The following is an 88848-nucleotide window of genomic DNA, read 5'->3' on the forward strand; positions in this document are numbered from 1 at the left end:
AAATGGACAATGCCTATTCAGGAATGGGGACAAACGATTACTCAATTATCCATTTACTTTGAAGGTCGATTAGATGATATAATTAAAATCTAGTCAAATTTACTGACACAGAATTTTGAACGCCCTCTCGTGTCGCAAAAAGAACAGGTTTTATTCAATATCGCAGCCCTGCAACAGCGATGTAAAACGCGCATGCATATTTTTACAAATTTATCGTTTCAGTCATGCAACATACTGTTTTATCTTTAATCCTGTATTTGCAGCAAAAATCTATAAACTAAACCTCATTGAAAACGAATTCACTCTTTTGGAGATCAACAACATGAACATGAAATCAATTGCATTAGGTTTGGCTATCGCTTCTGCAGCAACAATGACTATCGCAAAACCAGTAGCTTATCAAATTGACCCAACCCATACTGCAACTGTATTTACTTGGGATCACTTCGGTTTTTCTACACCATCAGGTAACTTCTCAAACATTCAAGGTACAATCAATATTGATGAGAAAAAACCTGCGAACTCATCTGTTAACGTAACTATTCCATTAAGCAGTATTAACACTAACGTTAAAGCTTTAGATGAGCATTTAATGGCAGCAGACTGGTTTGATGCAGCAAAATACCCAATAATTACTTTCAAAAGTACTAAAGTTGAAACTCAAGACAAGAAAAACTTTAAAATCACTGGTGATTTAACTGTAAAAGGTGTGACTAAACCGGTAGTACTTGATGCCGTATTGAACAAGCAAGGTCCACACCCAATGACTCAGGCGGCGACTGTTGGCTTTAATGCAACAACTTCATTCAACCGTTCTGCATTTGGTATTGCAAGCTATGTACCAAACGTAGGTGATAAAATTACTGTAAACATCACCACTGAAGCATCTGTAGCTGCAAAAAAATAAGCAGATATGATGTGATAAAAGCACCATTGATATGGTGCTTTTTTGTGTCTGTAATTTTAGATGTATTTATACATGTGGCAGATTTTGAGTCTAATATTGAAAGGGATGAAATAAAAATGCGAACCGAAGTTCGCATTTTTATATAGGAGCTTTAGCTTTTAAAATTTAACAAAGCTTAGAAGAAGCCCGCAGGTTTAGTTGAATAGCTCACCAACAAGTTTTTGGTTTGTTGATAATGCTCTAACATCATCTTGTGGTTTTCACGGCCAATACCTGATTTTTTATAACCACCGAAAGCTGCATGCGCAGGGTAAATGTGATAACAGTTCGTCCAAACGCGACCCGACTGAATAGCACGACCTGCACGGTAAGAGGTATGCGCAGAACGTGACCAAACACCTGCCCCTAAACCGTAAATGGTGTCATTGGCAATTTTAATGGCTTCATCGAAGTCTTTAAATGTGGTCACAGAAAGCACTGGGCCGAAAATTTCTTCTTGGAAAATTTTCATGTCGTTGGTGCCTTTGAAAATTGTCGGCTCAATATAGAAACCGCTGCCAACTTCATGACGCTCACCGCCACCTGTTAACACTTGTGCACCTTCGGCACGACCTGTCGCAATACAACCCAAGATTTTATCCTGTTGTTCTTGCGATGCTTGCGCACCAATCATCGTTTCAGTATCAAGCGGGTGACCTGTTTTAATACGTTTAACACGTTCAATGGCTTTTTCAAGGAAACGGTCAGCAATACTTTCCTGCACGAGCGCACGCGATGGACAGGTACAAATTTCACCCTGATTCAGCGCGAACATAGCAAAGCCTTCGAGTGCTTTGTCTAGGTAGTCGTCTTCTTGCGCCATAACATCTTCAAAGAAAAGATTTGGAGATTTACCACCAAGCTCCAAAGTCACTGGAATGATGTTTTCAGTGGCGTATTGCATGATCAATTGACCGACCTGAGTCGAACCTGTGAATGCAATTTTGGCAATACGTGGATTGGTTGCCAATGGGCGACCAACTTCTACGCCGTAACCATTGACTACGTTTAGTACGCCTGCAGGCAATAGATCTTGAATGAGTTCGACTAAAACTAAAATGCTGGCAGGGGTTTGTTCTGCAGGTTTAAGTACAATACAGTTACCCGCAGCCAAAGCAGGTGCAAGTTTCCATGTTGCCATTAAAATAGGGAAGTTCCATGGAATAATTTGCCCTACAACGCCCAATGGCTCATGGAAATGATAGGCAATGGTATCTTCATCAATTTCAGAAATTCCGCCTTCTTGGGCACGAATACAGCCCGCAAAATAACGGAAATGGTCAATCGCCAAAGGAATGTCGGCAGCCAATGTTTCACGAACAGGCTTACCATTATCCCAAGTTTCGGCAACTGCCAATAACTCTAGATTTTGTTCTAAACGATCTGCAATTTTTAACAAAATGTTAGAACGCGTTGTTGGAGATGAACTGTTCCATTGAGCTTTGGCTTTGTGTGCAGCATCTAAAGCCAGTTCAATATCTTCTGCAGATGAGCGTGGGACTTTGGTAAATACTTTGCCATCTACAGGAGAGATATTTTCAAAGTATTCGCCTTTGACTGGTGCTACCCACTCGCCACCAATAAAGTTTTCGTATTGTGCTTTAAATTGAACTTTTGAACCGGGTTGATTGGGATCTACGTAACGCATAATTCACTTCCTTTGATGGTTTTTTATAATCTGCCGTCTCTTTACCGTTTAGAATAATCCTATGTCTAAAATCAGTTTAAATTTACGGCTAAGGTATAAGGTACTTTGGTACGCTATTTGTTTAGCATACCAATATAAGGTTGGAAAAAGGTTGGAAAGTTGCAGGTTTACAAGCAGCGAACAAATCCTTACAAAAGTAAGCAGTACAATGGATGTAATGCCCACAGGATTGTGAGAATCAGTCATGATGAAAAAACAAGACCTATTGGAAAAAAGACAGCATATTGAACAGTTTAGACAAAGCAGTAGTTTATCGCCGCTACATGCGCAGCAAATTCAGCAGAGTATTTTAAATTCTTGGCAACGCTCTCAAATTGCGGAAATTCCTGTTGATCGGCTGGCAGCCCCGTTAAATTCTCGTTTATCGCATCCGCAAGGCGGTTCGGCTTTACAACGTGCTGTGCAAAACTGTGCAGAGGATTTAAGACATATCGCGCAGCAGTCCGACATGGTGGCAGCCGTGGGCGATGTGGGCACTACGATTATTTGGACTGCTGCGAGCGCGCAAATGCGTAATGTGGCGGAACAGGTGCATTTTGTAGAAGGTGGGCAGTGGCGTGAAGAGTTGGTGGGTACGAATGCTTTGGCTTTGTCACTCAAAACTCAGCAAGCCAGCTGTGTGTTTTCCAGTGAACACTATATGTCATCCTTACATGACTGGGTTTGTTATGCAGCGCCTATTTTAGACCCTCATTCCAAACAAGTGTTGGGCGTAATTGATTTATCGACTACTTGGAAAAACCATAACAGTTTGGGTTTGTTGGCAGCAGAACGCTGTGCTTCTTTGATTCAAAATGCACTACTTGAACAGCAAAAACAGCAGCTTTATATTCGCGCGTTTCGCGTGCCACAGGTGTTATTTAATGGCAAAGTGGTGGTGATGACACCGCGTCAAATTGAAATATTGGTGATTTTGGCACTTTGCCCACAAGGCATGAGTTTAGATACTTTACACCAAGCCCTATATGGTGAGCGTAAAGTTAGTATGGGGACGCTAAAAGCTGAAATGTCACAATTACGTGATATTCTAGGCGGGATGCTTGGTTCGCGTCCTTACCGAGTTTTAGCGCATATAGAAGCCGATTTTTTACAAGCCGAGCAGGCTTTAGATGCAGGTTATGTGCAGTCAGCCTTGCAAACGTGTGCAGGGGTATTTTTGGCGAAAACTGAAAGTCCATTTTTATGTGCATGGCGAGATTGCTTAGAATCTCGCCTGAGTGAAGCCATTTTTAATGCACAAGATACCGATGCATTGCTAAAACATTTGGCACGCAGCCCTGAAGCGATTGACGCGGTGGAGCGTTTAATTGAATTGATGCCAAAGCATCATCCTGCACATCAAATTTTATTAAAATACCAAGCCTAAAGGACGACTCAAGTCATTTAGGCTTTCATTTCACTGTCCTTTAGTTTTTATAGCCCTTTGCGGTTTAACCAGTCAAACAAGGACTGATATACTTCCGCACGGACTTCGGGCGCAGAAAGCACCAAATCATGCATGCCATTTTCAATTTGGCAAAGCTGAATATCACCATGCATGTGATGCCCATATTTTTGCATATCTGCAACATCTAAAATTACGTCAGTGCGTTGCGCAATCTCATTCCATTGGCGTGGATAACTACTTTGACTCGCATGCATAATTAAGGTGGGTACACCCAAATGCACACTGGCATGTATTTCTTTTTGCGCTTCATGAATTGCACGTACAAAACTTAATCGCACTTTAGGATAGCGTGGCTTTTTCCATTCTAAATTAAATAACCATTCACCATGATATTGCTTGTGTAGACTGGGTACATAAAATGGATTTAGCCGGCTTGGAAACTTCAAATCTGGAAATAACTTCCCGAGTTGGCTTAAGCGTGGTACGCCAGCTTTTTTCTCAATTTCGGTCATATTGAAATCATAAAAAGGGCTGTTGCACCATAAACCACGAATCAGTGGATGATTGGGATGATGTGCCACATATAACGTGGTGATTAATCCACCTGTTGAATGTCCTGCCAAAATTACTGAGTCATGTTCTTCTGTGGCAATTTGCTCAAGTGCAGCGGAAATTTCTGCATCATATTCAGACAAGCTGCGCACATTGTACCAATATTGATGTGACAAATGCGAACGCCCATATTTACGTAAATCTAGGGCATAAAAGTCATAACCATGCTGATTAAACTGGTCTGCCATTTCTGTTTGAAAAAAATAGTCAATAAAACCATGAATATAAAGTACGGCTTTACGGGTTTCCTGTTCGGCTTTTTTGCGTACCAAGGTAGCAATCACTTTGCCTTCATAATCCGAAGGAAAATCCAGCGTCATTTGTTGGTAATCGGCACCCAAAATATCGGGTTGATAGCTTGGTGTTGTTTTTTGTTTTTTACTTAACAGCATAAGGTGTTCGTCATCCATTTTATTTTGTCTATATCCTTGATGAGCTGTGCGCATTTGTCAAATTGAATTATGCAAACTCTCTGCATCTATAACGGTTTAGTTTTATGCTGAGAGTTCATTTTGTTCTGAACAGGAAAAAAAGCAGAACGCATCTGAGATGGTTCTGCCAAAGGGAAGGATAAAAATAAAACAGCAACAGACGAAAATTGAAAAAAGGATGGGAGATGCTGAGCAAATCGTGATTCACTCAGCAGGAGATTCAAATTACATCGCGGCTTTAAAAATTTCGACCACTTGTGCATGATTGGCTTTACGTGGGTTGGTGAGCATGCAGGCATCTTTTTGTGCATTTTCAGCCATAATCGCCAAGTCATCTTCTTTAACGCCTAACTCTGCTAAACCTGTTGGAATACCAATTGAGCTAGATAATTCACGAATTGCATCAATTGCGGCATAGGCGGCTTCTGTGGTAGTTAATCCATCAGTATTTACCCCCATCAGTTCTGCAATATCTGCATAACGCTCAGGGCAGGCAATCAGGTTAAACTCGCAAACATGCGGCAATAAAATTGCATTACATACGCCGTGCGGCAAGTTGTAGAAACCACCGAGTTGATGCGCCATGGCATGCACATAGCCTAATGAGGCATTGTTGAATGCCATACCTGCCAAATATTGCGCATAGCTCATGGCATCACGTGCTTCAATATTTTCACCATTTGCCACAGCAGGGCTGAGCCACTGGCTAATCATACGAATAGCTTTTTCCGCACAGGCATCGGTAATAGGATTGGCTGCAGTTGAAACGTAGGCTTCTACAGCGTGAGTTAAAGCATCCATGCCTGTTGCTGCGGTTAAACCTGCAGGTTTGGCAATCATGAGTTTTGGATCATCAATGGCGATGAGTGGTGTGCAGCGCCAATCGACAATTGCCATTTTAACGTGCGTGTCGGTATTGGTAATGATACAGAAACGGGTCATTTCCGATGCTGTACCTGCTGTGGTGTTAATGGCAATTAGTGGAGTCATTGGCACGGTACTTTTATCAATGCCTTCATAATCACGAATATGCCCACCACCTGCGGTAACTAAGCCAATGCCTTTGGCACAGTCGTGTGAAGAACCGCCACCTAAAGACACAATAAAGTCGCATTGATTGGTATTGTAGGCATCGACACCGTTATGTACGTTAATGTCGGTTGGATTTGGCTCTGCACCTGCAAAGATATGACTGGCAACGCCTGCTTCGGTGAGATAGCCTGCAATGGTGTCGGCAACGCCAAACTTAAACAGTCCTTCATCTGTCACAATCAGGGCTTTTTTAGCGCCTAAATTTTGTGCTCTTACGCCAATTTCTTTGGCACAACCAGGGCCGAAGAGAGACACACAAGGAATATAAAAACCGTTGGTTTGATCTGCAATATTTTTAAAAGCCATGCTCAGATTCCTTCTTGCATTGGGTATTGGAATAATGTGTTGTTATCGCGGTGTTGAACCGTGATTTGAGTATTCAATGCTTTGTGGTGAAATCCTACCTACCAAACACCAACCCTATTTTCTGAGTAAATAATGCAAACTAATCAATTGAAATTTATTTGTTTTTTAATGGGTTTTTATTTTTTCTGAAGTGATGCGCAGGCTATAGGCAAGGGCTTAAATCTTGTTTATAGTGTTTTTGTATCTCTAATTTTAAGGTGTAGATACCGTTCACATAAATTTCAGGTGTAATTCAATTAATAAGTGGCTTAAGCTCGATTGAAGAATTGTCCACTTTTTGCAGATGGAAATAAAAAACAAAAAATAGGGATGTATCACGTGATGGGTCTAGTCGGTGCAATCAAATAAAAATAAGATGACACTTAGATAGACCGCACTTAAGCATGAGGAGCGTATATGCAGCCAATTTGCCAGCATAGCCAGTTGCATGCCGTTGCACAGCAATTGGTTCGTATTTCCAGTGTGGCCGCAGAAATCTATCAAGATCAAATGGATTTGGTTGGACATTTTACAGCACAAAATTTGTTTCGGATCGATCCTTTGCAGCATCGGGTCGAATTGCTGAATGGTCTGTTTAGTCTTGAATTTTATCCGCCAAAATCGCATACAAATTTAATAGAAACTCACTTTGAATTTGCGGGGAAACAGCAAGAAGCATTTGAAGATTTTTTCTTACATGATCTGCATTTTTTGACTGGGGATTTAAAACCGCAGCATTCTTTATTTTTGCGTAATCAGGCGCAGCAATTGCGACAATCGATTCTGCAGCAAGTTTACCTGTGGGTAGATGGTGCAGCACGGGTTAAGCAATTGTTATTGCATTTAGATGCAATGCAGGCACAAATTTTAGATCAGGCATTAATGCGGGCAGACGATCAGTATCAACCAGTATTGACCAAATTTGTGCAGCAAGGGCAGCACATTCCTGAAGATGTTTTAACTAACTTATCGATGCTGTGTGCTTTGGAATTTGTAGAGGGTGAAACCTTTTTGCCAGTGCAAGCACTGATGCAAAGTTATGATGATTTTTGTTTTAGTGCGGCAGAATTTTTACCTAAAGCCATGCATCGTATTTTAAGTATTTCATTTCCTGAACGATTTAATTTGCAGGATTTAATCGATCATCAGGATGATATTCGGTTGTTGTATCGACATGCCGAAGAACATGGGCATTTATTGGGTTTTGCGCGTTTAATGCACCGTGAGGTGTGGCAGCGTTCCGATGCTTTGGCGAAACCGCATTTTTTAAAATCTTGCCCTTTAATTTGGCAAAAGAAAGTCGCCAAACTGCCGTTATTTGATTATCCACGTGCGGTGAATTGGCTGTTTAAACAGTCTGCACAAGTGTTGGATTGGCTTAGTTTAAATATTCATCATACCAGTGTGCGGGTGGCAGTGACTGCGCTCAGTTTTGTCGATTGTAGTCAGGCACATCCACGGATTATTTTGGCAACTTTGCAATATTTTCAATATTCAGCCGCACGTATGTTCATTCAAAGCTGTAATGTATATGCGACACAGCAAGCGTGGTTCGCACATGCGCATAATGTCAGTTTAATGCCGCATGGCGAAAAACAATCGTTGGATGATCCGCGGGTTGCCATTAGTCCTTCTATTTTGTATTTGGATGAATGGATGACTTTGCTGAAAACCGTGGCGCAACACGATGAGCATTTGGTCAAGCATGTATTTCGGCGTTTAAGTCGTGTCATGCAAAGTTATATGTTGTATTTACAGCAGATCACCCAAGATTTACCGACAGCTTTGTTGGACTATATTCAGTCTGATAGTCAGCAGCAACGTGACTTTTATACGGTATTGCAGCGTTATCAGATTCAGCCTGATGATTTTCGGCAGCGTTTTTATTTACGTGCGCACAATACACGCGTTTCAGTATTTGACAGTTATGTGCGTGACTATTTACTGGAGTATTTTGCAGCGCATACGCATATTCCAAAAAGTTTGAGTTGGTTGGGGTTGTTTCATCAAGCGGTGCATTGGCATCAACAAGTGTATAAAGCAGAGCTATTTGCCAAACTGAAAAAAGAAATTCCATGTAGCACATGGCAGGCGAAAAGCCCGCAGCAAATATTGTATTTTTCGGGTTGGTGTTTTGAAGAACTGACCGATTTAGACCGTATTATTGAAGAATCGAAAAACTTTAAACACTGTTTGGCACTGAGCTATGCCAAAGCCATGAGTGAAGGACAATATGTGGCATTTCACATGGCATCGCCACATTATGCGCAGCAATTGACCATGGGCTGTCACTTTCGGAATGGGCAACTTGTGTTTGATCAATTGGAATATCCTAATAATCAAAAAGCAGAACAATTGTTGGTTACCATCGCAGCGCAGTTTATTGCATGGCTGAATCCACAATTACCATCAAAGTCATAAGTTACAAGTCATAAGACAACCGTTGTCGTATTCACGGACTTGAGCCTTAACTTTTGGCTCAAAACTCGTTAGGCTATAGCCGTTCAATCATGGTATAGGTCTTATGAAACAGGAAACTGCACTTAAACTTTTAAAAGCAGGCGAAAATGTCTTTTTAACAGGCTCGGCTGGTGCGGGTAAAACCTATACCCTGAATCAATACATCAATTATTTAAAAGCGCGCAAAGTGCCCGTGGCAATTACGGCATCTACAGGCATTGCTGCAACGCACATGAATGGCATGACCATTCATACATGGGCAGGCATTGGTATTAAAGATTTTTTGTCCGATGCCGACCTGAAAAATATGAAAGAGCGCAAATATCTCAAAGAACATTTAGAAAATGCGCAAGTGCTGATTATTGATGAAATTTCGATGTTGCATGCTAAGCAACTGAATTTGGTCAATCAGGTTTTAAAATATTTTAAAGACAGTGATGACGCTTTTGGTGGTATTCAGGTGATTGTCGCGGGAGATTTTTTCCAGTTACCGCCTGTGGGAAAAAACGATGAGCGCAATCGTGACAAGTTCTGTTTTATGTCAGATGCGTGGGTCGAAGCTAAATTTCGGGTCTGTTATTTAACCGAGCAGCACCGTCAGGGCGATGACTACTTAAATGACATTCTCAATGCGATTCGTGCACAAAGTATTGATCATCAACATATTCAGGCTTTGGAGCACACCCGCCATCAAGATATTGGCGACACTTTCACACGTTTATATACGCACAATATGGACGTGGACAATATCAACTTTAAGCATCTGAATGAAATTGAAACTGAGAGCAAGCAGTTTGATGCCGTGTGTGATGGCAATGAAAAGTTGATTGAAACGCTGAAATCATCCGTACGTGCGCCTGAAATTTTAAATCTAAAAAAACATGCCAAAGTGATGTTTGTTAAAAACAACTTCGATATGGGCTATATCAACGGCAGTTTGGGCGAAGTGATTGGCTTTGAAGAAGATGACGATCACGGTATTTTGCCTAAAGTAAAATTGACCGATGGCACAGTATTACTGGTCGAGCCTGAAACTTGGTCGGTGGATAATGATGCAGGCAAAACCATTGCCAGTTTCCAGCAAATTCCGCTGCGTTTGGCATGGGCAATTACCATCCACAAATCACAAGGTATGACCTTAGAAGCGGCAGAAATCAATCTTAGCCATACTTTTGAAAAAGGGCAGGGTTATGTGGCGTTGTCACGATTAAAATCGTTAAGCGGTTTGCGTTTATTGGGATTTAATAGCCAAGCTTTGGAACTCGACAGTTTAGCGATTAAGGCTGACCGCCGTTTTCAGGAATTGTCTGAAGAAGCTGAAACGCACTATGAGCTGATGGATTTAACACCACAACATAATGCATTTATTCGTCACTGTGGTGGCACGTTGAACGAAACCGAAATTTTGCGCAATGAAAAGAAAATTGCCAAAGGTGGAAAAACCAATTATGCGACTGCCACGTTAGATGAAACCCGCGCTTTATTTGAAGAAGGTTATGATATTCAGGATATTGCAGTAGAGCGAGGTTTAACTCCTGCAACTATTATCAACCATTTGGCACGTTTGCAAAAAGAACAAAATCTGGATATTTCAGTGGCACATCCAGGTGAAGAAGTGGTGGAAGAGGTCCGTAAAATTTATAAGCGATTAATGAAGCGTCAAAATGCAGAGCACTTCAGCGATGATGGCGCAATTAAACTGCGCCCGATTGTTGAAGCGACTAGTCCACGCATGGGCTATGATCAGGTGCGTTTAGCATTGCTGTTTATTCAGTAGTTTAGTCATTTGGATAATGATGACTTATACTGCAATTCTGCATTAAAAATGCCCGCTTAACGTCACATAAAATACTATCGTTTTGAGAAAAACTTCGGTTAAACTGCCATCACTGTAAGCCTTAAAATATAATATTCGGTATGGCATTTACACCGTGGTACACATTTCGAAAATTTGTCTATAACAACTTACACGACGATGACTATGAAACATGGTTTAGTCGTTGCATTAACTATTTTTTAATTTTACTGATTTTAGGCAATGCCAGTGCGGTTATTTTAGAGTCGGTGAATGATGTCTATCTTGCCTATCAGGTATTTTTTGACCATTTTGAAAACTTTTCCATCGCAGTGTTTACGCTTGAATATTTGCTGCGGATTTGGAGTATTGCCGAAAAAGACCCGTTTATTTCGCCGTGGAAACAGCGTGTAAAATGGCTTACCAGCGGTGGGGCAATTATAGATTTGTTGGCGATTCTACCTGCTTATATTAACTTCTTTGTGCATCTAGATTTACGGTTCCTAAGAATTTTACGTTTGCTGCGTTTGTTAAAACTGACACGTTACTTTGTATCATTGCAAATTTTATTAAGAGTGATCGAACGGGAAAAAGGATCATTTCAGGCAGTCATTTTTATTCTCTCTATTATGATTTTGATGTCTGCCGCAGGTGTGTATGTGGTGGAAAGCAAGGCACAGCCTGAAGCCTTTAGCTCAATTCCCGCTTCGATGTGGTGGGCAGTGGTGACTTTAACCACAGTCGGTTATGGCGATGTCACACCAATTACCCCTTGGGGCAGAATTTTAGGTGCGTTAATTACGGTATTGGGTGTCGGCTTGGCAGCATTGCCTGCAGGTATTTTAGCCACAGGTTTAGCCAACGAACTTGAACAACGTAAGCAGCATTTAGGGTTGAAATTTAGAGAGCTATTGCAAAATAGTGAGATTGATCTGTTAAATGATCAAGAAAAAATTGAAGATTTACGCAAACAAGTCGGTTTAACCACTGAGCAAACCCAAGATATTTTATTGCAGTTAATTCGTGAGCGTCGTGAAGAAGAGCTGCGTTTAGAACAGGAGCCTTATAAATACTGCCCACATTGTGGAGAGAAGTTGTCGGAGTAAGCGAGGCTTGGGTTAAGAATTTCAATTCTAGTTTGGCTCTGCACGTTGGAGGCCTAAAACATGCTTGCTGAAAGCCATATTATTTTTATGGAATTGTATTGATTTCGTAGTAAATATCATCGAATAAAAACTAAGATGAAGAAAACTCATTATTTACATGCTAAGATTAAATTAATTCATTATTAAATTGAATCATGTTTGGCTTTGTTTCTTATTTTGCAAAATAAAAATGCGACCTAGGTCTAAACATGCAGTCAATAACTTGAAAAACTAGGAACAAGCAATGCTTGAAATTCGCCACTTAAAAACGCTATCAGCCCTGCGTGAACATGGTTCTTTGGTTGCTGCCGCCAATGATTTATGTCTGACGCCATCTGCCATTTCTCATCAACTCAAAGAACTAGATCATTGGTATGGCGTAGAAGTGGTGAACCGTCGTAGTCGCCCTGTGACATTTTCCAATGTCGGACAGCGTTTATTGAAACTGGCGGATGATGTCCTGCCACAAATTCAAATCACCCAAACTGATATTACCCGCATTGTGCATGGTCAAACGGGGCGAATTATTTTTTCTTCGGAATGTCATAGTTGCTTTGACTGGTTGATGCCGCTGCTGAATCAATATCGTCAGCAATACCCTGATGTAGATTTAGATTTTGCTTCAGGTTTTGAAGCCAATCCGCATGAATTATTGCAAAACGCAGAATTTGATTTATTGATTACCGCAGACCCGATTGCCTTAAAAGGTATCGAATATTTTCCAATTTTTGAATATGAATCGCGTTTGGTGTTGTCAAATACTCATCCTTTAGTACGTGCCGAGCGCATTACCGTACAGGAGTTGACAGAAGAAACCCTGATTACCTATCCTGTCGATAAACACCGTTTAGATATTATGTCTAAGCTATTCATTCCAGCCAATATTCAGCCAAAAGCTATTCGTACTACAGATTTAACCCAAATGTTGATTCAACTGGTGGCGAGTGGGCGAGGGATTGGCGCATTGCCAGATTGGGTGGTGAATGAATATGAGCAAAAAGGCTGGGTAACTTCACGTCGTTTAGACTGCGTTGCTGCGGGAGGATTACGCCGTACCTTGTATGCGGGTTATCGTAGCGAAGAAAAAGAAAAGTGCTATTTTGAAGGCTTTTTGAAGCAATTAGAGAAATTTTCCCAAAAACGCACACAATATTATTCGAGTTAAAAATTGCACAATCAGCATTTTAAAGAGGATGCTGATTAATTGCTAAAAACACTAAGCTCATCTAAATCTCCACTAAAAACAGTGAGATGTTCTTGCTAAGCTTGCCTTGCGAAAATTAAGGGAGAGCGCTGTGAGTTCGGTACGTTGGCTGACCAAGGATTTATGGATTGTTGCTGCGGGTTTTATGGCAGCAATGCATATTGGCAAGTTGCCACCGACTGTGCCTATCCTTCAAGCTGAACTCGGAATTAGTTTGGTTCAGGCAGGTTTTTTGCTGTCTTTGGTACAAGCTGCGGGCATGTCTTTGGCGTTGTTGCTAGGCAGTTATACCGCAAAAATTGGCTTAAAACGCTGTGTACTTTTGGGTTTGTCTTTATTGGCAGGTGCAAGTTTTGTTGGTGGTTTTGTACATAGCTTTTCCGCACTATTAAGTCTGCGTGTAATTGAAGGTTTTGGCTTTTTACTGATTACACTCAGCGGCCCTGCATTTATTCGTCAACTGGTTGCAGTGGAGCAGTTGCCTGCCAAAATGGGGCTGTGGAGTGCCTATATGGGCGGTGGGATGGGTATTGGTTTACTAAGTACGCCGTTTTTACTGACCATCTTGGATTGGCAAGGCGTGTGGATGTGTTTGGGATTGTTATCCTTTGCGCTCGCAATCATCATTTATAAAGCCGTACCGAGTGTGCAGATCAGCACGCAAGCCATTGCCATCTTTGAACTGATTAAAAGCACTTTGAGCCATCCACCCGCATGGATATTGGCTTTGGTTTTTGGTGTTTATGCAGGGCAGTGGTTCAGTTTGGTGGGTTTTTTGCCGACCATTTATCAGCAATATCAAATATCTTTACAAACCGCAGGTGTGCTCACAGCTATGGTTGCAATGGCAAATGCGGTGGGTACATTTGTATGTGGGTTGTTATTACAGCGTGGGCTGAGAGCGCAAGTGTTGATGCAAATGGGTTTTGCGGTATTGATGCTATGCGCACTGAGTTTTTATATTTTGCGTGATATTTTACCATTCATTGTGCAGTTTTTATTGGTCATCCATTTCTCTTTATTTGGTGGTTTAGTCGCAGCTGTGGTATTTGCGCAAGTACTTAATTTTGCACCACAACCGATTGCGATTAGTACCACCGTAGGTTTGGTGTTGCAGTGCTCGGCAATTTCACAATTTTTATTGCCGCCTGTGGTCGCAGCTATCGTATCTGCCACAGGAACATGGCTTTGGGTTGGTATTTTAATGGCCGTTTTATCTGCAATGGGAATGATATTAACATCTATCTTGTTTCGCAAAGTGGCTTAGATTTGGATGGTTTTTATTGAAATTGGTTGATACAAGACGATGAATTCAAGCAAAACCATCTAAACCAAGCGTCCCTAAATCTATGTTAAGAATAGCCAATAAACAAGGAGAGAATTCCTGCTGCAATCAGTGGTCCCACAGGCACGCCACGTAGCACAGCAACACCTGCGACTGTACCAATCAATAAGCCTGCGACCACATCAGGCTGATTGGTCATGAGCTTGACACCACGCCCGCCTAACCATGCCACAAAAACACCAATTGCAATCGCAAGTAAAGATTTCCAACTCAGGAAAGATTTTAGAATTGCTTCGCCTGGAAGTTTGCCACTGGCAATGGGTGTCAGTACGCCAATGGTGAGAATGATAATGCCCAGATTTAAGCCATGCTGCTGCAATAGTGGGAAAAATTCACTTAGCGGCGTAATTCTAAAAACAATCAGTACTGCTGCGGCAATGGTCACAGCCGTATTTTGGCTAAAAATACCGCATGCGAGTAGAACGATCAGCACCATCAGGTTAAGGTCTAATTGAGAGAGCATGGTGATCCATAAAAGGGGAAATAAATTGGAAAAGTGCAGTTATTGTAACTGTTTTGAACTACAAGCGGGCAAGGTACGCAATGTGTTCAGAATTTACGGTGTATTTGGTTTAGAATAGCAGCAAATATATTTATACTTTTTATCATTAGGTCGCTCATCATGTTGTTGGAAAAAATGTTGCAATCACAAGGCTTTGGATCACGTAAACATTGCCAACAACTCATTAAAAATGGTGCAGTCACCATTATGGGCGAAACCCAGACCAATCCTAAATTCGCGATAAAAATTGCGCCTGAAACGGTTTTGCAATTTTCGGTGTATGGGGAAAATTATCAATATCGTGAAAAGGTCTATATCGCCTTACATAAACCACAAGGCTATGAGTGTTCGCATCAGGCGACCCATCATTTTAGTGTGTTTGACTTGTTTGATGATGTATTGCTGAATCGTGGTTTGCAGTGTGTTGGACGCTTAGATCAGGACACCACAGGGCTGTTATTGCTGACGGATGATGGACAGTTTTTACAAGCATTGACCCATCCTAAAAAGCATGTGGCAAAAGTGTATGCTATGCACACCGCAGACCCGATTAATGCAACACAAATCCAGCAACTTGAGCAGGGTGTCGCATTGCGCAATGAATCAGGGACATTTGCTGCAACAGAGGTACAACAGCTTGCTGAACATGAATTGCAGATGACCATTCATCAAGGTGTTTATCACCAAGTTAAACGTATGCTGGCAGCAGTGGGCAATAAAGTAGAACAATTACATCGTCAGCAAGTTGGTGCATTAAACTTGACTGATTTGGCTTTAGATGTGGGTGAATGGATGTATTTAAGCCCTGAACAAGTCGAATTGGCAAAAAACCGTATGGAATAAATGAGGTTCTGCTGAACTTTCATCAATAGCTTATGATCAATGGCTTACGTCAGATTAAATTTAAACCCTTTGCCTAAAGCCGTAATCGTCAGATCAGGTGACTATTTTAAAAAGCAGTGATAAGTCTGGAATTCATCATCTTTGACAAAGCCCATCTTTTCATACAATTGGTGGGATTGGTAATTACTTTTTTGTGTTTCAAGGCTAATCCGTAGCGCATTTTCATGTCGTGCAAATAAAATTGCAGTATCAATGAGCTGTTTGGCCGAACCTTGTCGTCTAAAAACAGGGGTGACATAAACGTCATCTAAAATATAGTAGGTCGAGCAGGCAACCGAAGAAAAGCCTAAATAAAGTAATACAAATCCAGTGATTTTTTGATCTTTGATATGAATGAAAATCACACTTTCCTGATTTTCAAAACGCTGTTTTAAGAATGCTGCTGAAAGGCTTAAATTCGAGGATGCACCATAAAACTGACGATACTCATCGAACAATACAGCAAGCTGGTCTAAGTCTTCTAAAGTGGCACGTCTTACAATCATTACGATACTCCATGCTTTTTTATTGTCCTTGCATGAAGCATAGCTAAGTTTTTAAAGTAAATTTTTAAAGAATTGTTTAAAAATGCAACACTGTTAATTTTTGTCAGTTTCACCCAAAATTGCATTGAGTTCATCAAACAAGTCTAGATGTTCATCATCCGGTTCAAAATCTTCAACACTATTATTGCCAGTTACAGATGCTTCATTGCTTGGGGTTGCATCCACTAGCGTTGCTTTTTGCTCTTGTTTTAATTTGCGTAACTTAATCAATTGTTCCAGATTAATATTCTGATTTTCAATTGAAAAGGGAATTGATTTAGTCAGCACGACTTGCTTAAAAAACAAACGTACCGCTTGCGCAGGCGTAATCCCCAACTGTTTAAACACAGCAAAGGCTTGTTTTTTCTCTTGAGAGTCCAAGCGTACTTGATAGACTTCAGTTTTTCTCATAATTTTTAATAGAAGGAAATAGATTTAAATTTTAGCAATATTGTAAACAATTCATTTGTAATTTCAATATGACTACAACGAAAATCCACTATTTTGTAATGACAAACATATTACAATGTCAATTCTTGCTGTGCGCTAAAGTGGAATTGTTGCTGGCTAATCGGGTCAAAAAAACTTAAATGCTTGGCAAGCAATTGTAGCGGTGCAGAAAAATCATCTGCTTGTTTGTGCTGTAAAATGGGATAAAACGGGTCGTTCTTAATCGCAATACCTAAGCTATTTAAATGCACACGCAGTTGGTGCTGCTTGCCTGTTGTAGGCTTTAATTCATATTTTGCCCATGTTTGATTATGTTCAAGCAAACGAATTTCTGTTTCGCTGTTAGGTGTGCCTGCCACGACGTGCATCAAATAAAAAGGTTCACCTTTTTCCATGCGTAATTGCACAGTACATGGTAGTGACAAATTAGCTTGATAAGGCGCAATGGCATGGTAGGTTTTTTGCACCTGACGTTCTGCAAATAATTGCTGATACACCGCCCGAGTTTCTGGTTGTTTGGAAAACAGCACCACACCCGCAGTTTCGCGGTCTAAACGATGAATAGGCGTGAGCTGCTCATTCTGTGTTTGTTTTTTTAAGCGTACTAACAGGGTTTCTTGCACATATTGTCCTGTAGGACTCATAGTCAAAAAATGCGGTTTATCTACAACCAATAAGTGTTCATTTTCAAATAAAATTTGATGTTGAAAAGGCACAGCAACTTCATGTGCTAAAAAACGATAATAAAAAATATCCTGATGCGCGCTATAAGGTGTATCTAAACTTAAACGCTTGCCTTCGGCATCATAAACCAGACCATCCTCAAAGCGTTGCAGCCATTCCTGTGCAGAAATATGGGCAAACTGGGCACATAAATAACGAAAAATTGATTCAGGCTGTGTGCTTAATTTGGGTAAATGCAATTTGCTGGCGCTCACACCATCTAGCATGGGTGGAACAAAGGTGTTGGGATGAGTCGACTTCATCTGCAAATTGCTCATATTCAGGTGGGAGAGTTTCTTTTTCATCATATTGAAAATAGCCTAAGCAGTTTGGGTGCTAAGCTTAACAATCTTGATTCATTGCCTTGTCTAAACTTGTTATAAATTGTCCACATTTACACAGTTTTATCCATCAGTACATAGGCTTTAAAGCAGTGCGATGCTATCATAATTGGTCTTTTGAATCATGTCGTGAGCGTTATGCAGTATTCATTTAATTTGGCTTTAAATAATGAGCAAGATACCCAAAATCTGGCGCAGGTTTTGGCAACGCATTTTCGGTCGGGTGTGATTTATTTAATTGGTGATTTAGGCGCAGGAAAAACCACTTTATCGCGTTATTTTCTACAGCATTTGGGGCATCAGGGCGCGGTTAAAAGCCCGACTTACACCTTGGTGGAACCTTATCAAATACAAGGACAAGATATTTTTCATTTTGATTTATATCGTTTAAATGATCCTTATGAATTAGAGCTGATGGGCATTCGTGATTATTTAGAAACCCCAAATGCCTTGTTTTTATTTGAATGGCCATCAAAAGGTGGCGATGAAATTCCGCCCGCAGACCTGATCATTGAAATTAAAAAATCGGAAGATGAATTAAGCCGTACAGCAATGCTAAGTTCGTCTTCGGCTGCATTACAACAAGCTTTGGAGCAACAATTTAATCATGCCTAATGATGTGTTAAATCTACGTCGGATCCACACGCTTGAACCTGCCTTAGCCAACCAAATTGCTGCGGGTGAGGTAATTGAGCGTCCTGCCTCTGTGGTCAAAGAGTTACTAGAAAACTCCATTGATGCAGGTGCAACCGAGCTGATTATTCGTGTGGCACAAGGCGGCAGTACACTCATTGAAATTATTGATAATGGTCGTGGCATTCATGCCGAAGACTTGCCTTTGGCGGTGACTCGTCACGCGACCAGTAAAATTCAAACGGCCGATGATTTACATGCCATTGTCAGTTTAGGCTTTCGTGGAGAAGCACTGGCATCAATTGCAGCAGTATCGCGTTTGACTTTGGTCAGCAGCCAAACTGAAGATGGTGTTGGTTATCAGGTTGAAGTCAATGGCACTGCCTTTGACCATCAAGATATTCAGGCCGTTGCTGCACAAAAAGGCACACATATTCGGGTGCAGGATTTATTTTTTAATGTGCCTGCACGACGTAAATTCCTGAAAAAAGCAGGTACAGAATTTGGACATATTGAAGAAATTGTCCGTCGTTTGGCGCTGACACATTTTGATATTCGTTTTGTTTTGGAACACAACGACAGCATTAAACTGAATTTACCCATTGCAGACAGTGGCGAATTGCGTTTTCAGCGCGTGCAGCAACTTTTAGGACGAAACTTTGTCGAAAATGCCTATTGGATTGATGCTGATAGTGTCACCATGCGCTTATCGGGTTGGTTGGGGCATCCTTCCGATGCACGTTCACAAGCCGATTTACAGTATGTGTATGTGAATGGACGTATTGTAAAAGACAAGACCATCTCCCATGCTTTGCGTATGGCATACGAAGGTATTTTGCATGGACATCAACATGCTGCATATTTGCTATTTTTAGAAGTAGAACCTGAAAATATTGATGTCAATGTGCATCCGACCAAGCATGAAATTCGCTTTTTAAATCAGCGAGAAGTTCATGAGTTTGTAAGACATTACGCCAAAGAAACCTTAGCGCAATTTCAAACTGCAACTGCAGATTTAGCTACAGCCATGAAAGCCGATCCTATCGAACAAGCTGCGCCTTATGTGGTGCAACCGCGTTATCAGGAACAATTTTTACTGCACAAACATGCCGAGGCAAATCCTTACAATTCCGCTGACGATGCAGTAGATGCGTACACGATGCAGCCCGCTTCACAAGCGGGAAGTGAGTTACTTACCGATTTTAATCAGAGTCAGCCGCAGACAGTTCAATATAACCGACCTGTGCAGAGTAATTATCAAGGTTCGCAACAGCTCAACAATGCTTTAAAAAGCTATCTCGCGCCTTTACGTGATCTAGATCAAGACTCAGCCAATCTTACGCAAACAAACACAACACCTGCGGTGGATGAGCATCCGCTCGGCATTGCAATTGCGCAATTGCATGGTATTTACATTCTGGCGCAAAACAGTGAAGGCTTGATTATTGTAGATATGCATGCCGCCCATGAACGAATTGTGTTGCAACAGATGAAAGCCGCTTGGGATAAACCTGAGTTTTGGACTTCGCAGCAATTGCTGATCCCCAAAGTTATCAGCATTAGCCGCATGCAAGCCATGCGGGTGGATGATTTAAAAGAACAATTGGCACGACTGGGCTTGGAAATAGACCAATATGGCGATGAACAGGTCATTGTGCGCGGTGTGCCCGCGATTTTGCATAAGGCAGATTTTGCCGAATTAATTCCTGAATTACTTGATGATTTAGACCCAAATGATGAAGCGCAGGCGTTACTGCAAAAGCGTGATCATATTTTGGCGGGAATGGCATGTCATAGTGCAGTACGTGCACATCGGATGTTAAGTCTTTCTGAAATGAATGCCTTATTGCGTCAAATGGAACAAACCGAATTTGCTAGCCAATGTAATCATGGTCGCCCGACTTGGCGTGCCTTTCCATTGGCACAACTAGATAAACTTTTTGCTCGAGGAGAGTAGCGTTACATGTCAAATCAATTGCCGGTCATCAATTTAATGGGACCAACTGCAAGCGGTAAAACTGCTTTGGCATGTGAGCTGTATGAAATGGGGCATTTTGAGCTGATTTCAGTCGATTCTGCGCTAGTTTATCGAGATATGGATATTGGTACAGCCAAACCAACTAAAGCGGAACAGGCGCGTTATCCGCATCATTTGATTGATATTATCAGCCCGCTTGAAGTTTATTCTGCTGCACAGTTTGTGGAAGATGCTTGTGCCTTAATTGATGATATGCACGCGCGTGGCAAAACCCCAATTTTAGTGGGTGGAACCATGCTGTATTTTAAAGCTTTGCTTGAAGGACTATCTTCCAATTTACCCAGTGCCAATTACGACGTCCGTGCAGAAATTGAAGATAAAGCTGCACGCGAAGGTTGGGAAGCGGTCTATGCAGAGTTGTGTGCAGTAGATGCACTGGCGGGTGAAAAATTTAAGGTATCAGATAAACAACGTATTATTCGTGCACTAGAAGTTTATAAATTAACAGGAACGCCAATTACCCAGCTTCAGGCGGAACAACCCAAAAATGTACCATATCGTTACACTTTTCATAACCACGCCTTGATGCCTGATCGGGTAGAATTACATCAGCGTATTCAAAAACGCTTAGAGATTATGTGGGAAATGGGTTTTTTGAATGAGGTGCGACATCTTATTGAAAATTACGATTTAGATGCTAATTTACCCTCTATGCGTTCAGTTGGCTATCGTCAAGCTTTAGAGTTTTTGCAAAACGGTGATGAAAGTCGCGAAAAAATGCAGGAAATGGAGGATAAGGCGCTATTCGCGACACGACAACTCGCGAAACGTCAATATACTTGGCTCAGATCGTTGCAAGAATCGCATAAATTTCACACATATTTTACGATAAAGCAGGCTCAAGAAGACTTGCGAAACTGTTACGGATAAAGCAAAATTTACCTACTGTCTTTTTTATAATTTTTAATTGAAAAATAGAGATAGTTTTTGCGCTGATTTTTAATTATTTTTGGAGTTATAACATGTCTAAAGGTCAAACTTTACAAGATCCGTTCTTGAATTCTCTCCGTAAAGAACGTATTCCTGTTTCTATCTTCCTTGTGAACGGTATTAAGCTACAAGGCCATATTGAATCTTTTGACCAGTATGTTGTTTTATTAAAAAATACGGTAAGCCAAATGGTTTACAAACATGCAATTTCTACAGTTGTTCCTGCACGTAATCCACGTCCTGCTGGTGCACCTGCTGGTGGTCAAGGCGCTGGCTTTGGCGGTCAAGGCGGTGGCTTCGGTGGTCAAGGTGGTGGCTTTGGTGGTCAAGGCGGCTTCGGTGGTCAAGGTGGTGGCTTTGGTGGTCAAGGTGGCGGTTTCGGTAGTCAAGGTGGCTTTGGTGGTCAAGGCGGTGGTTTCGGTGGTCAAGGCGGCGGCTTCGGTGGTCAAGGTGGCTTCGGTGGTCAAGGTGGCTTCGGTGGCGGTCAAGCAACTGGCGGTTTTGACAACGATTCTAAATTTGAAGAATCTTCAGAAGACGATAACAACCGTTAATTGATCTTCTTAAAAAACCTCTCGAAATGAGAGGTTTTTTTATGTCTATGGTTTTTTTATCAAAGTCGTATTTTGGTAGTGGCTAAGATGAAGTGCATATGGTAAAAAAGCATAAAAAACCAGTGTTGCTACACTGGTTTTAATTTTGGAAATAGCAGAAAACTTAAGCTTAGTTTTTCTTGCGGTCTAAGCTTGGGTCTTTAATTTCTACAAAAGCATTGTTACGTGTTTCACGTAACCAGCTATCCAATTCAGTATCAAACTGGCGTTCACCTAGTATTTGACGTGCCATACGTTCTTGGTATTCACGAGTCATATCTTGCTGGCGTGTATCGGTCACTTGCAGTACATGCCAACCAAACTGGGTTTGGAATGGTGCGCTAATTTCACCTTTTGCAGTATTTTTCATTTGATTTTCAAATTCTGGCACCATCACGCCAGGATTCACCCAGCCTAGACTGCCGCCATCACGTGCAGAGCCAGCGTCATTAGAGAACGTCGCTGCTAAGGTTGCAAAGTCTTCACCCGCTTTTAAACGGTTGTGAATACTGTCAATCATGTGTTTCGCATTTTCAGGGCTTACGACTTCACTTGGCTGAATCAAGATATGTCGAGTTTGATATTGTGGAACTAGTGCACGTTGCTCAGTACTTTTGCGCTCCAGTAATTTTACGACATGAATACCATCACGGACTTCAATCAGTTCACTGGTTTGCCCCACATCTAATGGCGTAATACGTGCAGCAAGTTCCGCGGGAATATCGGTCAAGTTACGTAAACCCATGTCTGCAGACTGAACGGTTACACCATTGCCTGTATATTTTTTACTAATGGCTTGAATGTCATTGTTCTGCGCCAATTCAGCTTTGACTTGTTGCGCAACTTGTGCGGCATTTTCTGCTCCAGAAACACGCACATGCAAAATATGTACTTGATTGCCTAAGGCAGCCTGACCTTGTGGTGTTTTCAGGAAATTATCAACATCTTGGTCGCTAATTTGAATACGTGACATTACGACTTGCTGACGTAAGCGATTCATTGCCAAATCTTCAGCAATACGGTTACGTAAAAACGCATAACTGCCTGGTGCAGATTTATCTAATTTTTGCTGAAAAGTTTCTAGGCTGTTTGCGCCATTTTGCTGTGCAACTTTTAAAACTGCTTCATTTAAAGATTTTTCATCAGCTTTAATGTTGTAGCGTTTGACTTGCTCTAATTGCGCTTGGCGTACAATCAGTTGTTCTAAAGCTTGTTGTTCTAAAATGTGTTGTGGTGGAACAGGGCGCTTTTGCATCTCAAGTTGTTGTTTGAGTTCAACCACGCTTTGCGCTAAATCACTTTTTAAAATGACACTATTGTCAACTACAGCCACAATTTGATCATTCGCAGCAAATGCAGGCAGCGCTGCTGTCATGCAAAGTGCTAAGGTTGATGCTTTTAAAAATCGTTTTAACTGTTCTGTTTTCATTAACGTTGTGTCCAAGATTGATTAATTTTATTAAAACCTAAAATACGGTTTTCAAGTAAAGATGCAAGTTTATTATTGAAACTGCCTAAACCTTTTAAATTTAACTCTGCCATAATGGCACGTTTGGGTTTAACGCCCGCATCCGTCACATCATCCAAGTCGTTATAGTAAGAGCGTCCATAGACTGAAATGCCCCAACAGCAAGATTCATAATTCACCCCTAGCAAATATTCACGGGCGACGCTATGGTCTAGGTCGTATTGCGCATGACCTAAAATACGCCAGTTGTTGTGAATCGGCTGAATAAACGATGCCACAACTTGATCATAATGATCTTGACGGTTTGGAATAACACGACGGTTAATATAACCAAAGCTATATAAGTTGCCTTGATCACCCGTGTAAAGCATATTGACACTGCGCTGTGCATTGTCGCCATTTGACATCCATGCAGCATTGGCACCCACACTGAGGTTTTGACTTAGCTGACTGGTTAAGCTCACAATTGGCCCAGTACGGTTTTCCGTATTAAATTCGTCTTCGGTATTATCCAGCGTGACACGACGATCTTCAAAGTAAAAACTTTGACCAATTCCTGCTCTAAGGCGTTCCAAACCAATTTCATCAAATAGGCTATAGTTTAAACCCAAAGACAAAAAGTTGTTGTCTTCTAAACGGTCATGACCATAGAAACGGTTTGGACTGAACAACTGGTCATAATTAATCGAAGCTGTTGCAGAGTCAAAGTTTGGGTGGTCGTTTTGATTGCGGTACGGTGCATAGGCATAGAACGCGCGCGGGGTAATGGTTTGCAAGAAGCGACCATCTTTTTCAAAGGTAATCCCTGTGTCTAAAGTGAATTGCGGAACAGTAACCGACTCACTTTTACTTGAAGATTTATACGTGTCTGTACTTAGAGTTTCTTTATGATAGAAGGTGTTGATGTTGCGTAACGATACTTCTGGAATCACAAATGACCACGGGTTACGGTAGTTGTAACGCACTGCAAAGTCATTATAAATACGCGTACCACTTGGTTCCCCATCTTGCGCAGCTAGATCTTTTTGGAAGTAAGCCGTGTCGTTATTAAATTCGACTTGGAAGCCTTGAGGATTACCTGTTTTATAGTTCAATAAAAATTGTGGTAGGCGTGCATAAGGGCGATCTACAGATGGAATCGTCTTATCCAGGGTTTGGAAATCCTCAACTTTGAGCTGTGCTTTTAAACCCGGTATACCGTTACGATAATTCAACTCCCAAGCACGACGTAAATTCAGGTCGGTTTTAGAGTTCGGGTTGTTATTTAAATCGGCAAAGTAGTCTTTGTCCGATGCATAGTTATATTCTAGGTTGGTTGAAAATTGCTCGTTAATTTGCCAGCCGTGTAAAAAATGTAGATCTTTACGGTCTTGATCAACATATTTGGCATCCGATGCTAAATAACCGCCCCAAATTTTACCTGAACCAAAATTTTCAGTTAAATAACGGAATTCACCTTCTAGCATCGCGCCACGATCGGCAATATAACGCGGGCTAACGGTTGCATCAAAATTCGGTGCAAGGTTTAAATACACAGGCACAGACAGCTCGACACCACCATCATTGGTAAAGCCAAAACTAGGCGTCAAAATACCTGTGGTACGGCGGTCATCAATTGGGAAATTGAAGTAGGGTACAGCTAAAACTGGTACATTTTTCACATACAATTTGGTGCCGCGTGTTTCACCGCGTCCCGTTTCCTGATTCAGCTTAATTTCATTGGCTTGAATTTTCCAGGTTGGCGCTTGCTCGGGTGGGCAGGTGCTGTAGGTGGCGTTATTGAGTACCATGGTATTGGTTGAGGTACGTGCAATTTTTTCTGCCATGCCATGCGCATGCTGTTTTTCAGCAATATAAAAACTGTTATTTAAATCGCCTTGCTGAGTTTTAAGGTTGTAGTTAATTTCATCACTTTGCGCAAGTAAACCAGCTTGTGCCATTTGTACACGACCTTCGGCTTTGGCAAAGGTTTGGGTTTGATCAATGGTAATTTTATCGGCGCGAATTTGACGGCCTTGCTGGTCAATCAGGACATTGCCTTCCAAGACGGAATCGCCATTTGGGTCATAGTGACCATAATCGGCAGTAACGGTAGAGGTCGCTTCTGCAGCATCTACGGCAACGGTGCTTGAGCTGATTGGCGTTAGCCATGCACCTTCACAATAGGCAGAACTTTGAGTGTGCCCAAATTGTTGTTGTGCTTCAGGTGCAGCTTTATCAACATAATATTGCTCAAAGAACTGCTGCCCAGGATAAGCTTCCTGAATGGTGTGTTTAAGCTGCTGGTTATTGAGATTTGTGACAGATGAAGTCTGATCTGTGGTCTGCGCATAGCTGGAAACAGAGTGACCACATAACAGAGTTAAGACCGCAGTCGCTAAAGGATTAAATTTAAACTGATGCTTCATTTATCTCATCAACCAAGAATGCTTAATCGCAATTAATTATTGTCGCATCATAGAGAAAAAGCGCAGAAGTAGCTACACTTAGCACTTTAAAAACTCAGCCTGTATTAGAATTTATTGCAAATGAATACACAACGCGAACAATTGATACAAACATGGATAACATCTGTACTTGGTTCAGATCAATTTGAAACTCATTTTTTAGCAGGCGATGCAAGTTTTCGTCGTTACGCACGAATCAAGTTGAATAATAAAACATTTATGCTCATGGATGCACCACCAGAAAAAGAAGATTGTGGTCCTTTTGTGACGATTGATGAATTTTTTGCTGCCCATGGCGTGCGCGTGCCAAAAATTGTAGCCAAAGACCTGACACAAGGCTTTTTGTTGCTTGAAGATTTTGGTGATGTCTTATTATCTACCTTGCTGAATGATCAGACTGTAGATGACTACTATGCGCAGTGTTTTAAGCAGTTAATTCAATTACAAGATATTGATGGTACGGCACATTTCCCTGAATATTCCTATGACAAACTCATCAGTGAAATGGAGTTACTCACCGATTGGTTATTGCCTGCCTTACAGATTCAGCCAACGGCTGAAGAAAGTGCATTAATTAAACGTACATTTGCAATTTTGGCCAATGCCGCTTTGGCTCAGCCACAAGTGATTGTGCATCGCGATTTTCATAGTCGTAACTTAATGAAAATTAATGATGATACCGAGCTAGGTGTAATCGATTTTCAGGATGCAGTGATTGGTGCAGACACCTATGACCTGATTTCAATTACGCGTGATGCTTATGTACAGTGGAATGCTGAGCGTGTGTATCGCTGGTTTAAAATGTTTTATGACTTGTTGCCGGCAGCATCTAAGCAAGACCGTGATTTTGAACAATTTAAAAAAGATGCCGATATGATGGCGATTCAGCGTCATATCAAAATTTTAGGTATTTTTGTGCGTTTATTTGAGCGTGATGGTAAATCGGGTTATCTCAAGGATTTACCGCGCGTAATGTGGTATTTACTTGAAGAAAGTAAACCTTATTCAGAATTACAACCATTTATGCACTTTATTCACACGACAGTAATGCCAAAATTTACAGCCAAATATGGTCAGTATGAGGTGGTTGCCTAAATGAAAGCCATGATTCTTGCTGCAGGCATGGGTAATCGTATGCGTCCTTTAACGTTGCATACACCTAAGCCATTATTGGAAGTCGGTGGTAAGCCTTTAATTGTGTGGCACATCGAAAAATTACAAAAGATGGGTGTGCAGGAAATTGTCATCAATACGGCATGGTTGGGTGAAAAACTTGCAGATGCTTTGGGTGATGGTTCGCAATTTGGTGTGAAAATTTTGTGGTCGCATGAAGGCGAAGGCTTAGAAACTGCAGGTGGCATCATCAATGCGTTGCCATTATTGGGCAATGAACCTTTTATATTGGTGAATGGCGATGTTTGGACCACCATGGATTTTGCGCCACTATTAAATGTGCAGCTTCAAGACGACTTGGCACATTTGGTTTTGGTGGAAAACCCTGTGCAGCATCCGCAAGGTGATTTCACTTTGGCTGCAAACAAAGCCTATACTTTTGAGCAAGCACGCTCAGGTGAAAATCTGACTTATAGTGGCGTGGCGGTGATGCATCCGCAAATGTTTAACGGTTTGGAATCGGGCAAACGTCCGCTTGCGCCATTGCTCAAACAAGCCATGCAGCAAGAAAAAATTTCTGCACAGAAATTGCAGGGTGTTTGGGTGGATGTTGGCACTCCTGAACGATTAAATACGCTAGATCAACAAATTCAGCAGGGTGTGTACGCTTAAGTGCATATTCACTAAGCATTCGCCCCTATGACTGCAACTATAAATCGGTATACTTCCATTAACTTTTTCGAGATGTGAATTGTGATGCATTCGTTTTTTCAGGAACTCAAGCAAGGTAGTCAGGCTTTAGGTTTAGAGCTCAGTGATGAGGCTTTAAATTTATTACTCAAATACCAAGATGCTTTGGTGCTATGGAACAAAGCGTACAACCTCACTGCAATTCGTGACCCGAAAGAAATGCTAGTGAAGCATTTGCTAGATAGTCTGAGCATCCTCAAAGATTTGCCTGCAGGTCGTTTACTGGATATTGGTACTGGCGGTGGTATGCCGGGCATGATTATTGCCTTGTGTCAGCCTGAGCGCGATTGCGTGTTATTGGACTCGAATGGTAAAAAGATTCGTTTCTTAAAACAGTTTATTGCCGATTTAAAACTGAAAAACGTCGTGGCAGTTCAGACCCGTGTTGAAAATGAAGACAGTATTCGTGAACTTGGGCAGTTTGATGTCATCACCAGTCGTGCTTTTGCATCTTTAACTGACTTTGTAGCCGCGTCAAAACCATTTATGCATGAGCAAAGTATTATTGCATCTATGAAAGGTTTGATTCCTGCCGATGAAGTAGAGGCATTGAAAGATGAATTCAGCTGTGAAATTATCGAGCTTAAAGTTCCGCGCTTAGACGAACAACGTCATTTACTTTTATTAAAACGTATCTAATTTTCAAAGGACTGGGGTGATCATGGCACAAATTATTGCGATTGCGAACCAAAAAGGTGGTGTCGGAAAAACCACAACCGCAGTAAATTTGGCAGCATCTTTGGCTGTTTTGAAAAAGCGCATTTTATTGGTCGATATGGACTCACAAGGCAATGCCACCATGGGTTCAGGCATTCAAAAAAATGATTTGCTGTATTCAGTGACCGATGTATTGTTGGGCGAAGTGCCGATTGAAACTGCAATTAGCAAGGCAGAAGTTGGTTATAAAGTTTTGGGTGCCAATCGTGATTTGGCTGGGGTTGAATTGGTGATTGCTGAGCAAGAGGGGCGTGAGTTTATTTTGCGCAATGCCTTGCAAGAAGTTGCCAAAGACTTTGATTATATTATTGTCGACTGTGCACCAAGTTTAAGCTTAATTACAGTAAACGCTTTAGCAGCAGTGCAAAGTGTAATCATTCCAATGCAGTGCGAATATTATGCACTTGAAGGTTTGGCTGACCTGACGCAAACCATTGACCGTATTCAACAAGCACTCAATCCTGATTTAGAAATTATTGGTGTATTACGCACCATGTATGATGCGCGCAATGCCTTAACCCGTGACGTGTCTGAAGAATTATCGCACTATTTTGGTAAAAAATTATACGATACCGTGATTCCGCGTAATGTACGCTTGGCAGAAGCACCTGCACACGGTTTACCCGTCATTTATTTTGAAAAAAGCTCGAAGGGTGCAGTTGCCTACCTGAATTTAGCAGCTGAAATGTTGAAAAAAAGCAAAGTGAAAAAAGGAAGTAAAGCATGACCACAAAAAAACGCGGATTAGCCAAAGGTCGTGGTTTGGATGCCTTATTGGGGTCAATCCAGAAAGAAAAATTACAACTTGAAGTGCAATCTTTAGATCATGGTCAGCTCAAACAAATTGATGTCAATTTATTAAAACGTGGTGAATATCAACCGCGTCGTTTTATTCAAGAACAAGATTTGCAGGAACTGGCGGCATCTATTGAAAAACATGGTGTAATGCAGCCAATTGTGATTCGTCCTATTGATGACGAACTACATCCTTATGAAATTATTGCAGGTGAACGTCGCTGGCGTGCTGCACAGTTGGCTGGTTTAACTGAAATTCCAGCAATTGTGCGTGATTTGACCGATCAGGTCGCGATTGCTTTGGCATTAATTGAAAACATTCAGCGCCAAGATCTTAATCCGATTGATCAGGCAATGGCGCTGCAACGCTTTCACGATGAGTTTGGCTTGAGTCATCAAGAAATTGCCGAAACAGTAGGTAAAGCACGTACCACGGTCAGTAATTTATTGCGTTTACTCACTTTGGCTGAGCCTGTTAAAGAGTTGATGCAGCAAGGCTTGCTAGATATGGGTCATGCACGTGCTATTTTAACTTTGAAAGCTAAAGATCAGCTCAAAGTCGCGCAGCATGTAATTGAAAAGAATTTATCGGTACGTCAAACCGAACAGTTGGTACGTGACTTTAATGCGCCAAAACAAGAAAAGCCGAAAACGGCTATTGCGCCTGATATTCAACAACTCACGCAACGTCTTTCTGAGCGTTTTAGTGCAGATGTTAAAATTGATTATAACAAGCAAGGTAAGGGCAAATTGACCATCAGTTATCACTCTCTGGAAGAGCTGGATGGTATTTTAAATATTTGCCTGTCCGATTAATTTTAATTCGTATTTTATTGGGGAAAAGCGAATGTGGGAATTGGTAAAAGCAGGTGGCTGGCTGATGCTGCCGTTGGTATTGTGCTCGGTATTTACCGTTGCAATTACCATTGAGCGTTTTATGCGTTTAAAGAGAGCAGGTATTTTGCCCAATGCGTTGTTGCTCAACCGCGGGCAAAGTTTAGCGACTGTGTTGCAACAACTGAATCAAAGTGCCAACTTAAAAAACAGTACATTAGGCCGTATTTTTGAGGCGGGTGCGCGTAACAAACAACAATCAGAACACTATGCGCGTGCACAAATGGAAGCGACAGCTTCACAAGAAATTGGTTATTTAGAAAAAAATATCAACTTCTTGGGTACGCTCAGTGCAGTTGCGCCATTATTGGGTTTATTGGGTACAGTGCTTGGGATTATTGAATCATTTTTAGTGATTGATGTGGGTGCAAGTAATCCAACCTTAATGATTCCAGGGATTTCTAAAGCCTTAATTACCACTGCTGCAGGTATGTTAATTGCAATTCCAGCCTTATTTGCCTATCGTTATTTTCAGCGTTTGGTGCAAGAATATACTGCTGAGTTAGAGCAGCAAGCGACTTTGTTTCACGCAGGATTATTTCATCAGAGTCAACCTCATCAGCTTGATGCGGATGTGCAAGATGTGAAAAAAGTAAGCTAAGGTGAGTTTATGAAATTCAAACGCTCGCAAGTTGAAGATATTCATATTAACCTGACTCCAATGATTGACTGTTTACTGTTCATCTTGGTGTTTTTGTTGCTTTCGACCACATTTAACCAATTTAGCCGTATGAATTTAACTTTGCCAGATGCGCAAGGCGTACCACCAAAATCTTATGAACATAAAATTGAAGTCGTGGTAGATTCTTCAGGGCATTATTCTGTCAATGGTCAGGCACTTTCGACTAAGGAAGTGGCAGATTTAAGCACAGCAATTAAACAAATTTCTCAAGATCGACGTGATTTAATGTTTATCATTGCTGCAGATGCCAAAGCCACTCATCAAGATGTGATTCGAGTGATGGATGTCGCAGGACAACTTGGTTTCGTCAACATCAATATCAGTACGAAAGTCCCAACTCGAGGTTATTAGTGAAGAAGGATTTACAGGTCTATCGCCGTCTTCTGAGATATTTGCTCCCATTTTGGGGCTTGGCAATCTTGGTGATTATCGGTTTCGCCATTAATGCAGCCACAGAAGTATCTGTGGCAAAACTCTTGGAAAAAATTATTAATGCCATTCAGGAGCGTGACCAATCTTTCACCACACTATTTCCGCTATTAGTCATTGCACTGATGTTTTTCCGTGGTTTGGGAACTTTTATTGGCGGTTACTATACCGCAGTGATTTCACGTAATTTGGTATTCAATATCCGTCAGGAAGTCTTTGCTAAATTGCTGCGTTTACCTGCACAGTATTACTTAGATAATACCAGTGGGCATATTACGGCCAAAATTATGTATAACGTAGAACAGTTGACCGCTGCCTCTACGGAGTCCCTGCGTACTTTGGTACAGCAGGGTTTAATTACTTTGGGTTTGTTGGGGTATTTGCTGTACACCAACTGGCGTTTGACCTTATGTATTTTGGTGTTTGGTCCATTAATTGGTTTGCTGATTCGTAAAGCAGCAAAACGTATGCGCCGTTTGTCTATTCAGGTACAAGACACCATGGGTGATGTAAACCATGTGGTGCAAGAAACTGTAAATGGCAATTTGGTGGTGAAAGGCTTTGGTGGTCAAAGCTATGAACAAACCCGTTTTAAGGAAAACTCTTTAGAAAATTTACGTCGTGGTCTAAAGATGGTGGCTGTACAACAACTGAACAGCCCAGTTGTGCAGTTTATTATGTCGATTGCATTGGCCATTATTATTTGGATTGCATTACGACCTGAAATTTTGCGTGATATTTCAGCAGGTGAGTTTGTAGCATATATCACTGCGGCTGGTATGCTCAGTAAACCAATTAAAGCCTTGACCGATATTAATGAAAAATTACAGCGCGGTTTGGCTGCAGCACATTCAGTATTTGAACTGCTAGATATGTCTGAAGAAGATAATCAGGGCACGCTCACGCCAAACCTAAAGGGCAACCTACAGTTTAAGAATGTCAATTTGGTGTACTCAGATGGTCATCATGCTATTCATGACTTTAATCTAGATGTCAAAGCAGGTGAAACGGTCGCTTTAGTGGGGCGTTCTGGTGCAGGCAAGACTTCATTGGTCAATCTGTTGGTGCGTTTTCAGGAAGCATCCTCAGGGCAAATTTTATTTGATCAGCAAGATATTCGTGATATTGAGTTAAATAGCCTACGCTCACAAATCGCCATGGTTAATCAGCAAGTGGTGTTGTTTAACCGCACGGTACGAGAAAATATTGCCTATGGTCAGCTTGAAGGTGCTAGTGATGATGCCATTATTGCTGCAGCCAAAGCCGCCTATGCACATGATTTTATTATGGCTTTACCACAAGGCTATGACACACCATTGGGTGCGCAAGGATTGAACTTGTCAGGTGGTCAGCGACAACGTATTGCCATTGCCCGTGCTATTTTAAAAAATGCACCAATTTTAATTTTAGATGAAGCCACCAGTGCTTTAGATAATGAATCTGAATATTTTATTCAGCGTGCATTTGATGCAGCCATGCAAGACCGTACGACCATTGTCATTGCACACCGTTTATCTACCATTGAAAATGCTGACCGTATTGTGGTGATGGATCAGGGACGAATTCTAGAGCAAGGTACACATCAAGAGCTTATGATGCGAAAAGGTGCATACTTTCAGTTGCATCAACGTAATTTTGAGGAACACTAATTCATGTCTTTGGCACAATTCATTCAGGACGCTTGGCACAAACAAGCCAAATGGCTGGTTGTGCTTAGACCGTTGTCGATGTTGTATCGTGGCGTGAGTTTGTTGAATCAAAATTTATATCGTTCAGGTATTAAAAAGGCTTATACCGCACCCGTACCAGTCATGGTGATTGGTAACATTACTGTTGGCGGAAGCGGTAAAACCCCTTTGTTAATTCACTTGGTGAAATATCTGCAAAGCCTAAATATTCGTGTCGGTGTGATCAGTCGGGGCTATGGCGGCAAAGGTCCATTTCCAGCCTATGTTGGTATTGATGCAGATGTTGAGGCGGTAGGCGATGAGCCAACCTTGATTGTGCAATCAACAGGTGTGCCGATGGCTGTAGGGCCAAACCGTCAAAAAAGTATTGAGCTACTGCTTGAACAGCATGATTTAGACTTGATTATCAGTGATGATGGCTTGCAGCATTTGGCTTTAAACCGTCAACTGGAATGGATTGTTTTAGATAATAACCGAGGTTTAGGTAATGAGAAAATTTTGCCTGAAGGTTATTTGCGAGAACCAAAATCGCGTTTGGATGATGCTACTGTGATTGAACATGCAGCACAACCGCACTCGAACTTAAATATGCATCTCGCTGTGGCGGCACCGTATTTGTTGCATCCTGAACAAGAGCTAATTTTTGACCCGACCCAAAATTTTTATGCGGTGGTTGGTATTGGCTTTCCCCAACGGTTTTACACAACATTAGAGTCGATGGGGGTGACACAGTTTCAATGTCACGAATTTCCAGATCACCATGACTATGAAATTACCGATTTGCAGTTTGAAGACTCGCAACCGATCATTACCACAGAAAAAGATGCAGTGAAATTATTGGCGTTGTTAAAGCAATATCCAGATTTTCAGCGTGAAGTTTGGGTCGTGCCTGTAGAGGCCGTGTTGTCATCGGCCTGCTATGTCACCTTACATCAACAATTGAAACAATTAGGTTTAAACCTGCCTGAAGGAACATTATGAAGCACATTGTTATCCCTGCACGTTATGCCAGCTCACGTCTGCCAGGCAAACCTTTATTGGAAATTCATGGTCGTGCCATGATTCTACGTGTGGTCGATCAGGCTAAAAATGTGTCAGGTTTTGATGACTTGTGTGTGGCGACCGATGATGCGCGTATTGCTGAATTATGTCGTGCCGAAGGAGTTGATGTAGTGCTGACCTCGGCAGATCATCCTTCAGGTACAGACCGTTTAAGTGAAGTGGCACGTATAAAAGGTTGGGATGAAAACGATATTATTGTGAATGTGCAGGGCGATGAACCGCTTTTACCTGCACAGTTGGTGCAACAAGTGGCACAGTTACTTGAAGATCAACCTGAGTGCTCTATGTCTACACTGTGTGAGCCGATTCAGCAACTAGATGAATTCACTCGTGATAGCATTGTGAAAGTGGTCATGTCTAAACACAATCAGGCTTTGTATTTTAGTCGTGCCACAATCCCTTATGACCGTGATGGTGCAAAAGCAGCGGAAGCTCAATTGCATGCACATGCCTATCGTCATTTAGGTTTATATGCTTACCGTGTAGCATTGTTACAAGAATATGTGACTTGGGAAATGGGCACACTGGAAAAATTGGAAAGTTTAGAGCAGTTGCGTGTATTGGAAAATGGCCATCGTATTGCTATTGCTGTAGCAGAAGCGAATTTACCACCTGGCGTGGATACGCAGGCAGACTTAGACCGATTAAATGCAATGGATATTGCTCATTTTGAATAAGTGAATTGCCCACCATGCAGCATGATGTAATTGGACACGTTTATCCGTGGCAGCAACAAGTTTGGGAAAACCTGACTGGTCGATTTCCCCAAATGGGGCATGGTTTATTATTTTTTGGTAAGCAGGGTTGTGGTAAAGAAGCCTTTGCACAACAATTTGTGGCTTGGATTTTGTGCCAGCAGCGTGATGTGCAATCACAGCCTTGTGGTGAATGTAGTAGTTGTCAGTGGCTAAAATCAGATACACATCCAAATTATGTCTATATCAGCACCGATGAAGAGAATAAAAAACAAAACGCGAAAATTAAGATCGAGAAGATCCGTGATATATTACCTTTTGTCCAACAAACGGTAGATGGTTGGCGGGTAATTGTGATTGAACCTGCCGAAGCCTTAAATATTGCATCTTCCAATGCCTTGCTGAAAACCCTCGAAGAACCGGGTGATCGCATCGTGATTATTTTGCTGGCAGATCATTATCTTAAATTACCTGCAACCATTCGCAGTCGTTTACAGCATTTTGCTTTAGACCGTATTGATTCAGTGCAAGCCACAGCATATTTGCAGCAGCATTTACCTGATTTGGATGTAACTAAGCAAAAATTGTTGATGAATCTGTCCAACCACATGCCATTGCAGGCTTTAGTGTTGGCAGAGGCGGCATGGCTTGAGCAACGTACAGATTTTCTTAAAGACTGGTATCGATTGGTCACTCAAAAGAATATGCCAATGGCAATTGCAACAAAATGGAACAAAGCGCTGAGCTTTACTGATTTTAGTCAGATGTTTGAATACTTGTTGTGTGATTTAATTTGTGTCAAGCTAAATCAAAGCATTAAAAATTTGGATTTAAGCACCGCTTTGCAGCATTTGGCTGAACAATATGACTTGGAAAGTTTATTTGGCTTATATGCAGAATTACAGCAAGCCAAGCCAATGCTTGAGCAAAACGTGCAAAGTAATTTGGTGCTTGATCAATTATGCATTAAGTTAATGAATATTTAAGGGGAACATCATGCAACCACGTATGGGTGGTATTATTCAGGCCAATATTCCTGATGTCGAAACGCTATATTTAAGTTATATGCCATACGTTGTAGGCGGTGGCTTATTTGTACCCTCAAAACAACCTGTAAAAATGGGCGAAGAAATTTTTGTACTCGCGACTTTACCTGAGCAATCACAAAAAATTCCCCTAACAGGCAAAGTGATTTGGATTTCCCAAAAGCAAAATGGTATCAAATTGCAGGGCTTTGGTATTCAGCTCAGTGGTGAAAAAGGTGTTTATTACAAATCAGAAGCTGAAAGAATCCTTGCGGGGCTTAAGTCTGACAACCGTACAAGTTACACTATGTAGGTAGTTTGCTTTTAGGAAAAAATCGTGTTTGTAGATACACATTGTCATTTAACCATGTTGGATTTAAGCCCTTATGATGGTGACTTAGATGCAGCAATTGCACAGGCACGTCTCGCAGGTGTCTCTAAAATAATGGGTATCTCGGTTGAGTTAGACGATCATATCGTCTTGGCTGCAATTGCAGCTCGTCATGCTGATGTAGGTTATAGCGTTGGGGTACATCCCTGTGAAAATGCAGAAAATATGGCACGAGCTACCACAGAGCAACTGATAGCTTTGGCACAAGCAGACAAAGTCTGGGCTTTGGGCGAAACAGGTCTAGACTATTTTCACAGTACCGATTTTGTTGCGGAGCAAAAAGCCTGTTTTGCGCGCCATATTCATGCCTCGCAAGCTGTGAAGAAACCAGTTGTAGTGCATACCCGCGCTGCCAAGCAAGATACGGTGGATATTATCCGTGCTGAAAAATCGACCCATGGCGTTTTGCATTGCTTTACTGAAGATTGGGCAACAGCCAAAGCGGTGCTAGATTGCGGTTATTATGTGTCATTTTCGGGCATTGTTTCTTTTAAAAATGCACAAGATTTACGTGATGTGGCCAAACAAGTGCCTTTAGATCGTGTGCTTATTGAAACAGACAGCCCATATTTGGCACCTGTGCCATATCGCGGTAAGACAAATGAGCCAAAATACGTTCCGTATGTAGCCAAAGCCCTAAGTGATGTATATGATAAGTCCTTAGAGGAAATGGCTTTCATAACAACACAAAACTTTGAAAACCTGCTCAAAGGACATTAATTTACACGCTGGATGTGTGTAAATGTGGCGCATGTCCACGTGAGATATGAAAAATTTTAATTGATAGAATAGTGAAAAGAGAGTTTATCGGGTGAAGATGGATCGTCAGGCTCAGTTTCGAGCAAGAGAAACGTTAATTTTCCAAGTAGCAGAGCAATTGCTTTTGGAAAATGGTGAAGCAGGAATGACCCTTGATGCTTTGGCAGCAGAACTGGATTTGGCCAAAGGGACTCTATATAAACACTTTCAAAGTAAAGATGAGTTGTATATGTTGCTCATTATTCGTAATGAGCGCATGTTGCTAGAAATGATTAAAGATGCTGAAAAGCAGTTTCCAGAACATTTAGCATTTTTTATGCTGCATCACTTGCATCATCCTGAGCGCACTGTGCTTTTTCATCAAATCGAAGAACGTCTTTCTACCACAGGTGTCGGAATTGGATTGTTGTTCAGTGAGCTGTATCAAGTCCGTAAAAGCCGATTACGCATCATTATCCGTATGACTGAACAATATTTAGAATCTATTCATAGTCACATGGAAGTACGTGATTATTTGGCTTCCATTTGGGCATTGACGCATGGTGCTGCAGCCATTTTAAACTCAAGTTTCTATCAGCGTTATTTAGGTTCGCGGGATACTTTACGTGTGGCCTATATCGATCAAGCGTTGGCGATGCCCAAACAAGCACAATCTTTCGAGCAATTGAATTAATACGCTATGAACACACCACTATCTTCGGTTCGCGGTTTTACGCTCATTGAATTGATGGTGGTGATAGTCATTATGGCGATTATGGCATCGCTGGTTTTAATGAATATCGGTGGTGTTGATCAGCGTAAAGCCATGCAGGCGCGGGAAGTGTTTTTATTGGATTTGCGTACACTGAATCGTGAAGCCAATGATCAAGCGCGTATTTTTGCACTCAATTTGCATCAAGCAACCGATGTTTCAGCTGCGCGTTATGATGTGTTGGAATATCAGCCTTATGCCACAGAACAACAATTAAGCCTGCAAAATAATCAAAAATGGCAAAACTATGGCGAATTTAAAAGCAGAACGTTGCCTGAACAAGTTTCTATCCAAATTTTATCTTTAGAACAAAGCTATCCGAATGCTAACAACAGTGAGTTGCTGCAAGGTAATGCACCCGCACTGATTTGGCTGGGCAATGGTGAAGCCAAACCTGTGCGTATTCAGTTCTATTTAGAACAGCGTCCTGTAGGTGCGGAAATAGAGGTCGATCATTTAGGAAAAATCCATGAAAGCTAAAGGATTTACACTACTTGAAGTTATGGTGGCTTTGGCAATTTTTGCAACAGCAGCTATGGCAATGACCAAAGTGGCGATGCAATATACCCAATCCACCGCCAATGCAATTTTAAGAACCAAAGCACAATTTGTGGCTTTGAATGAAGTGGCTTTGATGGAAATGAATCGGCAATGGTTAAGTGGAACAGAGTCAAAGCAAGTGACACAACAGGGCGAAACATGGCAAATTGACAAGTCCACACAGCCAACCATTAGTCCGAATGTGCAACGTGTCGATCTTCAAATCAGTTTATATAATCAAGACACAGGACAAGTTGAAGCAGGAGTGACTTCTTTGGTGTTTTTTAATGCCCGTGAGCAGCAATCATGAGTACAAAGAAAGGCTTCACTTTAGTTGAGTTGCTAGTCGCTATTGCAATTTTTGCAGTGCTGTCTGCTTTGGGTTGGAAAGTATTTGATTATCTCGCCAAAGTCAAAGATCGCAATGCGATGCATGAAGCCAATTTAGAGCAGTTGCAAGAAAGCTATCAACAAATATTACGTGACACGATGCAGGCTGTTCCATTAACGGCCAATGTCAAAGGGCAGCAACAACCTGCTTTGGTTTTACAAAATGGACGTTTTAATTTCAGTAAAACTGGTGTGACCGATCCCTTGCAGCAGGGTATTTCACCCCATGAGCGCGTAGAATATCAATATCGTGCCGATGAAAAAAAATTGTATCGTTTAAAATATCGTAATTTGCATCAAACGGGCAATGATCAGCCTGAGTCGAGCGTGATGTTGGATGAAGTTGAAGCCTTTGAGATTATGGTATTGAATCCAAATGAATTAAGTAGTTGGCCTGAAAGCAATATTGATCCTCAGCAAACTGAACAATTAAGGCTACTCCCGAAAGGAATAAAAATAAATTTAACCGTGCGTGACGTGCAATACGAATGGATATTTAGCTTATTGCAGACTGATTTTTTAAAGAAGAAAGACAATTAAAGGCACAGTGGCAATGTATTCAAAATCGACTCAGCGCTTAGGTAGCATCATCAAATCACAACAAGGCATCGCCTTGATTACGATTTTGATGTTGGTTGCCTTAGCTACGATTTTGGCAGCGACCATTGCCAAGCGGCAAATGTACACCAGTGAAAATACCGCGTATTTGATGCGTCAAAATCAGGCATTGTTATATGCCAAAAGTGCCGAAGTATTTTTTGCAGAATTACTGCAAGATGATGCTGAAAATGCTGGTCAAGTTGATCATTTACAAGAGAACTGGGCAAAACCGATGCCGCCATTTCCAGTCGAAGATGGTTATGTATCGGGCGTATTGCAAGATGAGTCGGGGAAATTTAATTTAAATAGTTTGCTGACAACCGAAGATCAAGTGAACGAAAAAGCAAAAAAATATTTTGAAAAGCTGTTGCAGCGTGTTGGGCTACCTGCTCAATTAAGTGAAGCCGTGATTGACTGGCAAGATGCAGATGATGAGCCGAGTGGTGCAATGGGTGCAGAGTCGAGTTATTACCAAGGTTTAGCAATTCCTTATTTACCGCCCAATAGCTTATTTCACAGCGCAGAAGAATTAAAACAAGTCCGTGGTTTTGAAGGTACGAAGTATCAGCAAATTGCGCCTTATGTGAGTGCCTTGCCAAAACGAGATACCACTATCAATATTAATACCGCACCTGCTTTAGTTTTGGCGAGCTTTGATGAAAAATTGGATGTGGTTGCTGTGCAAAATCTACTTGATCGTCGTAATGCCAATTTAGAGCACTTTAGCAATGTAAATGCTTTGTGGGAGTTAGATGGCTTTCAAGCTGTCGATAGCGCGATACGCAATGAATTTACAAGTTTATTGGGTGTGCAATCCCATTATTTTAAAGCCAAAATTGAAGTGGTATTGGGCGAGCGCAAACGTCAATTTAGCAGTGATTTGGTGCGTAGCGAAAAATCTGTCAATGTCAGTGGACGAAGTCTGGCGCCATTTTAAGTATTAGCATTAACCTTGACTTAGTTGCTGTTATTCGGATGCAAATGCATTGCATATCTGTACTGAAACTGATCATTACGATTTTTGTCTGGCAATCTGCGGGCTAAAATTGGCTTATTGTTCACGTTTTGCATTATAATTAAAAAGAATATCCCCCAAATATTTTGATGACGTTAAGACCCATGTTAATTCGAAAGTTATTTAAGTTTGAAAATGCGCATATTGTGCGTAATTGCACTTCAGACCGCTGTAAGCGCTCGATTCATGGTCATAGCTATAAAGTAGAATTATTACTGAAAGCTTCAAAACTTGATCATGGACAAATGGTGTATGACTTTGGTTTGCTTAAAGGTGTAATCAAAGAATTATTTGATGCTTTTGATCATGCCATTTGTTTTTGGGAGCAGGACGATCCTGCATATATTCAAGCCTGCAAAACGTTCAGCGCACGTTGGGTTTCTTTACCAGTATCGCCATCGGCAGAGCAGTTTTCACGTATTTTCTTTTATTTGGCACAGCAAGTTTTGGCATCGACCATCACACAAAATGGGGAGGGTGATGTAGAGGTCTATTCTGTAATTGTGCATGAAACCGATACTGGCTATGCACAAAGCTTTTTGGAAGATATTGAAAATGCGCAGATGGGATTGCTGAGTCTGGATCAAATTCATTTCTCTGAGCAAGTACAGACAGAGTGGTCAGACCCACAAATGTATGAAAAATTAAAACAGGGGATGACATTCCAAAACCCGAATGTCGAGTTACAAGTTAAACTTTAAATCACATCATTAGACATCAACAAGGATTGATAGCGGTATGTCTTTTACTGAGCAGCAATATGCGAGCTTAAATAAAGTTCAGTTAGATGAGAGTTGGAAATACAATCTAGCTGAATTTTTATTGAGTCCACAAATGGATGCGCTACGCGGTTTTTTGTTGCAGGAAAAACAACAGAATAAGGTGATTTATCCACCAAGTTCACTGATATTTAATGCTTTAAATACCACGCCTTTAAATCAGGTGAAAGTCGTGATTATTGGGCAAGACCCTTATCATGGACCTAATCAGGCACATGGACTTAGTTTTTCTGTACAAAGAGGGGTTGCATTGCCACCATCTTTGCGTAATATTTTCCATGAGTTACATACAGATTTAGGTGTGCCTATTCCAAGACACGGTGATTTAACGCATTGGGCAGAGCAAGGGGTATTGCTGCTCAACAGCGTGTTAACGGTAGAAGCAGGACAACCAACCTCGCACCAAAAGCAGGGTTGGGAAGATTTTACAGATCATGTGATTGATGTGTTAAATCAACAACGTGAGCATATTGTGTTTATTTTGTGGGGCGCGTATGCACAACGTAAAGGACAACGTATAGATCCAAATAAACATCTGATTTTGAAGGCAGCGCATCCATCCCCATTGGCAGCAAACCGCGGTGGTTTTTTTGGATGTAAAGTATTTTCAAAATCAAATAATTATCTTAAACAAAATGGCATTGAGCCTATAGACTGGCAGCTGGACGCATGACACATTCTCCCATTTCTAAAGAATATCATCCGGATTTAATTGTCGAAGAAGCAAATAACGGTTGGCGCATTGTACGTTTGAATCGCCCAAAATCTTTGCATGCTTTAGATGAATCTATTGTTTCTGCATTATTGGCAGTATTTGAAGACTTTCATACCGATGATAGCGTAAAAGCAATTTGGCTAGATTCGACCACACCAAAAGCATTTTGTGCAGGCGGTGATGTGCGTAAATTACGTCAGCTTGTCATTAATGATGAGGTTGCAACTGCCAATAAATTCTTTGAGCAAGAATATGCGTTGGACTTGTTGCTACATAACTATGCCAAGCCTGTTTTAGTGTGGGGTGAAGGTTATGTCATGGGTGGTGGCTTAGGTCTATTTATGGCTGCACCATTCCGTTTGGTGACACCGTATTCACGTTTAGCTATGCCAGAAATTAACATTGGTTTATACCCAGATGTAGGGGCAACTCGTTTCTTGGCTGACCGTGGTGCGATTGGCTTGTTCACAGGTTTAACGGGTTCAATTATGACTGCTGCAGGTGCGTATGGTATTGGTTGGGCAACCCATATTTGTGATGCACAACGCGCTTCTGTATTAGAAAAAGTCATTAATATTGACTGGAATCATTACCCTGCAGGTGACTTCCGTGCCATTGATGATACCTTGAACAGCATGCACCGTCCTGTAGGGCCTGGGCCGCTACAGAATTCTTTGGATGTGATTCAAAGCGTGTGCCGTGGTGTGAGTTTTGAAAGTGATTATGAATCCATCATTGGTCTAAGCGATGCACGTAGCGATTGGTTACGTCAAGCCAGTGAAAACTTGCAAAAAGGTTCACCAACCACAGCAGCTTTAACGTGGTTACTATGGCAATGGGGTAAGAAGGTTCACGCTTGGAATGAAGTGTTTGAACTGGAAACGCAAATTTCAGACTGGAAAATTCGCCACGCAGATTTTGTCGAAGGTGTGCGCGCACGTTTGGTCGATAAAGACCTTGCACCAGCTTGGCAGCAAAATGGGCCAGTGCAGCTCAAAACCATTTTTGCAGACAATCCACCTGTGACGAGCATTGAAAGCTGGAATGAGTTATTGAAACAATACGAGATTATTTAATTCGTATTGATTTTTACTCATATTTAAATGTCAGAACAGAACTATAGTGATGAAGACTGGATGCAGCTTGCCTATGCGCAGGCTGCTTTGGCTGCAGCACAGGGGGAAATTCCTGTGGGGGCTGTCATCGTTAGTCAAAATCAAGTGATTGGCGCGGGTTATAACGCGCCTATTTCCTTACACGACGCAACCGCACATGCCGAAATTGTGGCAATCCGTGCAGCATGTGATCATATTCAAAATTATCGTTTACCTGAAGATGCCACGCTTTATGTCACACTGGAGCCTTGTACCATGTGTGTGGGTGCGCTCATTCATGCGCGAATCAAACGTGTGGTATTTGGAGCAACTGAACCCAAAGCTGGCTCATTGATCAGTGCTAGAAAGCTTTTAGAGTCAGGCTATTACAATCATATTTTTGAGTATCAATCAGGTTGTTTAGAGCAGCAATGTTCAGCCCAGTTGAGTGATTTTTTTAAGATGCGCCGTGCGCAAAAGAAACAACAAAAGCAGCAATAGTTGATAAATGACCTCCATGATCAAAACCAGTTCTGAGTTCTAGGCTTGATTTGCGTTAAACTAAATCAAACACAACATAGCATTCATCATCAGGGCAAACCATGCACGCTATTCAAATTAAAAAAGAATTTAATGCGCCAGTTGCGCAAGTATTTGAATTACTTTCTAAACATGCAACTTATAATATTGCATTTGCACCAATGCAAGTGGTGCGCATTAAAGACTCTGCTGACCCTGAACGTCCAGATGGTGTAGGTTCGGTGCGTCGTATGGGGATTGGGCCAATTAAACCTTTGCAAGAGCAAATTACCGTGCTTGAACCGAATCAGCGGATTGAATATAAAATCATTAAAAATCCATTGATCAAACATCATTTGGGTACAATTGAATTTCAGCAAGTGGCAGATCACAAAACCTTGGTCACGTATAGCATTGAGCTACAAGCGCGAGTTCCGTTTGTGAGCAAAGCTATTCTTGCGCAGTTGAAAACTGCAATTAAAATTGGTTTATCCAAACTCGCAAAATCTCTCTAATCATTTCGGAAACAGCATGACGGTTCAAATTATTACCATTGATGGCCCTAGCGGTTCAGGTAAAGGCACACTCGCGGCAAAATTGGCAGCATATTATCAGTTTCATTTACTCGACTCTGGTGCGTTGTATCGTTTGTTGGGTTTGGCGTTACATAAGCAGAATTTGCTAGATCAACTTGATACTGAACTGAGTCAATGCGTTGCCATTGCAACACAGCTCAATATTCAATTTGTGACCCAGCCAGATGGCACACAAGTGTTGCTTGATGGTGAAGATGTCACGCAAACCATACGTACCGAACGTGTGGGGGAATATGCCTCAAAAGTTGCGGCAGTACCTGAATTGCGCACAGCATTACTTGCACGTCAGCATGCCTTTGCCCAAGCACCAGGCTTGGTTGCAGATGGACGCGATATGGCGACCAGTATTTTCCCAAATGCGCAGGCTAAAATTTATTTAACTGCTTCGGCAGAGTCACGTGCACAAAGACGAGTAAAACAGTTGCAGGGTATGGGGCTGGATGCTAAAATAAGCGACATTTTAGCGAATATACAGGCTCGCGACAAACGAGACATGGAGCGCACAGTTGCTCCGCTCAAGCCCGCAGAAGATGCTTACATCATTGATAGTTCTGAGTTGAACATTGATGAAGTGTTTGCATTAATGACGGCTTATGTCGATCAGAAGCTTGCTATTTGCCGCGCTTAACCGCGTGAAATAAACCTATTCAGCGAACGCATAGCTTGATCAGTTCTATACGGACTATGTAGACGCTTAACTAAACCGGCCTTGTCTGATCCAAGACCGCTGACTTTATCAGGTATATCATGACCGAATCTTTTGCAGCCCTCTTTGAAGAAAGCGAATTAAACCTCAACGTTGAAAAGGGTGCTGTCATCCAAGGCGTTGTAGTAAGCATCGACTCTGACTGGGTAACAGTTGATACTGGCCTTAAATCAGAAGGCGTTGTTGACCGCGCTGAATTCTTAAACGAACAACGCGAACTTGAAGTTCAAGTTGGTGACACCGTTGATGTTGTTGTTGAAGCACTTGACAACGGTATGGGCCAAACTGTTTTATCACGTGAAAAAGCGAAACGTGCTGAAACTTGGACTAAACTTGAAAAAATCTTTGAAGACGGCGAAATCGTTACTGGTGTTATCTCTGGTAAAGTTAAAGGCGGTTTCACTGTAGACATCGGTCCAGTTCGTGCGTTCTTACCAGGTTCTTTGGTAGACACTCGTCCTATCCGTGACACAACTCACCTTGAAGGTAAAGAGTTAGAGTTCAAAGTTATCAAACTTGATGCTAAACGTAACAACGTTGTTGTATCTCGTCGTGCAGTTATGGAAGCTGAATCTTCAGCTGACCGTGAAGCGCTTCTTGCTCAGCTTGAAGAAGGTCAAACTGTTACTGGTACGATTAAGAACCTTACTGACTACGGTGCATTCGTTGACCTTGGCGGTATTGACGGTCTTCTTCACATCACTGACATGGCTTGGAAACGTATCAAGCATCCATCAGAAGTGGTTGAAGTGGGTCAAGAAGTTACTGTTAAAGTACTTAAATTTGACAAAGAGCGTAACCGCGTATCTTTAGGTCTTAAGCAATTAGGCGAAGATCCATGGTTAGCGATCATGAGCCGTTATCCTAAAGGTTCTATCGTTAAAGCTCGCGTAACAAACTTAACTGACTACGGCTGTTTCGCAGAAATCGCTGAAGGCGTTGAAGGTTTAGTACACGTTTCAGAAATGGACCACACTAACAAAAACATCCACCCATCTAAAGTTGTTCAGATTGGTGACGAAGTTGACGTTATGGTTCTTGAAGTGGACGAAGAGCGTCGTCGTATTTCTCTTGGTATCAAACAAACTCGTGCTAACCCATGGGAAGAGTTTGCTAAGAACCACGACAAAGGTGAAAAAGTTTCAGGTACAATCAAGTCAATCACTGACTTCGGTATCTTCATCGGTTTACCAGGCGGTATCGATGGCCTAGTTCACTTGTCTGACATTTCTTGGAACGAGCAAGGCGAAGAAGCTATTCGTCGTTACAAGAAAGGTGACACTGTTGAAGCGGTTATCCTTTCTGTAGACGCTGAAGGCAACCGTATCAGCCTTGGTATCAAGCAATTGAACAGCGATCCATTCAACGATTTCTTAGCTGCTAACGAACGTGGTGCTTTGGTTAAAGGTACTGTAACTGCTGTTGATGCTCGTGGCGCAACTGTTAAGTTAGCTGACGAAGTTGAAGCAACACTTAAAGCATCTGAAATCAACCGTGATCGCGTTGAAGATGCAACTAAGTTCTTGGAAGTTGGTCAAGAAGTTGAAGCGAAAATCATCAACGTAGACCGTAAATCTCGCTCTATCAACTTGTCTATCAAAGCGAAAGACGAAGCTGAAGAGAAAGAAGCTGTTGCTAACTTGAAAACTGCAACTAGCGGTCAAGACAATGGTCCTAAGACAATTGGTGACTTGATCAAAGCTCAAATGGGCAACTAAGTTGCGGGTAAACTGTATGGTTAATGTAAATTAGCACATACTTTTTACACAAATACTGTAAACGGTAGCGTAGTATTCAATTATTACGCTACCGTTTTGTATTTAAACAGGTTATTATCAGTTTAGGTAAAAGTAGCTTGATAATTAAAGAGGTCGCAGATGACTACTGAAGCACTTAATAAGTCTGATTTGATAGAACGAATTGCTTTGAAAAATCCACATTTGGCTGAGCCATTGGTGGAAGAAGCTGTGAAGATCATGATTGATCAAATGATTGCATCACTATCGGCAGATAACCGAATTGAAATTCGTGGATTCGGTAGTTTTGCATTGCATCACCGTGAACCACGTGTAGGTCGTAACCCAAAAACAGGTAAGTCTGTAGAAGTTGCGGCTAAAGCTGTACCGCACTTTAAACCGGGTAAAGCACTACGTGATGCAGTAAACGAGTCTGTAAATAAATAAAATTCCTAGGGGTGTTTATGCGTTACGTTCTAGTCGCTATTTTAGTTATTCTATTTGGATATTCTCTGGCATTGGTTTTGCAAAACGGCACTGAACTTTCAGTTGACCTGTTATTTACTCAAGTGCCTGCAATGCGTTTGGGTCTATTGCTACTGATTACATTGGCACTTGGTTTGGTGCTAGGGTTATTGTTGGGCGTGCAGGTTTTCCGTGTATTCCAAAATAGTTGGGAAATTAAGCGACTACGTAAAGATATTGAATACCTACGCAAAGAGCAAATTCATGCAGCTCAACTGGCTGCTTCTGAAGCTGCTGCGCATACTCGTCATGAAAAAACGGTATTAGATGTGCATACTGAAGATCGTTCTTCTAATGCACTTTAATTTGCTCTGTTGAGCGAATTGATCATCAACACCTCAAGGTTATCTTGGGGTGTTTTTTTATGTGTGCCTTTGACGAATGGCTGATTATCGCTGCGATGGGGGATAAGCTGTCTTTTTGACTATCTGCTTGGCACGAATCACTTTATAATAGCGACTCTTTGTCAAATCCATAGGTAATTCTCTTGAGTATCATTGTTGCCCTCGATGCTAAAAGCCAATATGACGCCTTAACCATTGCAGAACAATTAGACCCTGCATTATGTCGAGTAAAAGTTGGTAAAGAGTTATTTACCCATGAAGGTCCTGCAGTCGTGAAAGCCTTGCATGACAAAGGTTTTGAGGTTTTTCTAGATTTGAAATTTCACGATATTCCAAATACAACGGCTCAGGCTGTATGTGCTGCAGCAGATTTAGGCGTATGGATGGTCAACGTGCATGCCTCAGGTGGTCGTAAAATGATGGAAACCTGTGTGGAGCGTTTAAAAGCAGGGAATTATCAGACTCAACTGATTGCAGTGACTGTACTAACCTCTATGGGGCGTGAAGATTTAAAAGATTTAGGTTTAGATATTGAGCCTTTTGAGCAAGTTCAGCGTTTAGCTAAACTCACTCAAGAAAGTGGTTTAGATGGTGTGGTGTGTTCTGCGCAAGAAGCCAAAATGTTGCGTGAAATCTTAGGGCAGGATTTTGCCTTAGTAACTCCAGGGATTCGTCCTGAAGGCTCAAATGCCGATGATCAAAAACGTATTGTGACTCCCAAACAAGCTATGCTGGATGGTTCTACGCATTTGGTGATTGGTCGTCCAATTACAAAATCTGAAAATCCACGTCAGACTTTGAAAGATATTTTAGCGACGCTTTAATTTTACTATCGCTGACTCTCTAAAAGGGAGATAAGCCCTCTCTCTAACTCTCGCCTAAATAGAGCGCAAACCCTCTCTCCAACTCTCTCCCAGAGGGAGAGAGGACAATTGTTGATTCTTTTTAAATAGCAGCCAATACACTTACAGCAATGGGTGCAAGGATTGACAATACAAATCCACTGACCATGGCATGTGGAATAAAATCGTTGCCACAGGCTTGTTTTACCATGGGCAAAGTGACGTCCATGGCAGTTGCGCCTGCGGCAGAAATTGCAGCACGTGGATAACGCCATCCCAAAATATACATCAGCAATATCGCAAAAATCTCTCTGAATAAATCATTCATTAACGCAATACTACCCAATTCGGCATTGCGAAGTTCCGACACCACAATCCCGCTCATGGAATAAAATCCATAACCTTGTGAGAGCATAAGCAAATCTTGTAGAGCGATGGGGAGCCAAAGTGCGCAAAGTAGTACCCCTGCAACTGAACCGAAAATACAGCCTACGGGCACCATTAAAATTTTCCAATTCAGCCAAGAACGATCTAAAGGCGAATAAGCGAGATCGAGTCCAATCATCCACATAAACAGCAACAGTAAATACCAAGTGTTGATCTGAACTTGGAAATCCATAGCACTAAAAAGTAGATGCAGCACGTAGCCTGCCAAAAGTGCAAAAAAGGCATAACTGATGTTGATGCAGGATTGAATCAACAACTGTAATGAAACTTTGCCTTGCGTTGCTTGCAGCCCCAAACCTTTGTAAAGCAAATAACAACACAGAAAAGCACCAATTGATGTAGCAAATGCAATCTGTAAAGCTGTAGATAGAATATGCGATGGCTGCTGTAGTGAACCGAGCGTTTGTGAAAATTCCATCGCAATTGCAATTAGCAGGATATAGCTAAAATATGGAAGCAGTTGAAACGCAATTTTTTCGATTATTCGAGGGAGGCGTTTTGCCAGTACAAAGCCTAGACATAAACAGCAGAGTAATTGGAAAATCAGCCAAAGAGATTGCATGAGATCAACAGGTGGGAGATAGATAAAAACCTGTTGATTATGCCAGTTTGCTTTTAAAAGCGGAAATTTATGCCGCTTTACTGATTAATCTGAAATCACTCGGATGCAGCGACTTGGTTTTTAGCCAATATTTCCAAGTATAGGTTGGCCAAAGTGCAAAGTTTTTTCCACCATCTTGTTGATACCAACTTACACAGCCAGATTGCCAAACCGTGTTATTTAGCATGTCTTGCACATCGTGGTTAAATTGATCTTGTACTTGATCTTTTACTACAATTGCATTGCTCTGTGATTGTGCCACCAAATCCATCATTTGCAGAATGTAATCGACTTGCGATTCGATCATAAAAATAACCGAGTTATGCGCCAAAACTGTATTTGGCCCAAGCAACTGAAACAGGTTCGGAAAACCTTTGTGGCTAATGCCGTAATAGCTTTCTGCGCCATCTTTCCATGCCTGTTTTAATTCAACGCCATGTTCACCAATGCAGCTAAATGGCTGTAGATAGATACGCGGATCGGTAATAAAGCCTGTGCCATAAATCAGACAATCAATTTTTCGCATTTTACCATCTTTGGTGATGATGCTGTCTGCAGTCAATTCCTGTATTGCATCAGTCACTAATTCGACGTTGTCACGGTTAAAAGTTGGGAAGTATTTATTGGACACTAAAATACGTTTACATCCCATAATGTAGTCAGGCGTGAGTTTTTGTGCCAATTGTTTGTCTTTGACCTGAAAACGAATAAAGGCTTCTGCCAGTTTTTGGGTATATTTCATCACGCTAGGTTGCATGATTGGAATTGCACGTGATTCATTCGAGCAATACAAACGCGCACGATGCAATTTTCTAAACCAGTCTGCTTGTTTAAACAGTTTTTTCTCAATATTCAGATATTTGCGTTCATCTCGTGGAATGACCCATGCAGCTGTACGTTGCATGACATATAACTGTTTAACTTGAGGTGCAATTTCAGGAATGTATTGAATCGCGCTGCCGCCTGTGCCAATAGATGCCACAACTTTGCTATTTAAGTTGTATTGATGATCCCATTGAGACGAGTGAAAAACCTTGCCCTGAAACTTTTCAATGCCTTTAATGTGCGGGATTTGTGGCACATGCAGTGGGCCAGAAGCAAAGACTAAATATTGGCAACTCAATTGTCTGCCATCTTTTAACGCAACATGCCATACACAGTCTTTTTCATGGTATTCGGTATGCACCACTTCGCTGTTAAATTGGCAATATTCACGCAGATTAAATTGTTGCACCACATCTTGAATATATTGAAAAATTTCTGGTGCTTCGGCATAGCGTTTTGACCAGTCAGTTTTGGGTGCAAATGACAATGAATACAGATGCGACTGCACATCACAAGCCGCACCAGGGTATTGATTTTCACGCCAAGTACCACCCACTTCATCAGACTTTTCTAAAATCACAAAGTTATGAATATTGCGTTGTAGTAAACGAATCGCCATGGCTAATCCGCCAAAGCCTGCACCAATAATTGCGACTTGATAATACGCTGCTGCATCCTGCATGAAGATATCCTTATATTTATTTTGTTTGATTTGAGTTTGTTTGAGTCAGGATAGAATAAGCCAGCATGCGGTAACATGATCGTGCTGACATAAAAATTGATATTTTCGGCAATTTCTATCTGTGGACGAATCGGGTAAAAAGGATATTCCGTTTCGCACTGTTCATTTTATGAAAAGATCCATACTTGGCTTAATGTATTTAATACAAGGCATGCGTAAAGCAGGCGTTGATGTCGATGCAAAATTGCAAAGTATCGGCTTGCGTGCAGATGCGCTAGATACCAGTTCAATCATTCATCCGAGTTTGGAATGGGATATTCTAAAAGTGATTGGTGAAGATGTAGAACCTGAAATGGGGCTGTTTATTGGACAGCATTATGCTTTGGCAGGTTATGGTCCTTTATTGATGTTATTGGTGACCAGTCCAGATATTGCCACTGCATTAGAAAAAGGGATTCAATATCAGGGATTGACGCATTTAAGCGGGAAACTAAGTTTACAACATAGCACGCGACATATTGCATTGTGTTATCAACCCAATGATTTACATAGTAGTTTAGGTGTATTACGTGCGCAGTGTGAAATTTCAGGCACATTCAAATTTATTCAAGACCTATATAAAATGATGGGGATGAGTGCGCCACGTATTCGCATAGAATTGCCATTTGTACAGCCGCAGCAAAGTGAAGTTTTGCAAACTTTTTATGATTATTACGGTCAAGATATTATTTTTAATCAATCACAAGCAGCATTTTGGTTTGATGATGCAGTTCTCACAGCACGTATTCCCTCTGCCGATGCAGTCACTTTTAGCAGTTATGAAGCCAAGTGTGTGATTGAGTTAGAGCGACTTAAACTTGAAGATGATGCGCCTTCGGTAGTGCAGCGCGTAAAAGATTATTTGGAGTTACAACAGGGCAGTATGCCGAGCATGGCAGAAACAGCACATGCTTTGCAAATTCCTGAACGGACATTGCGCCATCAACTGCAACAACTGAACACCAGTTATAAACAAATTCGTGAAGATCTCATCAAAGATAAAGCATTGCGATTAATTGAATATCAGGAATATTCAATTGAAATGATTGCAGAGTTACTTGGTTATTCAGAACCCGCAGCATTTAATCATGCCTTTAAGCGGTGGTTTGGACAAAGTCCACGCCAATATACAAAATAGCCTAAGTATTTTTGCAAACTATGCCAAAGTGCTATATCTCGTGATTCGATCTTCGTTATAATCTATTTGCCCAAATAAGTACTGATGAATATGTCTGATTTTAATTCGCCACAAACCACAGCCTTTACTCCATTATCGCCTGCGGAGCGTTATGCACAAGCGTTAGCCTCTGGACAATTTATGCCAGATGATGCGCAGGCGCAGGCTGTACACGAACTTGAGCGTGTGTGGCAGGAATTAATTCAACGCTATAAAGCATCAAAAAAAGCGTTCCGCCGTTTCCGCCGCCAAACAGCACCACAGGGTGTTTATATGTGGGGTGGTGTAGGTCGTGGTAAAACATGGCTCATGGATCAGTTTTACGACTCGATTCCATTTAGACGTAAAACACGTATGCACTTTCACCACTTTATGCAGCATGTGCATCGTGAACTGAACAAACTTTCAGGGCAGCGTAACCCGCTCGATTCTGTTGCAGACCAAATTTATAAAGATGCAGTGGTGATTTGTTTCGATGAATTTTTCGTATCTAACGTGACTGATGCGATGATTCTGAGTGACTTGTTCCAAAAATTATTCCATCGTGGCATTACTTTGGTGGCAACATCTAACATCGCCCCAGACGGTTTATATAAAAATGGTATCCATCGAGATCGTTTTATTCCAACCATTGAAATGGTCAAAAAACATTGCCAAGTGCTAAATGTCGATGCTGGTGTAGATTATCGCTTACGTGTTTTGAAACAGGCGCAATTATTTAAATCGCCTTTAACGCATGATAATCAAAACTGGATGGCACAGCGTTTCAGTGCTTTGAGTAATACACAACATTATTCTTCTGAGCCAATTATTATCAACCAACGTATTGTTGAAACAATTGCGCATACTGAAGATGTGTTGTGGTGTGAATTTTCAGAACTGTGCTTTAAACCGCGTAGTCCTGCAGACTTTATTGAAATTGCCAACATCTACAACACGGTTTTGGTGAGCAATGTACCGCATTTAACAGACTTCTTGTCTGAAGGAACACGTCGTTTTATTTATTTGGTCGATGAATTTTATGATCGTGGTGTCAAGTTATTACTGACTTCTGAAGATTCGATTATTGAAATTTATCAGGGCGAAAAACTGGCATTTGAAATTGAACGCACACGTTCACGTTTATTGGAAATGCAGTCTGATGATTACTTAAATGAAGAACATCGACAGATACAGGCCACCGAAGCCAAACATCAAATCAGTTGATCTTTTAAGCGCCTAGAACTAGGCGCTTTTTTATGATAGAAAAGATGTGACTGTTGGTTTTATCGACATTTTGTCATAAACATGGCTTAATCTTGAAGGGTTGCAATAAGACTGACGCCGATTTTTACAACAAAATCTGAACTTAAGTCTAATTTCGACATTTCAAAAACTTTATACACTGTAAAAGTGTATTTAGATGAGTAATAGTGTCGTGTTTCTGATCAGGATTTATGATGATTGTTGTCATTCATCTTGTAATAAATGATCGTTATTTTGAAATGTGATAATACTATTCAGCTAAATATAAATCAGTATACTAGAATCTCTTGTATAAAAAGTAGCAATATCAGGAAAGACAATGACTGCACGTATTCAAAAAGGCAAGTTAGCGATTGCTAAAGAACTTTACGATTTCATCGAAAATGAAGCATTACCAGGTTCTGGTTTGGACAGTGATACATACTGGAAAAACTTTGAGCAAGTCGTTGTCGATCTTAGCCCTAAGAACAAAACATTACTCGCAAAGCGTGATGAGCTTCAGGCTAAAATTGATGAATGGCACCGCAATAATACATTTGAATTAGAAGCTTACAAAGCTTTCTTGACTGAAATTGGCTACTTATTACCAGAAGTAGAAGATTTTCAAATTACCACCGAAAATGTTGATGAAGAAATCGCATTATTGGCTGGTCCACAGCTCGTAGTACCTGTACGTAACGCACGTTATTGCTTGAACGCAGCAAACGCACGTTGGGGTTCGTTATATGACGCACTTTACGGTTTTGACGTTATTTCTGAAGAAAATGGCGCAGAAAAAGGTAAAGGCTACAACCCAGTTCGTGGTGAAAAAGTAATTGCATTCGCGAAAAACTTCTTAAATGAAACTTTCCCATTGGCGCAAGGTTCACATGCCGACGCGACTCAATATGCTGTAGAAGCAAACAAACTTGTTGTTCGCCTAAAAGATGGTTCTACAACAACTGTTGCGGATAGCTCTAAATTCGTTGGTTACAATGGCGAAGCTTCTGCACCAACTGAAATCGTACTGAAAAATAACGGCCTGCACGCAATCATCCAGATTGATGCAAACAGCCCAATTGGACAGACAGATGCAGCTGGCGTGAAAGATGTTGTGCTTGAAGCGGCTGTAACGACGATTCAAGACTTGGAAGACTCTGTTGCAGCAGTTGATGCTGAAGAAAAAGTTGAAGGCTACCGTAACTGGTTAGGCTTGATGAAAGGTACGCTTGAAGAGTCTATCGAGAAAAATGGCAAGACCATTACCCGTAAACTAAATGCTGACCGCACCTTCAAAAATGTTGAAGGCGGTGAGACCAAGGTTCATGGCCGTTCATTGATGCTGCTTCGTAACGTGGGTCACTTGATGACAAACCCGGCGATCCTTGTAGATGGCGAAGAAATTTATGAAGGCATCATGGATGCATTGGTCACTCCATTGCTTTCTGTGGCTGATATCCGTGGTGAGAACACGATCAAGAACTCACGTACCGGTTCTATGTATATCGTTAAGCCAAAAATGCACGGTCCAGAAGAAGTAGCATTTGCGGTTGAGCTGTTTGAACGTGCTGAACAAGCGCTTGGCTTACCTGCTAAAACCCTGAAAATCGGTATCATGGATGAAGAGCGTCGTACCTCTGTTAACCTGAAAAACTGTATTGCTCAGGCGAAAGACCGTACCATCTTTATTAACACCGGTTTCATGGATCGTACAGGTGATGAAATCCATACCTTCATGGAAGCAGGTCCATTTGTTCGTAAAGGCGAAATCAAAGGCCAAAAATGGTTCCCAGCTTACGAAAACCGTAACGTCATGGTAGGTCTACAAACAGGTCTACGTGGTAAAGCACAGATTGGTAAAGGCATGTGGCCAAAACCAGACATGCTGTTAGACATGTACAAAACCAAGACTGAACATCCTGAAGCAGGCGCAAGCTGTGCATGGGTTCCGTCTCCAACAGGTGCAGTGATTCACGCGATTCACTACCATCAAATTAATGTAGCAAACCGTCAGCAAGAATTGCTTGCAACTGAAGCATTGCCTTTAGATGATTTGTTAACTCCACCTCTTGCAACTGATACCAACTGGTCTGAAGAAGAGAAACTAAAAGAACTGGAAAATAACTGCCAAGGTATCTTGGGTTATGTCGTTCGTTGGGTTGATCTGGGTGTAGGTTGTTCTAAAGTTCCAGACATCAATGATGTGGGCCTGATGGAAGACCGTGCAACTTTACGTATTTCTTCTCAGCACGTTGCCAACTGGTTACGTCACGGAATTGTAACGCGTGAACAGGTTGAAGAAGTAATGCAGCGCATGGCGAAAATTGTAGATCAACAAAATGCTGATGATCCACTATACACGCCTATGTCTAACGACTTTGCTAATAACATTGCATTCCAAGCTGCATCTGACTTGATCTTCAAAGGTGGCGAGCAACCTTCTGGTTACACAGAGCCACTTTTACACGCAGCGCGTTTAAAGTTAAAAGGTTATACAGGTGATTAATCCTTTAGGATTTGATTTACTGATTGTGTAATACAAACAAATGAGCCTCTTCGGAGGCTTTTTTGTTGCCTGTATTTTGCTTATGGTTTTTTGAAAATTTTACAGCTGAATAGTTACAGGATGTACTTGCTGCTAGAAAAACATCAAGCTGCGGAGTAGAGTGAAAGTCATATATAAAAAGTAGCGCAAGGACAAATACATGCCAGCATATCAAGATTTGAATCAACAATTTATTGGCGGCAAGTGGTCGGTTGGGACATCTACTAAAACCATTCCAAACTTGAATCCATATCATCAAACTACAATTTTTGAGATGCAGGGCGCCAGCGTGGTAGATGTTGATAGTGCCTATAGTACAGCGCAAAAAGCTTTTGATGAACAATTGATTCAATCCACAAGTCTGCGTCAATACATCATTAAGAACTTAGAGCAAGTCATTCAGCAACGACGCGAAGAAATTATCCAGTGGCTGATTGATGAGTCGGGCAGTACCCGTTTAAAAGCCAATATCGAAGTCGATGCTGCTTTAGGGATTATTCAAGAAGCTGCACAATTTCCCGAGCAAATGACCACGACGCAACTGGAAAGCAAAGATCCGAAAGTCCGTAGTGTTGTTTTGCGTAAACCTTTGGGTGTTATTGCTGTGATCAGTCCGTGGAATTTCCCTTTCCATTTGTCTATGCGTTCAGTGGTTACAGCGATTGCTTGTGGTAATAGTGTAGTGCTCAAACCTGCCAGTGATACGCCAGTCACAGGTGGAACTATACTCGGTAAACTGTTCGAAGAAGCAGACTTGCCTGCAGGCGTACTCAATGTGGTGGCGGGTGCGAGTCGTGAAATTGGTGATTACTTTGTTGAGCATGCAACTCCTAAAATGATTTCATTTACAGGCTCTACAGAAGTTGGACAGCATGTAGGGCAACTGGCCGTTGCGGGTGAGCATTTAAAACGTGTCGGCTTAGAACTCGGTGGCAATGCACCTTTAGTCATTTTGGATGATGCAGATATAGATTTGGCCGTAGAACTAACTGTGATGGGGCGCTTTTTGCATCAAGGTCAAATTTGCATGAGTACCAATCGGGTCATTGTCGATCAGTCTATTTATGCAGCCTATCTTGAAAAATTGTTAGCAAGTGTGTCGCAATTAGTAGTAGGTGATCCGAATAAAAATGACACCTTGATTGGGCCAATTATTAATGCAGAACAGGTGAAAAAGCATCAGCATATTATTCAAAAAGCACTGGCGCAGGGTGCAGAATTGGTTTATGCGGGCGGGGTTACGGGGAACTTAGTTGCACCACATGTTTTTGTGAATGTCGCTGCCGATTCAGAAATTGTACAAAATGAAAGTTTTGGACCTATTTTACCGATTCTCAAAGCAGCAGATACCGCACATGCCTTACAGTTAGCGAACGATACACGCTATGGTTTATCTGCTGCTGTATGCACTACAAATGTAGAACGCGGTGCAGAATTTGCAGCACAGTTTGATGTTGGAATGACACATATTAATGGTATTACCGTTGCCGATCATGCCAATGCACCGTTTGGTGGTGAGAAAAACTCAGGCTTAGGTCGTTTTAATGGGCGCTGGATATTTGAAGAATTTACCCGCACGCATTGGCTGACATTGCCAGCTTAACGGTAATTATTTGTCCTGCGTTTTGTTTGAGTAAGAAGGAATGCGTGGGTGCGCACTTACTGTTCATGATCAAAACGCATAATATAGTGCGTGTGTCTAATCATCCAATTTGTATATGTGTGCCAATTTTAAACCAATAAGCATAGCGCAATTATCTGCATTAGGTCTGCCTGAAATTCCGTTTGAATATGCTGAAGAAGCGTATCCAAATTCGAGTGTGCCACTATTGTTTAAGTCTGAACAAGGTTTAGAGTGGCGCTCGGTGAATTTTGGCTTGATTCCCAAATGGGCGGAAGACAGAAGTATTGCGCAAAAAACCTATAATTGCCGTAACGAAACTTTATTAGAAAAACCAAGTTTTAGTGAAGCTGCTTATAAGTGTAAATTTGGCGCGATTGTTGTGTCAGAATTTTATGAATCCAAATATATAGATAGTAAACCGCAGCGTTGGGGTGTACGTCGTAAAGATGGACAGGCCTTTTTTATTGCAGCACTGTATGAAATTTGCCGTTTAAAGGATGGGCAAGGCACGGAAGAAATTGTCCGTTCTGCGAGTATGATTACCATGGACGCAATTGATCACGCGATGATGAAGGAATTTCATGAGCCTGGGCCAGTCAAACGTTCTGTTATTGTTATTCCACATGCACGTTTAGATGAATGGCTAAGTTTGAAAACACCGAACATACACAGCTTTGTGCAGGGCTTTCCTGTAGACGAGTTTGAGTGTTCACATGTACCAAAAGCAAAGATCGAAAAAGTAAGCCCCCAGCTCAATTTTTTCGATCTTTAAGTACATCTTGTGCTTATATAGGATAAGAACAGATGTGGAACAATAACGTGATGTTTAGCGTGCTAAATTATTAAAAATATGACGTAAACTTTCCATCATTTTTTCAATTTGTAGTGGAGTTAAACCATCAAATGACTGCTCTAAAACAACGCTAGTCAGATCATTAATTTTGTTGGTCATCTCATTACCTTTTTCAGTAAGCACGACACGAGTGATACGCGCATCATCATCACAAGAATAAGTTTCAACCAAACCTTCATCTTTTAAACGATAAACAATTTTAGTTGTAGTTGACATTTTTGACACCACCATGTCTGACAAATCAGACACACTCGCATGTGCTTTTGACCTTAATGCCAATAAAATACGACGGCGAGAATTATCTAAACCATACTTTTTAAGTGCCTGATCGACATTCTGTACATATTGAGCATGTACTTGTGTGACCCAATAATACGGAAATTGTTCAATATCATATTGGTCGGCGGATGGTAGAAATTTTGAATATTTCTTGGACATTGCATATTCCCTGCATTGTTTTAATTGTATTTTTGATATTTCACATTTTATGTGAAAACTCATGTGCTTAGCAAGATGCTTTCAGTGGCTAAAATTTGGTTGAAATCTGACGAAATATGATGAATCTCGATTTAGAAGCTGGCTTTGAAATGGCTATTTTTCCAAGCGCGTAGGCATTTGTTTAAGTTCAATCCATATTCATGTGTCATATCAATTAATCCTATAGAATTGTTTTAGTTTGGATTAGTAGTGAGTTATCTGGTTTTATAAGTTGAATTATCAATTTAACCATCAACTTAGGCTGCATTTTAGTTAAAAAAATACATTTGTACACTTGGCTTTTAGGTAAAAGTGCGGGTTATTGCGTTGAATTTTGCAAAAAAATTATAAGCTTTGGTCTAATCTTTTAACAATAGTTGTTTTTTATCAATATTTTAAGTTTAGATTAAAGTGTGGGTTGGCTTACAGTTGTAATCTATGACTAATGCGTCTAAAAATACATTACAATTCATTTGACATTTTTAATCCATTCTCACGGCTTTTGTTTGGCTGTCATCGCTCTAAAAAAATTAAGAATGTGAAAAATAAAGTAAAAACCATCTTATAGATCGTACTGTTTAGTTTTATTCAAAAAAATTAAAAATTTAATTACAAATGTTCAAGATTGTGCATAATTAAGCTATCTATTGCTAAAAAGGTTACTTTTATGGATCCGTCGCCGTGCGCAGGTCTACTTTATATTTCGATTTCTGCTAACTATCTCGGAGCTATGAACTAATGGAGTTTTTATTAGATCCGGGAATATGGGTTGGTTTAATTACACTTATTATTCTAGAAATCGTATTAGGTATTGATAACCTAGTCTTTATTGCAATTCTTGCAGAAAAATTACCCCCAGAACAGCGTGATAAAGCCCGTGTGATTGGCTTATCTTTAGCGTTGTTTATGCGTTTAGGATTGTTATTTGCAATCTCTTGGTTGGTTACTTTAACCGAACCGTTAATTACCTTATTTGAAAAAACCTTTTCAGGGCGTGACCTCATTCTCTTGGGTGGCGGTTTGTTCCTCGTCTATAAGGCGGTAGGAGAGTTGCATGAGAAGATGGAAGGCAAACCCGAAGTCAAAGTCACGACCAATGTGGTTTATGCAAGTTTTGCCGCAGTTGTAGCACAAATTGTTGTTCTAGATGCAGTTTTCTCTTTAGACTCAGTCATTACCGCAATTGGCATGGTCGACAACATCTATGTGATGATGGTTGCCATGGTGGTTGCAATGTTGGTGATGTTACTTGCATCTAAGCCATTAACTGCTTTTGTGAACCGTCATCCAACAGTGGTGATTTTGTGTTTAAGCTTCTTACTATTAATTGGTATCAGCTTGATTGCAGAAGGTTTTGGCTTCCATATCCCTAAAGGTTATATCTATTCGGGTATTGGTGTTGCGATTGCTATTGAAGCGTTTAACCAATTTGGTCAGCGCAATGTTGCAAAACATGAAGCAAAAATTCCGTTACGTCACCGTACTGCAGATTCAATTTTAAAATTGATGGGGGGGCGAGTTGAAACCAGTAGCCCTGATTTGCATAACGAAGCGCAAGAAGCGTTTGCAGATGAAGAACGCTACATGATTGGTGGTGTCTTGACCTTGGCAGAGCGTTCAGTCGCATCAATTATGACGCCACGTAGCCAAATTTCATGGGTCGATATTGAAGATTCACCTGAACAAATCCGCGAACAGATTCTATCTGTACCACACAGCTTATTCCCAGTGTGTCGTGGTAGTTTAGATAAAGTCATTAGTATTGTACGTGCCAAAGAGTTGTTGGATGTATTGGACGAAGAAGAAGAGCTTAAAGCTTTAATTAAACGTCAGCGTCCAATTTACATTTTTGAAAAAATGAAAGTGATTGATGCGATCAATACGTTACGTACCTCTAAAGGTTCTTTGGTTTTAGTCAGCGATGAGTTTGGTAATGTTCAAGGTTTGATTTCACCGCTTGATGTGTTTGAAGCGATTGCAGGTGAATTCCCTGATGCAGACGAACAGTTAGATTTGGTTAAAACCAATGAAAACGAATGGAAAGCAACAGGTATGCTGGATTTATACCAGCTTGAACTTGAACTGGGTATGATGGATCTGATTGAAGAAGATGCAGGCTACATTAGCGTTGCAGGTTTGATTTTAGATAAAACCCAAGGTGAAGTTCAGGTCGGCACGCAGTTGGATTATCAAGGTGTGCACTTTGAAGTGACAGAACTTGATGGTAACCGTATTAAAACTGTGATGATTCGCTTACTCTAATTACTAAGCTTTGAATTAAATCACTCAAAAAGCTCTACCGAAATGGTGGAGCTTTTTTATGGTGTAATAAAAAGATTGTGATGTTTCATCCTGAAAATGTGTATCAGTGATAAGTCTGGATTTTAAAAGCTGAACATGAAATGTGGCATGGAATAGAAAAAAAGAAACAACCAAACAGGATTACAAATTTGGTTGCTTAAACAGGGAAAAGAAAAAGCGAGAAACTAAAACAAATGTTTAATTTGTATGTGACTTCGCCACTAAAAATTAAACTGCCAATTGATTTTCAATCACATTCCATAAATTTCGATGTGACTTTTTAAACATCGCCATATGCCCAATGGCTTTATGCTGATAACGCTTTGGTTTAAGTTTAATCATATTAGTCGATGCATGGGGATAGAGACGGAGTAAATCTTTCACATTGGCTTCGGTGGCAATCTCATCATCCGAACTCCAAATAGCAGTAATCGGGCAACGAATTTCATCGTGATAATGCTGTGAAACTGTTTTGCCTATAGCATTGATGACATAGCCGGGTTTGCTACAAAATTGTGCCCATTGTTGGGCCACATTTTTAGGTAGGTTTTCGCCCATGCCAATTGCATTGGTTGGGCCATAACCATGTGTGATTCTGGCAAGTGGAAAAATAACTTTAAACATCACAGGGGCAAGTAGGCGAGTACGACCTTTTAAACCTTTTGTGTGGCCTGTAGAGCCTGAAACAGCTACGACTTTTGCCACTTTATGATATTCAGGATTAATCCCCAGTAATTGTCCGCCTGCGCTGTGTCCCAATAAAACCACTTGTTCAGCTTGCGTTTTTTGCAGCAAAGTATTTACTGCTGCAGGAATATCTAACTGCCCCCAATCAACAATACTGGCTTCACATTGTTTCAATGGTTCGTGTAACGAATCACCAATACCACGAAAATCAAAACACAGCACAGCATAGCCTTGTTCATTTAGCCATGTGGCAAAAGCGTGATAAAAATTCTTGGTAATGCCTGTCGCGGGACAAATCAAGACGGGTAGACGCTGTGCTTGTGTATATTGATTTGGATAATAACGGGCAGCGAGGGCATAACCATCTGCACATATAATATTTAAGCTTTCAAATGTGCTCATAATGTTTTAAGGATGATGAGAATAAAGTTACTTTACACGAGTTCCAAAAAGAAACTTGTATTTATTCTGACTCTAAAGTCAAGCTTAGTAGTCTGCGAGTGTAGTTAAATAGCCACACGAAAAATAAAAGAGTGTTAAACATGGAAAGTTTATCTTTGGCAGTGCGCCTTGCGATTATTTTCAGTGGAATATTTTTGTGGGTGGGGATGCTTACAGGCGTGTGGAAATATTGGCAAATTCGTGCTTCTGCCCAAGCGCGTGCTCATTATTATGTGGATATCGCACATCGCAGTAGTTTGTTATATGCACCTGCAAGTTTAATTTTAGCGGTCTTGGCTTATTTTTGTATTTGGGATGCCACTGTAATTTTAATTTGTGTGATTCTAAATTTAGTATTTTTTAGCTTTTCTATTCTGAGTTATATCTTGCATGGATTGCTTAAAGATACCACTAATCAATTTAAACAACCGCATCAAATTGCAGCATGGACATTGCCAAGTTGGTGCATGAGTTTGGCGATGCTGTTATTGATTGTGGCTGAATTGGGTGGGACTAGTGTGTTATTGCTTGGCGCAATCTATGGATTGTTGTAATTCTAATTGCTCAGTTTAATTTTTTCTTGGTAGCCCGTAGAAGATTTTGAGATTTTTGCTGTAGATCAGGAATGATGATTAGAATCTACTTTTTGAGTTTGGCGGCAGAGGAGTGATCCATCTGCCGCAAAGTGAAAGCGAAAAAGCTAAAATGAGTGGGTGCTAGGGTAAGATTAATGAACTTCTACGTTTTTATGTTCACGAAACTTTTGGTCAATGGATGTCCAAATCGCAAAGGCTATACATACCAATAAGGCATATAAAAAATAGGTTGGTTTCAAGTTGCCTTGAATTGAGCCTTGGAGCAATAGGGTCAGCATCAGTGCAAAAGTGGTGCTTAAAAAAGTAACTAGATTTTGGTTAGCCTTCAGAGCGTTAATGAAGACTTGCGTATTGAAATGTGAAAACATCTCCATCCCTCCTTGTTATAAATCACTAAAATCAGAGCATTTTAGTCAGATTGGTTTTATTGTTCTACCTTGTTTAGCAAACTATTTCAAGCCCTTATAGTCATATTTTGATAAAAAACATCATTTTCATATGAAATACTACTATTTGTTATCATTTATTTACCAAATAATAAAAAGTAGTGTGTTTTTTAAGCCATTTAAATACGATTTCAATCGTACTTGCATATTTTATGCCAGCTAATTTTGAGGGCGACTATACGACTTTAGCGTTAATTTGAGCTCTGCTTAAAATGGGTGAATGATTTATTTTGTTTTAGTTTTTTATTGAAAATATTTTAATTTCATTTGTTTATTTATACCAAATAATTATTTGGGTTGCTACTATCATGACTGATAAATTGCCTTAAAAAGAGGCAGTTTTAGCACAAGAAACAATAAGTGCGGGTTTGGGTAAAACCTGACAATTATTGTCTAACTTAAATTCGTATTTGGATAAAACACGACTTTAATACAATACAGCTCGAAAATAGAGCATGACTTGAAAAAATAGCCGAGCTCGAAGTCCGTACTGGCTATTTTTTCATTCGATCATGAATTGCAGCGAATACAAAAATCAGTAATGCAGGAATCAACCAAGCGAGGTTTTGTTCACTCAGGGGAAAATTGGTCAGTGTGGTTGGCAAGAATCTAGCTAAGTCTGCGGCCTTCATTGCATCAATGATGCCAAAGAGCAATGCAACTGCGGCAGTAGGTGCAATCACGCGGGTTGGAATACGGAATAATCCCCAGAAAAAGCTGAGTAGAATGACCACAATTGCAGGTGGATAAATCGCGCTTAAAATAGGCACTGAAACTGCAATGAGTTTGGTGAGTCCAAGATTGGAAATAACAAAGGCAAAGCCCACTAAAATAAATACCCAACGGCGATAATGAATTTTAGTAATTTGCTCAAAATATCCAGCACATGCGCATGTCAGTCCAATTGCCGTAACCATGCAGGCAATAAAAATCATTGCAGCTAAAAATACCGAGCCAAATCCGCCAAAAGCATGTTGCACATAGGCATGTAAAATGACTGCACCATTACTGGCATTGGCGGCAACATCGTGACTGCCCATCCCCAGTTTAAATAGGCTTAGATAAACTAAAGTTAAACCGATCCCTGAAATTAAACTTGCCCATACCGCATAGCGGGTGATGAGTTTTTTATCAGTTACGCCACGTGAACGAATCGCATTAATAATCACAATCCCGAATACCAATGCACCTAAGGTATCCATAGTGAGATAACCGTTAATAAAGCCTTCAGATACAGGACTGTTCACATAATTGTGAATGGCAGGTGAAATTGTACCTGTCGGAATAATAAATGCAGTGATGCCTAAAATTAGTAATGACAGAATTTTAAGCGGGGAAAGTACATAGCCCACTGTATCTAAAATTTTGTGTGGATACAGTGAAACTAACATCACCAAGGCAAAATAGATGGCGCTATAAATGAATAAGGTGCTCGCGGAATCGCCAAAATAGGCAGAGAAACCAATTTCATAAGATACGGTAGCGGTACGTGGTGTGGCGAAAAGCGGGCCAACCGCTAAATAACAGACGACTGTTAAAATTAAGCTCGCGATTTTGCCTAAAGGCGAACTTAAAATTTGTATAGAACCTTCGACACGTGACAACGCCATAATGGTAATCACGGGTAAGCCAACTGCGGTAATGAGAAAACCGAGCGCAGCAAGCCAGACGTGTTCGCCCGCTTGCTGTGCCACGATAGGTGGGAAAATAATATTACCTGCACCAATAAACAGCGCAAAGGTCATAAAACCCAAGGCAATAATATCCCGTGTGCGTAAATTCGTCATGGGAGAGAAATAAGATGTAAACAAAAGAAAGCGATTTTAGTAGATCGAGCTATGATTTTCTAATTTATTTTATAGGTCATATGAGTATTTTTTATGATATGTGTTTGTAGGCTATTTTAATCTTCACTATAAAAATTAAATAACTTACTGTTTATCTGATGTATTTTTGAAAAATGCTGATCCCACATAGTATAGATGGCTTATCTAGTATAAGTTTTGGTTGCTATTTTAAATGCGCAGTTCTTAAACAAAACTGTTGGTCGCATGACGATGGATACTTGTTTGGCAGCTTGAGCTGATTTTACAAGCCGAAAGGGCTATAATCTTAGGCTTCAGGTCAGGAGTTCATCATGCGCGCCCTTAAAGTCAGCATTAAATCAGAGCAAGATATTGAGAAATTACGCATTTCGGGGCGTTTGGCTGCTCAGGTGTTGCAGATGATTGGCGAGCATGTCAAACCCGGAGTCACGACAGAATACTTAGATGATTTGTGTCACGATTATATTGTAAATACCTTAAAAGTCATTCCTGCCAATGTGGGCTATCACGGTTATACCAAAACCACCTGTATTTCACCCAATGAAGTGGTCTGTCATGGTATTCCATCATCCAAAACCATTTTAAAAGATGGCGACATTATTAATATTGATGTGGCAGTGATTAAAGATGGTTTTTATGGTGATACCAGTCGTATGTACTATGTGGGTCAGGTGAAACCAGAAGCGAAAAAACTGGTCGATACCACTTATGAGGCGATGCGCGCAGGGATTCATGCGGTGAAACCAGGCGCGACTTTGGGCGATATTGGCTATGCCATTCAAAGTGTGGCGCATCGTGAAGGGTTTAGCATTGTGCGTGAATATTGCGGACATGGTATTGGGCAGGTGTATCACGAACAACCAAGTGTGCTGCATTATGGTCAGCCTGGACAAAGCTTGGTGCTTAAAAAAGGCATGGTGTTTACTATTGAGCCGATGGTGAATGCGGGCAAAGCGCGTGTGAAAGAACTGAAAGATGGCTGGACGGTGGTGACGACAGATAAATCACTTTCTGCACAATGGGAACACATGGTTGCTGTGACTGATACAGGCTTTGAAGTGTTATCGCCGTGGCCAGAAGGTACGGGGAGTTATCCTGAAATTTAATGCACGAATGCTTTCAGGTTAAGACTGATAGATAAAACATCTTAGACTTTAGTTTTAAACTATTTGTTAAAAAATGAACAATCGCTATAATTGAAGTCAAAGATACTTGCTGTAGTTTCTTTGTTTTAGCTTTCTTATTTTAGATTGTAGTTTTCAAAGCTTATCTGTCTTAGATAAGCTTTTTTTTTGCTGTTTCGTATCTGAAATCAAAAGATCCTATGTGCTAACGAATGGTTAGCTTTTCGACCAAATAGTCGATAAATACACGTACAGCAGGTAATAAACCACGGCGTGATGGATAGACGGCATGGAAAATACCATGCGGTGCGTGCCAGTCGGGTAAAACACGAACCAATTCACCCGATGCAACATAATCTTCAACAATCGTGTCAGGCAACAACACAATGCCACAATTTTGTCGTGCCAATTGCGCTAGCATCATTAAATCTGAACCCATGACTGTAGGGTTGACCTTAATTTTTTTCGGTTGCTGCTGTTGATCATGCACAACCATGTATTGATCTAAATGCTCATCCGACATGCTTAAAATTTTATGATGACTTAAATCTTCAGGTTTTTTCAAATCGCCAAATTCATTCAAATAAGCCTGACTGGCAAATAGATGTTGTTCGATGTTGCTGAATTTGCGAATCACCAAACTTGGATCATCATCTAAATTTGAGCGGACACGCAGGGCAATGTCGATCCCTTCGTTGACGATATCGACACGACGGTTGCTGACAATTAGCTGTACTTTAATTTCAGGGTAGGCTTTCAAAAACTCAGGCAAGATTTTGGCAATTTCATTTTGTGCAATTGAAACAGGTAAGCTGACTTTAATTACACCACGCGGTTGAATACTTAGGTGATCGACCAAGTCGTGCGCGGCTTGGGCAGCATTCATCATTACTTGCGCATGCCGATACACATTCATACCAATTTCTGTGACCGCAAAATGACGTGAGCTGCGCTGAATTAAACGCACACCTAAGCGTTCTTCTAGGTTGTGTACGCGTCGGCTAAGTTTGGATTTTGGAATATCGGTGGCGCGTTCTGCTGCACTAAATCCACCATGTTCGACCACTTGGGCAAAACAATAAAAATCATCCAAATCTGTAAGCATGACTAAATTCCATTTATGCAACAATACTTAAATTAAAGTGGCATCGTTGCATGTTGTCAATCTTTAATTGTGCTTTATTGCTGTGCTTTTTGCAGAATCTCTAAAACTTGTCGGTATTCTTCTAAACGGGCTAAATCACGTGCTGTAGGATTGGGAATCCGCGTTAAATTCATGTTGTCTTGCACATCTGCAATTTTTACAGCACAGGCAAGCGGATTTTGTGCAGTACGCATAGCCGCTTGAACACGAGTTTCATGCGGCAGTTTGGTGAGCGCCTGAATTGCTTGAATAATATGCGTTTGAAATCCTAAATTTTGCAGGTCTTGTGCTGTGGTGTGGGTATCTTCAAGAATGTCGTGCAGCACAGCGACAATTTGCTGATCGGGCTGTTGTAATTGCAACATTACACGTAAGGGATGCAAAATATAAGGCTGACCGCCTTTATCTAGCTGCCCTGTATGTTGTTGTACTGCAAGTGTAATTGCATTTTCTAGAGTTGCCATAAGTATAATTAAAAAAATTTCTATAATTATAAGCCGTGCTTAGCGCAAAATATAGAAATTGCTTGTTATGATGCAAACAGATTTTATGTTTATCTATTTTACTATTGGTGATGCTGCTCTATGCCATATCAACTCATTGAACTGAATACGCCTGCGACTGAAAATTTGCTTTGCCCACATTGCCAACATGCTGTTATTGATTGGGCAGAAGAACAATATATTCAGCCTTGCGAGCATACTTTGTTTGTCGCAATGGATTTGGGTTTTGAATATGCCTCAGATGTATTTGAACAAAGCATGCCACGCAGTGTCGATGAAATTCATGCACATGATGATCAGTTGGATATGTGGCAAGAACTGACTTCAAGTCGTTATCCGCAATATTTGATTTATAAAACGGATTTAGGCGTGCAAGGTTTATCTCGCTATGTTGGATTTACCGCGGCTTAATTGCACTTAACTTAGAGAGTCTAAGATATAAAAATAGGGAAATTCAAAAGCTGAATTTCCCTATATTTTTATGGATTAGATATTTTTTCTGCGTTTAGCTCTCCATATCTTCTTCTATTTCATCATCGGCACTGTCCATTCCTAATTCTTTGAGTTTTCGCGTCAAAGTATTACGTCCCCAACCCAATAATTCAGCGGCATGACGTTTACGTCCACGGGTTTGTTGCAGTGCAGCATTAATTAAGGTGCGTTCAAACATTGGAATGGCGATATCCAGAAGTTTCATCTCGCCATTTTTTAACTTTTGTACTGCCCATTGCCCAAGTAATTCATCCCAATGCTGCATAGATACCCGATCTGCCACATGAAGCGCAGAATGTTCGGCTAATTTTTCAATTGGAATTTGCTTGAGTTCGGTTGGTAAATCTTCAGGATAGACCTCACGTCCTGTAATCATCACGGTAAGCCAGCGACAAGTGTTTTCCAATTGGCGCACGTTACCTTGCCACGGCAATTGCTGCATATATTCGACTGTTTCAGGACGCAATATTTTTGGACTCACGCCTAATTCTTTGCCTGCACGTGCCAAAAAGTGCTGTGCCAACATTGGAATATCTTCACTGCGATGCGCTAGTTTAGGAATATGAATCCGAATGACGTTCAGGCGATGATATAAGTCTTCACGGAAGCGTCCATCTTGTACCAGTTTTTCCAAATCCTGATGTGTTGCTGCGACAATCCGTACATCCACTTTGACAGGAATATGTCCACCAACCCGATAAAATTCACCATCTGCCAAGACGCGCAATAAGCGGGTTTGGGTTTCAAAAGGCATATCACCAATTTCATCTAAAAACAAGGTGCCGCCGTTGGCTTGTTCAAAGCGTCCCTGACGTTGTGTATTGGCACCTGTAAATGCACCTTTTTCATGTCCAAAAAGTTCGGTTTCAATCAAATCTTTCGGAATGGCTGCCATATTCAGCGCAATAAATGGTTTGCTGCTACGCGGTGAGTGTCGATGCAGTGCATGCGCCACCAACTCTTTGCCTGTACCTGATTCACCATTAATGAGCACAGTAATGTGTGATTGCGATAAACGACCAATCGCACGAAACACTTCCTGCATGGCAGGCGATTCACCAATAATTTCTGTCGATTGAATTGGCTGCACTGTCGATTTTGCAGATTCTTGCTGTTGTAGTTTGGTGATATGCAAAATTGCACGATTGACTAAAGCAAGTGCTTCATCAATATCAAAAGGCTTGGGTAGGTATTCAAATGCACCTGTTTGATAGCTAGATACTGCCGATTCTAAATCGGAGTGCGCAGTCATAATAATCACAGGCAAGTCGGGATAACTGACTTTGACTTTGCCAAGAAAAGTTAAACCATCAATTCCAGGCATGCGAATGTCGGTCAAAATTACATCGGGTGCATCTTGGTTTAACTCATCTAGTGCAGACTGTGCTTCTTCAAAACTGGTGACTTCAAAACCTTCTTCTCTAAAAGTTTTTTCCAGTACCCAGCGCATTGCACGGTCATCATCAATCACCCAAATTTTATTTCGCGACATGACTCGCCTCCCAAGGTAAATATAAGCTAAATATTGTTTTTCCTGGAATGGATTGGCATTCAATCATTCCGTTATGTTGATGCATAATATTTTGTGCGATGCTCAAACCAAGTCCTGTACCGTTTGCGCGTCCAGTCACCAATGGATAAAACACGGATTCTAAAATGTCTTCAGGTACGCCTGGGCCGTTATCTTCAATATCAACACGTACGGTAGAACGATTCAGCACACCATTAATGGTAACCAAGCGTTGAATACGAGTTCTTAAAATCAATTCAGGTCGATGCTCGGTAAAGAAATCGGGATGTTCGGTCATGGCTTGTACTGCATTGGCGCAAATATTCAGCATGACTTGAATCAATTGATCGCGGTCTGCCATGACTTCAGGTAAAGAAAGGTCATAATCACGGATAATATTTATTTTGTTTTTAGTTTGATTGACGATCAGGCTGCGCACCCGTTCTAAAGGTTCGTGAATATTGACCAGTTCATAGCTTGGTAGTTGGCGTGAGCCGAGCATGGTATCGGCCAAGTTTCTTAAACGATCTACCTCGCTAATAATAATGTCGGTAAATTCATCATATTTCGGGTCATTTAAACTTCGTGCTAACAGTTGTGTCGCACCACGAATTCCTGCAAGCGGGTTTTTAATTTCATGTGCCACACCACGAATCAGCTGACGTGCGACTTGATGCTGTTGAATAAAGTTTTCTTCTTTGGAAATTTTGAGCATCCGATCAATCGGATTCAATTCAATCAGCAAAAGAGGATGATAAGGCTTGCCTGCATTTAACTGTGATGCAGTGTAATCGACATGAATATCTTTAAAATTGACATTAATGGTCGCTTCACGGCGGGTGTAGGGTTGACCAGTTTTGATGGTATTCAGGAAAGCCTCTTGCGTATTGAACTCATCATCAGGCATGTGCAGCAAATTTAAAACGGGTTGCCCCGAAGCGCGAATTAAACTGATATCAAACAATGCTTCACAAGACGAGTTTAAATAAAAAATATTCAGGTCACGATCAACCAGTAAAATTGCGGTGCTGAGGTTATCCACCAAAAGACGATAGTCAATGCTCTGGGTCTGATCCATTCGTGAATGCTTCCTGTATGAAATATTGTGCAAGGGCATTGTCATCTGTCAGCCATGTTCCAAATTTGGATCGAATTGAGGCGAATTAAGCAAAATGCACGCCAACTTTTCGTTTTTAGTGCATTTATCACTGAAGAATCGGAAAAATGCGCAGGAACTGGACTGAATTTTCAAGATATAACGGATAACAGAAACACTGTAAATAAAAAATGCATTAAAATGGTGCAATATTTAAATCATTCAGCCTGAATGGTTGTATTTTGGTGCATTATGCAAAGAGTCGGCTATTTCTCTATTTTTATGCAAAGAAAAGTCATACAATACGCGCATTCTAGTGGAGTGCAGATTCTATGAAATCCCCCAAAGTCGGTTTTGTTTCTTTAGGTTGTCCTAAGGCATTGGTAGATTCCGAACGAATTTTAACTCAGTTAAAAACTGAAGGTTATGATGTCGCATCTGATTATGAAGGTGCTGACTTAGTTGTTGTCAATACATGTGGTTTTATTGAATCTGCAGTACAAGAGTCCTTAGACGCGATTGGCGAAGCCATGAATGCCAATGGTCGTGTCATTGTGACAGGTTGCTTGGGTAAAGATGAAGATAAAATTCGTCAAATGCATCCCAACGTATTAAAAGTGACTGGCGCGGCTGCTTATCAGGACGTGATGGAAGCGGTGCATCAATATGTTCCTGAGCCACCAAAACATAATCCATTTATTGATTTGGTACCTGAACAAGGCATTCGTTTGACGCCTAAACATTATGCCTATCTTAAAATTTCAGAAGGCTGTAACCATCGCTGTACTTTCTGCATCATTCCAAGCATGCGTGGCGATTTAGTTTCGCGTCCTGTGGGTTCGGTATTAGAAGAAGCTGCGGCACTGAAACGTGCAGGCGTAAAAGAAGTATTGGTAATTTCTCAAGATACTTCTGCCTACGGCGTAGATACCAAATACAAATTGGACTTTTGGAACGGTCAGCCTGTTAAAACCAAATTCTATGATATGTGTGAAGCCTTAGGGCAATTGGGTATTTGGGTGCGTTTGCACTATGTCTATCCATATCCGCATGTGGATGCTGTAATTGATTTAATGGCACAAGGCAAAATTTTGCCTTATTTGGATATTCCATTCCAACATGCCAGCCCGAAAGTATTAAAGTTGATGAAGCGACCTGCGCACAGCGAAAACACGTTGGAGCGTTTAAAACTTTGGCGTGAAAAATGCCCTGAGCTGGTGATTCGTTCAACCTTTGTGGTGGGTTTTCCAGGCGAAACAGAAGAAGATTTCCAAATTTTGCTCGACTGGCTAAAAGAAGCGCAATTAGACCGTGTTGGTTGCTTTACTTATTCACCTGTTGAAGGTGCGGCAGCAAACGACTTGCCAGATCATGTGCCAGAAGAAATCAAGCAAGAACGCTATGAGCGTTTTATGCAGGTTCAGCAAGAAATTTCAGCAGCTAAACTGCAAAAACGTATTGGTCAAACCATGACCGTGTTGGTAGATGATTTGGAAGAAGAATTTCCAGTCGCAGTGGCACGTTCTTATGCAGATGCGCCAGAAATTGATGGCAACGTCTTTGTAGAAGATATTGACAAGAGCGTGATTAAAGCAGGTGATTTACTTGAAGTTGAAATTACCGATGCCGATGAATACGACTTATTTGCCAAGCTGATTCAGGTCAAATCTGCATAATGCTTTGCAGATTTGGATTGCTAGCTGTAAGCCATACAAATTGTAAAAAATTAAAGTTTAGAATTTAGAATTGGAGTAATGACAATGTTAGATTCAAAAAAGCCACGTTATGCACGTATCTTGTTGAAACTATCGGGTGAGGCACTTGCGGGTAATAAAGACATGGGGATTGATGCGCAAGTGCTCGATCAAATGTCTTTGGCAATTGCACACTTGGTCGGTTTAGGTGTGCAAGTGGGTATTGTTGTCGGTGGTGGTAACTTATACCGTGGCAGCCAATTACAAAAAGATGGCTTAGTTGGCCGTGTAACAGGCGACCAAATGGGTATGTTGGCAACGGTGATGAACGGTTTAGCCATGCGTGATGCCTTGGTGCGCCGTAACATCAAAACCCGTTTAATGTCTGCATTGCCTATTGGTACAGTGGTTGAGTCTTACTCAAGCCGTGATGCGATTCGTCACCTGACTCAAGGTGAAGTGTGTGTGTTCGTTGCGGGTACAGGCAATCCATTCTTTACCACAGATACAGCAGCATGTTTACGTGGTATCGAAATCGAAGCTAACTTGATCTTAAAAGCGACCAAAGTAGATGGCGTATATAACAAAGATCCAAGCAAATACGAAGATGCGGTGAAATATGACACACTTACATTTGACCAGGTGTTGGATGAAAAATTAGGTGTTATGGATTTAACTGCAATCTGCTTATGCCGCGATCACAATGTGCCGTTGCAAGTTTTTGATATGAATAAAGCAGGTGCATTGCTTTCTGTAGTGATGGGCGAAAAAGAAGGTACTCACGTTACGAACTAATGTACGTGAGCCACAAAGCTCTTTATACTACGGTCTAATTTAACCCTATATTTTGACTCAAATTTTAGAATACAGTAAGGAAGATCTTATGATTAACGATCTTAAAAAAGACAGCGAAGAACGTATGAGCAAGACTTTAGAGTCTTTAGAACATGGTTTTGCCAAAGTACGTACAGGTCGTGCACATCCATCAATTTTAAATGGTGTGATGGTTTCTTACTACGGTTCCGATGTGCCACTTAACCAAGTAGCCAACATTGGTGTAGAAGATTCACGTACCTTATTGGTTCAGCCATTTGAGCGTTCAATGGTGTCTGCAATTGATAAAGCAATTCGTGAGTCAGATTTGGGTCTAAACCCAATCACAGCCGATGCAATTCGTGTACCGCTTGCAGCATTGACTGAAGAAACTCGTCGTGACATGCAAAAAGTTGCGCGTTCTGAAGCAGAAAATGCCAAAGTTGCTATTCGTAACATCCGCCGTGATGTATTGGGCGACATCAAAGCATTATTGAAAGATAAAGAAATTTCTGAAGATGATGAGCGCCGTGCAGCAGATGACATCCAAAAAATCACAGACAAATACGTTGCAGAAGTAGACAAACGTCTTGCTGCAAAAGAAGCTGAGTTGATGAAGGTCTAATCAATGACCACATCGGAAGACAGCGCGTCTTTGCCAAAACATGTTGCCATCATTATGGATGGCAACAATCGTTTTGCAAAAAAAAATCAAATGCAAAAAGGGGAAGGACATCGCTCTGGTAAAGATGTACTTGACCCGATTGTTGAACATTGTAGAAAAAAACACATTCAAGCTTTAACCGTTTTTGCTTTTTCGAGTGAAAACTGGAATCGTCCGCAGTTTGAAGTGGATTTACTCATGCAATTGCTGGAAACCACAATTCATGAGCAATTACCACGCATGGAAAAATTCAATATTGCCTTACGTTTTATTGGTGACCGTTCACGTTTGTCGCCGCATTTGCGTGAGTTAATGTTGCATGCCGAACAAAGGACTGCTAATTTCAACAGCATGACACTCACAATTGCCATTAGTTATGGTGGTATGTGGGATATGGCACAAGCTGCAAAACAAATTGCAGCAGATGTTGTGGCGCATAAAATTGATATTGAACAAATAGATACACAAATTTTTGGTCAATATGTCAGTCTGGCAGACCTACCACCTGTCGATCTGTTGATTCGTACAGGTGGCGATTTTAGATTGTCCAACTTTTTACTTTGGCAAGCTGCGTATGCTGAATTGTATTTTACCCAAACCTTGTGGCCTGAATTTAGCATAGAAGAATTTGACGATGCACTGGCAGTATTTGGTGGTCGCGAACGTCGTTTTGGTAAAACTTCTGAGCAAATTCAACAAGAGAAAATTGAGAATTAATACATGTTAGAGCGGATTATTACCGCATTGGTATTGGTTGCTGTGGTGTTGAGTTGTATGTTTGCAACTCAGTCGCACTATCCAATGTTTATGCTGATGATTGTTGCAGCAGGGGTTGCGGGCTATGAGTGGTTCAAACTCATGCCAAGAAAAACTAAATATATCCTCAAACCTGTGGCTTGGGGCTTTGGTGTATTGACTGCCGCTTTGGCAGCAATGGCACTTTATTTTAGTGATATTGCCTTGTTACTTTGGGCAGCTTCTATTTTGACATGGTTACTCAGTATTTATTGGGTCAAGTCTTATCCAGAATACGATGCATGGTATAACCCAAGCTTAAGTTTTATTGGTTTTATTCTAATTTCTGCTGCGGTCACTGCAATTTTTTCCGTATGGAATAGTTCGCCGTGGTGGTTAATGTACTTGTTCTTGTTGGTTTGGGGTGCAGACTCAGGTGCTTATTTTGTTGGGCGTAAACTGGGCAAGAAAAAACTTGCACCGAATGTCAGTCCAAACAAATCAGTAGAAGGCTTATATGGCGGTGTTTTTACTGCCATGCTAATCGTGATTGTTGTTGAAGTGGTGTATTTAGACCTGACTTTGGCACAACATATTTTATTCCTGATTCTTTCGGTGATTACGGTATTTAGCTCGGTATTGGGCGATTTATTTGAATCCATGATCAAGCGCCGTGCAGGTATTAAAGACTCTGGGCGCGTCTTGCCAGGTCATGGTGGTGTGCTAGATCGGATTGATTCTTTGCTTGCAGCAGCTCCAATTTTTGCTGCGGGTATGTATGTTTTAAAACTTATTGGCGTAGATTTATAAATGTCACAAGCTGTTTGTATCTTGGGTGTGACAGGTTCAATTGGACAAAGCACCCTAAAAGTACTGCAACAACATCCTGAGCAGTATTCAGTTTTTGCCGTGACGGCACATAGCCGAATTCAAGAACTGGTTCAAATATGCAAACAGTATCATCCTAAAATTGTGGTTGTACCTGCGGCAAAAGTTGATGAATTGCAGCAGTTACTTGCACAGCAACACATTTCAGGGATTGAAATTTTAAGCGATGAGGCGGGTTTAATCGCAGTTGCCGAACATCCTGAAGTGGATGTGGTGATGGCAGCCATTGTCGGTGCGGCAGGTTTATTGCCTACACTGGCTGCGGTTAAAGCGGGTAAGCGCGTGTTATTGGCCAATAAAGAAGCCTTGGTGATGTCGGGCGACATCATGATGCAGGCGGCACGTGAACATGGTGCTTTGTTATTGCCTGTAGATTCTGAACATAACGCGATTTTTCAATGTTTGCCTGAACATTATTTACAAACCGAAAGAAATGGACAACCTAAGTTAGGCGTATCACAAATTTTACTGACTGCTTCGGGCGGTCCATTTTTAAATCATAGCCTAGAAGAACTGCAACACGTTACCCCTGCTCAAGCGTGCAAACATCCAAATTGGTCTATGGGACAAAAAATTTCGGTAGATTCTGCAACCTTGATGAACAAAGGTTTGGAATTAATCGAAGCGTGTCATCTTTTTGCAATTTCAGAACACTTTGTTACAGTTGTAGTTCATCCACAGAGTATTATTCATTCCATGGTTCAATATGTGGATGGTTCAACTTTGGCGCAAATGGGTAATCCTGATATGTGTACGCCTATTGCGCATGCTTTGGCATGGCCGCAGCGTATCCAAACGCATGTTCCGCCTTTAGATTTGTTTGTCAATCATCAGCTTGATTTTCAAGCACCCGATACCACACGTTTTCCTGCCTTAAGTCTGGCACGTCAAGCCATGCAAGAAGGTGGTCTGGCGCCTGCTATTTTAAATGCAGCAAATGAAATTGCTGTTGCAGCATTCTTGCAGCAAAAAATTCGTTTTACTGAAATTGCGACAGTGGTTGAGCATACCTTGAACCAAATACAAAATTCAGCCGCAGAAAGCATTGAACTGATTTTGCAGGCAGACCAAAATGCTCGTGCTATTGCACAGTATTTTGTGTTGAATAAAGGAAGCTAAAGCATGAGTGCCTTATTTATTGTGGTTGCAGCGATTCTTTTGCTAGGACCTTTAATTGCAATTCATGAGTTTGGGCACTACTTTGTTGCACGTAAATTAGGTGTCAAAGTTTTGGTGTATTCCATAGGCTTTGGGCCAACCATTTTAAAATGGACGTCTAAAAAATCGGGGATTCAATATCAGCTTTCGGCACTGCCTTTGGGTGGCTATGTCAAAATGCTTGATGAACGCGAAGAAAACGTTGCAGAAGCAGACCTACCTTATGCCTTTAATCGTCAGCATCCGTGGAAACGTATTGCGATTGTGGCAGCAGGTCCGTTAATCAACCTGATTTTTGCCATATTATTGTTCTGGCTATTATTTTTACCCTCTCAAGAACAGTTGAATACCCGTGTGGGTAAGGTACTGGCAGATACACCTGCGGCGGCAGCGCAAATGCAAGTAGGTGATAAGATTACCGCCATTGATGGTACGCCTGTGACGACATGGGAAAAGCTGAACTTTGCCTTGGTAGATCGTGTAGGTGAAACAGGCAAGATCCAGGTACAGGCGGAACGCGCAGGTGAAATCAAAACATTTAGCTTACCCATTCAAAATTTCTTAAATGATCAATCCCAATCACCTTTAGATATCTTGGGTTTTACACCGTATCGCCCACAAATTCCTGCAATTGTCAGTAAGTTAAGTGAAGATGGTGCGGCCATTCGTCAAGGTATGCAAGTCGGCGATCAAATTATTGCGATTGATGGCGTCAAAATGAATGACTGGTACGATGTGGTACAAGTTGTTCAAGCATCGTCAGAAAAATTACTGAAAGTAGATGTGCTGCGTAACAATCAAGTACAGCAACTGGAAGTGATGCCGCAAGGCAAACGTGACAATATGGGCAATGTTTCGGGTGTATTGGGTGTGCAAAGTGATCCTGGAAAAATTGTCATTCCAGAAGATTTTAAGCAAACCATTCAATACAGCCCGAGTGAAGCTTTATTTATGGCGGTAGATAAAACAGGTCAGCTGTCTAGCATGATTCTGAATTCTATTGTCAAAATGGTACGTGGTTTAATTGGTTTAGATAACTTATCAGGCCCAATTACTATTGCCAAAGTCGCAGGGCAAAGTGCGGAAATGGGGTGGCAAACTTTTATTTCCTTTATGGCACTTATGAGCGTAAGCTTAGGAATTCTAAATTTATTGCCAATTCCAATGTTGGATGGCGGGCATTTAGTTTATTATTTTATCGAGCTGATTCGTGGAAAACCTGTTTCTGAACAAATACAATTAGTTGGTTTAAAAATTGGTATGGTACTGCTTGGAAGTATGATGCTCCTTGCATTATTTAATGACATTATGCGTTTATAACAACGTAGATACGAAATAAATTTAACATTGGAAAAGACTGGCATGCAGCACACACATTTATTTATGCCCTTGGCACTGGTTAGTGCAATGGCGGCAACACAACAAGTATATGCAGCAGATGAATTTATTGCGCGAGATATAAAAATAGATGGTCTTGTTCGTTTAACGCCAGCCAATGTCTATGGAATGATTCCAGTGAATAGTGGTGATCGTGTCAATGAAGCAGTGTTGGCCAATGCGATTCGTTCACTCTATGCCACAGGTTTGTTTGATGACATTCAGGCCAGTCGTGAAGCCGACACTTTAGTGTTTAAAGTGGTTGAGCGCCCAATCATTTCTAAGGTTGAATTTAAAGGCAATAAACTGATTCCAAAAGAAGCGTTGGAAGATGGTTTAAAGAAAATGGGTGTGGCTGAAGGTGAAGTACTGAAAAAGTCAGCACTACAAACTTTAGAATCTGAACTTGAACAGCAGTATATGCAGCAAGGTCGTTATGATGCGGATGTACGTGTCATTACCACAGCACGTCCAAATAACCGTGTAGATTTAACTGTAGAGTTTGTTGAAGGCAAAGCTGCCAAAGTGGTAGATATCAACATCATTGGTAATACGGTATTTAAAGAAAGCGACATTAAGCAGGCGTTTGCAGTTAAAGAAAGTAGCTGGAGTTCGATTGTTACCCGTAATGACCGCTATGCACGCGAAAAAATGGCAGCAAGCTTGGAAGCATTACGTGCGTTATATCTTAATAAAGGTTATATCAACTTCAATATCACTAACTCTAGCTTGAACTTGAGCGAAGACAAAAAGCATATTTTTGTTGAAGTTTCGGTGGATGAAGGCGAGCAATTCAAGTTTGGCAAAAGCAAGTTCTTGGGCGATGCTTTGTACAAACCAGAAGAACTGACCGCACTGCAAATTTATAAAGATGGTGAAACCTATTCACAAGAAAAAGTGAATGCGGTGAAACAATTGTTGCTACGTAAATATGGCAATGCAGGATATTACTATGCCGAAGTTAATATTGTGCCTCAAATTGACAAAGAAACGAAACTGGTCGATTTAAACTACTACATTAACCCAGGTCAGCAAGTTACAGTGCGTCGTATTAACTTCGCTGGTAACAGTAAAACTGCCGATGAAGTGCTTCGCCGAGAAATGCGTCAAATGGAAGGCGCATTGGCAAGTAATGAAAAAATCGGCTTATCTAAAGTCCGTTTAGAACGTACAGGTTTCTTTAAAACTGTTGATGTTAAGCCTGTGCGTATTCCCAACGTGCCTGACCAAATTGACTTAAATGTTAATGTAGAAGAACAGCACTCAGGTACCAGTACTTTGGCGGTAGGTTTCTCGCAAAGCGGTGGTGTGACATTCCAAGCTGGTTTAAGCCAAACCAACTTTTTGGGTACAGGTAACGCAGTTTCGATTGATTTATCACGTTCTGAAACCCAAGACTATTATAACTTGAGTGTGACTGATCCATACTTCACGATTGATGGTGTGCGTCGTGGTTACAACATGTACTACCGTAAAACCAAGTTAGATGATAATTATAACGTAAACAATTATGTGACTGATAGTTTCGGTGGTGGAATTAACTTTGGTTACCCAATTGATGAAAACCAAAGCATTAGTGCAGGTTTAAACATTGACCAGACTGAAGTTACAACGGGTAATCGAGTTTCAACGTATATTCGTGACTATTTATTGGAAAATGGTGGTAAAGAAATTGGTTCATCAAATTATTGTGTAGATAATAATGATCCTTGTACAACAGAACTTAAAGCTGATCGTTTTTCTGGTGATTATTTAACTTACAATCTAAACTTGGGATGGTCGTATAACACCTTAAACCGTCCAATTTTCCCAACCAATGGTATGTCGCATCGTGTTAATGCTGAAATTGCTTTGCCTGGTAGTGATGTAGAATTCCAAAAAGTGACTTATGATGCACAGGCTTATTTCCCATTAGGCAAGGATTTTGTCTTACGTGGCTATGGTAAGTTAGGTTTTGGTAATGATTTGCCGTTCTATAAAAACTTCTATGCGGGTGGTTATGGTTCGGTGCGTGGTTATGACAACAGCACGCTTGGGCCTAAATATGACAGTGTTTATGCAGAACATAATTCATTGGAAAATTACGATTTGGAAGAAGTGGGCGGTAATGCTTTAGTCCAATTCGGTACAGAATTGGCGTTACCAGTGCCATTTAAAGGGGATTGGACACGTCAAGTTCGTCCAGTGATTTTTGCAGAAGGCGCACAAGTCTTTGATACTCAGTGCGATATTTCTTCATCTGCTGACTTAAGAAAGTACTGTAAAGACAATTACGGCTTCGACTTCGGTGAAATGCGTTATAGCGTGGGTGTAGGCTTTACTTGGATTACCATGATTGGCCCATTGTCACTCAGCTATGCGTATCCGTTGAATGATAAAGATGGCGATGACACTAAAAATATCCAATTCGAAATTGGTCGTACTTTCTAAGTACGACCCGTGTTGGATCGTTTAAACACAGGATGTAGCATATGAAAAAAACAATATTGAGTTTGGCATTGTTTGGTTTATCTACACTGGCTACAGTGACACATGCTGCAGGCTATGGTGTAGTAAGTTTAGAGCGTGTTGTCGAAAATAGCAGTTATCTCAAACAGCAAAATCTGGCTTTGCAACAGTCTGTCAAACCACAAACCACTAAGCTTGAGCAACTGACTAAAGAGTTAGAAACCATGCAGCAACGCGCGCAACAGACTACGAATTTATCAGACGCTGAAAAGCAAAAAATGAATACACAGTTTCAAGCGAAATTGAAAGAATTTAATGGCTTGCAACAAGTGGTACAAACCCGTGTTCAGTCAGAATTGTACAAAATTAACGATGGTTTTGAAACTCGTTTAAAGCAAGTTGCTGAACAATTGCGTAAAGAAAATGGTTTAGATGTAGTTTTGAATAAAAACTCGGCACTTGCCTATGACCCGAAGTATGATTTAACTGATAAAATGATCCAAAAGGTCAACGCACTTAAATAATCAATGAGTTCCCAACATTATCGCTTAGAAGAAATTGCTGGTTTAGTTCAAGGTCAATACATTGGACAAGCCGATTTACGTTTGCAAGGTTTGGCAAGCCTTGAGTCTGCTCAGGCGCATCAACTTGCATTCGTGAATGGCGATAAATATTTAGCGCAAGCACGTAGCTCCCAAGCGGGAGCTTTAATTGTGACCGCTTCACTACAAGCCGAGTTAGACAATCATCACAACTTTATTGTGGTCGATAATCCATATCTGGCTTTTGCAATTTTGACTCATGTATTTGAGCGCAAGCATACGCAACGTGGTATAGAAAGCACAGCCCAAATCCATCCATCAGCCATCATCGCCGATAGTGCCTATATTGGTCATTACGTCGTAATTGGTGAAAATTGTGTGGTGGGTGACAATACGATTGTGCAATCGCACTGTAAAATTGATGACTTTGTCGAAATTGGTCAACAGTGTTTTATTGATTCACACGTGACTTTGACAGGCGCAGCCAAGCTTGGACATCGTGTGCGCATACACGCCAATACTGTAATTGGCAGTGAAGGCTTTGGCTTTGCACCTTATCAAGGCAAATGGCATCGTATTGCACAGTTGGGTTCGGTGATTATTGGCAATGACGTTCGTATTGGCTCGAATTGCAGCGTAGATCGCGGTGCACTAAATGATACAATTTTGGAAGATGGTGTCATTATTGATAACCTTGTGCAAATCGCACATAACGTCAAATTAGGTGCTCATACGGCCATTGCAGCAAAAACTGCCGTGGCTGGAAGTGTGACAATTGGCAAAAACTGTATCATTGGTGGTGGAAGTGCAATTTCAGGGCACTTAAATATTGCTGATAATGTGACTTTGACAGGAATGTCAATGGTCACAAATAATATTTCTGAATCAGGAAAATATTCGTCAGGTATAGGCTTGTTTGAAAATCAAAAGTGGAAACGTACTGTTGTGCGCCTCAGACAATTAGCAGATGTGCCATTGACCCAATTGGTGAAAAGACTTGATGATATGCAATCTCAAATTGAGTCCCTTGAATCAACTTTTAAATTGCGTAAATAATTATGATGACTGAGTCGAATTCTAGCACCTTCACTAAACCTGAATTGCCAATGCACATTCAAACCATTCGTGAATATTTACCCCATCGCTATCCGTTTTTATTGGTAGACCGCATTGTAGAAGTCACTGATAACGGTATCGTGGGTTATAAAAACGTATCTATCAATGAAGAATTCTTGCAAGGACACTTCCCGAATTATCCGATCATGCCAGGTGTTTTAATCGTTGAAGCGATGGCACAAGTTTCGGGCATTTTAGGTTTTATCATGAATAATGAGAAACCGAGCGCAGGTTCTTTGTTCCTTTTTGCAGGCGCAGAAAAAGTTCGATTTAAAAAACAAGTCGTTGCAGGCGATCAACTTGTATTAAAATCTGAATTAGTTATGCAAAAACGAGGCATTTACAAATATAATTGTATTGCCACCGTTGATGGCGTCGTCGCAGCAACCGCGGAAATTATGGTTTCGCATCAGAAAACAGAGCAAGCATGAGCAATAACCCACTCATTCACCCAACCGCTATTATTGACTCATCTGCAGTAATCGCTTCAGATGTCACGATTGGTCCATACTGTATTATTGGCCCAAATGTAACGATTGGTGAGGGTACAAAACTTCATTCGCATGTGGTGATTGGTGGTTACACCCGTATTGGTCAGCACAATGAAATTTTCCAGTTCGCCAGCGTAGGTGAGGTCTGTCAGGACTTAAAATATGCAGGTGAGGAAACTTGGCTAGAAATTGGTGATCACAACAAAATTCGTGAACACTGCAGTTTGCATCGTGGTACGGTGCAAGACAATAGCCTGACCAAAATTGGTAGTCACAACTTACTTATGGTCAATACACATATCGCACATGACTGTATGGTGGGTGATCACAATATTTTTGCCAATAACGTGGGTGTGGCAGGTCATGTGCATGTTGGGGATTATGTGGTTGTCGGTGGAAACTCTGGTATTCACCAATTCTGTAAAATTGACTCTTATAGCATGATTGGTGGTGCATCGCTTATTCTTAAAGATGTGCCTGCGTATGTCATGGTTTCTGGTAATCCTGCACATGCATTTGCAATGAATGTGGAAGGAATGCGTCGTAAAGGCTGGTCGAAGGATGTGATTCAAGGTCTTCGTGAAGCCTTTAAACTCATTTACAAATCTGGATTAACCACTGAGCAAGCCATTCAGCAAATTCGCAGTGATATTTTGCCAAATGTGGCAGAAGCGCAGCGTTTAATTGATTCTTTAGAACAATCTGAACGTGGTATTGTGCGTTAAGGTTTGAGTTTACCGAATACGGCAAGCTTCAGAATATTAAAAGACATCCTCGGATGTCTTTTTTTATTGGCTTATTTTAAAAATCTTGCTTCTTCAGACTTTGGATATTGGCTCAGAATTTTACTTTTGTATTGCGCTGCTAAAGTAGGTTTGTGATCTACATCTTGCGCTATGCTATATAAGCGATATAAGGCACTTGATGCTTTTGCAGATTGGGGATACTTTGTTGCTACAATTTCAAAATTCTTTTTGGCTTCGGTGTAATTGGTTGGCTCAATTGCTAAATTAAATTCAGCTAACCAAAAATACGCATTGCTGATATACACACTGTTTGGGTGGTTTTTAATAAAGTTTTGCATAGGTGCAATCGCTTTTTTGGCACCACCTTGTTTATAGGCATCCAATGCAACAGTATAGGCTGCTTTTTCCAGCTCAATATTGGTATTTAAACCTTGAGCTGTTGGACTCACATGCGTTGTATTTTGCACAGATTGCGTGGCATTGTTGTTTAACTGGTTGTTGCTGGCGCTGGGTGCAGTATCTTTTTGGTTATCCTCCTCAGCGGTAGGAGCAGATTCAGGGTCTATTTTTTGTTGGAGCAGTTCTAGACGTTGATCTAAATCGGTATAGCGATTTTGCAATTCATGTTTGAGCTGCGCAATTTCATTGTCTTGTTCTTCAATTTTGCCACGTAACTGGCGGATGTCATTTTCAAGTTGCTGGTTTTTTTGCATCAACTGCCAATTGATATTGGTGGGTACATTGGCAGTTGCCATATTACTCGTTGCAATCGCAGGGCTATTGGCATACCTAGCACTGCTTTGGCTGAGATTGTGGCTTTCAATTGGAATATTGGCAAATATAGGCGTTGAGCACAGTAGGGCAAGAGCACAAAGTGCATGCTTTTTTAGCATAATTGAATATCCATCTTAATCTTGTATAAGTGAGTCCTTGTAAGCATATTGGACTCAACCTGTTGATTTGGTCATTTTCCACATTTAAAACGTCCACGCGTGGAATTGCAATAAGCTTTTACAAACTTATCATCAATCTCAGCGCAATATGGGTAAATCTAGGATTTAAATCTCGAAATAATTTTATGATGGGTTAGTTAGACTAAATTTTAAATGACGTTATTCTATAAATGTCTTCAATTGTTTTTAAAATAATCAATTGGATAGCATTATAAAAGGAAATACAGAACAACGCTTGCAAGTTTGTTAAAAATCTCTATACTCTGTTTTTGCAATGGTAGCCCTGCTGGTTACTTCGCAATTGTACTCTACGAACCCCGTCAGGACCGGAAGGTAGCAGCGGTAGTGGAACTATGATGTGCCGAAGGCTTGCTGGTAGGGTTGCCACCAGTTTTGAAATAATAATTCTATTTATCTTCTACTTATTTTGATCTTATATCCACTATTTTAAAAATCCTGCTCTTTCCTACGAATTGCTTTCATAATCGCATCCATATCAAAGCCCCGATACTGTAAAAAACGAATTTGTTTGGCTTTAAGTTTTGGCTCGTTTGCGACTTCTGTGCCGAATTTTTTCACTTTCAGTTGATAGGCTTGTTCTGCCCAATCAGTTTCTTTAAGTTCTTCTGAAATTAAACTGCTATCCACTTTTTTGTTTTTAAGAGCCATTTTAATGCGATTTGGCCCTTTACCTTGGCGCTTTTGGCTAGCCAGTAACATTTCTGCAAGACGCTGATCACTCTGATAATTTTCGCGTGCCAGTTCATTGACTAATTCAATCACTTCATCACGGTTTTCTGCATATAAAGCCAATTTTTCAATTAAGTCATTTTTAGAATATTCTTTACGAGTTAAGACAGCGAAGGCATAGCTACGTAGACGAGAACCTGTCAGTCCTGGGCGTTTGCTTTGCTGTTCGTCAGGGTCTTCAATGTATTCTTGATCATCAATGGCATCTGTATAAGCAGGGTATTGTTTATTAATGTTAGGCGCAGAATTTGAGGCAAAATGCAGGGCAGATGTTGTTTCTGAATATGCCTGCTTAGTTTGGCTGCATGATTGCTCATCTTCGCCAAATTGTTGTTTTAGCGCAGCATAATCAATCAGTTTGGGGAATTTATTTTCAGACATGGTAATGCTTCCATATACAATAAAACGCTCCGTAGAGCGTTCTATTTAATTCAGTTTGTTGTGTTCATCTTAGCGCATGCTTTAAACATCAAGTAAGTCGAATTCTTCTTCGTCTTTATCTTCTACAGGTGCAGCTTGACCTGTCGTGAGTAGTTGTTCACGAATAATCGCTTCGATGCCTTTAGCAAGCTCTGGATGTTCTTCAAGATGGCGAATGGTGTTGTTTTTACCTTGACCAATTTTATCGCCTTGATAAGAATACCAAGCACCAGCTTTTTGCACGATATTTTGTTGAACAGCTAAATCGACCAGCTCGCCCAAATGGTTAACACCTTTACCGTAAAGAATTTGGAACAATGCTTCTTTAAATGGAGGTGCCATTTTGTTTTTCACAACTTTGACTTTGGTTTCAGAACCAATAATCTCGTCACCTTCTTTCACTTGACCTACACGGCGAATATCTAAACGAACAGAAGCATAAAACTTCAATGCGTTACCACCAGTTGTGGTTTCTGGGCTACCAAACATTACACCAATTTTCATACGAATTTGGTTAATGAAGATCACCATACAGTTCGAGCGTTTGGCATTACCTGTGATTTTACGCAAGGCTTGGCTCATTAAGCGTGCTTGTAAGCCCATGTGTGAGTCACCCATTTCGCCTTCAATTTCGGCACGAGGGGTTAAGGCAGCTACGGAGTCGACCACAATCATGTCGATTGCGCCAGAGCGTACCAACATATCGGCAATTTCAAGAGCTTGTTCACCGTTGTCTGGTTGCGATACTAAAAGATTGTCAATATCTACACCAAGTTTACGTGCATATTGAGGATCAAGCGCGTGTTCGGCATCAATAAAGGCACAAGTTCCACCAGCTTTTTGACATTCTGCAATGGCTTGCAAGGTCATAGTTGTTTTACCTGATGATTCAGGGCCGTAAATTTCAATGATACGACCTTTAGGTAAGCCACCAATACCCAATGCAATATCTAGGGTCAATGAGCCTGTAGATACGGCTTCTACCGCTTGCACAGTGTTGTCACCAAGACGCATGACTGTGTTCTTACCAAATTGTTTTTCAATCTGGCTTAACGCAGCGTTTAACGCCTTGCTTTTATTCTCATCCATCTTACAACCTCAATACGATGTCACGAAACAATATACTCAAGTGGATGCATTTACTTAAATCTTTTCCACATGCAATATAGTGACAGAATTTGTCCTGTAGTTCTATTTATATCACGGGCTGTACGACAGCCTGTGACGCTCTATTTAATCATCATTATATGACCAAAATTGGTCAAATTGCTGATCATTCTCTTGTTTAAATTTGCTGATGTCACGACGGTCTTTTTTACTTGGTCGATGATCAGGTCGTGCTAGATTATGCAACTTTCTTTGGGTCGCAATCAATTCCCTGCGTGCAATACTCACTTCAGTTTCTTCATAAAGTTGCTGAGCGACAGGGGCAGGGCCGCGTACGCCGGATAATGCCTTGACCAATACGGTTTTCTTATCAAAACCTTGTTGAATGGTCAGCTCAGTTCCCACACGAATTTCTTTGGAAACTTTAACGCGCTCGCCATTGTGATGTACTTTGCCGCCTTCAATGGCAGCTTTTGCAATAGAGCGGGTCTTGAAAAAACGTGCAGCCCATAGCCATTTATCAATTCGGATCGTTTCAATGGCTTCGTGGGACGAAGTTTTAGGCATATTTTTGAGTGTCCTCAAATTGTTCTAAGACAGGAATTAAATCTGTTAATTGGTACAACATAGGGTAATTACAAGTCTGACGCGTAGGTTTTGCTGAGGATGGCTGGGCAATACTATATAAGTGTCCAATCCCAAAGGCTTTAGCACCATTAAGCACCTTTTCGGTGTCATCTATAAAATAGCAATCTTCAGGATTAAATGCATGTTGTTGTTGCAATGTTTGCCAAAATTCAACGCGCTCTTTGGCATAACCAATACTTTCAGAACTAACAATCACTTCAAAATACTTTGCTAAACCTGTATGTGCTAATTTAAAGTCTAAACCTGCACAATCGGCATTGGTGGTGAGCCAAATGTGATAGCCATTATTTTTTAAATATTCCAGTAACTCGATAGCTTGTGGACGCAACGTGACTTGATCTTTATATTCAAGTTGCATCGCAAGCATATCTACCCCCACTTTAGCCGTCCAAAAACGTGAGGAATACCACTCTAAGGTGTGGCTATGCGCTTGATAAAAATCGTATAAAATTTCTTTGCTGCGCTCTAAAGAACAGGCGTGTAATTCTGCATAGCGAATAGGCAGTTGTTCATTCCAAATAAAATCATCATAAGCGAGATCTAACAGCGTTCCGTCCATGTCAAACATGATGATATTTTTGTGCATTTAGATATCCTAAACCATAAAGCAATTGCCAAAAGGCAAATAAAACTGGCTCATTTAAACATGCTTGAGGCATAACTCAAAATTCTGTCTGATTATTCGCCAAATTGTGTTAGGCTAAACAGATAAGCACTGTGCAGGTGTTGCATATAAATAGGTGAGATGGGGCAGTTGTAAAAAGTAACTGTAGCGTTCACAAAAAACAATTTTTTTGACATATTTCTGTATTTGTTTGTCTGTATAAGCATAGAAATTGAGTGGTAAATTTTTTAAATTAGGGAGCTAGTAATGGCTTAACAACAGTATTTAGATTTAAAACACTTAGATAAACAACTCGATGAGTTTGAGAAAAAGAAGAAAAAAATTAAGAAAATGCGTATCGGCTATAAATTATATGCGCATTTAATGGGCGATGAAAAATTCGCCCATCATGTTTCAGAGTCGGCATTAAACCCAGATAAACGTAGTTATCGTAAAGTGAAAATTAAAATTACCTCAGATGAAGGGGAGTTAACTTTTTTGGAAAAGGATTGATTAATTTTTGATTTAAAATCTAGGTTGATTTTTATTATGTGTACAAATTTGTGTACCTTTAAATCTAGCCCGATTGATGCAGATCGGGCTTTTTTATACCTTAATTCTATGAATGGTTTGGAATGAATTGGAATTCTTTTATAAGTCAAAATTTGATCATAAATCATTAGTAAAATTAGTATTGAAAGTTTCTTCTCTTGCGCCATGTATGGCTCAAGATGGGCTTTGTTGCACAAACCTATCTGTAAAGGCTTTTTCAGCGATATAATTTTCAAATGAAGAAGCCTACACACAAAATCTACCGCACAACCAATTGGCCCGCATATAACCGAGCACTCATGAGTCGC

General features: G+C 40.9%; 85 protein-coding genes, 1 other RNA gene and 1 pseudogene. 62 read left to right on the forward strand and 25 right to left on the reverse strand.

Features of this window, described 5'->3' with window-relative positions; all coding sequences use genetic code 11:
• Positions 1-322: 322 nt before the first annotated feature.
• Complete coding sequence (locus tag FTU71_RS07030) at positions 323-907, forward strand: YceI family protein (protein ID WP_180111743.1); 585 nt, start codon at positions 323-325, stop codon at positions 905-907.
• Positions 908-1082: 175 nt separating this feature from the next.
• Here the strand turns inward: FTU71_RS07030 and FTU71_RS07035 are convergent, their stop codons facing one another.
• A complete protein-coding gene (locus tag FTU71_RS07035) occupies positions 1083-2594 on the reverse strand; it encodes an aldehyde dehydrogenase family protein (protein ID WP_019837400.1) in 1512 nt (503 codons plus the stop codon).
• A 244-nt stretch (positions 2595-2838) separates the two neighbouring features.
• Here FTU71_RS07035 and FTU71_RS07040 point away from each other — a divergent pair, with 244 nt between their 5' ends.
• Complete coding sequence (locus FTU71_RS07040) at positions 2839-4020, forward strand: transcriptional regulator (RefSeq protein WP_168526427.1); 1182 nt, start codon at positions 2839-2841, stop codon at positions 4018-4020.
• Positions 4021-4067: 47 nt separating this feature from the next.
• On the opposite strand, the gene FTU71_RS07045 is transcribed toward FTU71_RS07040, so the two are convergent.
• A complete protein-coding gene (locus FTU71_RS07045) occupies positions 4068-5063 on the reverse strand; it encodes an alpha/beta hydrolase (RefSeq protein WP_180111745.1) in 996 nt (331 codons plus the stop codon).
• A 246-nt stretch (positions 5064-5309) separates the two neighbouring features.
• Complete coding sequence (locus FTU71_RS07050; protein ID WP_019837403.1) at positions 5310-6482, reverse strand: iron-containing alcohol dehydrogenase; 1173 nt, start codon at positions 6480-6482, stop codon at positions 5310-5312.
• Between the two features lie 456 nt (positions 6483-6938).
• Between FTU71_RS07050 and FTU71_RS07055 the strand changes: the two genes are divergently transcribed.
• From FTU71_RS07055 to FTU71_RS07075, 5 genes are all read left to right on the forward strand, one after another.
• Positions 6939-8942 (forward strand): hypothetical protein, encoded by a 2004-nt coding sequence (locus FTU71_RS07055; protein ID WP_180111747.1) that lies wholly within the window; start codon positions 6939-6941, stop codon positions 8940-8942.
• Positions 8943-9045: 103 nt separating this feature from the next.
• Complete coding sequence (locus FTU71_RS07060) at positions 9046-10758, forward strand: AAA family ATPase (RefSeq protein ID WP_136144566.1); 1713 nt, start codon at positions 9046-9048, stop codon at positions 10756-10758.
• A gap of 140 nt (positions 10759-10898) precedes the next feature.
• Positions 10899-11882: an ion transporter gene (locus tag FTU71_RS07065; RefSeq protein WP_180111749.1), complete on the forward strand. Its 984-nt coding sequence runs from the start codon at positions 10899-10901 to the stop codon at positions 11880-11882.
• A 283-nt stretch (positions 11883-12165) separates the two neighbouring features.
• A complete protein-coding gene (locus FTU71_RS07070) occupies positions 12166-13086 on the forward strand; it encodes a LysR family transcriptional regulator (RefSeq protein WP_180037690.1) in 921 nt (306 codons plus the stop codon).
• Between the two features lie 130 nt (positions 13087-13216).
• Positions 13217-14392, forward strand: coding sequence for an MFS transporter (locus FTU71_RS07075; protein WP_180037688.1), 1176 nt, complete (start codon positions 13217-13219; stop codon positions 14390-14392).
• Positions 14393-14477: 85 nt separating this feature from the next.
• Here FTU71_RS07075 and FTU71_RS07080 read toward each other — a convergent pair whose 3' ends face one another.
• On the reverse strand, positions 14478-14933 hold the full coding sequence (locus FTU71_RS07080; protein WP_180111751.1) for a DUF441 domain-containing protein: 456 nt from the start codon (positions 14931-14933) through the stop codon (positions 14478-14480).
• A 159-nt stretch (positions 14934-15092) separates the two neighbouring features.
• On the opposite strand from FTU71_RS07080, the gene FTU71_RS07085 reads away from it, so the two are divergent.
• Positions 15093-15815: a pseudouridine synthase gene (locus tag FTU71_RS07085; RefSeq protein WP_104851878.1), complete on the forward strand. Its 723-nt coding sequence runs from the start codon at positions 15093-15095 to the stop codon at positions 15813-15815.
• 101 nt (positions 15816-15916) lie between these two features.
• On the opposite strand, the gene FTU71_RS07090 is transcribed toward FTU71_RS07085, so the two are convergent.
• From FTU71_RS07090 to FTU71_RS07100, 3 genes are all read right to left on the reverse strand, one after another.
• Positions 15917-16360, reverse strand: a complete 444-nt coding sequence (locus FTU71_RS07090) for a GNAT family N-acetyltransferase (RefSeq protein WP_004976850.1) — start codon at positions 16358-16360, stop codon at positions 15917-15919.
• A 93-nt stretch (positions 16361-16453) separates the two neighbouring features.
• Positions 16454-16810: a type II toxin-antitoxin system RelB/DinJ family antitoxin gene (locus tag FTU71_RS07095; protein WP_096901186.1), complete on the reverse strand. Its 357-nt coding sequence runs from the start codon at positions 16808-16810 to the stop codon at positions 16454-16456.
• Positions 16811-16920: 110 nt separating this feature from the next.
• Positions 16921-17835, reverse strand: coding sequence for a pseudouridine synthase (locus FTU71_RS07100; RefSeq protein ID WP_180005924.1), 915 nt, complete (start codon positions 17833-17835; stop codon positions 16921-16923).
• Positions 17836-18051: 216 nt separating this feature from the next.
• On the opposite strand from FTU71_RS07100, the gene tsaE reads away from it, so the two are divergent.
• The 4 genes from tsaE (at position 18052) to hfq (ending at position 22068) form a co-directional block, all read left to right on the forward strand.
• Positions 18052-18528, forward strand: coding sequence for a tRNA (adenosine(37)-N6)-threonylcarbamoyltransferase complex ATPase subunit type 1 TsaE (gene tsaE, locus FTU71_RS07105; RefSeq protein ID WP_004976844.1), 477 nt, complete (start codon positions 18052-18054; stop codon positions 18526-18528).
• A complete protein-coding gene (mutL, locus tag FTU71_RS07110; RefSeq protein ID WP_154320806.1) occupies positions 18521-20503 on the forward strand; it encodes a DNA mismatch repair endonuclease MutL in 1983 nt (660 codons plus the stop codon). Before tsaE ends, mutL begins: the two co-directional genes overlap by 8 nt.
• A 6-nt stretch (positions 20504-20509) precedes the next feature.
• Positions 20510-21454, forward strand: coding sequence for a tRNA (adenosine(37)-N6)-dimethylallyltransferase MiaA (gene miaA, locus FTU71_RS07115; protein ID WP_167845959.1), 945 nt, complete (start codon positions 20510-20512; stop codon positions 21452-21454).
• 92 nt (positions 21455-21546) lie between these two features.
• Positions 21547-22068, forward strand: coding sequence for an RNA chaperone Hfq (hfq, locus tag FTU71_RS07120; protein WP_104851882.1), 522 nt, complete (start codon positions 21547-21549; stop codon positions 22066-22068).
• Positions 22069-22237: 169 nt separating this feature from the next.
• Here the strand turns inward: hfq and FTU71_RS07125 are convergent, their stop codons facing one another.
• Together FTU71_RS07125 and FTU71_RS07130 are read right to left on the reverse strand one after the other, a co-directional pair.
• Positions 22238-23536: a peptidylprolyl isomerase gene (locus FTU71_RS07125; protein WP_104851883.1), complete on the reverse strand. Its 1299-nt coding sequence runs from the start codon at positions 23534-23536 to the stop codon at positions 22238-22240.
• On the reverse strand, positions 23536-25983 hold the full coding sequence (locus FTU71_RS07130) for an LPS-assembly protein LptD (RefSeq protein WP_180111753.1): 2448 nt from the start codon (positions 25981-25983) through the stop codon (positions 23536-23538). The genes FTU71_RS07125 and FTU71_RS07130 overlap by 1 nt, the downstream gene beginning before the upstream one ends.
• Before the next feature lie 120 nt (positions 25984-26103).
• Here FTU71_RS07130 and FTU71_RS07135 point away from each other — a divergent pair, with 120 nt between their 5' ends.
• From FTU71_RS07135 to pyrF, 28 genes are all read left to right on the forward strand, one after another.
• On the forward strand, positions 26104-27117 hold the full coding sequence (locus FTU71_RS07135; protein WP_179997010.1) for an aminoglycoside phosphotransferase family protein: 1014 nt from the start codon (positions 26104-26106) through the stop codon (positions 27115-27117).
• Positions 27118-27807 (forward strand): N-acetylmuramate alpha-1-phosphate uridylyltransferase MurU, encoded by a 690-nt coding sequence (gene murU, locus FTU71_RS07140; RefSeq protein WP_131261486.1) that lies wholly within the window; start codon positions 27118-27120, stop codon positions 27805-27807. It begins immediately after the preceding gene.
• A gap of 84 nt (positions 27808-27891) precedes the next feature.
• A complete protein-coding gene (gene rsmG / locus FTU71_RS07145) occupies positions 27892-28524 on the forward strand; it encodes a 16S rRNA (guanine(527)-N(7))-methyltransferase RsmG (protein WP_131261485.1) in 633 nt (210 codons plus the stop codon).
• A gap of 22 nt (positions 28525-28546) precedes the next feature.
• On the forward strand, positions 28547-29329 hold the full coding sequence (locus FTU71_RS07150; RefSeq protein WP_096901175.1) for a ParA family protein: 783 nt from the start codon (positions 28547-28549) through the stop codon (positions 29327-29329).
• On the forward strand, positions 29326-30213 hold the full coding sequence (locus FTU71_RS07155) for a ParB/RepB/Spo0J family partition protein (RefSeq protein WP_131261484.1): 888 nt from the start codon (positions 29326-29328) through the stop codon (positions 30211-30213). The genes FTU71_RS07150 and FTU71_RS07155 overlap by 4 nt, the downstream gene beginning before the upstream one ends.
• 31 nt (positions 30214-30244) lie before the next feature.
• On the forward strand, positions 30245-30892 hold the full coding sequence (locus FTU71_RS07160) for a MotA/TolQ/ExbB proton channel family protein (protein WP_004976814.1): 648 nt from the start codon (positions 30245-30247) through the stop codon (positions 30890-30892).
• Positions 30893-30901: 9 nt separating this feature from the next.
• Positions 30902-31324, forward strand: a complete 423-nt coding sequence (locus FTU71_RS07165) for a biopolymer transporter ExbD (protein WP_004976812.1) — start codon at positions 30902-30904, stop codon at positions 31322-31324.
• The gene (msbA, locus tag FTU71_RS07170; protein WP_179993819.1) at positions 31324-33051 is read left to right on the forward strand and encodes a lipid A export permease/ATP-binding protein MsbA; all 1728 of its coding nucleotides are present in this window, start codon (positions 31324-31326) and stop codon (positions 33049-33051) included. The genes FTU71_RS07165 and msbA overlap by 1 nt, the downstream gene beginning before the upstream one ends.
• Before the next feature lie 3 nt (positions 33052-33054).
• Positions 33055-34071 carry a tetraacyldisaccharide 4'-kinase gene (gene lpxK, locus FTU71_RS07175; protein ID WP_179993821.1) on the forward strand — a complete coding sequence of 339 codons (1017 nt, stop codon included), beginning with the start codon at positions 33055-33057 and terminating at the stop codon, positions 34069-34071.
• A complete protein-coding gene (gene kdsB, locus FTU71_RS07180) occupies positions 34068-34829 on the forward strand; it encodes a 3-deoxy-manno-octulosonate cytidylyltransferase (protein WP_179993823.1) in 762 nt (253 codons plus the stop codon). Before lpxK ends, kdsB begins: the two co-directional genes overlap by 4 nt.
• A gap of 14 nt (positions 34830-34843) precedes the next feature.
• A complete protein-coding gene (locus FTU71_RS07185; protein ID WP_179993825.1) occupies positions 34844-35833 on the forward strand; it encodes a DNA polymerase III subunit delta' C-terminal domain-containing protein in 990 nt (329 codons plus the stop codon).
• Positions 35834-35843: 10 nt separating this feature from the next.
• Positions 35844-36185, forward strand: a complete 342-nt coding sequence (locus FTU71_RS07190) for a PilZ domain-containing protein (RefSeq protein ID WP_179993836.1) — start codon at positions 35844-35846, stop codon at positions 36183-36185.
• A gap of 24 nt (positions 36186-36209) precedes the next feature.
• Positions 36210-36983 carry a TatD family hydrolase gene (locus FTU71_RS07195; protein WP_179993838.1) on the forward strand — a complete coding sequence of 258 codons (774 nt, stop codon included), beginning with the start codon at positions 36210-36212 and terminating at the stop codon, positions 36981-36983.
• Positions 36984-37080: 97 nt separating this feature from the next.
• Positions 37081-37695 carry a TetR/AcrR family transcriptional regulator gene (locus tag FTU71_RS07200; RefSeq protein ID WP_179993840.1) on the forward strand — a complete coding sequence of 205 codons (615 nt, stop codon included), beginning with the start codon at positions 37081-37083 and terminating at the stop codon, positions 37693-37695.
• A 6-nt stretch (positions 37696-37701) separates the two neighbouring features.
• Entirely contained in the window at positions 37702-38253 is a 552-nt protein-coding gene (locus tag FTU71_RS07205; RefSeq protein WP_180005929.1) for a Tfp pilus assembly protein FimT/FimU, read from the forward strand.
• Positions 38243-38623: a type II secretion system minor pseudopilin GspI gene (gene gspI / locus FTU71_RS07210; protein ID WP_004976793.1), complete on the forward strand. Its 381-nt coding sequence runs from the start codon at positions 38243-38245 to the stop codon at positions 38621-38623. The genes FTU71_RS07205 and gspI overlap by 11 nt, the downstream gene beginning before the upstream one ends.
• Complete coding sequence (gene gspJ / locus FTU71_RS07215) at positions 38620-39243, forward strand: type II secretion system minor pseudopilin GspJ (RefSeq protein ID WP_178318415.1); 624 nt, start codon at positions 38620-38622, stop codon at positions 39241-39243. The genes gspI and gspJ overlap by 4 nt, the downstream gene beginning before the upstream one ends.
• 13 nt (positions 39244-39256) lie before the next feature.
• On the forward strand, positions 39257-40240 hold the full coding sequence (gspK, locus tag FTU71_RS07220) for a type II secretion system minor pseudopilin GspK (RefSeq protein WP_179993843.1): 984 nt from the start codon (positions 39257-39259) through the stop codon (positions 40238-40240).
• Positions 40241-40422: 182 nt separating this feature from the next.
• Positions 40423-41019, forward strand: coding sequence for a 6-carboxytetrahydropterin synthase (locus tag FTU71_RS07225; RefSeq protein ID WP_104851897.1), 597 nt, complete (start codon positions 40423-40425; stop codon positions 41017-41019).
• Between the two features lie 37 nt (positions 41020-41056).
• Entirely contained in the window at positions 41057-41770 is a 714-nt protein-coding gene (gene ung / locus FTU71_RS07230; RefSeq protein ID WP_104851898.1) for a uracil-DNA glycosylase, read from the forward strand.
• Positions 41767-42888 (forward strand): enoyl-CoA hydratase/isomerase family protein, encoded by a 1122-nt coding sequence (locus FTU71_RS07235; RefSeq protein ID WP_004976784.1) that lies wholly within the window; start codon positions 41767-41769, stop codon positions 42886-42888. Before ung ends, FTU71_RS07235 begins: the two co-directional genes overlap by 4 nt.
• Positions 42889-42915: 27 nt before the next feature.
• Positions 42916-43407 (forward strand): tRNA adenosine(34) deaminase TadA, encoded by a 492-nt coding sequence (tadA, locus tag FTU71_RS07240; RefSeq protein WP_004976782.1) that lies wholly within the window; start codon positions 42916-42918, stop codon positions 43405-43407.
• A 101-nt stretch (positions 43408-43508) separates the two neighbouring features.
• On the forward strand, positions 43509-43940 hold the full coding sequence (locus FTU71_RS07245) for an SRPBCC family protein (protein ID WP_019836521.1): 432 nt from the start codon (positions 43509-43511) through the stop codon (positions 43938-43940).
• A gap of 16 nt (positions 43941-43956) precedes the next feature.
• A complete protein-coding gene (cmk, locus tag FTU71_RS07250) occupies positions 43957-44649 on the forward strand; it encodes a (d)CMP kinase (RefSeq protein WP_154320795.1) in 693 nt (230 codons plus the stop codon).
• Positions 44650-44768: 119 nt separating this feature from the next.
• Positions 44769-46445 (forward strand): 30S ribosomal protein S1, encoded by a 1677-nt coding sequence (gene rpsA / locus FTU71_RS07255; RefSeq protein WP_004976774.1) that lies wholly within the window; start codon positions 44769-44771, stop codon positions 46443-46445.
• A gap of 159 nt (positions 46446-46604) precedes the next feature.
• A complete protein-coding gene (locus tag FTU71_RS07260) occupies positions 46605-46910 on the forward strand; it encodes an integration host factor subunit beta (RefSeq protein ID WP_004976773.1) in 306 nt (101 codons plus the stop codon).
• Between the two features lie 17 nt (positions 46911-46927).
• A complete protein-coding gene (locus FTU71_RS07265; RefSeq protein WP_179993845.1) occupies positions 46928-47293 on the forward strand; it encodes a lipopolysaccharide assembly protein LapA domain-containing protein in 366 nt (121 codons plus the stop codon).
• 182 nt (positions 47294-47475) lie between these two features.
• A complete protein-coding gene (pyrF, locus tag FTU71_RS07270) occupies positions 47476-48156 on the forward strand; it encodes an orotidine-5'-phosphate decarboxylase (RefSeq protein ID WP_019836519.1) in 681 nt (226 codons plus the stop codon).
• A gap of 121 nt (positions 48157-48277) precedes the next feature.
• Here the strand turns inward: pyrF and FTU71_RS07275 are convergent, their stop codons facing one another.
• Positions 48278-49183: a lysine exporter LysO family protein gene (locus FTU71_RS07275; protein ID WP_004976767.1), complete on the reverse strand. Its 906-nt coding sequence runs from the start codon at positions 49181-49183 to the stop codon at positions 48278-48280.
• Positions 49184-49250: 67 nt separating this feature from the next.
• The gene (locus FTU71_RS07280; protein ID WP_180111755.1) at positions 49251-50729 is read right to left on the reverse strand and encodes an NAD(P)/FAD-dependent oxidoreductase; all 1479 of its coding nucleotides are present in this window, start codon (positions 50727-50729) and stop codon (positions 49251-49253) included.
• Between the two features lie 169 nt (positions 50730-50898).
• On the opposite strand from FTU71_RS07280, the gene FTU71_RS07285 reads away from it, so the two are divergent.
• The 5 genes from FTU71_RS07285 to FTU71_RS07305 all read left to right on the forward strand — a co-directional run bounded on the left by FTU71_RS07285 (position 50899) and on the right by FTU71_RS07305 (position 58110).
• Positions 50899-51906 (forward strand): AraC family transcriptional regulator, encoded by a 1008-nt coding sequence (locus FTU71_RS07285; RefSeq protein ID WP_179993846.1) that lies wholly within the window; start codon positions 50899-50901, stop codon positions 51904-51906.
• A gap of 90 nt (positions 51907-51996) precedes the next feature.
• Positions 51997-53151, forward strand: coding sequence for a cell division protein ZapE (zapE, locus tag FTU71_RS07290; protein ID WP_004976758.1), 1155 nt, complete (start codon positions 51997-51999; stop codon positions 53149-53151).
• A 358-nt stretch (positions 53152-53509) separates the two neighbouring features.
• Positions 53510-55675: a malate synthase G gene (locus FTU71_RS07295; protein WP_096901411.1), complete on the forward strand. Its 2166-nt coding sequence runs from the start codon at positions 53510-53512 to the stop codon at positions 55673-55675.
• A 199-nt stretch (positions 55676-55874) separates the two neighbouring features.
• Complete coding sequence (locus FTU71_RS07300) at positions 55875-57317, forward strand: aldehyde dehydrogenase family protein (protein ID WP_179993848.1); 1443 nt, start codon at positions 55875-55877, stop codon at positions 57315-57317.
• Between the two features lie 115 nt (positions 57318-57432).
• Complete coding sequence (locus FTU71_RS07305) at positions 57433-58110, forward strand: SOS response-associated peptidase family protein (RefSeq protein WP_154320789.1); 678 nt, start codon at positions 57433-57435, stop codon at positions 58108-58110.
• A gap of 54 nt (positions 58111-58164) precedes the next feature.
• On the opposite strand, the gene FTU71_RS07310 is transcribed toward FTU71_RS07305, so the two are convergent.
• A complete protein-coding gene (locus FTU71_RS07310) occupies positions 58165-58629 on the reverse strand; it encodes a MarR family winged helix-turn-helix transcriptional regulator (protein WP_004976754.1) in 465 nt (154 codons plus the stop codon).
• Between the two features lie 777 nt (positions 58630-59406).
• Between FTU71_RS07310 and FTU71_RS07315 the strand changes: the two genes are divergently transcribed.
• Positions 59407-60930, forward strand: a complete 1524-nt coding sequence (locus tag FTU71_RS07315) for a TerC family protein (protein WP_179993850.1) — start codon at positions 59407-59409, stop codon at positions 60928-60930.
• A 267-nt stretch (positions 60931-61197) separates the two neighbouring features.
• Here the strand turns inward: FTU71_RS07315 and FTU71_RS07320 are convergent, their stop codons facing one another.
• Positions 61198-62058: an alpha/beta fold hydrolase gene (locus FTU71_RS07320; protein WP_180111757.1), complete on the reverse strand. Its 861-nt coding sequence runs from the start codon at positions 62056-62058 to the stop codon at positions 61198-61200.
• A gap of 140 nt (positions 62059-62198) precedes the next feature.
• On the opposite strand from FTU71_RS07320, the gene FTU71_RS07325 reads away from it, so the two are divergent.
• Positions 62199-62651: a hypothetical protein gene (locus FTU71_RS07325; protein WP_004976749.1), complete on the forward strand. Its 453-nt coding sequence runs from the start codon at positions 62199-62201 to the stop codon at positions 62649-62651.
• A 173-nt stretch (positions 62652-62824) separates the two neighbouring features.
• Here FTU71_RS07325 and FTU71_RS07330 read toward each other — a convergent pair whose 3' ends face one another.
• Entirely contained in the window at positions 62825-63061 is a 237-nt protein-coding gene (locus tag FTU71_RS07330; RefSeq protein WP_004976747.1) for a hypothetical protein, read from the reverse strand.
• Between the two features lie 572 nt (positions 63062-63633).
• Positions 63634-64926, reverse strand: coding sequence for a branched-chain amino acid transport system II carrier protein (gene brnQ, locus FTU71_RS07335; protein WP_096901417.1), 1293 nt, complete (start codon positions 64924-64926; stop codon positions 63634-63636).
• A 350-nt stretch (positions 64927-65276) separates the two neighbouring features.
• Between brnQ and map the strand changes: the two genes are divergently transcribed.
• Positions 65277-66071, forward strand: coding sequence for a type I methionyl aminopeptidase (gene map / locus FTU71_RS07340; RefSeq protein WP_179993853.1), 795 nt, complete (start codon positions 65277-65279; stop codon positions 66069-66071).
• A 223-nt stretch (positions 66072-66294) separates the two neighbouring features.
• On the opposite strand, the gene FTU71_RS07345 is transcribed toward map, so the two are convergent.
• A complete protein-coding gene (locus tag FTU71_RS07345; RefSeq protein WP_004976726.1) occupies positions 66295-67194 on the reverse strand; it encodes a LysR substrate-binding domain-containing protein in 900 nt (299 codons plus the stop codon).
• 74 nt (positions 67195-67268) lie between these two features.
• Positions 67269-67697: an HD domain-containing protein gene (locus FTU71_RS07350; RefSeq protein WP_004976725.1), complete on the reverse strand. Its 429-nt coding sequence runs from the start codon at positions 67695-67697 to the stop codon at positions 67269-67271.
• A gap of 120 nt (positions 67698-67817) precedes the next feature.
• On the opposite strand from FTU71_RS07350, the gene FTU71_RS07355 reads away from it, so the two are divergent.
• A complete protein-coding gene (locus FTU71_RS07355) occupies positions 67818-68147 on the forward strand; it encodes a hypothetical protein (RefSeq protein ID WP_004976724.1) in 330 nt (109 codons plus the stop codon).
• A 94-nt stretch (positions 68148-68241) separates the two neighbouring features.
• On the opposite strand, the gene glnG is transcribed toward FTU71_RS07355, so the two are convergent.
• Together glnG and glnL are read right to left on the reverse strand one after the other, a co-directional pair.
• A complete protein-coding gene (glnG, locus tag FTU71_RS07360; protein WP_096901419.1) occupies positions 68242-69720 on the reverse strand; it encodes a nitrogen regulation protein NR(I) in 1479 nt (492 codons plus the stop codon).
• Entirely contained in the window at positions 69707-70816 is a 1110-nt protein-coding gene (gene glnL, locus FTU71_RS07365) for a nitrogen regulation protein NR(II) (RefSeq protein ID WP_004976718.1), read from the reverse strand. The genes glnG and glnL overlap by 14 nt, the downstream gene beginning before the upstream one ends.
• Positions 70817-71166: 350 nt before the next feature.
• On the opposite strand from glnL, the gene rimO reads away from it, so the two are divergent.
• The 12 genes from rimO (at position 71167) to lpxA (ending at position 83485) form a co-directional block, all read left to right on the forward strand.
• On the forward strand, positions 71167-72510 hold the full coding sequence (rimO, locus tag FTU71_RS07370; RefSeq protein WP_096901422.1) for a 30S ribosomal protein S12 methylthiotransferase RimO: 1344 nt from the start codon (positions 71167-71169) through the stop codon (positions 72508-72510).
• Positions 72511-72594: 84 nt separating this feature from the next.
• Positions 72595-73323 (forward strand): UMP kinase, encoded by a 729-nt coding sequence (pyrH, locus tag FTU71_RS07375; RefSeq protein ID WP_004976712.1) that lies wholly within the window; start codon positions 72595-72597, stop codon positions 73321-73323.
• Positions 73324-73411: 88 nt separating this feature from the next.
• Positions 73412-73966 (forward strand): ribosome recycling factor, encoded by a 555-nt coding sequence (frr, locus tag FTU71_RS07380; protein WP_179993855.1) that lies wholly within the window; start codon positions 73412-73414, stop codon positions 73964-73966.
• 3 nt (positions 73967-73969) lie between these two features.
• Complete coding sequence (gene uppS, locus FTU71_RS07385; RefSeq protein ID WP_179993856.1) at positions 73970-74722, forward strand: polyprenyl diphosphate synthase; 753 nt, start codon at positions 73970-73972, stop codon at positions 74720-74722.
• Between the two features lie 3 nt (positions 74723-74725).
• The gene (locus FTU71_RS07390) at positions 74726-75550 is read left to right on the forward strand and encodes a CDP-archaeol synthase (RefSeq protein WP_179993857.1); all 825 of its coding nucleotides are present in this window, start codon (positions 74726-74728) and stop codon (positions 75548-75550) included.
• A complete protein-coding gene (gene ispC, locus FTU71_RS07395) occupies positions 75551-76747 on the forward strand; it encodes a 1-deoxy-D-xylulose-5-phosphate reductoisomerase (RefSeq protein WP_179993858.1) in 1197 nt (398 codons plus the stop codon). It begins immediately after the preceding gene.
• Between the two features lie 3 nt (positions 76748-76750).
• Positions 76751-78106 (forward strand): RIP metalloprotease RseP, encoded by a 1356-nt coding sequence (gene rseP, locus FTU71_RS07400; RefSeq protein ID WP_179993859.1) that lies wholly within the window; start codon positions 76751-76753, stop codon positions 78104-78106.
• Between the two features lie 186 nt (positions 78107-78292).
• Positions 78293-80593, forward strand: a complete 2301-nt coding sequence (gene bamA, locus FTU71_RS07405; RefSeq protein ID WP_373682975.1) for an outer membrane protein assembly factor BamA — start codon at positions 78293-78295, stop codon at positions 80591-80593.
• Between the two features lie 41 nt (positions 80594-80634).
• The gene (locus tag FTU71_RS07410) at positions 80635-81135 is read left to right on the forward strand and encodes an OmpH family outer membrane protein (protein ID WP_096901426.1); all 501 of its coding nucleotides are present in this window, start codon (positions 80635-80637) and stop codon (positions 81133-81135) included.
• Between the two features lie 3 nt (positions 81136-81138).
• Positions 81139-82209 (forward strand): UDP-3-O-(3-hydroxymyristoyl)glucosamine N-acyltransferase, encoded by a 1071-nt coding sequence (lpxD, locus tag FTU71_RS07415; protein ID WP_004976698.1) that lies wholly within the window; start codon positions 81139-81141, stop codon positions 82207-82209.
• 2 nt (positions 82210-82211) lie between these two features.
• Complete coding sequence (fabZ, locus tag FTU71_RS07420; protein WP_004976697.1) at positions 82212-82700, forward strand: 3-hydroxyacyl-ACP dehydratase FabZ; 489 nt, start codon at positions 82212-82214, stop codon at positions 82698-82700.
• Positions 82697-83485 (forward strand): acyl-ACP--UDP-N-acetylglucosamine O-acyltransferase, encoded by a 789-nt coding sequence (gene lpxA / locus FTU71_RS07425; protein ID WP_019836491.1) that lies wholly within the window; start codon positions 82697-82699, stop codon positions 83483-83485. Before fabZ ends, lpxA begins: the two co-directional genes overlap by 4 nt.
• A gap of 71 nt (positions 83486-83556) precedes the next feature.
• On the opposite strand, the gene FTU71_RS07430 is transcribed toward lpxA, so the two are convergent.
• On the reverse strand, positions 83557-84402 hold the full coding sequence (locus FTU71_RS07430) for a YbgF trimerization domain-containing protein (protein WP_179993865.1): 846 nt from the start codon (positions 84400-84402) through the stop codon (positions 83557-83559).
• A 341-nt stretch (positions 84403-84743) separates the two neighbouring features.
• On the opposite strand from FTU71_RS07430, the gene ffs reads away from it, so the two are divergent.
• Positions 84744-84840, forward strand: an RNA gene (gene ffs, locus FTU71_RS07435) — signal recognition particle sRNA small type.
• 66 nt (positions 84841-84906) lie between these two features.
• Here ffs and FTU71_RS07440 read toward each other — a convergent pair.
• The 5 genes and pseudogenes from FTU71_RS07440 to FTU71_RS14515 form a co-directional block, all read right to left on the reverse strand.
• Positions 84907-85590, reverse strand: a complete 684-nt coding sequence (locus tag FTU71_RS07440; RefSeq protein ID WP_179990156.1) for a regulatory protein RecX — start codon at positions 85588-85590, stop codon at positions 84907-84909.
• A gap of 81 nt (positions 85591-85671) precedes the next feature.
• Entirely contained in the window at positions 85672-86718 is a 1047-nt protein-coding gene (gene recA, locus FTU71_RS07445) for a recombinase RecA (RefSeq protein ID WP_004976691.1), read from the reverse strand.
• Positions 86719-86862: 144 nt separating this feature from the next.
• On the reverse strand, positions 86863-87303 hold the full coding sequence (locus FTU71_RS07450; protein ID WP_004976690.1) for an RNA-binding S4 domain-containing protein: 441 nt from the start codon (positions 87301-87303) through the stop codon (positions 86863-86865).
• Positions 87296-87970: an HAD-IA family hydrolase gene (locus FTU71_RS07455; RefSeq protein WP_179993860.1), complete on the reverse strand. Its 675-nt coding sequence runs from the start codon at positions 87968-87970 to the stop codon at positions 87296-87298. The genes FTU71_RS07450 and FTU71_RS07455 overlap by 8 nt, the downstream gene beginning before the upstream one ends.
• 464 nt (positions 87971-88434) lie before the next feature.
• Positions 88435-88848: pseudogene (locus FTU71_RS14515) on the reverse strand (hypothetical protein); the annotation flags it as partial.

It is taken from the genome of Acinetobacter sp. YH12136 (assembly GCF_013418545.1).
GTDB classification, from domain to species: Bacteria; Pseudomonadota; Gammaproteobacteria; order Pseudomonadales; family Moraxellaceae; genus Acinetobacter; species Acinetobacter towneri.

Coding starts and splice junctions, on each gene's coding strand:
- recA (WP_004976691.1), bottom strand. CDS start 86,718: ATGGATGAGAATAAAAGCAAGGCGTTAAACGCTGCGTTAAGCCAGATT.
- FTU71_RS07280 (WP_180111755.1), bottom strand. CDS start 50,729: ATGCAGGATGCAGCAGCGTATTATCAAGTCGCAATTATTGGTGCAGGC.
- FTU71_RS07260 (WP_004976773.1), top strand. CDS start 46,605: ATGACTACTGAAGCACTTAATAAGTCTGATTTGATAGAACGAATTGCT.
- FTU71_RS07245 (WP_019836521.1), top strand. CDS start 43,509: ATGCACGCTATTCAAATTAAAAAAGAATTTAATGCGCCAGTTGCGCAA.
- FTU71_RS07085 (WP_104851878.1), top strand. CDS start 15,093: ATGTTGTTGGAAAAAATGTTGCAATCACAAGGCTTTGGATCACGTAAA.
- FTU71_RS07305 (WP_154320789.1), top strand. CDS start 57,433: ATGTGTGCCAATTTTAAACCAATAAGCATAGCGCAATTATCTGCATTA.
- fabZ (WP_004976697.1), top strand. CDS start 82,212: ATGATGACTGAGTCGAATTCTAGCACCTTCACTAAACCTGAATTGCCA.
- FTU71_RS07060 (WP_136144566.1), top strand. CDS start 9,046: ATGAAACAGGAAACTGCACTTAAACTTTTAAAAGCAGGCGAAAATGTC.
- FTU71_RS07330 (WP_004976747.1), bottom strand. CDS start 63,061: ATGTTTTCACATTTCAATACGCAAGTCTTCATTAACGCTCTGAAGGCT.
- FTU71_RS07080 (WP_180111751.1), bottom strand. CDS start 14,933: ATGCTCTCTCAATTAGACCTTAACCTGATGGTGCTGATCGTTCTACTC.
- FTU71_RS07200 (WP_179993840.1), top strand. CDS start 37,081: ATGGATCGTCAGGCTCAGTTTCGAGCAAGAGAAACGTTAATTTTCCAA.
- FTU71_RS07390 (WP_179993857.1), top strand. CDS start 74,726: ATGTTAGAGCGGATTATTACCGCATTGGTATTGGTTGCTGTGGTGTTG.
- FTU71_RS07050 (WP_019837403.1), bottom strand. CDS start 6,482: ATGGCTTTTAAAAATATTGCAGATCAAACCAACGGTTTTTATATTCCT.
- FTU71_RS07345 (WP_004976726.1), bottom strand. CDS start 67,194: ATGCTTACAGATTTGGATGATTTTTATTGTTTTGCCCAAGTGGTCGAA.
- FTU71_RS07320 (WP_180111757.1), bottom strand. CDS start 62,058: ATGAGCACATTTGAAAGCTTAAATATTATATGTGCAGATGGTTATGCC.
- pyrH (WP_004976712.1), top strand. CDS start 72,595: ATGTTAGATTCAAAAAAGCCACGTTATGCACGTATCTTGTTGAAACTA.
- lpxA (WP_019836491.1), top strand. CDS start 82,697: ATGAGCAATAACCCACTCATTCACCCAACCGCTATTATTGACTCATCT.
- FTU71_RS07275 (WP_004976767.1), bottom strand. CDS start 49,183: ATGCAATCTCTTTGGCTGATTTTCCAATTACTCTGCTGTTTATGTCTA.
- FTU71_RS07325 (WP_004976749.1), top strand. CDS start 62,199: ATGGAAAGTTTATCTTTGGCAGTGCGCCTTGCGATTATTTTCAGTGGA.
- FTU71_RS07065 (WP_180111749.1), top strand. CDS start 10,899: ATGGCATTTACACCGTGGTACACATTTCGAAAATTTGTCTATAACAAC.
- FTU71_RS07185 (WP_179993825.1), top strand. CDS start 34,844: ATGCAGCATGATGTAATTGGACACGTTTATCCGTGGCAGCAACAAGTT.
- FTU71_RS07450 (WP_004976690.1), bottom strand. CDS start 87,303: ATGCCTAAAACTTCGTCCCACGAAGCCATTGAAACGATCCGAATTGAT.
- FTU71_RS07205 (WP_180005929.1), top strand. CDS start 37,702: ATGAACACACCACTATCTTCGGTTCGCGGTTTTACGCTCATTGAATTG.
- rpsA (WP_004976774.1), top strand. CDS start 44,769: ATGACCGAATCTTTTGCAGCCCTCTTTGAAGAAAGCGAATTAAACCTC.
- FTU71_RS07045 (WP_180111745.1), bottom strand. CDS start 5,063: ATGGATGACGAACACCTTATGCTGTTAAGTAAAAAACAAAAAACAACA.
- glnG (WP_096901419.1), bottom strand. CDS start 69,720: ATGTCGCGAAATAAAATTTGGGTGATTGATGATGACCGTGCAATGCGC.
- glnL (WP_004976718.1), bottom strand. CDS start 70,816: ATGGATCAGACCCAGAGCATTGACTATCGTCTTTTGGTGGATAACCTC.
- FTU71_RS07160 (WP_004976814.1), top strand. CDS start 30,245: ATGTGGGAATTGGTAAAAGCAGGTGGCTGGCTGATGCTGCCGTTGGTA.
- FTU71_RS07070 (WP_180037690.1), top strand. CDS start 12,166: ATGCTTGAAATTCGCCACTTAAAAACGCTATCAGCCCTGCGTGAACAT.
- zapE (WP_004976758.1), top strand. CDS start 51,997: ATGTCTGATTTTAATTCGCCACAAACCACAGCCTTTACTCCATTATCG.
- FTU71_RS07355 (WP_004976724.1), top strand. CDS start 67,818: ATGCCATATCAACTCATTGAACTGAATACGCCTGCGACTGAAAATTTG.
- tsaE (WP_004976844.1), top strand. CDS start 18,052: ATGCAGTATTCATTTAATTTGGCTTTAAATAATGAGCAAGATACCCAA.
- FTU71_RS07225 (WP_104851897.1), top strand. CDS start 40,423: ATGTTAATTCGAAAGTTATTTAAGTTTGAAAATGCGCATATTGTGCGT.
- FTU71_RS07235 (WP_004976784.1), top strand. CDS start 41,767: ATGACACATTCTCCCATTTCTAAAGAATATCATCCGGATTTAATTGTC.
- FTU71_RS07150 (WP_096901175.1), top strand. CDS start 28,547: ATGGCACAAATTATTGCGATTGCGAACCAAAAAGGTGGTGTCGGAAAA.
- cmk (WP_154320795.1), top strand. CDS start 43,957: ATGACGGTTCAAATTATTACCATTGATGGCCCTAGCGGTTCAGGTAAA.
- FTU71_RS07155 (WP_131261484.1), top strand. CDS start 29,326: ATGACCACAAAAAAACGCGGATTAGCCAAAGGTCGTGGTTTGGATGCC.
- FTU71_RS07410 (WP_096901426.1), top strand. CDS start 80,635: ATGAAAAAAACAATATTGAGTTTGGCATTGTTTGGTTTATCTACACTG.
- FTU71_RS07310 (WP_004976754.1), bottom strand. CDS start 58,629: ATGTCCAAGAAATATTCAAAATTTCTACCATCCGCCGACCAATATGAT.
- FTU71_RS07165 (WP_004976812.1), top strand. CDS start 30,902: ATGAAATTCAAACGCTCGCAAGTTGAAGATATTCATATTAACCTGACT.
- map (WP_179993853.1), top strand. CDS start 65,277: ATGCGCGCCCTTAAAGTCAGCATTAAATCAGAGCAAGATATTGAGAAA.
- FTU71_RS07035 (WP_019837400.1), bottom strand. CDS start 2,594: ATGCGTTACGTAGATCCCAATCAACCCGGTTCAAAAGTTCAATTTAAA.
- miaA (WP_167845959.1), top strand. CDS start 20,510: ATGTCAAATCAATTGCCGGTCATCAATTTAATGGGACCAACTGCAAGC.
- gspI (WP_004976793.1), top strand. CDS start 38,243: ATGAAAGCTAAAGGATTTACACTACTTGAAGTTATGGTGGCTTTGGCA.
- murU (WP_131261486.1), top strand. CDS start 27,118: ATGAAAGCCATGATTCTTGCTGCAGGCATGGGTAATCGTATGCGTCCT.
- FTU71_RS07130 (WP_180111753.1), bottom strand. CDS start 25,983: ATGAAGCATCAGTTTAAATTTAATCCTTTAGCGACTGCGGTCTTAACT.
- brnQ (WP_096901417.1), bottom strand. CDS start 64,926: ATGACGAATTTACGCACACGGGATATTATTGCCTTGGGTTTTATGACC.
- FTU71_RS07055 (WP_180111747.1), top strand. CDS start 6,939: ATGCAGCCAATTTGCCAGCATAGCCAGTTGCATGCCGTTGCACAGCAA.
- bamA (WP_373682975.1), top strand. CDS start 78,293: ATGATTCCAGTGAATAGTGGTGATCGTGTCAATGAAGCAGTGTTGGCC.
- FTU71_RS07190 (WP_179993836.1), top strand. CDS start 35,844: ATGCAACCACGTATGGGTGGTATTATTCAGGCCAATATTCCTGATGTC.
- frr (WP_179993855.1), top strand. CDS start 73,412: ATGATTAACGATCTTAAAAAAGACAGCGAAGAACGTATGAGCAAGACT.
- lpxD (WP_004976698.1), top strand. CDS start 81,139: ATGAGTTCCCAACATTATCGCTTAGAAGAAATTGCTGGTTTAGTTCAA.
- FTU71_RS07440 (WP_179990156.1), bottom strand. CDS start 85,590: ATGTCTGAAAATAAATTCCCCAAACTGATTGATTATGCTGCGCTAAAA.
- FTU71_RS07090 (WP_004976850.1), bottom strand. CDS start 16,360: ATGATTGTAAGACGTGCCACTTTAGAAGACTTAGACCAGCTTGCTGTA.
- FTU71_RS07095 (WP_096901186.1), bottom strand. CDS start 16,810: ATGAGAAAAACTGAAGTCTATCAAGTACGCTTGGACTCTCAAGAGAAA.
- FTU71_RS07030 (WP_180111743.1), top strand. CDS start 323: ATGAACATGAAATCAATTGCATTAGGTTTGGCTATCGCTTCTGCAGCA.
- FTU71_RS07125 (WP_104851883.1), bottom strand. CDS start 23,536: ATGAAAACAGAACAGTTAAAACGATTTTTAAAAGCATCAACCTTAGCA.
- rsmG (WP_131261485.1), top strand. CDS start 27,892: ATGCATTCGTTTTTTCAGGAACTCAAGCAAGGTAGTCAGGCTTTAGGT.
- FTU71_RS07315 (WP_179993850.1), top strand. CDS start 59,407: ATGGAGTTTTTATTAGATCCGGGAATATGGGTTGGTTTAATTACACTT.
- gspJ (WP_178318415.1), top strand. CDS start 38,620: ATGAGTACAAAGAAAGGCTTCACTTTAGTTGAGTTGCTAGTCGCTATT.
- FTU71_RS07300 (WP_179993848.1), top strand. CDS start 55,875: ATGCCAGCATATCAAGATTTGAATCAACAATTTATTGGCGGCAAGTGG.
- mutL (WP_154320806.1), top strand. CDS start 18,521: ATGCCTAATGATGTGTTAAATCTACGTCGGATCCACACGCTTGAACCT.
- uppS (WP_179993856.1), top strand. CDS start 73,970: ATGACCACATCGGAAGACAGCGCGTCTTTGCCAAAACATGTTGCCATC.
- FTU71_RS07295 (WP_096901411.1), top strand. CDS start 53,510: ATGACTGCACGTATTCAAAAAGGCAAGTTAGCGATTGCTAAAGAACTT.
- FTU71_RS07455 (WP_179993860.1), bottom strand. CDS start 87,970: ATGCACAAAAATATCATCATGTTTGACATGGACGGAACGCTGTTAGAT.
- gspK (WP_179993843.1), top strand. CDS start 39,257: ATGTATTCAAAATCGACTCAGCGCTTAGGTAGCATCATCAAATCACAA.
- kdsB (WP_179993823.1), top strand. CDS start 34,068: ATGAAGCACATTGTTATCCCTGCACGTTATGCCAGCTCACGTCTGCCA.
- tadA (WP_004976782.1), top strand. CDS start 42,916: ATGTCAGAACAGAACTATAGTGATGAAGACTGGATGCAGCTTGCCTAT.
- rseP (WP_179993859.1), top strand. CDS start 76,751: ATGAGTGCCTTATTTATTGTGGTTGCAGCGATTCTTTTGCTAGGACCT.
- ispC (WP_179993858.1), top strand. CDS start 75,551: ATGTCACAAGCTGTTTGTATCTTGGGTGTGACAGGTTCAATTGGACAA.
- FTU71_RS07040 (WP_168526427.1), top strand. CDS start 2,839: ATGATGAAAAAACAAGACCTATTGGAAAAAAGACAGCATATTGAACAG.
- FTU71_RS07285 (WP_179993846.1), top strand. CDS start 50,899: ATGAAAAGATCCATACTTGGCTTAATGTATTTAATACAAGGCATGCGT.
- FTU71_RS07135 (WP_179997010.1), top strand. CDS start 26,104: ATGAATACACAACGCGAACAATTGATACAAACATGGATAACATCTGTA.
- lpxK (WP_179993821.1), top strand. CDS start 33,055: ATGTCTTTGGCACAATTCATTCAGGACGCTTGGCACAAACAAGCCAAA.
- rimO (WP_096901422.1), top strand. CDS start 71,167: ATGAAATCCCCCAAAGTCGGTTTTGTTTCTTTAGGTTGTCCTAAGGCA.
- FTU71_RS07350 (WP_004976725.1), bottom strand. CDS start 67,697: ATGGCAACTCTAGAAAATGCAATTACACTTGCAGTACAACAACATACA.
- hfq (WP_104851882.1), top strand. CDS start 21,547: ATGTCTAAAGGTCAAACTTTACAAGATCCGTTCTTGAATTCTCTCCGT.
- ung (WP_104851898.1), top strand. CDS start 41,057: ATGTCTTTTACTGAGCAGCAATATGCGAGCTTAAATAAAGTTCAGTTA.
- FTU71_RS07265 (WP_179993845.1), top strand. CDS start 46,928: ATGCGTTACGTTCTAGTCGCTATTTTAGTTATTCTATTTGGATATTCT.
- FTU71_RS07100 (WP_180005924.1), bottom strand. CDS start 17,835: ATGAAGTCGACTCATCCCAACACCTTTGTTCCACCCATGCTAGATGGT.